The organism is Reichenbachiella agariperforans (assembly GCF_900142205.1).
GTDB classification, from domain to species: Bacteria; Bacteroidota; Bacteroidia; order Cytophagales; family Cyclobacteriaceae; genus Reichenbachiella; species Reichenbachiella agariperforans.
Window position 1 is genome coordinate 579,325 of sequence record NZ_FRAA01000002.1, and the last position, 115,343, is coordinate 694,667.

Consider the following 115,343-nt stretch of genomic DNA (forward strand, 5'->3'; position numbering starts at 1 on the left):
TCACTGGGCGGGTTGCTTAGCAGCCAAAAAAATCGCTGGTGTAATCAAGGATGAAAAAATGGACAAACTGGCGACCAAACTAGGAAAAATCGCCAAAGACAAAATAGAGCAATGTTATAGCCCTACCAAAAAAGGCTACAGCCAAGCCATCGGAACAGAGCGTATGGATGCGAGCTGTCTCCAGCTCATCAACATGGGTTATCTCGATCACGATCCAGAACGTGCCAAAGCACATCTGATCGCTATGGAAAAAGACCTAAAAGCCAGCAATGGCCTATTTTACAGATACAAGCATCAAGATGATTTCGGCGAGCCAGAAACAACTTTTATGATCTGTGCATTCTGGTATGTCGAAGCACTCGCATGCGTCGGCAGACTAGACGAAGCGGTAGATTACTTTGACTACCTCGTGGGTCATGGCAATCACCTCGGACTACTCAGCGAAGATGTCAATGAACACGACGGTAGTATGTGGGGCAACTTCCCACAGGCTTACAGTCACGTTGGGCTACTCAACGCGGCAGAACGGATCGCCAAAAAACTTGATAAACCAGACTTTAACTATTAAAACCTGTGATCGAAAAGCGTATTGTTAGCGGATCGAGTTTCGAAAAAGAAATCGGATATGCCCGTGCGGTAGTGGATACACATTATATTCATGTATCTGGTACCACTGGGTACAACTATAGTAGCATGACTATCTCCGAAGACATCATCGAACAAGCCGAACAATGCCTTGAAAACATCCAACAGGCAATACACGATGCAGGCTCCAGCATGGACAAAATCGTAAGAGTTAGATACATTCTCCCAAACCGGGAAGATTTTGAACCCTGCTGGCCTATACTCAGACAATATTTTGGCAATGCTCAGCCTGCCGCTACGATGATAGTGGCAGGGCTGGCAGATGCCAAAATGAAAATCGAAATAGAGGTAACAGCCCTGCGATAGCAGAAGTTACATTGGTTATAAAAATAACAACCTACTCACTCCTGTTGCAAGAGGGTTGATGGCAAACTATTATTATATTCGTGGTTGATCCGAATCACACCAAGTCGAAACATGGATAAAATGGAAGAAAAATTAATATACGGCATTCAGCAGATAGGCGTAGGGGTAGACGATGCAGAAAAAGGTTTCCAATGGTACGGCACCCGACTCGGTGCGGATGCATGTATCTTCGATGACAACAATGAAGCCACCTATATGGCCAAGTACATGGGAGGAAAACCACGTGCCAAAAGAGCCATTCTTGCCATGAACCTACAAGGGGGTAGTGGGTACGAAATTTGGCAACACACTGGACGAACACCTCTCAAAATGGAAACGCCACTCGACTATGGCGATCTCGGAATCAATATTGCTAAAATTAAAAGCACGGATGTCCAAAAAAGCTACGATAGGCTCAAAAGCTTTGGCGTCAATTTCCTAACGGAAATCGTCACTGAACCTAGCGGAGAAAAAACCTTTTACATTCAAGATCCATGGGACAACATCCTACAGATCAAAGGATCGGACTCTTGGCACCATATAGGCAAGCATGATCTCGGAGGGATCTCTGGTGCTACCCTAGGCGTATCAGATATCGACACTACCCTCAAACTCTTCTCTGGATTACTCGGCTATGACCAAGTAATCTATGACAAAACAGGCACCTTCGATGATATTGCTACTTTGTCTAAAGGCACAGAGCGCTTTCGCAGAATACTCCTCACACACAAAAAAGACAGAACGGGTGGGTTCAGCCCACTACTCGGAGATGGTGAGATAGAACTCGTTCAGCGACTAGACTCTACACCCAAGAAATTATTCGAGAACCGCCTTTGGGGAGACATCGGCTTCATTCATCTCTGTTTTGATATCAAAAACATGAAAAAACTGGTGGAAGAATGCACCGAAGCTGGCTTTCCATTTCAGGTCCTCAGCAACGAGAGCTTCGATATGGGAGATGCCAATGGACACTGGGGCTATATCGAAGACCCAGACGGCACACTCATCGAATTTGTCGAGACGCACAAAGTTCCCTTGATCAAAGCCATCAATTTCAACATCAATCTAAGAAATCGTGACCCGCACAAGCCCTTACCCAACTGGATACTAAAGGCCATGCAAATCAAGCGTGTCAAATTCTAAAATATTCTCTAGTTTAGGCAGAGGTATCATCAAAAAACCGAGCTATGCGTCTGCCTTCACTTCTTTACCTCAAGCAAAAAGCCTTTGAGGGGTTTCACAATTTTCCATTTACTATTCTTGCCGCGATAGCTGGCAGTAGTATCGCCATATACCTCACCGAATACGAACATGATATAGACAACCTATTCCCCTATATCAACGGCCTGCTCATCTTCGCTCTAGCGATTCCATTGTTTTTCAGCGTATCGATTATGATTGGTCACCTCCAGTTGGACAGAGTTCTCTCCGCTACGGTTTGGGTGGTATCGAGTATCCTACTATTGATCATCTATCTAACCTTGCCCGACAGAGACACGACCCTCAACACCTCGTTGCCCTATATTCGCTATGCGATATTCAATATCATCATTCACCTGCTGGTCTCCTTCGCTCCCTATCTAGGGCGTAACAGACTCAATAGATTCTGGAACTACAATCAACTCCTATTTGTACGCCTAGTCACCTCTTTGCTATATGCTGGGTTTTTGTACGTCGGTTTATGTCTTGCTCTCGTAGCACTAGACGTATTATTCGACGTAGACATCCCCTCGATACGCTACTTCGAACTCTATATTTTGGTACAGGGCGTATTCAACACTTGGTTTTTTGTCTCTGGGATACCCAAAGATCTAAACCACCTAGACAATATAACGGTCTACCCCAGCGGGTTAAAAATATTTACGCAGTTCGTTCTCATGCCTCTATTGGTACTCTATCTGATGATCTTGTATGTCTATGGATTGAAAATAGTCATCACATGGGACTGGCCAGAAGGAGTAGTCGCCTACCTCATTATCTGTGTGGCTGTTTTGGGCATATTCAACCTACTACTAATGCATCCCTTTAGCAAAAACACCGCAAACAACTGGATCAGCAAATTCTCCAAAATCTATTATGTCGCACTGATCCCTTTGGTCGGGCTTCTATTCGTAGCGATCAGTATCCGCATCGGAGACTATGGCGTGACCATCAACCGCTACCTCATCGTGCTACTAGGAATCTGGCTATCACTGGTTATTATTTATTTCGTATCTGGACGAGAAAACATCAAGCTAATTCCCATCTCTCTTGCCTGCATACTCATTCTTTGTTCCTTCGGACCATGGGGCATTTTCTCTTGGAGTCAAAGGAGTCAAGTGCAGCGACTCGAACAATATCTCGTGTCAAACGGCGTGCTACTGGACGGCAAAATCCAGCGAGAAGTCATCTGGGACTTAGATAGCCTACCCAAATTTTCTTCTCCAAACCTCAACACCAATACCTTACCCGATTCGGTACACAACGAGGTGCTCTCCATCGTAGAATATCTCGATGACTACCACGGCATGCAAGCGCTCAGACCTTGGTACACGCAAAATATCGACTCCCTCATTCGCCAATCTGAATCCAAATCCTCCCGATACAGTCTATACGAAGGAGACACCTACCTCAAAACTGCCGGAATCAAGCCCGTCTATCAGCGATACAGTGACTATACCTACTACGAATACAGCCGAAACAAAAAAGAGTCTTTTGTCTCCAAAAACTTCGAGCACGCCCTAGCCATTGAATCCAACTTCTTTGACGAAACGAGTATGACAAGAGAAGTTACTCTAAATGGACGAGCCATCGCAGTAACACTTAACCCACAGTCCAGAGTTCTTCAGGTTACTTTCGACGATGAAACGCTGACTATCCCTCTAAGTGACAAACTAATCCATCTCGAAGAGACCTACGGCACTAACGAACAAAACCTATCGACTACAGAAATGCAACTCACCTTTCACGGCGAAAAACATGAAGTGAAACTGATCATCGAACAGCTCCGTATGAACGGACTCCCTGACAAAGTAGATATTAGCTACGTAGATATGCTACTGTTTTTTAGGGATATTTAAACTTAGCAGCGTTGACTAACAAATTCACCCTAAATTCGCATAACTAAATCATAGAGCCACTTGATCTCGAACTCTCATATCATACTGAAGCATGCCAAGCACTACTTAGGGCTAATGATTCTAAGTCTACTCACTTTGGCTGTATATGCTCAAAATGATAACTATGACGTCCGTGGAGGCATATCAGAAGGACTCATCGCCGTGCGCTCAGAAGAGAAAGAGCTTTGGGGCTTTGTAGATCGCAATGACAAGTTAGTGATTCGGTGCAAGTTCGATCAAGTCGAGCCCTTTGAGAAAGGACGGTCCATTGTACAGTTCAAAGGTTTCTTTGGTGTCATTAATGTTAATGATAGCCTGATCATATCCCCTATATATGACGACCTCAGTTCGTTAGACAATCGCACTTTTGTTGTCCAACTCCGAGAGTTAGAAGGTGCTATCGATCATCTGGGACGTATTATTATCCCGATCGAGTACAAAAAAGTCATCGCAATAGATGAGCAGCTTATAATCGTCAAAAAAGAAGAAAACTGGGCACTCGCAAATGCGCAAGGCGATTTCAAATCTGACTATATCTACAAACAAGTCTACCCTATGCGAGAAGGAATGGTCAAAGTCAAACTCGATAGACACTATGGGTTTGTGGATCATAGCGGAAAACTCCTTATCCCAGCAATATATGACAATCTCAAATATTTTTCGGAAGGCTACTCTCCAGCACAGTCTAACGCACTATGGGGCATGATCAACCGAAAAGGGGAAATTACGATAGACTACCAATACCAAGATATTGACCCTTTTCATCAGGGGCGAGCCGATGTAAAGCTTGATGGAAAACATGGTTTGATCAACCCAAATGGAGAGCTCATCCTCCCCATAAACTACCAAAGTATAACACCACTAGGAAAAAATTTGATTATAGCAGAAGATGACCAAGGTCTCCTCCTCTTTGACACAGACGGTACAGCACTATCCTCACAGTACTACGACAAAAAAGAGTCTAATCCAGACCTCTATGAGATTAAAGATCACAAAATACTGGTCAGTCGTGAAGGTCGTTTCGGCTACCTCCATGATGACGGGAGCAAATTTGTCGAGTGTCAGTATGAAGATGCCAAGGCATTTGATGGAGGTGTCGCTCAGGTCGGTCTAGGCAAAAAATGGGGTCTTCTGGATCAGTTAGGCAATTTGATTCTAAAAATCGAGTATGATCATATCTCCGACTTCAAAGGAGAAACAGCTATTGTAAGTCAAGACAGTCTTCTTGGTCTCATCAACAGATCTGGTAGACTACTCACTCGTGTTCAATACCAAGAAATCTCACCGGTGGCAAGCGACCTGTTCATCATCAAACGGGATGAAAAATACGGTATGATGAACCAGTATGGCATCACTACCATCCCAGAAGAATACAGCTATTTCAACAAAAATCTATACAGTACAGGGTATCTCATCGAAAAAGATGGAAAATGGGGCTACCTAGACAAACAGGGGGCAACTATACTAGAGACCATATATGATCACTTAGAAGTCTATGACAAAGGCCAAAATGTAATCGTGGAGAAAAATGGAAAAGCAGCACTGATGAATATTGATAAAATCTACAAGATTCCATATAACTATGACAGTCTCTCCATCACTCAAGAACGGTATGTTCGCTTGTTCAAAAAAGGTAAAGTGGGACTTGCTACCATCGATGGCATATTACTCCTCAAACCAAAATACGAAGACATACGAAATATAGAAAAGAGTAGTGCTGAGGTATTAAAGCGAAACAAATGGTCAACCATTCATTATTGATTTGTTGTAGTCACATCCGCTGGATCTAATAGAAAGCTGATTACTGTTCCTTCATTCTGCACACTCGATATTTCCATCTTTGATTTATGCGCTAATATCAGTGCTCTACATATCTTCAACCCAATCCCAATCCCTTTTTCGTTTCGCGTGCCTAGCTGAGAGGAAAAAGTAGTTCTTAGCTTCTTCATTACTTTTTCGGACATTCCGACCCCCTCATCTATGATCGCAATACTGACTTTACCTTCTACAGATTTACTCTCCAAAGTAATCGTGTCACCCGCCGCAGAGAATTTAATAGCATTGCTAATCAAATTTCTAAGTACCGTTTTTATCATATCAGGCTGACCAAAGGCATTATCTTCGAAAAGGTTTACCTGAAAACGGATCTCTTTTTCCTCAAAATCGGCAGCAAACAAGTACTTCAGATCCTCAACAAGACTCGATATATTAAATGCACCTTTCTCGAAATCTGCTCCTTCGGTTTGGCTTTTGATCCAAACCAAAATATCATTAATCAAGAAATTAACCGTAGAGACTTGGTTCTCCACTTTATCAATATAATAGAGTGTTTCTTCTTGTGACAGGCTACCGTCCTTGGCCAGCTGAAGTACTCCTTGTAGGCTTGCCAAGGGAGAACGAACATCATGTGCCAAAATGGCGATGAGGTCCTTGCGCATCACGCTGAGCGAATTGATCCTGAGATAACTCTCTTTGAGCATTCGTTCATCGACGAGAAGAGATTCTGTTTTGTTGAAATTTAGCCTACTTTGTTGCTCTAAGTGATACTTGGTGACCAGCAACCCTGTAATCGTAATCAAATAAATCAAGCAAGTATTAATGATTGAAATAGTGTCAAAATCGAACCAAGTAAACAATGACAATATTAGGCTAATTACAAATACAGGTACAATCAATAACATGTGTTTAAGCAAAATCCCTGAAAATATGAATGACCCAAAGACTGCTATCAGAAAAACACTGTTGATCCCCATGCCATTCGTCCCGTTAAGGTTGAGCATATATAACTGAGAACCTATGGTAAAAAGGCAAAGGAAATTAGCAAGCCAATAAAAATAACGGGTATCCAAAAAACCGGAAAAGCGAAAAACCAGTACCGTCAAAACCAGGTACACAGGTAAAATCACAAAGAATTGAAAATAGATAGATATACTATCTCGCTCATTCCCTAATAATAAATCTTTCAACCCATACACAAGATTGAATAGAATTAACATGAGCAGGAAATATTTAACAAAATTAGTCTCAGTAGCAATATTCTGCCTCCTGAAACTCTCCTCTACTTCCTCTTCATAAAACTGAAGGTTTCTCGAATTTAAAAACGAATTTGACATGCCATAATAATCAAATGCAAAACAGCCCAAAACTATGGGTGTCTATTCAGTGCACCAATGAGTATAGCTGGCTCATTCTGAAAATGATTCTCCAAAACCCTTGGAGAGTCATTGCTGCGTTTTCAGATTTGCAAGGTAAACCTATTCTACAAGTTGGCGGAGAAGATTACGTACTTTTTCTGGGCCTAATATACTGTACTTAGCTGCTGACTGGTTTCCGCCCACTTTGATCGTATGAGCATTCGCTGGCATAGCCTTGAAGGTATCCTCATCTGTCCAGTCATCTCCTACAGCCATCACAAAGTCCGCATTGTATCGCTTGATCCAGTTGGCGGCTGCACGACCTTTGTTTACTTCCGTACTCTTGATCTCCATCACCATGTCTCCTTCGAGAACTTGGAGGTTCTGGTTGGATGCGAGGTATTTGAGGTGGCTCATCAATTCTCGCGTTCTGAGTTCTCCCAGTCCCGTTTCTACTTTTCGATAATGCCACACCAGCGAGTAGTCTTTCTCTTCGATAAAAGACCCCGGGGTACGGTTGACATAGCTTTCTAGCACTTCTTTGATATCTGCTTTCCAGGTATCTGTCAAGTGCGTAATGGTTTCCCAAGAACCACCAGACTTTCTCAGCCATACGCCATGCTCAGCGATCAGGTCAATTCTCTTGTTGTCAAACCACTTCTGCAGTGTATTCTTATCGCGACCACTGATAATCACAATGTACGTATTTTCCTCCGCTAATAGATCGTTTAGAATTTCATAAAGCTCCTCATTAGGCACTGCTGCTTGTGGGTCTGGATGAAAACCTGTTAAGGTTCCATCATAATCCAAGAACAACAAACGCTCACTGGCTTTGTTAAAATCCTTCTTGATCTCCTTTATGGTTTTTATATCAATATTCTTAGTCTTCTGTGCAAGTTGCTGATTTTTCACATGGTCGAGACGACTCATGAATAAATCCACCCAGTGATAGATATTGTATCTTTTGAGTGTCTCTTGCATCACTGTCATTCGACTGATCTGCTCCTCCTCACTCATCTCCAGCGCTTCTTTGATCGCACTCACCATTTGCGCTTGATTGTTTGGATTGACGAGAAGTGCCTCGGACAACTCCTTTGAGGCTCCTGCCATTTCACTCAAAATCAATACCCCTTTCTTCTCCAACCTACTTGCAATGAATTCCTTCGCGACTAAGTTCATCCCGTCACGGAGCGGAGAAACAAAACCCACATGCGCCATACGGTAAAACGCTGACAGGGCATTGAGCGGATAAGATCTGAAAAAGTAATGAACAGGTGTCCAACTGAGTCTACCAAAGCGACCATTGATACGACCTACCAGTAAATCTATTTCCTCTTTTAACTCTTTGTATTTGCCCACTTGGTATCGGGATGGCACCACGATCATCACTAGTGATACGTTCTCCTGATACTCTGGATGCTGCTCCAAAAACTTCTCAAAAGCCTTCACCCGTTGTGGGATTCCTTTGGAGTAATCCAACCGGTCGATGGACAACATCATTCGTGGCGAACCGATCGCCGTACGGTACTCTACTTCCTTTTCGATAGTCTCTGGCTGAGAGGCCACATCATTATACTTATCATAGTCGATACCCATCGGTAGCGCATCAGCCATGATTTGTCTATTGTTATAATTGATGATTCCGTGATCTGTTCCTATACCAGCTAGACGGTTGACAGATGACAAAAAATGACGGGTATCGTCATAGGTATGGAAACCCAAAAAATCTGCTCCCAACATCCCCAATAGCAACTCACGTCTAAATGGCAATAGCCTAAATGACTCATAGGATGGAAATGGAATATGAAGGAAAAAACCAATTTTCAAATCTGGCTTTTGCTTTCTCAATAAGGCCGGTACCAATAGCAACTGATAATCATGAATCCAAATGGTGTCTTTCTCATTGGCCTGCGTCAGTACCGCATCGGCAAACTTCTGATTGACTTCCTTATAAGACTCCCACGTGCGATCATCGAATACTGAATACTGATTAAAATAATGGAAGTTAGGCCATAGCGTTTCGTTCGAAAAGCCCTCATAATACAGCTCTAAATCTTGATCTGTCAAAAACACTGGGTACATACTCTGTGATTGCATGATCTCGAGCGTACTCTCTTCTTCCTCTTTACTATATAACGTAGCACCTGGCCAGCCAATCCAGAGATTATTGCCGCTCTTGTAGATCGAACCCAGTCCAGTGGCTAGGCCTCCTTCTGTGGGTTGAAAATCCATGCCTTCGTCGTTTCTGACGACTTTTACGGGCAGGCGGTTAGATACTATTATAGTCTTAGGATCGGGATTTGATGACATATCGGATTGTTTTCTTTGTCTATAGCTATCGTTTAGCTCTGCCAAAATTAGTGATTAATAGGAAGACGCTTCGGATGAAATTACGACAATAATATGTCTTTTCGCATGTTTGAACATGACTAGTTCAAATATTATTTGGCATTATCCTATGTATACCGAACACTCAGACGGTATGCCAAAACAAAGTTGAACCACATAAAATAGAGAATAGGAATTGTACCCGTTATAACTTCTCTCTCAGATAGTCCGCTGTATAGTTATTCTCCAACTTGACCATCTCCTCAGGTGTTCCTTCAAAGCAAATTTGCCCCCCCTTATCTCCACCATCAGGACCCAGATCGATGATCCAGTCTGACGATTTGATAATCTCCATATTGTGCTCTATAATGATCGCGGTATTCCCTTGATCCACTAATGCATTGATAGACTTGAGCAATTTCTCGATATCTTTAAAATGAAGTCCCGTTGTGGGCTCATCGAAGATGAACAGAATTTTTTCCTTTTGGGCGGCCTGACCCCTACCTAGGAAAGATGCCAGCTTCACGCGCTGCGCTTCTCCTCCACTCAGAGAGTTTGAGCTTTGACCCAGTTTCACATATCCCAGCCCTACATCATTGAGCGGTTTCAGACGGGATACAATTGCTTTTTGATCCTCAAAAAAGTCCAAGCTTTCCTCGATGCTCATATCTAGAATATCTGAGATATTCTTATCCTTATAGGTGATCGCCAACACCTCCTCCTTAAATCGCTTGCCCTTGCACTCGTCACAGGTCAGGTGTAGGTCAGCCATGAACTGCATTTCGATTTTTACCTGTCCCTCGCCCTGACAAGTCTCGCAGCGTCCCCCTTCCACATTGAAGGAAAAGTGTGCGGGCTTCAAGCCACGCTGCTTGGCGAGTGGCAGTTCTGCGAACAACGCACGAATGGCGTCATAAGCTTTGACATAAGTCACGGGGTTAGATCTAGAACTACGACCGAGTGGATTTTGGTCTATCATCTCCAATTTTTGGATCATTTTGTAATCTCCATCTAGACCAGAGAACTTACCCGTTTCTTCTCCCGTCACGCCGAATATCTTTCCTAGTGCAGGGTATAGTATTTTTCGAATCAGAGTCGACTTACCAGAGCCACTGACTCCTGTCACCACTGTCAATACTTCCAAAGGAATCTTGACATCCAACTCTTGCAGATTATTCTCCCGTGCACCATATAGCGCTATACTATGTCTCCACGGCCTTCTAAACTTGGGCACTGGGATCTGATCCTTGCCGTTCAAGAAACGTGCGGTCAGAGATTTCTCTTCCTTGTGAATAGCGTCCCAGTCACCCTGAAAGACCAACTCCCCTCCATGAATACCTGCCGCAGGTCCTATGTCTATGATTTGATCTGCACGACGCATGACCTCTTCCTCATGTTCTACCACGATCACGGTATTCCCCAGATTTCTCAGGGTCGTCAGGACTTTGCCCAGTCTAGCAGTATCTCTCGGGTGTAACCCGATACTCGGTTCGTCGAGAATATACATCGACCCGACCAATGCACTCCCTAAAGAAGTCGCCAGCTTGATACGCTGATATTCCCCTCCTGATAATGTAGAAGTAAGGCGGTTTAGCGTCAAGTAGCCCAAGCCAACTTCCTTCATATATGTCAGGCGATTGGTAATTTCTTTGAGGATACGCTTAGCTACCTCTGCTTGGTATTCGTTTAGCTCGACATTCTGAAAAAACGCAAGACTCTCATCGAGCGGCATCAGTACAAGGTTAGAAATAGACTGCCCGCCGATCTTTACATAATTGGCATCTTTACGCAAGCGAGTTCCTTTACAGTCAGGACATGATGTTTTGCCTCTATATCTGGACAACAAAACCCTGTACTGAATTTTGTGCAACTGAGACTCTATGAATCCAAAGAAGGCATGAATGCCTTCAAATTTGCCTTTTCCATCCCAAAGCAACTGGATTTGTTCCTCGGTCAGTTCTTTGACAGGTCTATAGATCGGAAAATCAATCTCATGCGCCATGTCTAGCAGCGGCTTGAGCCATTTCTTCATTGTCTCGCTGCGCCATGGTACAATCGCATGATCAAATACCGATAGATTCTTGTCAGCAATAACTAGGTCAGGATCTATGCCGAGCACCTTTCCAAACCCTTCACACTTTCGGCAAGCGCCATAAGGATTGTTGAAACTAAATAAATTAACCGATGGCTCCTCAAATACAACTCCGTCCAACTCGAACTTATCAGAATACCTGACAGTATCCTGGTCTCTAAAATGTACATGACAAGACCCATTACTCTCAAAAAATGCCGTCTGCACAGAGTCCGAGAGTCGGAAATTGGCATCCTCATCACTAGGGTTCACGCTCAATCGATCGATCAATATCTCCACATCCTTAGCCTTGATTTTCTTCGGATCAATCTCTTCTATCTGCTGCACTTCCTCCTTCACCAATACTCTAGTAAAGCCCTTGCTCAGCAAAATATTTAACTCCTCCTCCAAACCACGCCCTTCGTGTATAGTCAGTGGTGCAGCTATCATAAATTTCGTTCCCTCCTCCAGAGCATTGATAGCGTTGACAACAGTAGTCACCGTATCACGCGTCACCACGCGTCCGCTAACAGGCGAGATCGTCTCACCGATCCGTGCAAAGAGCAACTTGACATAATCATAGATTTCTGTTGTAGTACCGACGGTAGAGCGGGGATTTCGGGTATTCACCTTCTGCTCTATAGCCACCGCAGGAGAGATTCCTTTGATATAATCCACCTCAGGTTTTTCCATCCTGCCCAAAAACTGACGCGCATAGGAGCTAAGACTCTCCACATATTTTCTTTGCCCTTCGGCAAACAAAGTGTCAAATGCCAAAGACGACTTGCCAGAACCCGACAGCCCCGTGATCACCACGAGCTTGTTCCTAGGTATCGCTACACTCAGATTCTTTAGGTTGTTGACACGAGCACCTTTTACAAGTATAAAATGTTTGGGATCCAGCTGGTCAATGTTATTCTCCGCCATTTGTGATTTGTTTTTGGCCATCCGTCTGAGATGAGATAATTTTGCAAAGCGCAAAAATAGACATACGATTACGATTTTTAGCTGAATGTGAAATAATGAAAAATATTTTCTGCTTTTTGTCACAAAACAGAATCGAGCTTGTCTTAGAAGTAAATCGAACAAGAAAAAAATGGAAATTCTAATATTAATGTTAGTGCTATGGTATGGAGGGTTGTTCTTCCAAACCTTCTTCTTACACAGATATTCAGCACATCAATCTTTCACCATGTCTAAGCTTGGTGAAAAGATAAGTTTTATACTCACATGGGCATTTCAGGGATCTAACTATCTCAGTGCCTATGGATATGGAGTGATGCACAGAATGCACCACGCCTATGCCGACACAGAAAAGGACGTTCACTCTCCAAAGTACGACGCGAACCTCTTCGCCATGATGTGGAGAACCAAAACGACCTACTCTGCGATCACCAACAAGGAGATAGAAATCGAAAGCAGATTTACTGATGGCGTACCTGAGTGGCCTGCTTTTGACAAATTTGCGAGATCATGGTTTTCAAGAATCGCTTGGTCTGTCTTTTATGTAGGTTACTTTTATATGTTCGCTACTGCATGGTGGCAATGGTTGGCTCTTCCAGTAGCTTTCTTGATGGCACCTATCCACGGTGCGATCATCAACTGGTTCGCTCATATCTACGGATATGTCAACTTCAAAGTCGGTGACACCAGCAAGAACATGCTACCAGTAGACTTCCTAATGATGGGCGAAAGCTATCACAACAATCACCACAAGCATGGCAACAGAGCTAACTTTGGCGGAGTGAGATGGCACGAAGTAGACCCTACTTATGTAGTCATGTGGATTCTGGACAAGCTCGGTATGATCCATATCAAAAGACTAGAAGTCTCTGTTAAAAAAGAGGATATCAAGAAAGCAGCTTAAGCAACTGTATTATGAAATATTGGAACCCTGACTCAATGAGTCAGGGTTTTGTTTTTTAGAGCGAAACATAAAGTGCGTCACCCTCCCAGAGTAGCGTATAGCGAATGAGATCTTTGCATCTGTGCTGAGACTCTTCTCCAGACTCTAGATCAAACTTATAGTCATGCCAAGGGCAAACAACTTCTAATTGTGGATTGATCCGGCCTTTCCCTAGATCGTCACTCATGTGGGGACAAGATTTCTCAAATGCAAAGTACCCTTTATGCGTCCTCGCTAGACAGAACTGCAAGTCATCTATCTGCAGTTTGACGATTTTATTGAGACCAACCGTCTGATCTGCTTTGTCTTTACTATCGAATAGGCGTACTTTCGTCATGGTATTTTACTTCTGATTAAATCTATTAAGATTTTGTCTTTACTACTCCTAGAACCCATGAATTGTCAAAAGAATAAATTCCAGCTCAACAAAAAATATGCATACCTAAACTGTGCCTACATGGCTCCACAGCTCAAAAGCGTAGAAAAAGCAGGCCGAAAAGGCCTAGCTAAAAAACGTCAGCCAAATCTCATCACCCCAGATGACTTTTTTCATGACCTAGAGACAATCAAGATTCTATTCTCCCAGCTCGTAAACTGTCCAGACAAAAACCGCATCACCATGATCCCTTCAGCCTCTTATGGGATAGCCAATGTAGTGAATAATCTACCGCTCAAAAAAACAGACAATATTATCGTCTGCGGAGACCAGTTCCCTAGCAACGTCTACCCATGGATGTCTGCTTGCCAAAAAAGTGATGCAGAGCTCCGCATCATCACCGCTCCAGATACTACCGAAATGAGAGGTAAACTCTGGAATGAAAAAATACTAGGAGCCATTGATGAAAAGACACAGGCAGTAGCCCTAGGGCATGTCCACTGGGCAGATGGCACTTTGTTCGATCTATTGAGCCTGCGCCAGCGCTGTGACGAAGTAGACGCAGCACTCATCATCGACGGTACTCAGTCGGTCGGTGCTTTGCCATTCGATATACAGGAAATCAGGCCCGACGCACTCATAGTGGCAGGGTACAAATGGCTACTCGGGCCTTACAGCTCAGGTATCGCTTACTATGGCGAAAAGTTTGATAAAGGAACTCCCATCGAACAAAACTGGATCAATAGATTGGATAGTCAAAACTTCTCTGAGTTAGTCAACTACCGAGAGGTGTATCAGCCCGGAGCAGACAGGTATGGCGTGGGAGAGAAGAGCAACTTCATCATGAACCCGATGGTCATCGCAGCACTCAAACAAATACTCAACTGGCAACCCCATCATATTCAAACCTACTGCCACGACCTCATACAGCCTCTGGTATCAGAGGCACAACAGCTTGGTCTGTATATCGAAGATTCTGCGCATCGCTCCAATCATTTGTTTGGGATACAAATCCCCGAGGACAAACAGGACGCGCTACATCAAGCCCTAAAACTACACCGTGTCAGCGCATCTATGCGAGGCTCCTTTCTCAGAGTATCACCCCATGTCTACAATGACAGCCGAGATATCAACAAACTGATACGTGTACTCAGAGCCATAGTATAAAGCGCGAATCAATCCACAACTTCCACACCTTTCCAGAAGGCCACATACCCTTCTATTTGCTTGGCCAGCGCTGAGGCAGATGGATAGTACCATGCCGCATCAGGATTGGTCTTTCCGTTTACTTCCAAAGTATAATAGCTGGCCTGTCCCTTCCATGGACAGGTCGTGTGCGATTGACTCTCCTTAAAAAACTCCTGTTTGATCGAGTCAGCTGGGAAGTAATGATTATTCTCTATCACTAGGGTGTCATTACTCTCGGCGACCACTTCATTATTCCAAATTGCTTTCATAGGTTTTCTTTTTTTACTCAACTGATATAGGGGTAGTTAAGTTCCGATATGTCTTATTAATCGAACGAACATTGCCACTTGTCGAATAGATTTAGAAGACTACATAGCAGATTCTACCTTAACCAAGCAAAACGCAAAGAATCTATTTCGCTATGGAAAAATCAGACAAGACAAAAAATACCTGTACTCCCGAAATTCTAAACCAAGCCAAACAATATGATTTAGAACATCACGTTAAAACCACAGGTAAAATGAAAAATAATGTTAGTGTAAGTGATAGCGCACTGATATCACAATACAAAAACGGAAGTGAAGCAGCTTTTGAAGAATTGGTCACTCGTCACAAATCGAGAGTTTTTACCACGATTTATTTGATAGTCAAAGACAAGTATGTCGCAGAGGATTTGCTCCAAGACACTTTTATCAAAGTGATCAAAACAGTCAAATCAGGAAAATACAACGAAGAAGGAAAATTCCTTCCTTGGGTATTGAGAATTGCGCACAACTTGGCCATTGATTTTTTCAGAAAGGACAAGAGATACCCTACTATTGTCATGGAAGATGGCAGTGGTGTTTTCAACACACTAGATTTTGCCGAAGATTCTGTGGAGTCGTTACAGATTAAAAGTGACACCCACGCACTATTAAAAAACCTAGTTCAAGAACTTCCAGAAACACAAAAGGAAGTTTTGATAATGAGGCATTATATGCAGATGAGTTTTCAAGACATAGCTGACACGACACAGGTGAGCATTAATACTGCTCTTGGGAGAATGCGCTACGCTTTGATTAATTTGCGTAAGAAAATGCAAAAAATGAGTATTGATTATGATCAACATATTTACCGAAACTGACCTGATCCGGTACATCTACGGGGAAACCTCAAAAAACGAAGATCAACAAATCGAAGAAGCAATTTTTTGCAATTCAGAATTAGAAAAACAACTATCTAGGCTCCAACTTGATACTACACTGTTGGATAAGCTATTGCTAAACCCGTCACAACCTAGCATCAAGCATATCATGGAGTATTCCCTTAACTTCGACTCCAACCAAAAAACCATATAACAAGACACCGCTATTCCTCCTCCCGTTCTATTTGATTAATTTCGACCTATGAATAAAAAGGAGAGATATCAGTTTTTCATCGAGCATTTCAGCCAAAACAACCCAGAGGCAGAAACCGAACTACACTACGAAAATCCCTATCAGCTGATCGTAGCAGTTGCGCTAAGTGCTCAATGCACAGACAAGCGTGTCAACATGGTCACGCCAGCCATTTTCGAAACTTTCCCTACCGTCGAGGACTTAGCCCAATCAAACTTTGACGAACTGTTCCCATACATACGATCGATCTCCTACCCAAACAACAAAACCAAACATCTACTAGGCATGGCAAAAATGCTAGTCGAAGATTTCAACTCCGAAATACCCGCAGATCTCAATGATCTACAAAAGCTACCGGGCGTAGGTCGAAAAACTGCCAACGTCATTGCATCTGTTATATTTAACCAACCCACGATGGCGGTCGACACCCATGTGTTTCGTGTATCCAAAAGACTCGGTCTCGTCACCCAAACCGCCAAGACACCACTAGAGGTAGAAAAACAACTGGTCAGACACATCCCTGAAGAACATATCCCCAAAGCGCATCACTGGCTGATCCTACACGGTCGCTACATCTGTCTTGCACGAAAACCCAAATGCAACGAATGCACACTCACACTGATGTGTCGATACTATGAGAAACTAGAAAACAAGAATTAACATTTTAATCACTAAATTAGTCTAAGACACTACCCGTAAATTTTTTAGATTACACTCCGCATTCTTCGACAAAGCATGAAAAAAATTAAGCCCTTTTTATACGGGATCTACATTCTCTTTTTTATAACAGCAGCTTTCATAGCCATCACACACGAAAACCTCGTGCTACACTGGAAGTGGGATTTCATCGACACCTGGGTTGGACTCATGCGTCTCGTCCTCAAGCTCGGAGGTATAGGAACCGTTCTTTTCGCATCCCTACTCATCTTAGAGTACACCCAAGTACGAAAACTTCGAAAAAAAATAGAAGAACAAGAATATGAAATCCAAAAGCTGAAATCCAAGAATCAACCTTAATTCAGCTATATTAGACAAGCGTATCACACGTTTCGGCAGCAAAGAGAACCAACCACACAAGATACATTATGCTAGCAAAAACCTATGGCAGTGCAGTCTACGGTGTAGATGCCCATCAGATCACAATAGAAGTCAATATCATCACAGGTACCAAGTTCTTCATGGTGGGCCTTCCAGACTCAGCTGTCAAAGAAAGCGAACACCGCGTAGAATCGGCTCTTAAACAAAACGGCTATCACATGCCCAGACAGAGGGTTATAGTCAACTTAGCTCCTGCGGATATCAAAAAAGAAGGCTCTGCCTACGATCTACCTATTGCCATCGGTATTCTATGTGCTTCTGATCAAATCACTCTCCCTTCTTTGGATCAATATATGATCATGGGCGAACTAGCACTGGATGGAAAAATACGCCCTGTCAAAGGAGCACTTCCTATTGCTATCGAAGCGCGAAAAAAAGGCTTCAAAGGTCTCATCTTACCCAAAGAAAACGCCTCTGAGGCAGCAATAGTGGACAAAATAGATGTGATTGGTGTAGAGTCCCTAAAAGAAGCCGTCAATCACCTAACTGGTAAAAAGCCCATAGAACCACTGCACTACGACACCCGTGATATCTTCCAGTCTCACGTCAACGAATATGATGCGGATTTTGCCAACGTCCAAGGCCAAGAAAACATCAAACGATCTCTAGAGATCGCAGCTGCAGGAGGTCACAATGTCATCATGATCGGCCCTCCAGGCGCAGGCAAAACCATGCTCGCCAAAAGACTACCGTCAATACTCCCTCCATTGACATTGCAAGAATCTCTAGAAACCACCAAAATTCATTCTGTATCTGGACACCTTAGTGAAAATGCTTCGCTCATCGCAACTCGACCTTTTCGCTCTCCACATCATACCATTAGTGACGTAGCATTAGTAGGAGGTGGCGGCATACCTCAGCCAGGAGAAATCTCCCTCGCCAACAATGGTGTACTTTTTCTCGATGAATTGCCAGAGTTCAAACGTACCGTACTGGAAGTCATGCGTCAGCCACTAGAGGAGCGTAAAGTCACGATCTCCAGAGCACGCATCTCAATCGAATTTCCAGCTAACTTTATGCTCATCGCCAGCATGAATCCCTGTCCTTGCGGATACTACAATCATCCCGAAAAGGACTGCGTCTGCGCACCAGGCGTAGTTCAAAAATACCTAAACAAAGTCAGTGGTCCATTATTGGATCGAATCGATCTGCACGTAGAGGTCACTCCAGTATCTTTTGATCAACTCAGTGCAGACCGAAAAACAGAAAGCAGTGATGAGATTAGAAACCGTGTCATAGAAGCACGGCTCATTCAAGCAGAACGGTTCAAAGATCACCCTGATATTTTCAACAATGCCATGATGAATTCGCAGATGGTCAAGTCCATGTGCCAAATCAACCAAGCAGGCAGAGCGTTACTCAAAACTGCCATGGAAAAACTCGGTCTATCCGCCAGAGCCTATGATCGCATCCTAAAAGTAGCTCGCACCATCGCAGACTTAGCGGGCAAAGAAGATATCCAAATCGAACATCTCGCAGAGGCTATCCAATACAGAAGCCTAGACCGAGACGGCTGGGCCAACTAACCCATAGTGAAACAACGAATCAAAACTACTCCGTAACACCACTTCAGTCTGTAAACTCTGGCACACACTATCATAGTGTCGCTTTCCCTTTTTTACATTTTGTAGAAATGTTTACCCAGATCGAGAAAATAAGAAACACCTCGAAGAGGTATTAAGCCCACATAACCCTCCTATCACTCAAAATTGGAGTTGGTATGCTTTTTTCAATCTGTCTCACAACAAATTGGATCAGCTCTGCGATCGGATCAAATGATGATCGGCTCACTAGAAAGCAGCGTTGCATCCATGTATTTTTCACAAAAATCCATACATATGAACAAGCAACTAATGGCATATATCGCCACACTCGTACTTATAATCTCTGCTGGATCGATGGCTCGCGCACAAGAAGTAAACGCTGGGGTAAAAGGGGGTATGAATTTCAGTACCCTAATACAAAATGAAATTGATGATCAAGACATGCGTCTCGGCTGGCAAGCTGGTTTCTACTCCAAAATCCGAACTGGAGAACGTTTCTTTGTCATGCCAGAAGTATTGTTTTCTACCAAAGGTGTCAAATACAACTATGATTTTTTAGGTTCCTCTGGAGATATCAAGCTTAACCTATATTACATAGACGTGCCCGTTATGCTCGGTTTTCATCTTACCGAACAGTTAGCCATAGAAGTCGGGCCATACGCTTCCTACCTTGTAGATGCTGGCTACAAAGACTCAGGCGACAATGAAGAAGACGAACTAGACAGGGACAATTTCAAGAGCTTTGACTATGGACTGGCTGGAGGGCTGAGCTATAGCCTCGAATCCTTCATGATCGGTGCACGCTACAACTACGGCCTAGCTGAGATCGCCGAAAGTGATGTGGCTGATTTCGCCTTAGAGAACTCACGTAACTCAGTCGCGCAGCTTTATGTTGCCTTTCGATTGACTGACTGATACACATAACTCTTATACCCTAAGCGAATCAAAATCAATCTGGTGTAGCATACTCGAACAACGAGTAGCTCGCCAGATTTTTTACTTTATACCTATTCAGTTTTGCTCTATCGATTTAAAAGTTAGGAAATGAACGATACTTAATGCCCCCCTCCTACGTTAAAGAATAACCAGCGTGCTAACGCTCTGTATCCAAGAGAATAAACTTGTTGAAAATTTATTATTTGCACGCCATTTTTGATTTTACTTTTTAGAAGTGTTGAACTAGATTAGCGCAACTGTTCTAGAACGAGAGACCTGATAATTATGAGCAACGGAGAGAAAACAAGATATTCCACTAGCGAATTACAAGAGTTTGAGGAATTGATCAACAACAAGCTAGAAAAGGCTTGGAACGAACTAAACTACATCAAGCAGTCTTTGACCAAAAGCAAAGACTCTGGTACAGATAGCACCTTTGGCAATGTGAAAACGCTAGAAGATGGTGCGGACACGGCTGAAAAAGAAAGCTTGAACCAATTAGCAGCAAGGCAACAAAAATTCATTACCAACTTGGAGAATGCCTTGATACGAATCAAAAACGGTACTTACGGAATTTGCAAAGAAAGTGGAAAACTCATCAGCAAGGAAAGATTGAAGGCTGTACCTCACACGACGCTTTCTATTGATTCCAAACTGAAGCAAAACAGCTAATTGGATTTTCTATCCAACCATATAGAGGCACTCATATTTTGCTCGCCTAAACCTATCACGGATAAGGAATTAAAAAATTGCTTGTCCGAGATGTTCGAGGCTGATGTCCCCATGAAGGACATAGAAGAAGCCATCCTGTCTCTCCAACAGAAATACAGCGACAATAGTTATTCCTTCGAACCTCTCCTCAGTGGCGGTGGGTATCAGTTTCTAACCAAACCAGCCTATCAAGCCAGCATCGGCATACTCCTCAAGCAACAGTCCAAAAAACGACTTTCCAACTCTGCTTTGGAAACCTTATCTATCATCGCCTACAAACAGCCCGTAACCAAAGGCGATCTCGAACAAATCCGTGGTGTCAGCTGTGACTATTCTGTACAAAAACTCCTAGAGAAAGAACTCATCGAAATCAAAGGTAAGTCTGAAGCCGTAGGCCGTCCACTCATATACGGCACCAGTGAAAACTTCACCGACTACTTCGGCATCAACAGCATCAGCGAACTCCCTACGATTAAAGATTTCGAACAGAAAGACAACGAAATCGGGGATTCACAAGAATAGGTCAAGCGAATAGCGTTTCACCATTCTTATTGCCTAGCTTTGCAGGATAATTTTTGATCATGGAAAGAAAAAATAGGCTTCAGAAAAAGAACACGACCACTTCAGCTCCTAAAAAGAAATCAATAGAATTTCCCGTTAGGATCAACAAGTATATCTCCAATTCTGGTATCTGCTCTCGCCGTGATGCCGACCAACTCATCCTTGATGGAAAAATCGAAATCAATGGCACAGTCGCCAGCGAACTGGGTATGAAAGTCGAAGAAAATGATGAAGTGAAGTACAACGGCAAAGTAATCAAACCTCAGAACTTCGTCTACGTCCTTCTCAACAAACCGAAAGACTACATCAGCACCATGGAAGATCCCGAAAACAGAAAAACCGTAATGGATCTAGTCAAGGCAGCATGTGATGAGCGAATCTACCCTGTAGGTCGTTTGGATAGGAATACAACGGGTCTTCTACTCCTCACCAATGACGGTGCTATGTCTCAGAAACTAACCCACCCGTCCTACAAGATCAAAAAGATCTATCAAGTAGAGCTAGACAAGCCTCTCACTGCCAATCATTTTGAAGATATCGCCAACGGATTCAACCTAGAAGATGGCCCTGTCACCGTCAGCGATATTGCCATCTTGGACCCCAGCAAGAAAAATATTGGAGTGCAAATCCATATCGGAAAGAACCGTATCGTCCGTCGTATCTTTGAAAACTTCGGCTATGAAGTTGTCAAGCTAGACCGAACCATGTACGGATCACTGACCAAAAAGGATCTACCAAGAGGTAAATGGAGATTCTTGACCGACAAAGAGGTTATATTATTAAAGAATATGAGCTGATTATTTCAGCTCAGCGAGTATCGTTTTACCCCCTTTAGTCTTCTGATCGAGAGAGACTTTGATCTCAGCATCCAAAGGCAAAAAAACATCCAGACGAGAACCAAATTTGATAAAACCATACTCTTGGCCTTGTACAAGTTTGTCGTTTTCCTTGGTGTACCATTTGATCCGTCGAGCCACAGCACCAGCAATTTGTCTCACGAGAACTTCTGTACCAGACGGATTCTGTATGACCATTGTGGTACGTTCGTTCTCAGTACTTGACTTAGGGTGCCATGCTACGAGATATTTGCCTGCGTGATATTTAAAGTACTTTACTATACCACCTACTGGCGTCCGGCATACGTGTACATTGAGTGGGGACATAAAAATCGAGATTTGCTTTCTCTCGTCTTTAAAGTATTCTCCTTCTACGGTATTTTCAATTACTACGACTTTACCCTCAGCAGGAGCCAGTACCAACTTATCATCAAGCTCAATTTGGATACTGGGGTTTCTAAAAAACTGTAATACCAGAAGGTAAACAATCAAACTGGCAATAAGCGTCAACTGGTGCGCAAGTTCTACTTCTGGAAAATAATACTTCACCGCATAGTTGATAGCGAACAAAACGGCGAGAAGTATAAACAGAATCTTTAATCCTTCCTTGTGTATAGTCATTTCTGTAAAGGGAAAAAAGGGTTCTTTAGAACCCTCCTCTATATTTATATGTGTTTGAAACTTTGTCTATCGCTACGATATATGCAGCTATTCTCAAAGATACGTTGTATTGCTGAGATACTTCATATACATGGTTAAATGAGGTCTTCATGATACGGTCAGATCGCCTGTTTACACGCTCTCTCGTCCACTTGTAGCCCAATCTATTTTGTACCCACTCGAAGTATGAAACCGTCACACCCCCAGCATTGGCCAAGATGTCTGGTACAGCCCAAACATCATTTTCTTTCAGTATCGCATCGGCTTTTGCAGAGGTCGGGCCATTCGCTCCTTCTACGATTAGCTTTGCTTTGATCTTACCCGCATTGTCTTGCGTGATCACATCCTCCATCGCGGCAGGGATCAGCACATCTACGTCCAAGAACAACAGTTCATCCCCAGGGATTTGCTCTGCCCCTTCGAAACCTTCGAGGCTTCTATTGTTGGCATCTCTATAAGCTATCGCGTCTGCGATATTGATTCCATTGTCATTGAAGTAGGCACCTGAGATATCACTCACTGCGACTACTTTTACCCCTCTCTCTTCTAGCAGCTTAGCGGCCCATGAGCCAACATTACCAAAACCTTGAATCGCACACTTAGCATTGAACGGGTTAACCTGCCTTTTTTCCATTGCACTGAGTGCAGAGATCATCACGCCACGACCTGTCGCTTCGGTACGCCCAAGTGACCCTCCTAGTACTAGAGGTTTTCCAGTCACGACGGCATTGACCGTCATGCCCTGAGATTTCGAATATTCATCCATCATCCACGCCATCTCTCTCGGCCCTGTACCCATATCTGGCGCAGGAATATCACGATCTGGCCCGAAAACTTCAATCAATGTTTGTGTATAGGTTCTAGTGAGACGCTCGATCTCGCCAGCAGACATCTCACGTGGATTACATTTGATTCCACCTTTGGCACCCCCATAAGGAATATCCACCACAGCACACTTCCACGTCATCCACGCTGCGAGTGCTTTAACTTCATCTAAGTTGACCCCCATATCAAAACGTACACCGCCTTTGGATGGACCTAAGATATTAGAATGAATCACACGATACCCTTCGAATACACGAATCGATCCGTCATCCATAGTGACTGGTAAAGAAACTATCGCTTGTTTATACGGAGATTTTAAGACGTTGTAAATTTCGTCATCTAGACCTAGTGCCTGAGCGGCCACATTAAATCTAGACATCATAGACTCGAAAGGATTTTCTTTGTCCTTAATTGGAGCAGGCTCTATGTATCCCATTTCTGTGTTTGTTGTTTGTTATGAAACAAATGTAATCATTCAATAAACTAATACGAGCGTTTCCATTCTAATAATATGAGCTAGTATTTCATGCAGAATTTTAGAAATATCACAATGAATGGGACTGACAATAACAACCCATCAAAGCGATCCAAAAACCCTCCATGCCCTGGTAGTTTTCGTCCAGAGTCTTTGATCTGCATGCTGCGCTTAAACAGCGACTCGATCAAGTCTCCATACGTACCGCAGACGATAATGATTAGGGAAATCACAATCCATTGCCATCTTTCTAAATCATGAAAATAATACGAAACGCCTAAGGCAAAAACCATGGACAGAATAGCTCCTCCGACGCTGCCTTCCCATGACTTTTTGGGAGAGACACGCTCAAATAATTTTCTCTTGCCGAACTGAATACCAGCAAAGTATGCTCCTGTATCACTTGCCCAAAGGATCAGAAATAAACCTATAATGATTTGATAACTATAGTGCCCCATCGAAAACGCCGCAACACTGAGTAGAGAGATGGGAAGTGCCACATAAAATATCCCTAAAAAAGTAAAAGCAATATTCGTAAAAGGCTTCTTTTCATCCTTTTTGTAGAGCTTGATGAAGTAAACGCCAGATGTAAGTGGCAGAATGATATAAAACCAATCTGTATCATAAATATGGCCTGAAGACCCTAAAAAGAATAAAGTGAAGATCAAAACACCCATCAAAGTACCATAGGTTTTCAGTGGGATAATGCCATTGGCCTGGATCAACTTGTAAAACTCAAGCTGTGTCATCACCGCCAAAAACAAAAAAGCACCAAAGAAACCCCACTGGTCATAGGCTACCACAAAAATCGTAAATGCAGCACCCAATATTCCCGTCACGAGTCTTTTCGCCAAATCGGCAAATTTATTATTCGAAGTTGATGTCATCCTTTATAATCTTAATCGCTCTCATCACGTAATCAGCCGTCACGTGCACCTCAAACTGTCCCAAATGATACGCAGCATCTTGCTTATTAACTAACACGGGCTGAAGACCAAGGTCTTCCAACACGGCTACCACGATATTCGCTCGGTATTCGTTTTTGTCAGAATAAACTTTTTGCCATTCGCTCATATTTTTTGTTGGTCTTTAAACTGTTTTGTGAATAGCACAAAAAGCCCAATGCCTATAATAGCGAATATGCCTACGCTTTCCAAAGGAATACTTTCGGTATTTTCAATATCAAAATCTACCCAGTCATTTTGGTATAGATAGAGCATCAAAATAGTCAACCCATTGTTGACAAAGTGTGCCAAAATCGCATAGAGTAGATTACCCGAGTAATAGTAAAAATATCCAAACAAAGCCCCCAACAACATCCGCGGCACGAACCCAAAAAACTGAAAATGAAACGCGCTAAACAACATAGCCGTTACCCAAATCGCAACATGCGGATTTTTAAACCCACGTATTAAGTATTTTTGGATCAAACCTCGAAACAGTAGCTCTTCACCAACAGCTGGCAACACCGCTACCACCAGAAAAATGACGATAAAATAAGGGACAGTATCCATCTCTGTCAAAAACTCCGTCATACGCATCGCTGCTTCTTCTTTAGCCTTAGCCCAAGACTGGAAAGGCTCAGGAAACACCAAGTCAGCATTCCACTCAATCACGACACTATCAACGACTATGAACGAAAATACCATAGCGATCACCAGCAGAACCACTTTGAAATCAATCTCTCTCGGTCTAAAATCATCCAGCAAACCGCGCTTTTCGTGATGGTATATATAAAGTAAGGGCGCTGCTATAAATCCACTCGATGCAGTCAAAAAATGAAACAATACTATCGGCCATTTCAGTTCAGGGTATTGATTGATCTGAGCCATGGCCGTGAGCAATTCAGCAACACCCATTCCCGTAACAGGGACTAAAAGTAGCAGGGCAAGGAACTGAGCTATAAATAAAGTCGCCAAAACATAGCCCATAATAATCAGGGACTGAAGCAAAGGTTTTTTTTCGGCGGAAAGCAATTCTGACATGGTATTGGGACTAGATGCGAATTACGCCCTCCCGACAATTTCCGCAGGACGACTAACATGCCCATTTGAATCTCCGAGAATACACGTAACTTTGTGGCAAAAATGTTCTGATAAATCGAATAATCAAAAACTATTGTTCGATTGGTCTGTAGATAAAAAACGAATACCCATGGTCAAAATCGGAGATATAGAGATAGGAGAGTTTCCACTGCTACTAGCACCTATGGAGGATGTGAGTGATCCCCCGTTTCGTGCGGTATGCAAGGAGAATGGTGCTGACCTGATGTATACCGAGTTCATCTCCTCCGAAGGGCTGATCCGAGATGCTGCCAAAAGCCTTCAGAAACTAGACATCTACGACTATGAACGGCCGATAGGAATACAGATTTTTGGAGACAAAATCGAATCTATGCGCGAGGCAGCAGCGATCGCCGAAGAAGCCAACCCAGAACTCATCGACATCAACTACGGCTGTCCTGTCAAAAAGGTAGCTTGTAAGGGAGCTGGTGCTGGTATTCTTTTGGATATCCCAAAAATGGAAGAAATGACTGCCGAGATCGTTAAGCGTGTCGAAAAACCCGTGACCGTCAAAACCCGTCTCGGCTGGGATCACGACACCATCAAAATCATCGAAGTAGCCAAACGACTTCAAGGCGTAGGTATACAGGCACTAACCATCCACGGACGTACAAGGGCACAGATGTACAAGGGCGAAGCTGATTGGTCATTGATAGAAGAGGTCAAAAACCACCCAGACATTCACATCCCGATCTTTGGCAATGGTGATATCGACTCGCCAGAGAAGGCCAAACTATACCGAGAGACTTACGGCGTAGATGGCATCATGATCGGCCGAGCTGCTATTGGTTACCCTTGGATATTCAACGAGATCAAACACTACTTCGCCACTGGAGAAATTCTACCTCCGCCTACTCTGGAGCAACGCATAGAGACCGTGAAGTCACACCTGAAATTCTCTGTAGAATGGAAGGGAGACAAAAAAGGCATCTTCGAAATGAGAAGACACTACACCAACTATTTCCGTGGGATTCAAGGAATAAAGCCCTATAGAGCGCGACTCGTCGAAACGCCCACTTTCGAAGACACTTTATTGGTTTTGGATGAAATAGGAGAGGTCTTTGGGGCAGTTGGTGTTTAATATGATTTCACTATCATGAATTTATAAACCCGTCATGATCGTAGATATAATCAATTCATGTGAAAAATAATCAAAACAGATTGGCTTGGGTACTCCTCGCACTGATCTCCCTAATCTGGGGTAGTTCATTTATCCTGATCAAAAAAGGACTGGTATTATTCTCTGCTGATGAAGTCGGTACTTTACGAATCTTTATGGCTTCTTTGGTACTGCTCCCTTTTGGGATACGAGCAATAGGTCGAGTACCTCGTAAAAAGCTACCCTATATATTCATAGTCGGGTTTGTGGGCAGCTACATTCCGTCCATGCTTTTTGCGCTAGCGCAAACACGTGTCGATAGTGCGATTACTGGCGTAATCAATTCCTTTACACCCATTTTCGTTTCGCTATTCGGGGCTTTGTTCTTTCAGCTCCAGATGTCTGGGCGCTCCGTTGCTGGAGTGGTTATCGGTCTGCTCGGCTGTATCTTTATTCTACTCGGGGGTGCCAACTTCCAAATCAGCGGCATCAACTACTATGGCTTCTTGATTCTCGCCGCTACACTCATGTACGGTATCAATGCCAACATCATCAAAAGCTTCCTTCCGGAGGTAAAAGCACTCGATATCACGGCTCTGTCCTTTACACTCATCTTTCCGATCTGTGGAAGCTATCTGTTTTGGGGAACTGGGTTCTCGGACAAAATCAGTACTGACCCTCAATTCCTGAAAGCCTTTGGGTACATCGCAACACTCGGCGTGCTCGGTACAGCATTGGCGATGTTTATCTTTAACAACCTCGTCAAAATCGCCTCGCCTGTGTTTGCAGCATCCTGCACCTACATCATACCTGTCATCGCGATAGGCTGGGGACTGATCGATGGCGAAACATTGAACATTTACCAGTACCTCGGCATTGTGATTGTTTTGACGGGTGTCTATCTTGCCAATCGTAAGTAATCGCATGGTAGAAAAAGAAGAGTTTTCCATAATCAGTCGAGACGGCACACAGTTGGCCGGGTATGAATACCTCGTGGACACACCTAAAGCATTGATCTGCATGATCCATGGTCTGGGCGAACATGCTGGGAGGTATGAGCATGTAGCACAGTTCTTTTGTAATCAACAGGTTGCCTTTTATGTAATCGACATGCGCGGACATGGTGACTCAGAAGGGAAAAGAGGACATGCCGCTAGTCACGAAGCATTGCTAGAGGATGTAGAAGAACTCATGATGTATGCCCGGTCGGAGTTCAACGATCTACCGATGTTCTTGTACGGTCACAGTATGGGCGGTGGGGTAGTGGCCAACTACTGCCTACTGCGCAATACCGGCGAACTATCTGGTGCAATCCTATCATCGCCATGGCTCAGCCTAGTCGATACGCCCCCTGCTTGGAAAATCACTCTAGCAAATAAGGTCGCAAAAGTATGGCCTTCCTTTACTCAGTCCAATGAGCTAAGTCAACACATGCTCACCAATGACCCAGCGGTCAATGAAGCCTACATGCAAGACGCAAAGGTCTTTGGTAAAATCTCGGTAAAGCTATTTAGTGAGGCACAAACTCAAGGTCAATGGGCCATTGAAAATACCGATCGGCTAAAACTCCCTCTATTTGTGTTTCACGGAGAAGACGACCCTATTACCTCCCCAGCGGCTTCTAAAGAGTTTTCAGAACAGCGCCCAGAACTCATCACTTACACCACCTACCCAGACACCAAGCACGAGCCTCACAATGACCTCAAAAAAGAAGAGGTCTTAGAAAATGTCATGCGCTGGATGGATGGAATGATCAGATAATTTTTCAAAATAGCTGTCTGTTATTTTAATAGATACGAAATTACAGCATTATTCGAATTGCCTTTTCTAAGTAAGAATCACTTTAGCTTCTCATTATCCTTATGCCTGGTCGCATCACGTTGGGTTTTCTTTTCTAGGTTCTTTTGGAATGCTTCGGTAAGGTTGATTCCCGTTTGGTTAGCAAGACAGATCAGTACCCATAGTACATCTGCCATTTCATCGCCTAGGTCTTTGCCTAAATCAGATTTTTTGAAAGACTGATCCCCATAGGTTCTAGCCATGATCCGCGCCAGTTCACCTACCTCCTCGGTCAAGATTGCCATATTGGTGAGCTCACTAAAATAGCGAACGCCATAGGTTTTGATCCAGTCGTCTACCTTTGATTGAGCTTCTTCGATCGTCATTATTGTCTGTTTTTTGAGTCTATGATGATGGTGACAGGGCCGTCATTAACCAATGATACTTTCATGTCCGCACCGAACTCTCCCGTCTCTATTGGTTTTCCTAAATCTGCTTCTAATTGCGCTATCATTTGTTCATAGAGCGGTATGGCTATTTCTGGCTTAGCTGCTTTGATATAGGAGGGACGATTGCCCTTTTTGGTACTGGCATGAAGTGTAAACTGGCTAATCAGCAGTATGTTACCATCTACCTCTAGAAGGCTTCTATTCATGACACCTGATTCGTCTTCGAATAGGCGCATATTGACTACTTTTCTACTGAGCCACTGTATATCCTCTGTAGTATCCTCATCGGCGATACCTACCAGCAACATCAATCCTACACCTATGCTACCTTTGAGATTGCCTTCAATACTTACAGATGCCTCAAGCGACTTCTGAACGACTACTATCAAATTGGTATTCTTTTTTCTGAGCGATTTTTTTCATCTCCAGCGGCTTATGAATATGAACGCCTGTTTCGCCACTGGTAGCGACATAGTACATCGCATCAGCGACTTGTGACCCCTTAATTGCCCAAAAACGCAGACGAGAACCTATGATGAAAAATGATAAAATGGAAGAGGCTAACTTGGCCATTTCTTCCCACAGCCTAAAGTGAGGTCGATAACCCAATAAAAGAGATGGCTGATAAATATGTAAAGTCTCTAGACCCAGCTCCTTGAGTGCTTCTTCGAGTTGACCTTTTACCGAATTGTAAAATAAGCCTGACTCTGCACTCGCACCGTACGAGGACACAAGATTAAAAGTCTTGAATTGAGCATCAGATTGGGCGAGTTTAGCTAGCTCCATGGGATAGGTAAAGTCGACTCTGTAAAATGCCTCTTTAGTTTTTGCCTGATCCATCGTTGTACCAATACAGCAATAATAATCTTGCGCCGAGAACTGGCCTTTGAGGTTTTCGAGTTCATCGAAACTGACAAGATGCTCTTCGATTCGATTGTCCTTGACTTCTAGTGACCGCCTACCCAAAATGAGGATTTTTGAATAATAGTCCTTGCTGAGTAAAGTACTTAGCAGTTCTCTACCGACTAATCCAGTAGCTCCCACTATCAATGCTGTTTTACCTCCCATTTATGATTCTAGTTAGAATTGGACTAAAAAATTAGACACTTACCTATCAAGAAGCAAATAATTACACAAGTAATTGAAAAATAACAAGATGGCTGTTTCTAAAAACAAAAAACCCATAGACCAAGATCTATGGGTTTTCTTTAAATTCGTTGATATTGGATCACTTTTCGACGTGTTCAGCCAAGACCAATACCTTATTATTTAGGACTTCAACCACCCCCCCGTCGATCGCCATGTGCGTCTCTTCGGTTTTTTTGTTGTGAGTGATGACCATTTTCAAATCCCCTTTGCCAAGTGAGCTAACCATAGCGGCGTGATCATTCAAAACCTGAAAAGATCCTTTGCTACCAGGAAAGGTCGCATGATCTACTTCTCCTTCGAATATTTTTTCGTCTGGTGTAATGATCTCTAAAAACATATCCTTATGCGTTAGCTTCTGCCATAATTTTCTCACCTTTCGCTACAGCATCTTCGATACCTCCTACGAGGTTAAATGCTGCTTCTGGTAGATGATCATATTTACCTGCCATGATCTCATTGAATCCTTTGATGGTTTCTTTGATATCAACTAGCACACCTTTCAGTCCTGTAAACTGCTCTGCTACATGGAAAGGCTGGGACAAGAAACGTTGTACTCTTCTCGCTCTGTGTACGACTTGCTTGTCTTCGTCAGACAATTCGTCCATACCGAGAATAGCAATGATATCTTGTAGTTCTTTGTATCTCTGTAAAATCTCGATTACGTTCTGAGCACAGTCATAGTGCTCATCACCTACGATCTCTCTAGAGAGAATTCTAGAGGTAGAATCTAGTGGATCCACCGCTGGGTAGATACCTAGCTCTGAGATCTTTCTAGAAAGTACTGTCGTAGCATCCAAGTGAGCAAATGTGGTCGCTGGTGCAGGGTCAGTCAAATCATCCGCAGGTACATAAACGGCCTGTACTGAAGTAATCGACCCGTTTTTGGTAGAGGTAATTCTCTCCTGCATGGCACCCATCTCAGTCGCGAGTGTAGGCTGGTAACCTACCGCTGATGGCATACGACCTAGAAGAGCCGATACCTCAGATCCCGCTTGAGTAAATCTAAAGATGTTATCTACGAAGAAAAGGATATCTTTTCCTTCACCGTCGCCTTCACCATCTCTAAAATATTCTGCAACTGTCAATCCAGAAAGTGCTACTCTAGCTCTTGCCCCTGGAGGCTCGTTCATCTGACCGAACACGAATGTTGCTTTAGATTCTTGTAATTTTTTCTTATCAACTTTGGACAGATCCCATCCGCCGCTTTCCATAGATTCTAGGAATTCGTCACCGTAAGTTACGATACCAGATTCGATCATCTCTCTGAGCAGGTCATTACCCTCACGAGTTCTTTCACCTACCCCAGCGAATACTGACAAACCACCGTGTCCTTTGGCGATGTTATTGATGAGCTCTTGGATCAAAACCGTTTTACCCACACCAGCACCACCGAATAGACCAATCTTACCTCCTTTGGCATACGGCTCGATCAAGTCGATTACTTTGATACCTGTAAATAGAATTTCAGTAGATGTCGATAGATCTTCAAAAGCAGGAGCTGCTCTGTGGATAGGAAGCGACTTTTCTCCTTTAGGCTGCTCGATACCATCGATCGCTTCACCTACTACGTTGAATAGTCGTCCTTTGATATCTTCTCCGATAGGCATAGTGATAGGCGAACCAGTATCGATTACTTCCATACCTCTAGTCATCCCTTCGGTACCTTCCATCGCAATCGTTCTTACTCTATCTTCTCCTAAGTGCTGCTGGCACTCGAGGATTACTTTCTGACCGTTTTCTTTGGTCACGTAGAGCGCATCCAAAATATTTGGAATCTTAGACCCTTCAGCCTCGAAGCTTACGTCCACTACTGGGCCAATAACTTGTGTGATTTTACCACTATTTGCCATTTCTAGATATTTTATTCTATGAAAATTGTGTCCTATTTTTTCAGTGGGCGAAGTTAAGGTAAGTTTGACTAATCCCCAACTATCGTATTTGTTTTTGACTCGATCACGATCTGAGCGAGATTCTGAACGTGGTTCCTTTGCTATCAGAGTGTTTCACATAGATTTTTCCTTTATGGTATATATCTATAATTCGTTTGACCAAAGTAAGACCTAGCCCCCAGCCACGCTTCTTCGTAGAATAGCCTGGTTGGAAGATTTTCTGAAACATCGATTTGGGAATCCCTTTGCCTGTATCTGATATATCGACTACCACGTGACCTTCGTTTGCTTTCAAGATTTTGATGTTAATCTCTCCATCACCGACCATGGCATCTACTGCGTTTTTGCACAGGTTCTCAATCACCCACTCAAAAAGAGGGATATTCAGATTGGCTTCCAACTCGTTGTTCGGAAAACAACTGATTGTGAAAATGACTTTGGACGAGAGCCTTCTTTTGAGATAAAGCACTGTTTCGTTGATGACATCATATACGTTGGCATTCTCTAGGAGTGGTTCTGATCCGATGTTTGAAAACCGGGAAGTAATCATATTAAGACGCTCGACATCTTTTTCGAGTTCCACAATAATCTCTTTGTCGGTCAGGTTTTCATCGGTTTTGAGGTATTCTACCCACGCCATGAGCGATGAGATCGGGGTGCCTAACTGGTGGGCGGTTTCTTTGGCCATCCCGACCCATACTCTGTTTTGCTCTGCCACTTTGGAGTAATTGAATATCAAAAAGGCGATCATTCCAAATATGCCTATGATGGATAGCTGAACCACAGGGTAATATTTGAGCTGCGCTAGGAGTGAGGAGTTTCGAAAATAGATAAACTGATAGCCTGTAATGCTGCCATCACCGCTGCGAAGCGTCACCAGTAAAGGCTCATGCTGAGACTCCATGATCTCTAACTCTTCTTTCAAAATACTATTGCGTTCCTTGACCGTCTGCGCTCTATCAGCACGTGGGATATTTCGCGAGTCGAGTGGTTTTCCTATCTCATCCGTAACGATGACGGGGATAGACTTATTGGACACAATGATCTCTTCGAAGACAAAATTGATTCCCGAATTACTTGGCTGGTTTGCGAGATACTCTAGGGTATTGGCATATAGGCTGATGGATTTTTCCTCTCGGTTCTTGAGCTGACTCACCAGCATATTGGTATAATATATCGAGACCAAACTAATGATGATCGATACGACCAATACGACCCATTTGAATTTGGATCTATTTCGGTACAATTCTAAAGAGGTATTTGATTTAGATAAAATCGCCATTCACTGCTGTTGTGTTGAGACAAATATAAGGGCAGTTTAATTTGAATATCTGATGATCTTCATAGTTTTGATTTTTTAACGCTATTCTGGACAGGCCAATTCATGTATAAGCAAACCATCCTAGTTCTAATATTGTTCCTTGTGACGTCAAAAACACATGCACAGCGCGTGGCTCTCGTACTCAGTGGCGGTGGAGCCAAAGGCCTAGCGCATGCAGGGGTAATTCAGGCTTTGGAAGAAAATAACATTCCCATAGATTATGTCATCGGTACCTCTATGGGTAGTGTGGTCGGTGGTCACTATGTCGCAGGGTATAGTGCTAAGCAAATCTCCGAACTAGCCCAATCTCAGAAAATGCAAAACTGGATCGACGGGATAATGGAAAAGCAATACCAAGTCAACAATATCGATAAAGTGCCAGACCCCTCATGGCTCTCTCTCAAAATCGATTTGGATTCCATCGCTAGGCCTACGCTGGACATGAATATGGACAATGATTTTACACTCAATATTCATTTAGCAGAGCAGTTTGCTGAGGCATCACGAATAGCTGAAAGTAATTTTGACAGCCTATTTGTGCCTTTTCGATCAACTGCATCGAACATCTTTGAAGAAACCCCTGTCACGATAGACAGTGGCAATTTGTACGAAGCAGTCCGTGCTTCTATGTCCATACCATTCATCTACCGACCAGTCAGGATTGACGGTAAGCTGCTCCTAGATGGAGGAATCTATGACAATTTTCCCGTTGACATAGCCAAGGCTGCGTTCAAACCTGATGTCATCATAGGTGTCAATGTCGGGGACAAAGTAGCTGCCGAATATCCCTACGATACCGACGAAAGACAAATGGCCGAATCAGTTGTCTTCCTTTTGTTAAACAAAGCTGACCCTAGGGAACTTTCGGATAAAGACATCTTTCTTGATGTAGATGTCTCCGAATACGGTGCATTAGCGTTTGACATGGCCAAAGAAATCTACCAGCTCGGTTATGAAACCGCTCTAGCACAAATGAGTGAAATAAAAACCAAAATAGAGCGAAGAGTAGATCAAGATGAAATCACCCTGAAGCGAAAAGAGTTTAATTCCCGCAAACAAAAAATTACTTTTGATACCATCACTATAGATGGGTTCAACCCTAAAAAGAGCCAATACATTTCAAAAAGTTTTGACAAAACTCGACCACTCGATTTTGAAGCAATTCAAAAAGGGTATTTCAATTTGATTTCTGACGATTACTTTGCTAATCTTTTTCCTAGTTACACGCTCGGAGATAAAAATTCTTTTGAACTCCGAGGAAACAATGACCCAAAACTTCGGTCTAGAATCGGTGGTAGTATTACCACACGACACATTTCGTATTTCTTTCTAGAATTAAACTTGAAACGCCTTTCGGGCATCATGGAAGATTACTCGCTACAGGCCTACCTAGGCCGGTTTTATACCTCACTTGCACTGCGTACTAATTTTAAACTAAGAGGTCAGCGACAGTGGTCTCTTCAAGCTGAATCTATATTAAACCAATGGGATTATCTAAGTGCATCTGACTATCTACTCAAAGGAAATCAGTTAGCTCCTCTCAAACGCAATGACCTCAAAATAGGTATGCGCTTAAATACCGTTCTCAATAGAAATTTCAGCCTTAACTACAACGCAGCCTTTATCGCGAATACGGATAAGGTCCACAATGAGCAAAACCCATTGAGTGTTGATTTTGACAACTTTGATCTAGCCGGTATTCGTACTGGCTTTGGGCTCTATCACAACGGACTCAATGATCCCGAATTTCCAACACGAGGAAGCCGGTTGACCGTAAATCTAGATTATTTCTATGCACTGAGTACTTTACGATATGGTCAACAGCAGAGCACAGACCTAGAAGAAACCTTAGAGTGGTCACGCGTCAAAGTTCGAGGAGACAAATATTGGCAATTAACCAATCGCTTAAGTTGGGGAGCCAAAGCAGAAATGGTGCTATCCAACCAACCCACTATGGGGACAGCCCTAACCACATCTATCAACCTACCGGCTTTTTATCCACATCAGGTGAGTCGTACACTCTACTTAAGAAACTTCCGAGGCAGAAACTACCTAGCCATAGGAACCGTCGGCAGCTTATCTTTATACAAAAACCTAAGCTTTCGATTAGAGGGATATGCTTTCCAATCTTTTGATTATTTGGAGGATACACCAGAGCTCACCTTCCAAACGAACAGTTTCGACTCTAAGTTTACCGCTTCGTCATCACTAGTTCTCAAAACAATCATTGGACCCGTTAGCTTTCAAGCCAACTATTACGAAGGAGAGATTGATAATTGGGGGCTTCTGTTAAGAGTAGGATACTTGCTTTTCAACAAGCAATCCTTAGAATAAAAGATATTTTATCATAAATTCTAGATATTTGAGCCTAAACTAAACAATTGAATGAAAGTCCTACCACCTAAACTTATCACACTGTTGCTATTTATTGCAATATCTACTGCCAGTCTAGCGCAGCAAAATGAAAAGCTCATCCGTATCACTGGTACTGTGATCGACCCGAACTCCAATGAGCCTATCCAAGCCAGTGTATTCTACGAAAAACTACCATACTATGACGATATGGGTATTTCATCTACCAACCAGAGCAATGGTGTCTATGAGTTTAGTCTCATAGAAAATCAAAAATATATCATCACTGTCAAGGCAGATGGCTACAAACCTATCTCTGAAGAGTTCGAGGTAATAGACAAAGGTGTTGGCTTGATAGAAAAGAATTTCAAAATGCAACCAGACGCCATGCATGAAAAAATCAGTCTAGACAACCTCATCTTCTCTAGAGGCAAGGCAGACATCAGTGAAGAATCATATACTGAGCTAGATGATTTTGCGGACTGGTTAGAAAAACGACCCAATGCCGTTGTTCAACTAGAAGGGCATACCGACTTTCAGGGAAATGCTGAAGCCAATATGAGACTCTCCGAAGAGCGCGTTTTAGCAGTCAAAGAGTATTTGACAAAAAAAGGAATTAAGAAAAGCAGAATTAAAACAAAGGCATTCGGTGGCACGGAACCTTTGACACGAGAAAGAACGCCTGAAGCCCGCGCAAAAAACAGGCGAGTTGAGGTCAGAATTATTCAACAATAAAATATTTTGAATACCTTTGAATCCTTCCAGACTATGCTTCAATCACTCTTAACGGACTAACCTGAATGAAAATTTTTAGAATTCTCGTCATCACACTATTGCTGAGCTCGAACGTGTTTGCTCAAGAAACTGTACAATGGGCATCAGAAGTGATGTTTGTTACCTCTGAACTCACCGCTTTGCAATACGCTGCTAGTCAAGCATTGCACTCTCCTAATGTATATCCATCTGGAGGGGAAAGCCCAAATGCCTGGAGACCGGGCAAAACAGACAAGCAAGAATACATAGTTGTCAAATTTGATAAGCCTATCAGAGCACAACAAATTGCCATTGCTGAAACGGAAAACCCCGGTGCGGTCTCTAAAGTCTATGCCTATGACTCACTAGACAATGAATACCTACTTTTCGACCTCAACACTAGGCCTATACCGCTAAAAAGCCGGTTGCTAAACCTATTCTTCGAAAAAACACCCTATAGGATAGCCTATCTACGTGTAGATATCAACGGTGAAAGTGTCCCTGGGTATAACAGTATTGACGCAATCGGCCTTTCCTCATCTAATATTCCGATCAGCGTTCTCATTGAGTTGGCCAGTAATGTCAACAATAACCTGAGTACGACTCAGCTCGGTACCAATGTCAACTCTGAGTATTCGGAACTTGGCCCACTATTATCTCCAGATGGGAAGAAACTCTACTTTAGTAGAATGAGCCACCCTGATAACGTAGGGGGAACGGATGATTACTCAGATATATGGTATTCGGAGCTAGACGAAGAAACCCAAGAGTGGCTACCTGCCAAAAATATCGGTAGTCCACTGAACACGCCAGGCCCAAACTACATCTGCTCCATCACCCAAATTGGTGATGAAATAATACTCTTGCTGGGCAACCGCTATGAAAAACGTGGCAGGATGGGCGAGGGTATTTCAATGTCCAAAAGCAATGGAAATGGCAAATGGGACAAACCTGTCAATGTAGACATTGAAAACCCGTACAACTATTCGGAGCAAGCTGATTTTTATATGAGTCAAGATACCGAGATGCTCATCATGTCATTAGAAAGAGACGACACCAATGGTGGCCGAGATTTATATGTCTCCTTCAAAACAGACGTAGAAAACACTTGGTCCGAACCCATGAACTTGGGCTCGGTGATCAATTCAGCTGATGTAGAACATGCCCCTTTTCTAGACAAGGATAATAAAACGCTCTATTTCAGTTCCAAAGGATTCAGGGGGTACGGTGAGTCCGATATTTTTGTGTCCAAAAGACTAGATGATTCTTGGACCAAATGGTCTAAACCAGAAAATATGGGTAGTGGTGTAAATGGGCCAATGGATGACACCTATTTTAACATTCCGTCCACAGGTAGCCATGCCTATTTTTCTAGAGGATCCTCTGACGAAAATACAGATGTATATCAGTTCAGAATCGACGAACTGTTCGTTGAACCGGTTCAAGACGAACCTGTCGAAGAGTTGATTGCTGACAACACTCCTGCAGAAGAAGCACTGGCCGCAAAAGAAGAACCCGTTGCAGCAGCTACACCAGCACCAGTAGTGGCTGCCGCAGCTGCACCTGTTGCTCCTATCACGGATGTAATTGTGACAATAAAAGGGCAAGTCTTCAATACTGATGGAAACAAAGCCATCAGCAGCAAAGTGATAGTAGAGAGACTACCTGACGGAGTAAAAGTTGGGGAAACCTATACTGACGAAAACGGCATTTTTGAATTCAAAGTAAGGTCTGGTGCTCGATATGGTTTTCTCGCAGATAAAGATGGTTTCTTAGCCAAAAGTGAAAATATCGATCTCAATGATGTCACAGAAAATGAAACAATCATTCAAGATTTGACACTGAACCCTCTTCAGACTGGAGCAGCTGTTGTGCTAAACAATATCTTTTTTGATTTTGATCAAGATGAGCTAAAAACAGCTTCCTATTCGGAGCTCAACAGAGTCCTAGATTTGCTCAACAAAAATGTGATCAATAAAATCGAAATATCTGGACACACAGATTCGATAGGTGATGATGAGTATAATCAACAATTATCTAAACGAAGAGCAAATTCTGTTTATCAATATTTCAAATCACAAAATATAGACCCAAGCCGAATGATTACAGTGGGTTATGGTGAAACCAAACCAAAATCATCTAACGATTCTTTAGAAAATCGAAGAAAGAATCGACGAGTCGAGTTCAAGATTCTCGAGTAAATACATTAGAATTGGAGACCCAAATATGGGTCTCTTTTTTTATCCTAAATTTCATCATTTGACACTCGTTCAATTAGATTATATCATCTCACTGGACAACTACAGGCACTTCGCTATTGCAGCAGAAAAGTGTTTTGTGACCCAGCCTACACTCAGTATGCAAATCCAAAAACTGGAGGACTCGCTAGGTGTCATCATTTTTGACAGATCTAAACATCCTGTCCAGCCTACTGAAATTGGAAAAAAAATACTCGAACAAGCACGAGTCATCGTCAGTGAATCACAACGCATCCAAGAAATCATAGACGAAGAAAAGCATGACATCAAAGGAAATATACGAATCGGAGTTATTCCCACGCTAGCGCCATACCTAATCCCTTTGTTCATTTCTAGTTTTGTAGAGAAATATCCATTTATCAACCTACAAATATCCGAGCACATGACTGATGAGCTCACAGACCTTCTCAAAAAAGACCAGATTGATATTGCCATCATGGTCACCCCACTGGACAATGATGACCTCAAAGAAATTCCATTGTTCTATGAAGAGTTCTCGGTGTACGCATCGCATCATCACCCGCTTTACAAAGCTGAAAACATTAATGCTAGTGATTTGAATGCTGAAGGCCTTTGGATACTCAATGAAGGACATTGCTTTAGAAATCAAACATTAACGATATGTCGCGCTGATAAAGCAGAAAGGTTCAACAACCGAGTACTCTACGAAAGCGGTTCATTAGAAGCACTCAAAAAACTCGTAGACAAGCGTGGAGGATATACTTTGATCCCTGAGCTGTTTACCTATGACCTCAACAAAGACGATAAAAGTAAGATTAGACATTTTTCTGAACCTGTACCTACGAGAGAGGTAGGCTTAGTCGTTAAAAAAAGCTTTGTCAAACACAAATTAATACACGCTCTCAAAGAAGAGATCAACAATACGCTACCTGCTACACTTCTCAGCAAGAAAAACATGAATGTAGTAAAATTGTGATAATAACGAAACTCGTAGGAATAGGGTGACTACTTCTTGTTCAGGTCGGACTTAAGGTTCTCGATCAAACCAGAAAATTCACCGAGGGTGGCATTTTTGAAATCTACAACAGTTGTTTTTAATTTATCCACATCAATACTAAACCTATCCGTTTCTTGAGACAGCCTTAACTGTGCACGACTGAAAATCTGTCTACAGTTGTCTGCCTTCTTCCCAAGAATAGAGGTTAACTCAGCATAATCAAAATTAAACAACTCCTTCAACACAAAAACCGCACGCTCAGCTGGTGCGAGTTTCTTAAAAACCTCAGAAAGAGCATGTGTCACCTCACACTTCAAATCCATGCTAGAAAAATCTGGGGTCATACTAAATGACGCCAATGATGGCTGTACAGTATCGAGAAATTCCTCCTTCTTTTGACGAATAGACTTTAAATAATTCAGGGATTTATTAGTCACAATCCGTGTTAGGTACGATTTGACATCCTGAATCTTATTGGTATCAACTTTCAACCAGCTGAAAAAAGTATCCTGCACGAGATCTTCTGCTGTAGATCTACAGCCTACTAGATTGGTCGCAACAGCGATCAAAAAAGGACGATATGCATATACTTCTGCCTGTGACATTACAATTACAAAAGTAACTAAATAAATACAATGTTTTAAAACAAGTAGGGTTATAGGCACATTTTGTAAAAATTAATTATTCATCATTTATTGAAATATTGGTTTATCTAGACAATAAATTGAATACTTTTGAATTTAAATATTAGTAAAGTAGACTATAGCGACAAAGTAGATTCCAAGCCAGAATTATTGAATATAGATTTTCTTCAATTTTGCATGTGATTTGTTTTGTTAAATTTTGTAGCTATTTTAGGAGTTCGAATAAAATTTGATAATTGTTATGAAGAAATTTATTCCTTTCTTGAACGCTTCGGCGTTTGCACTGGGATTAGGTTTTGCATTAAGCTCTTGTGGTGGAGGTGGCGGACATGCGACTAGTCAGAGCCCTGGTGCGTATAGTTCAGCTACTGGACTAGAGTACAACGAAGAAGGTGCATTTGAAGTCAGTGATTTTAGAGGGCAGCCCGAAGGGCCTAACTTACGATTCATTGAAGGCGGACGTGTCATTCTCGGATCTTTCGAAGAAGATATTATGCATACCAACAACAACCTAGAAAGAACAGTTACTGTTGCTTCATTCTATATGGATGAAACAGAAGTAGCCAACATTCACTGGTTAGAGTATCTGCATTTTGTCAGATTAGACTCTTCGGTTGCGTTCTATAAGTCAGCTTTGCCAGACACTACAGTTTGGTCTAGAGATTTGGCTTATAACGATCCTTATGTAGATCATTACTTAAGATACCCAGGCTTTAGATTCTTCCCAGTCGTGGGTGTGACTTGGAAACAAGCACAAGACTATTGTAACTGGAGATCGATCGTCGTGAATCAAAAACTGGCTGAAGATGCTGGCTACTATGAAGACTATGATGGAGGTGGAGCAGAAGCTGAAGCAGCATCGCCAAACCAAAGAATTCCACTTGAGACAGGCTTTGTATTGCCAAACTACCGACTACCGACAGAAGCGGAATGGGAGTATGCGGCACAAGCTTTGATCGGCACACAATGGCTGGATGAAAACCACACGCACAGAAGACTTTATCCATGGGATGGTCATGCACTAAGAAACCCTTACGGTAAGAAGATTGGTACTTTCATGGCCAACTTCAAAAGAGGTAGAGGTGATTATGCTGGTATCGCTGGTAAACTAAATGATGGTGCAATGATCACTACATATATCTACGATTACCCTCCTAATGATTTCGGTCTATACAACATGGCTGGAAACGTAAACGAATGGGTACAAGATGTATACAGACCATTGTCTTATCAAGATTTTGATGACCTAAACCCTGTCAGAAATGACGGATTCCTAGATGAAGAAGATGGCTATGATGCTGCAAACTTCAATTCTCTAATCAGTAACAGAGTTAGAGTATTTAAAGGAGGATCATGGGCAGATGTAGCTTACTGGATGTCTCCAGGAACAAGAAGATTCCTAGAAGAAGATTCGGCTACTTCTACGATCGGGTTTAGATGTGCAATGATACGGGCAGGTACTAACTACTAGTAGTCCTATAAAACGATACAATGAAAGGTCAGCTTAACAGTTGACCTTTTTATTTGCCCGTAGCAAGACAAGCTATAGATAGTTTAGCTACTTCACCTACTAATAAAAGTTCACGTGAAACAGCACCAATCGTAGCACCAGTAGTGATCACATCATCCACTAACAAAATGTGCTTTCCTTCTATCATAGCTTTATCTATCACCTTATATTCTGACTGATCGCTATTCAGCCTATCCAAACGGCTCTTTTGCGCCTGTGACTTATACATTCTGATACGTTTAATCACTTCACTAGCTATAGGAATAGCAAGCGTCTCCGAGAGGCCTCTTGCTATTTCCATCGATTGATTGTAACCACGTTTTCGAGACCGTGTGCGATATAGTGGTACGGGAACTATATAATCGATCTGAGAAGCTTCTAGATCAGACTTAAGGTCTCTTGCCATCCATTTGCCTAATATCAAGCCAACCTTCTTGGAACCACCATACTTCAGCTGATGCAATAGCTTCTGTGCTGTTCCTTTCTTATTGTATTTGAGGTAAGCATGTGCCCTACTTATGGTTATATATCCTGACAGAGCCGTTTCTAAAGGGTTAGGATTAATTAGATGATAATTAGTCAATGGCAAATCCATTCTACAATGTAAACACAAAAACTCTTCCCCCTCTACAAGCGGCCGGTTGCAATCCGCACAAGTGATAGGGAAGACTAATGTTACAAATGCTCTCCAATATTTTGTAAAATCCATGTCTATTGATGCTTTCTTCAAGATAAAAATAGATTCCTGTATTGCTGTCAATTATATTTGAAAATAGAAATTTGATTTATGAAAAGAGATCTAGATTTAGATAGAAAGTGGCTCAAATTAAGGGAAGAACTCAAAATAGTAATTGGTAAAAAACCTTCTGATCTCAATGGTATTCTCTTTCTCATCGGCGTACAAGAATTAGGAAAAGGTCAACTTAATTTCTCCAAAGAAGAAAAGCAAGACCTCATACACCTAGGCATATGCAAAGTTCTTAGTTTGTCTGGATATTATAAACTAGATGGCATTGATCAAGATGGTTGGCCTCACTGGAAAGCAGGAGAGAACCTACCTAACCTGAATCTAATGGAACAAGAAAAACTGTTGAAAATAAATACAATTGATTATTTCGAGCAAGAAATCGGGCTGACTTTTTAAATATGAAAGCTCCCTTAGCATATATCGTCATATTGCTCTCTCTCTGCTGCTGCAAACAACAAAGCACTCCACGTGAAACCAACATACTTGATTCACGTGAAACGCTCACGATAAATTTTAATACTAACCTGTTAAGCCTAGATTCCTCCAAAGTAAATAGCCCCGCCGAAAAATTCGTCTATGATTTAGTATTTCATAAGCCAAAGTACACAATTAGTTCTACTAATGATGATATACTATACAGTCTAACTTCGATAGATAGTTTAGCCATAAAAAACATAAATATCCGGTTTTTAAAAAATGAAGAAGCCATTTTAGGCGAATTTGTCGAAGGAAACCTTGATTTGTTCATGACTGATTTTTCTAGCAGAAATAGCCCTAAAATGGATGTATTCGTACAAAATGTACGAAAAAATCCATACAGTAAGTACAATTTAACGCCATCTAACGCTGGATCTGTGGCATATTACGAGTTTTATAATTTTAAGTCACGTATAAGCCTTAGAAATAGCCTTAAAATAGTGGACAATTTGTCATACATCAGACATTTTGACTCGACTCATGAGGAACGTGATACAACACTAATCGAATTTTCCATTTCTTACTTTTTTGATGAAACAAAAGTTTCAAATCATGACACCTTGAAAAATGAATACCATCAGGTAGTTCAGGTAGAAAATATAGATGATGTATTGTCAAAACCACACATCATATACCGAAAACAAATTGTTCCATTTCTTAGTAATGATTTTGAACAACTAACGAATCGTTTGCAAGCACAGCAAAATCCTATTAGCGATACACTTCTCATCAAACAAATTAACCCTGAGTATTACATAACTAAAACTCGAATAAAGGGTTTAAAAGACTATAGTAAGTTATCGGATCAAATGATGCACATCTACTTCGACACCATACAACGCTATTGAATAAGCACACGCAACATACCGACCCTAAGTTATCGAGTAACCTACTCGCCTACAAACGCAAGCTATTTCTTAATCATCTGATAAGAAAAACACTAATATTGGCAGGTATATCACTATCTATATACCTGTTTATCAATAGTTTAGAGTACACTTTTAGATTTGATGGTTTAGGGAGAACTTCACTATTCTTTGTACTGATTCTTAGCCTATTGGTGCTGTTGTATTTCTTTTTTATACTCCCGTTGTTACAATTTATTAATCCCAATAAATATCTGAGTAATGAGCTCGCGGCTAAACAACTCGGTACACTATTTCCAGAATTGGGGGATAAAATACTTAATACACTTCAGTTACAACAAAATCAAGGAGACAACGCACTGATAAATGCGAGCCTAATACAACGGACACAAGAAATATCACCCTTTTCATTTGACACCAGTATTGACCTCAAACAGAACAGCAAGCATCTCAAATACTTTTTAATTCCATCCATCATTATTGTTGCGCTGTTGCTTCTTATCCCTAGTTTCTTAACAGAGAGTACAACTCGTATTGTTAATTATGACAAAGAATACAATCGGTCTTTGTTTCAAATCGAAGTGATTAGTGAGCTCATAGCATTTAGAAATGAGACATACAATTTACAACTAAATGTAATGGGAGAGGCTATACCCGATCATGCCTTCATACATAGTCAAGGGCAGCAAATCAAAATAGCGACAGACCAACATACACTTAACTATCAATTTGCTAAAGCACAAAACGATTTTAGTTTTTATATCACAGCTGGTAATTATCATAGTAGCACCTACCAAGTAAAAGTCATCTCAAGGCCAGAAATCAAGCATTTAACCATTGATTTGGATTATCCTAACTATACTGGACTAGCGAATGTCACAGTGATTAACAACGGTAACTTGACCGTACCTGAAGGAACTCATGGCTCCTGGAATATAAACTCCGTGAGCGCTGAAAAAGTAGAATTTCTATCCTCACAGGATACGACAAACTTTAGCTCTAAAACACCGAACCAATTCAACCTATCAAGGTCTATTCACAAAGAAGGTGATTATCAAATACGATTAACAAATACCCACAGTCAAAATAAAGAACCCATTGTATATCACATAGATATCATAGAGGATCAATATCCATCATTAAAACTGATAACCGTAACAGACACTACTTTGTATCAATATTTGATCTTAGACGGTCAAATCGCTGACGATTATGGTTTTCACAAGATGCAAGTCACTTATGAATGGAACGGAAACAAAACGCGAGAAAAAATATCCATTAATCCATCCGTCACCAATCAAAAATTCTATCATCAAATCAATATCGATTCTCTTCATCTAAATCAAGGAGATGAATTGACCTACTATGTGAGTATATGGGACAATGATGAAATTCATGGGTTCAAAGCCACTAGATCATCTACTTTCACCTTTAAAATTCCTGAAAAATCAGAAATCAATGCTGATATAGAGAAAACTGCAGCACAGGCCAAAGGAGACATGCATAAGGCACTGGATAAAGCACAAGACATTAGAAAGCAAATAGATGATATCCAGGAAGGTATCAAGAAGAAAAACAACAACTGGCAAGAGAAGAAAAAACTCAACTCACTGATCAAAGACAAAGAGTCTTTAGAAAAAGAAATGCAGCAATTGGCTGAAAAACACAAAGAGCTCACTAATAAACAAAACAAATTTCATCAGCCTAATCCTGAACTACAGAAAAAAGCGGCTCAGCTACAAAAAATCATGGAAGACGTTCTCGATGAAGAGACTAAAAAACTCTATGACGAACTTAAAAAGCTGTTGCAAGAACAAGAAACAGATAAGAACCTTGATGAGCTAATGGAACAAGTAGCACATAAAGAGCAAAACTTGGAAGATGAAATAGAACGTGCGTTGGAAATGTTCAAACGAATGCAGTTCGAATTCAAAATGGATGAAGTAATTCAAGACCTCAACGAACTAGAAAAAGAACAATCTAAACTAGCTAAAGAAAACCTAAACAAGGAAAAGAACTTAGACCAAGTAAAAGAAGAACAATCAGCGCTTGACAAAGAATTTGAACAAATCAAAGAGGAGATGAAAGCCATGGAGGAGCTCAACGAAGAACTAAAACAACCAGAAAACTTAGAGAATCTCTCGCAACAACAAGAATCCATAGATCAGTCGCAAAAAGAAGCACAAGAAGAACTAGACAAAAACAACCGCAAACAATCTAGTGGCAAGCAACAAGATGCTGCAGAACAGATGAAAGAACTCCGTGATAAGATGCTAGGTATGCAAGCCAACATGGAGATGAAAATGATGCAAGAGAACATCGACAACCTACGCAACATCCTAGACAACCTAATTACGCTCTCCTTCGACCAAGAAAGAGTCATGGACAATTTTAGAGAAGTTGACCAAAGTGACCCTCGATTTGTTAGCCTCTCTCAAGAACAACTAAAACTACGTGATGATGCTGTGATCATCGAAGACAGTCTCAAATCACTGGCCAGTCGCGTGTTTCAGATACAAAGTTTTGTCACCCGAGAGCTTAATGAAATGAACAAAAACATTGAATCCAGTCTACAAGGACTCAAGGATCGTAAAAAACCACAAGCACTTTCTAGCCAACAGTACACCATGACTGCTATTAATAACCTGTCTCTACTACTGACAGATGTACTCCAGCAGATGCAGGATCAAATGGCTCAGTCCATGGGCATGCCACAGAAAGGTCAGAAAGGAAAAAAGAAGAACACTCCAGATATGTCTCAGCTACAAGGAGAACTTAACAAAAAGATAGAACAACTAAAAAAGAGTGGGAAGTCTGGTCGTCAGTTATCCCAAGAACTAGCAGAACTCGCTGCTGAACAAGAAATGCTCCGTCAACAACTACAGCAAATGCAAAACGGACTCAACCAAGGGGAGGAGGGTCTATCTGACAACTTGGAAGAGATCATCAAAAAAATGGAACAAACGGAAACAGATCTCGTCAACAAGAACATCAAACAAGAGACAATCCGTAGACAACAAGATATACTTACTCGCATGTTACAGTCCGAAGATGCACTGAGAGAAAGAGAACTCGATCAAAAGCGGGAAGCAGAATCCGCAAAAGAGCAAGATCAACTATCTCAAAAGAAATTCGAAGAGTATATCAAAGCGAAAGAATCAGAACTAGAACTATTACAGACCTTACCACCTAAGATGAACCCTTACTATAAGGAAGAAGTAAATAAATATTTCCAAAGCTTGAATCAACAATAATATATTTGTGAACGATAAACACAACACACTATGGATGCCATAAAAATTCAAATCCCTTCTCTATCGGAAAACATTCGCATAATCGAAAGTTTCATAGACAATGCCAAAGAGAAATTTCAGTTTGATGATGACATCTATGGTAACATTATGATCGCCGTGACCGAGTCTGTCAACAACGCAATAGTCCATGGCAATCAATCCGACAAGGACAAAAACGTAGACCTATCCCTAACACTCGAAGAAAGTCTCATACGTTTCACCATACAAGATGAGGGTAAGGGCTTCAACTACGACAGTCTACCCGATCCTACAGCTCCTGAGAACATAGAAAAGCCCGGTGGTCGCGGCATCTTCCTGATGAAGAATCTTTGTGATGAAGTCAAATTCGAAGATGATGGCAGACGTGTCGAACTTAGCTTTTATCTCGCCTGATGAGTGAAATACAATTCTTCTACGAGGACATAGACTTTGAACTCACAAACGTTCAAAACATTGAGCAATGGATTACTCATACCATAACAGCCGAAGGGTATAGTTTGGAAGGTATCAATTACATCTTTTGCTCTGATGAATATCTACTTCAAGTCAATATCGACTACCTCAATCACGACTACTACACAGACATCATTACATTTGACAACTCAGAAGAAGAGGGTAAAATAGAGGCCGATATATTCGTGAGCATAGACAGGTGTCGCGACAATGCCCAGATACAGGATATCCCTTTCGTAGACGAACTGAGGCGAGTTATTATTCATGGCATCCTTCATTTGGTAGGGTACAAAGACAAAAGCGATGAAGACAAAAGCCTCATGAGACAAAAAGAGAATGCTTACTTATCTTTGCCGCAATTTCAATAACTAAGAAATAGAATGCTCCACGTGGAACACTTTACAAACCCTTAGGGTTACAGATGTAACGTTCCACGTGGAACACAATATAGAATACTATGTTTCCAGAATACGATGTAATAGTAGTAGGTGCAGGTCATGCAGGTTGTGAAGCAGCAGCAGCGGCAGCCAATATGGGTTCGAAAGTCATGCTCATCACGATGAACATGAATACCATAGCACAGATGTCATGCAACCCCGCTATGGGCGGAGTTGCCAAAGGTCAGATTGTTCGTGAAATTGATGCATTGGGTGGCTACTCTGGTATCATCTCAGATAAATCAATGATACAATTCCGCATGCTCAACAAATCCAAAGGGCCAGCTATGTGGAGTCCACGTACTCAAAACGATCGAATGAGATTCGCAGAAGAATGGAGACTCGCACTAGAACGTACACCCAACGTAGACTTCTGGCAAGAAATGGTTACAGGTTTGCTTGTCAAGGATAACAGAATCCAAGGCGTCAGGACTTCCATGGGAATAGAAATCAAAGGAAAATCAGTCGTGCTTACCAATGGGACATTCCTCAATGGTATCATACACATAGGAGAAAAACGCTTCGGTGGTGGACGAACAGGGGAGAAGGCTGCAACAGGAATTACTGAACAACTCATAGAACTAGGGTTCGAATCAGGTAGAATGAAAACAGGAACTCCACCACGCGTAGACGGTAGATCACTGAACTGGAAAGTCATGGAAGAACAACCCGGTGATGAAGTACCTGGTAAATTCTCCTACTCAGATACTAAACCGCTCAAAGAACAACGACCCTGTCACATCACCTATACCAACAGTGAGGTACATGAAATCCTGAAGACAGGCTTTGAACAATCACCTATGTTCACTGGTAGAATCAAAGGACTAGGGCCAAGATACTGTCCATCCATAGAGGATAAAATTAACCGGTTTGCTGACAGAGAACGTCATCAAATATTCGTAGAACCAGAAGGATGGGATACGGTAGAAATATATGTTAATGGATTCTCCACCAGTTTACCTGAGGATGTACAGTACAAAGCCATCACCAAAATACCAGGGTTCGAAACGGTAAAGATGTTCAGACCCGGCTATGCCATCGAGTATGATTACTTCCCACCTACTCAATTAGACGCTACACTGGAGACTAGACTAATATCAGGACTATACTTCGCTGGGCAGATCAATGGTACCACTGGCTATGAAGAAGCAGCTAGTCAAGGATTAATGGCAGGAATCAATGCGCATAATAAGATCCACGAAAAAGACGCTTTCATACTTAATCGATCAGATGCCTATATCGGGGTACTCATTGATGACCTAATTAACAAAGGTACAAATGAACCCTATCGAATGTTTACCTCCAGAGCAGAGTTTAGAATTCTGCTCAGACAAGACAATGCTGATGTAAGGCTTACCCCTTTAGGACATCAGCTCGGTTTAGCATCACAGGATCGATTAGATAAAGTGCATGAAAAGCTATCGCAAACTGAAACTCTTATCAAAGACTTGCAAAATCTAAAGGTCAAACCTGAAGAAGTAAATGGTCTACTCGAAGAAAAGAACTCCGCTAAGATCAAAGAGAAAGCGCCCCTGATCAATTTCATACGAAGACCAGAAATGGAAATCGAAGATCTCATTGATCTCAGTGATGAATTGAAAGATAAAACCAAAGGTCTATCATCAGAAATACTCCAACAAGCATCCATCCTGATCAAGTATGAAACTTATATAGAGAAAGAAAAAAGTCTTGCTGATAGAATGGGAGATCTGGATAACAAAAAGATTCCCGCAGGTTTCAACTACAAAGAAATACCCGCCCTCTCAGCAGAAGCCAAAGAAAAACTATCAAACATACAACCCGCCAACTTAGGCCAAGCATCACGCATCAGTGGAGTCAATCCCGCAGATATATCCGTGCTCATGGTCTACATGGCTAGATAACTATGTACGAAAAAATTGATTCATGTCCGTCATGTAACTATCAGGAATTTACCAACCACATCATCTGTGACGACCACTCATTGACACACGAGAGTTTCGCCATCATGAAGTGTAAAAACTGTGAACTTTTAATAACAAGTCCACGACCTAGCAAGGGAGCAATTGGCAAATACTACCAGTTTGAAGATTATATATCACACACCAACAAAGCAACCAACCCTGTAAACTGGATTTATAAACTAGTTCGTAACCATACCATCAAGACAAAGTTCAAACTAATACAAAGCCTATCTGATAAGGAAACAATACTGGACTATGGATGCGGTACCGCCCAACTGCTCAAATATATCAAAGAGCAGGGCTGGAAAGTAACAGGAATAGAACCGGATCAGAATGCCAGAACTATAGCACAGAAGAATATAGGAGATACAGTATTCGAAAATATCGATAAACTACCTGCTAAAAAATATGGTATCATCTCACTATGGCATGTATTAGAACACGTACATGACATCAATGAAACACTGCAAGCACTCAAACAACATCTATCCAAAAAGAGCCGTTTAATAGTCGCAGTACCAAACTCCGCATCTTATGATCAACGCTTCTATAAGAAGCACTGGGCTGCTTACGATGTACCAAGACATCTCTATCATTTCAATCAAGAGACGATAACGGCACTGATGAAATATAACGGCTATAAGCTCGAAGCAACCCATCCTATGAAATTCGATTCTTTCTATGTGAGCCTTCTGAGTGAAAAGTACAAAACAGGTCAATCAAATTATTTTAAAGCTTTTTGTATCGGATTGTTATCAAACCGATGGGCCAAAAAGAATAACCACAACTACTCCAGTATTATTTACATATTCAAAAAAGTATGAAACATATATTTCCCTTCGTCATTATCCTCATCGCCATATTCGTATATGCCTGTGCTAATCAAGGTACGCCTTCAGGAGGACCTAGGGATACCATACCACCGCTACTTTTAGAAAGTAATCCCACAGACAAGACAATCAATTTCGATGGAAAAGAATTCTCCTTTGAATTCAACGAAAGAATCAATGCGGATAAACTGAAACAAAAATTAATCATCACACCATTCACTGAGAACCCCTACAAATTCAAAGTGAAAAAGAACGACTTGTATATTGAATTCGAAGAAAAATTCGAAGACAGTACTACTTATACTTTCAATTTCGCCGATGGGGTAGTGGATGTAACAGAAAAAAATCCTGTAGAAAACTTTAGCATAGCATTCTCAACTGGTCCATTCTTGGATTCTATTAGTATTTCAGGACGTATTACCAACCTGTACACCAATGAGAACATAGACAAAGCCACCATTGCTGTTTACTCAATCAAAGACACGCTGGACATACTTACAGGAAAGCCTCGATACTTTGCACAAACAGACACTTCAGGAACCTACCGAATCGAAAACATCAAAAATGGCTATTATAAAATTTACGCATTCGAAGATGCCAACAACAATCTCAAATGCGAACCAGATGAAGAGTCACATGGATTTATACAAGATTCTGTAAACCTCAATACGAGCCAGGAGAATTTAGATATCAAAATACAGCTACTCAACATTACTCCCCTCAAAATGGTCAGATCCAAAAAAACAGGCCAGTACTTCGATGTACTCTACAACAAATACATTGAGAATTATAAAATCAAAAAAGCCGATTCTACTAACCAATTAGATATTCCAATCAATAACATAATAAAAGGCAGAACGACACTACGCTTCTACTACGACTCTCTCTATACCTATGATACAGATAGTTTGCAGCTCATCATATCTGCACAGGATACAGTGTACAATCAGATTCAAGACACAGTCTATATACAGTTCTCTGAGAGCAAAAGAAAACCTGAAAAACTAAACAGCAGTCTATTACCAACAGACAAATCCAATATTGATCCAACCTTCAATATGACTTTTAGCTTCACTAAACCTATCACTCAATTCACAATAGATAGTATGACGTATCAATATGATACACTGTATAAATATACATTCGTAGATAGTGTTGCCACATGGAATGAAAACAGAACAGAACTAACCCTAATCAACACGCTAGACAAATACTTCCTACAGCAGCAAGTAGATAGTCTCAGAAATACACTCATTGATACGACACAGCTCGTATCAGACAGCATCGCATTAGACTCTATCACACAGTTCAAAGTCAACTATCTGAATAAGATTAAGACCGAGCAAGTCTACATGAATTTTCCACATGGAACATTCATCACCATAGATCAAGATACCGTCGAACAATTCACCAGATTCTATTCCTTCAAAGATTCAGAAAACTTCGGAAAAGTATCTGGACAAGTCACAACACAAGTGCCACAATACATACTGCAACTAGTCAATGACAAATACAAGGTTATTTCTGAACTACAGAATGCCAAGACTTTCACATTTAGCTATATAAAACCAGGCAAGTACACCTTTCGCATTCTGATAGATGACAATCAGGATGGAGCATGGGAACACGGCAGTATGTTGCAAAATCAACAGGAAGAATCCATTTATTTCTATCCTGAACTATTCGATATACGTGCCAACTGGGAGATTGAAAATATAGAGATCACCTTCTAAAACCTGTGGATAACTCGTGAAACCAGATGATAAAACCTGTGTACAAAAACCAATTAATCTTTGACACTTATGACAGGGTAACAATCCACATGAAACATTGAAAGTTCACTTGATCATATCCACAAAAGTCATCAAACGATCAACATCACAATAAAGTAATCAACAAACTAACCAAAACTGTGGAAAACGTTATGAAAGACTAAACCTCAATGACTTACGATGTAGATAACATGTCGCTTAACAATGAATATTAAACCAACAATAAACAACACATTCAAAAACGAGCACTTATCCACATATCCACGGAGGTAATAAATAATAATAGTTTATTTATAATCTATTTATATATTGTAAGAGCGCAGAAAAGTGTGGACAAACGCATATGAAAAAATTCTTATCCATATTAGCCTTGATCATTCCGCTCACACTGGTGGCCCAGGATGATCAGAATATCCAACTTGCCAATGAGTATTATCTCAATGGCGATTATGAGAAAGCAAAAGATCTATACGATGAGCTGGCCAAGTCATCGCAGAATATTCCTAATATTCACAACAACTATCTGGATGTACTCCTATCACTCAATGATTACAAGGCTGCAGAGAAATATCTAAAAGTTGCGCTCAAGAGTTACCCATCGAACGTCTACTACCAAATCGATGAAGGAATCCTCTATACCACTACCGATCGCAACGATCAGGCTGATAAGAAGTACAAGATGTTGATAACTGAGATAAAAGAAAACGGATTTTTGGTGCGGACTGCTGCGCAGTATTTTATCAGCAAACAACTGGCCAATTATGCACTCGATACCTATATCGCTGGGAGACAGAGTTCTCGAAACAAACAGGATTATGCACTAGAGCTGGCCAACACCTATCGTGTGCTTGGCAAAAAAGAAGAGATGCTAAATGAATATCTCGTCTTCGCTTCGCTCAGACCACAAAACCTAAGGTACGTCAAGAACATCCTTCAAAACTTACTACAAAGCGAAGAAGATATTCAGTATTTTCAAAATACTCTACTCGACAACATTCAGAAAAATCCAAGTGACAAAATGTATGCGGATCTTTTGATTTGGGCACATGTGCAACAAAAAGATTTTCATGGTGCGTTCATTCAAGCACGAGCAATCAATAAGCGGATGAACGAAAATGGCTATCGACTCATCAACATCGGTGAGATCGCATTGAAAAATGAAAGCTATGCGGATGCCGAAGAGATATTCACATACATCGTGGATAAGTTACCAGAGAGTCAGTACAACCTCCAAGCCCAAAAAGAACTCATACTTGCTCGACAAGAAAAAGTGAAACGAACTTTCCCTGTTGACAAAACAGCAATCCGTCAGTTAACCCATGACTATCATCATTTAATGACGAGAGTGGGTTTGAATCAAGAAACAATAGAGGCATATCGCCAAAAAGCATTGTTACATGCTTTTTATCTTGATGAAAAAGATTCAGCCATTCAAATCCTCAATGAAATCATAAGTATTCCACGTGTAAACGAAAAAATCAAATCATTGAGTAAGTTGGATTTGGGAGATATTTACCTACTGATAGATCAACCATGGGAGTCTACACTACTCTACGCACAAGTCGAAAAAGCCAACAAATCAAGCAAAATAGGATATGAAGCAAAATTCAAAAATGCTAGGCTAAACTACTATATGGGAAATTTTGAATTGGCGAAGAGTCATTTGGATATTCTCAAAACCGCTACGACCAAAGAAATCGCTAACGATGCGATAGCGTTGAGTTTGCTCATTCAAAACAACACAGCGCTGGATACCTCTGACTTTGTCTTGAAGAAATATGCAGATATTGATCTGCTCATGTTCCAACACAAAACCGCTCAGGCCAAAAGGGCCTATCAACAAATGCTCGAGGATTATCCAGCACATTCGCTAGTCGATGAGATTCACTGGCAGCTTGCACAGATTTATTTGAGTTCAGGAGAGTTTGACAATTCCATTTTGCAACTCGAAGTGATTCAGCTCAATTATGCTACTGATTTGTTCGGTGATGATGCGTCCTTCTTGGAGGGAAAAATTTTAGAAGAATATCTGATGGATAAGGAAGGGGCTATGGAAGTCTACAAAAATTTCTTGAGCGACTATCCCGGTAGTATCTATGTATCAGATGCACGAAAGCGTTTTCGAAAGTTGCGCGGCGATAGCGTCTACCAATAACATTTCTTCTTGACAACTAATACCTTAACTAGTATGCGCGCATAACATATTTTATATATCTTTAACATTGTTAGGTAGAAGTGTAAGATATGAAAAAGGAAGAAACGGTTGATTATCACATCAAAGTTGTTTGGCATGCGATTTCAAGAATGTATAATCAAGGAGGACTCGAAAAAGGAATTACAGCCTCATCTGGTTTTGTATTACTCAACATCGATATAGAAGAAGGCACGCCAGCGACCAAAATCGCACCGTTACTCGGGATGGAAGCGCGCAGTCTCACACGTATGTTGAAAAACATGGAACAGACTGGGCTCATCTACCGAGAGAAGGACCCTAACGACAAACGTTCCGTTAGAATCATGCTGACAGAAGAGGGAAAGAAAAAAAGGAGCTTTTCCAAAAAGGCCGTTTTGTATTTCAACGACAGTGTCCGCAAAAAAGTCTCGGACGAAAAACTCTCCGCATTTTTTGACGTGATGTCATCTATAGAAGAAGTCATAGAAGAAAACAGAAACATAGAACAACAAATAATTTTGATCGAAAATGAATAGAGCCATCAAAAAAGTTGCTGTGCTGGGTTCCGGTATCATGGGATCAAGAATAGCATGCCACTTCGCCAACATCGGAGTGGAAGTGCTGCTGCTCGATATAGTTCCACGTGAACTAGACGATGCAGAAAAAGCCAAAGGACTGACACTCGCCGACACGCCTGTCAGAAACCGAATTGTAAACCAAGCGTTTGAATCCACCCTCAAAGCCAAACCTGCCGCGCTGTATGATAGCACCAAAGCAGCACTGGTCCAGTTGGGAAATTTTGACGATGATATGTCCAAGATCGCCAACTACGATTGGATCATCGAAGTAGTCGTCGAAAATCTGGATATCAAAAAACAAGTCTTCGAGACGGTAGAGAAATTTAGAAAGCCAGGAACACTCATCACCTCCAATACCTCAGGGATTCCGATACACCTGATGACGGATGGACGTAGTGAGGATTTTAAAAAGCATTTTTGTGGCACACACTTTTTTAACCCGCCACGTTACCTGAGATTGCTCGAGATCATCCCGACCAAAGATACAGATTCAGAAATCGTCAAATTTTTGATGAACTATGGCGACTTGTTTTTGGGAAAAGAAACTGTGCTTTGCAAAGACACTCCGGCCTTCATCGCCAATCGGATTGGGATCTACGCCATCATGTCGGGCATGCACACGGTCGAAAAAATGGGACTTACCGTCGGCGAAGTGGATCGCATGACAGGACCGATCATCGGTCGTGCCAAATCGGCGACCTTTCGTACGATGGATGTGGTCGGCCTAGATACTACGGTCAAGGTAGCGACTAATCTCTACCAAGGTTTGCCAAAAGACGAATCGCGTGACACATTTCAGCTGCCGCGCATCGTCCAAGAACTCTACGACAAAAAATGGTGGGGAGACAAAACCAAACAGGGTTATTTCAAGAAAACCGTGGATGAAAATGGAAAAAAGGAGATCTTAGAACTGAATCTCAAGACCATGGAATATGGTGAGCGAACCAAAGCACACTATGAGAGCCTCTCTAAGGTCAAAGACATCGAAAATGTCAAAGAACGTCTCCCGATCCTCGTTAACGCTGAGGACAAAGCAGGAGAGTTTTACAGAGCGACGTTCTACGATATGTTCAAGTACTGTTCCTACCGAATCCCTGAGATCGCCGATGAGCTATATAGGATCGATCAGGCGGTTGCCGCAGGCTTTGCTTGGGAGATTGGTCCATTCGAGACCTGGGATGTCTTAGGCGTCAAGGAAACGGCTCAAAAAATGGAGGCCGCTGGAATGAAACCCGCCGACTGGGTAGGAGAGATGATCGCTGCAGGGCATGATCGATTCTACAAATTCGAAAACGGCAAAAAACTCTACTACGATATACCGACCCAATCCTATAAGGTAGTACCTGGTACTGAGGGATTTGTAATACTGGAAGCCTACAAGGAGAACAACATTGTCTTCCAAAACCCAGGTGCGACAGTCTACGATATCGGGGATGGTATCCTAAATGTCGAGTTCCATACGAAAATGAATGCCATCGGTGGCGAAGTGATCGAGGGTATCAACACGGCCATCTCTATGGCTGAAGAAAATTTCCGCGGCGTGGTGATCGGTAACGAAGCACAGCAGTTTTCGGCAGGAGCCAATCTCGCGATGCTGTTCATGTTTGCGTCGGATCAGGAGTATGACGAGATCGATTTGATGATCCGTCAGTTTCAGCAGACGATGACACGTGCACGATTCTCGGACATACCGGTGATCTCTGCGCCATCAGGCTTGGCCTTGGGTGGGGGTTGTGAATTGTCGTTGCATTGTGATGCGATCCAAGCACATGCCGAGACCTACATCGGGTTGGTGGAAGTAGGTGTGGGCCTCATCCCAGGTGGGGGAGGTACCAAAGAGTTTACACTCCGTGCCTCAGACCAGTACGCTACGGGAGATCCAGAGCTCAACGTCCTACAGGAGTATTTCATGAATATCGCTACAGCGAAAGTTGCCACGTCGGCAGCTGAAGCAGCTGGCATGCATATCCTCAAGGATTCGGATCGAATCACCCTCAATCGTTCTCGACTTTTGGCGGATGCCAAAGCACGAGCCATCGAGATGGCCGAAGCAGGCTATACTCGCCCGATTGAGCGCCAAGATATCAAAGTACACGGACGCAGTTCGATGGCGATGTTCGAGGCAGGTGTGACAGGCATGCTCTATGGCAATTATATCTCAGAACATGACGCGAAAATAGCCAAAAAATTGGCTTACGTCATGAGCGGTGGAGATTTGACTTCCAGCACTTTGGTGTCAGAGCAATACTTGCTGGATTTAGAAAGAGAAGCATTCCTCAGTTTGACGGGAGAACCCAAAACTCTGGAACGTATCCACAGCATCTTGTTTAAAGGAAAACCGCTTAGAAACTAGTATTTAGATCTAAGAGCCAAGATTATAGAATTAAGACAACATGCATAACTACAAAGAATTGAAGATATGGAAAGAGTCGATCCAATTGGTGAAAGACTTGTATCCTGTACTCAATTCTTTTCCAGAAGACGAAAAGTACAATTTGATTTCGCAGATAAAAAGATGCTCCGTATCGGTACCTTCCAATATCGCGGAAGGAACCTCACGCAAATCGAATGTAGATTTCAAACGCTTTTTACAAATCAGTTTGGGGTCACTTTTTGAGATGGAAACGCAGTTATACTTGTCTTGTGAACTAGGTTTTATGGCTAGTCAGGATTTTAAGTTGTTTGAAACGAGAATTAATGAATTGCAAAAAATGATCTACGGGTTTTCTAAGAGTCTTGACTCTTGATTCTTGAGATCTCAAAATCTAAACAAATGGAAGCATACATAGTCAAAGGATATAGAACAGCAGTTGGGAAATCAAAAAAAGGTGGATTCAGATTCACCAGACCTGATGATCTCGCTGCAGATGTGATCAAGCACCTCACGGCACAAGTGCCCGAGCTCGATCCGAAAAGAATCGACGATCTCATCGTCGGCAATGCCATTCCCGAAGCGGAGCAAGGCATGCAAATGGGTAGGATGATTTCGCTGCTGGCTTTGCCAGTCGAAGTGCCAGGGTTGATTGTCAACAGATACTGTGGTTCGGGATTGGAAACTATCGCGATGGCTACCGCCAAAATCAAAGCGGGAATGGCCGAGTGTATCATCGCAGGTGGTACCGAGTCCATGTCACTCGTCCCGATGATGGGATACAAAACCGCCCTCAATTGGGAAATTGCCAAGAATAACCCGGAGTACTATTTGTCCATGGGTATGACAGCCGAAGAAATTGCCAAGGATTTCGGGATCACACGTGAAGCAGCTGATCAGTTTGCAGTCAATTCGCACGACAAAGCTCTTGCTGCGATCAAGGACGGAAAATTCAAAGACGAGATCGTACCGATCACCGTCAAAGAAACCTACATCAATGATGAGGGCAAAAAAGCCGAACGTGAATATGTGGTGGATACTGATGAAGGCCCAAGAGCTGGCACTTCTATGGACGGTCTGGCCAAACTCCGCCCTGCTTTCAAAATGGGTGGTCAAGTCACAGCAGGTAATTCGTCGCAGACCTCTGATGGAGCAGCTTTCGTCATGGTGATGTCTGAGAAAATGGTGAAGGAACTCAAGCTCGAGCCGATTGCGAGATTGGTGACCTATGCCGCGGCAGGGGTGAACCCACGCATCATGGGTATCGGACCAGTCGAGGCAATTCCGAAGGCATTGAGACAGGCAGGCTTGAAACTAAACGATATCGAGCAAATCGAACTCAACGAAGCATTCGCTGCACAATCACTCGCTGTGATCCAAGAGGCAGGCTTGAACCCAGACATCGTCAATCCGAATGGAGGAGCAGTGGCACTCGGTCACCCGCTCGGGTGTACAGGAGCGAAACTATCGATCCAATTGCTCAACGAAATGCGCCGTAGAAAACAAAAATACGGAATGGTCTCCGCCTGCGTCGGCGGTGGACAAGGTGTCGCTGGCATCTACGAGTTTTTGAGCTAAACGAAGATTTCAGCGAAAAACAACAAAGGCTTCTCAATATTGGGAAGCCTTTTTCTTTACCAAATCACTCCAGTGGAAAACTCAGGTTTTATCCACAAATACCACCTTGCCTTTGTCGGCTTGGATGATGTCTTTGCAGAATTGGCGGTACTCCTCGTATGCTTCTTTGGAGAATCGACCTTTGTTCTTTTCTAGTCTCCGTGTGTAGATCAGTTGGTGGTTTTCGAACTGATAGCTATTCTGATAGGTGCCAAACTGTGTCTCAATGCTTATGCCCTCTGGCAAGTACTCGATGTGGTATTTTTCGGGTAACTGATAGACGATGCTGTCTGTGTCCGTGTACTCGAAGGTCAATACCATGTCGGTCTGGCGGTTGGTGACACGCTTTGGTTTGGTTTTCCATTGGTTCATCAGGTTGGGGGAGAGGAAGAGCCGTTTGCCCTGATCTGCAGCCAATGAACGTATGTTGAGCTGTGCGGTCTCCATGATCGTAGGGATTTTGTCTTTGGTTTCGACAAAATCAAAATCAACGATTTGAAATTCAGAAATATCCGTGTTTTTATATATCCATTTTTCAAGTTTTTCATCACCATCATTGATGATCCAGTTTAGGTTGCCGTTTTCGTATTGCAAACCCGAATATTTGATTTGAAGGTTTGCCGTTGCATTTCCGTCTTCTAGTATCTGGACTGTGGCATAGCTCTCTTGGCGATTGACAGTTTTGTCATAGATGGTGGTATGTGCAATTTTTCCCCCTTCGGGGGTGATCAGTAGTACATCACGATCCCCGGTGAATTCGCCTTGGTAGCCAAAGGGGTTGGTTTGACTCGTGCATTCGAGCCAGATCGTGTCCTGTTGATTGGGGACACACAGAATGATGTGGTTGAAAACATCTACAGGGAAATCAAAATCTAATTGTCTAACAGGAGGACGATCTCCACCATAGACCAGCGTATAGTAGGATTCTATCCCGATGCTTTGCAATAGTGCGTGCGTATAATTGGAAAGTGCTTTGCAGTCACCATAGCCCAATTCATCTACCGTGCTGGCAGGGAACGGCTGCATACCACCTATACCGAGTTGGATGCTGACGTAGCGTGTTTTGTTTTGGACGTATTGGTAGACTGCTTTGATTTTTTCTTCGTCAGTACTGAGATTGGTGGTGAGTGCTTTGACCTCTTGAATCGTCGTTTGGCTTAGGTCCCCTCTTCCTTGGTTGAGTCTAAGCTGCCACAGTCCCATGTTGTGCCACGAATTGAAATCACCGCTGTATCCATCATAATGGAACGCCGAAGGAGAAGCGTAAATCACGGGGGTAAAATCCGAGACAGGTGGCCCATAGGGTTCGTGTTCCACAGCTTTGACATGAGCAAAAGAAATGCTCGACGTGGTGATTCCGTCCTGACTGACTATGTTGAGTGTTTTGTTTGTATTCACGAGTTTGAAATTTGGTTGTAGTTCATCTGGTGCGATGACTGTATAGTTTGACTCTACAACTGCTAGATTTGAAGTGGGGCTAATGTACCAATCCGGTATCGAATAGGTGTATGCACGTTCTTCTTCATATTCGAACTCTACAATGTATGGGTATTGATTTTGAGTCAGATCCAAATGTTGATAGCGGCTGTCGTCGAAGATCGTGCCTCCCGATGTAGCACTTCTGTCGTAGATATCGGATTTTTTGGATTTGGCGACCAATTTGCCAAATTGGTTGTAGCGCTTTCCTGTAAACGAGTTGATTTTGGTGAGTTTGTCATAGCCTATGGTTTCGGACGCCAGTCTTTTGGCTTTGGCATTTAGGATTGCTATCACCTGATGGCTGTGGTAGATTGCTTTCTTCTCGTCGATGATTTCGAAGGTCACTTCGTCAAGGAGATATACTGCATTTGCATTTTCTTTGAGGCTATCTGGGATTTGATCGATTCGATAGGTTTGGGCTTGTGCCAAAGAAAATGAGCTGAGTGCTACATAGCACCAGCTCATCCATTTTTTATATTTCCAATTCATCGTTTAGGCTTTTTTCAATACGATTTGTTCGTTGAGTTTGGCGATCATCTGTGCATAAAACTCTTTGAGGTACGGGTATTCATCTTGTACAAATAGTGTCTTATTGATTTTGAATCGTGTAAATACGACAAATTTTTGTCCTTGAGGAATGATTTTGTAGGTAAAAGAAGCTGCCCTATTAGGCATCATGAGATTAAAAGATTCAGGGATTTCTTCCATAGTATAGCCTTGGGGAATTTCAAAAGAGACATAGTAATCTTCTTGAACCAAGCTAGGATAACTTACAGGATAAGTTCGTTCTTGTAAGTGATAAATATTTTTTTCTAACCGGCCTGTGATTATTGGGTTGAAATAGATCATGTTGCCCATGGCATCTGCCTCTGCCTTTTTATTGAATTGAATCACTTCAATAAAATCTTGTGAAATGTCATTCGTATTGGAGATGCTTAAGCTATCGATTTCCCAATTTGACTTTTCGATAATGTCAGTTTTGAATTTTTCATCTCCATCATAAAAGTATGATTTGCGCTTCGACAAAGCATTGTATCCGCCATAGGCTTTGTTGAGTCGCCCTTCGATCATACCATCCTCACGGAGTATGATATTGCCAGTGATTTTCGATGCATCACTTTCCTCGCTGTGGAGATCTATCCAGCCAGGGTTGTCTTTGGATATGGTGTAGCCACGCCCATTGATACAGCGTGTGGGGAGTACCCCTATGGGGAGGTATTTTTCGGTAGCATCTAGCAAAATATATTTATCATCCACCAAAGCTTTGCAAATTACATAGTTGAACTGGCTCGTAGTGGCGTTGTATTCTTTGACCATGCCATGTGACCGTGTACTCACCAGTACTGGCTCAGCTTTTATATCAGCACGGTTTAGGAAATTGATCAATAAGAAATTGATATCAGCTGAAGAGCCCTTTCCTGATTCAAATATATTCTGTTCACTTTCTCTAGCATATTTAGAGGATATACCATTCCAAGTCATTTGGTTGGTGATGAGTCTGTAGATTTTTGCTAACTTTTCTGAGTCAGAGTCTGTTTCATTTGTGTTTTCTGTGACGACACGTTTGCTCAATAGTATCGCTCCTTTGGTTCGATCACCGAAATAGTCGTGTTCTAACATCTCATTGTTGAGAGACTCCCAGGTGCCACGATACCTTTTGGCTATCGAACCAGGAAAATCTACGAGCTCCAGCTCATAGTTGATCATCGATATGAAATCATTTGGTGTAGTTAGGTTGGGTTCTTTGATAAATGCAGGGACATCTTTCATGACGATACGTTCTTCATTGTATCTCACATCATAGGATTTAGTACTGCTAGAAGTACGTCCACCATTGACCCCTGGCGTTAGTTTTGAATCTATTCTAACACTGAAAGTTTGATTGCCACTAGAGGATTCATTGATGTATGCTGGTAGGTATCCTTGAAAGTCTTTTTGGTATTTATAGTAATCAATGAATTTGGCTCTATACTCACTCCAAGCCACGGGTATAAAATATTGGAATTGCCACCCTTGGAAATTGAACAAAAAGTCTGAAGTAATCCGGTAGGTAAACTCAATCACCGAACCGACCTTGACGGCAGGCATGGTTATCTTGATTTTGTCATGGTTTTCGTCGATTTCTTCTTCGAAGATAGATTCCTTCTCCAGTTTGGTTTTGACGATGCTGCCATCTTCTAGGTTGTAGGTATAGCCTTTGAGCTGGCTGTACGTTTCTTTTGCACTGGATTGCTTGTACAACTGAAACGAGTGGTTGGCATAATCATATCCGTCCTTGGTCAAAATCTTGATGCGCGTCGTGCGTTCGTGGATTACCTGAAACTGATCCGTACCATAGTCCATGTACGATTGACCATAGTCGCAGAGTACTACGGCACTGGCCGAAGAGTCTAGCGCATAGTGCGTCATGGCTAGTTCTTCTTCGCTGATCTTCCCGAATTTGACGGGCGTTTTTTGAGCGAAAGAAGGGTTGAAAATAAAGAATGTCGAAATTAGCAAAAGGATCGAAATGTAGTTGGCCATGGTATGAAAAGCGTTGTTTGTAATCTGCAATAAAATAATTCCACTAACGATTTCCAAATAAGGACTTGTTTCGTAACGTTAAAATAATCTCGATTTCTTTAGGTGCTTCTGCATTACGTTTTGTCTACTGGGTATTGTAAGATACCTTTATGCATATGAAAAAATGGGTAGCGATTTTACTTCTAGTGCAAGTTTTGTATTCCTGTTCGTCTGAGCGCAAAGAGAGTCAAAGCGAAAAAGAGGACATCAAACGTGAACAAAACCTCATTGGTACATGGACCAATGTCTCTTTACTGGTAACCATGAAGCGACTGGAGAAGCAAGACTCTGTCCTGCGTGCCAATGAAGGCGAGTGGGAGCAAGTACTGAAAATAAAACCGATAGAGACGACTTTCCATGCCGATAGCACTTTTGAGTCCGAGTATTATACATTAGATGGTCAGAAGATGAACACTACCTATGGCCAGTGGTGGATTCAAAACGACTCGCTTGTTATGCTGACCGAATCTGGAAAGACATTTTATGATTTCGAATACAATGGAGACAGAGTGCGTTTTCGCTCTACTCTTGATTGGGATGGAGACGGTATTGCCGATGACGAGTATGATGGTGTTCAGATCAGAATGGACTAATCGCCGGGCGATAGTTTCTTGCATCGAGGAACTGACCGATTAGAAAAGTAATACCTTGTTGGATTGCCCAAAGGATCATTTATTATTGCCGATAAATTTTTGAACTATGCTGAAAGTAGGAGACCAATACACGACAGATTTTACGATTACTCAAGATCAGATCGCGGCATTCGCCGAATTGTCTGGTGATAAAAACCCACTGCACCTAGATGCAGAATATGCCGCAGAGACACCTTTCAAAAAACCGATCGCACACGGGATATTCTCGGCTTCATTTATTTCCAAAGTACTGGGTATGGATTTTCCCGGAGAAGGCACACTATACTTGTCACAAAACTTGTCGTTCAAACGCCCAGTCTATCCAGACCAAGCCTATGAGGTACGCCTAGAAATCACCGAAACCGTAGAAGGCAAACACACGGGTACGATCAAAACGCAGATTTTCGACAAGGAGAAAAACAAGCTCGTAGTAGATGGCGAAGCACAAGTTCGCCACTTGGATAAGTTGCCTTAGGACTAGTTTAATCGAGATACTTTTTCTCATGCTCCTCTATTCATCACCGTCATTTACCAAAGTGACGAAGGAGCTATTAGATAATTCGATCAGTCTGCATAACACTAGGGATACCCCGATCTTACGTCGGGGTATGACGGTAGAAATGAAGATCGGGTGTGGCGCAGAATCGAGAGCATGAGGTCTAGTATTGTGTACAGGCTCTGATTAATTAGAATTGTTAACTGACCGAGTCCTGTTTCTTTTCCTTCCAGAAATAAACCACAGCAAAAACCACCAACGCCACCGCATAGTAGCTAGCCCAGCCATAGACATACTCAAGGTTAGCATAGTCTACCGCCCAGCGATAATCGATCGCTAAGTGATCTAGCCGCAAAGAAACCAAACTCAGTAGCAGTCCACTGCCTAGTATCCATCGAGATACCCGTGATAGTTCTATGAGTGTCAAAGTCATGATGAAGGGAAACCCCAAAAATAGGATGCGGGTCATGTCCTCACCCGCCAACATCCCAAAGGCACAGTAGCACAGACTCAAAAGAATCAATGTACCGTACTGCTGGTTCTTCAATCTCGAAAACCGAAAACGAAAAAGCACCACGAAAGGCAAAAGCCCAAAAGCAGACCCAAAGGCTGCAAACCAACGAATGATTCGGCTGGGATCGTCCACGACCAATCGACCATGGTAGAGTAGCGCCATCAGTGAGGATCGTTGATCCGACTGATCTGGCATCAGTGCCAGCAGGGATTTTTGGATAGCAATCCCGAGGACGAGCGATAGGAGTAAGTGTTTTCCTTCAGGCCAACGGTCGTCTCTTTCCGCGAAAATAAAATGAACGACCGTCAGCAAAACCATCACCGCCAAGAACGATTCCTTTTGCAGTAGCGCTAGAGGAATCAGCCAATAGAAGTGTTTGAACTTACCCTGAAAGAAAAAGAGGAGTGCCATACTCTGAAAAAAATACAGCGGTACATCGACCGTGATGTTGTCGTAATGATTGTAGCGGATGATACCTGTCCAGTGCAAAATCAGCCAGCCAAAACCCACATACTGATACAGTGGACGAATCTTCAAATAAGTCCATAACTGAACCAGCATATAAATACTGCCTACGAAAAACAGAAAGTTGACTAAATCAAAAGCAAGCCCCATCTGATCTCCTGGTACAAGGCTCGCTAAGAGAGGAACCAGGGGTCGGTTGTAGAATGGATGATTGATCACACTGACACGCCCCGTTTCAAAATACGAATATAACTTCTCGTACTGATGTGCATCACACAGTTTACAAGATGTATAATCGAGTGAGACATTGACCACATAGAAAAACGTATAAGCTAGAACTGCCGTGACTAGAATGATCCAAACGGCAGGTTGATTTTTTCTATCTAAGTCAGTGGTTGCTGTCACGCGGCTACTTTTGGGTTTTCAAGCATCAAAATGAACTTCGAATATTGTCAAGCTGTCGAATAGCTACTTCTATTTCCTCTACATCTTTGATGATTAGCATCAATTTACCTTTCATTTCCTTGATTTGGTAATCCTTCGGGTGTTGCTGTATGTAGCCCATCACCAGTCCAAATACAGGAGACGAATAGTATTTTTCATTTTCTTGGGGAGGGAAATAGCACCGCATGCGACCGTTTTTGATCACGATCTTTTCGAAACCAAGATCGATAGCAAGCCAGCGCAGTTTCACTGTTTCGAAGAGTTGAAGTACAGACGTAGGGATTTTGCCAAAACGATCCTCGACTGATTGACCGAATACTGCTAGTTCGCTGTTGGACTCGATGTTGTCGAGCTGTGTGTAGAGGCTGAGTCGCTCGGTGATGTTTTTGACATAGTCTTCTGGGATCAAAATCTCCAAATCCGTTTCGATGACACAGTCATTGATCAGCGCTTTCATCAAATCGTCTTTTTGATCAGCAAAGAGTTCTTTGAACTCGTTTTCTTTCAAGTCCTGAACCGCCTCATCCAGTATTTTGTGATACATATCAAAACCTATATCGGTGATGAACCCGCTCTGTTCTCCCCCTAGCAGATTGCCCGCACCACGGATATCGAGATCACGCATCGCAACTTTGAATCCATCGCCCAGATCGCTGAATTCTTCCAGTGCACTGAGTCGTTTGCGTGCATCGGACGATAGTTTGGAAGTAGGTGGGGTAAACATGTAACAAAACGCTTTTTTGTTGGAGCGACCGACACGACCTCTCATCTGGTGTAGATCGGATAGGCCGAAGTTTTGCGCTGAGTTAATGATGATGGTGTTGGCATTGGGGATATCTAGTCCCGATTCGATGATGTTGGTAGAGACGAGGACGTCATATTCTCCTTCGATGAATTTGAGCATGACTTTTTCCAATTTAGGCCCTTCCATCTGGCCATGGGCTACACCGACACGTGCATCGGGTACGAGTCGATGGATCAGGTTGGCGATGCTCTCGATATCACTGACTTTGTTGTGCACGAAAAATACTTGACCACCACGGCGTAGCTCGTAGCTGATAGAGTCACGTGTGACCTCCTCGCTAAATACATGCAGCTCAGTTGTCACGGGCTGGCGGTTAGGTGGTGGGGTAGCGATGATGCTCAGGTCTCGTGCACCCATCAGCGAAAAGTGAAGTGTACGCGGAATAGGTGTCGCACTGAGTGTGAGCGTATCCACATTGACTTTCATCTCTTTGAGTTTGTCTTTGATCTTCACGCCGAATTTTTGTTCTTCGTCGATCACGAGTAGCCCGAGATCTTGGAACTGTACGTCTTTGTTGACGATGCGGTGGGTGCCGATCAGGATATTGACTTTACCTTCTTTGACACGCTGTAGTACGTTTTTGATTTCTTTGGTCGTCCGAAAACGGTTGATGTATTCTACCTCTACTGCGAACCCTTCCAATCTAGACTTGAATGTGTGATAGTGCTGCATCGCGAGTATCGTCGTGGGGACGAGTACTGCGACTTGCTTTCCTTCGATGGCTGCTTTGAACGCAGCGCGTATCGCTACCTCTGTTTTTCCAAACCCAACATCACCACACACGAGCCTGTCCATCGGATGGGCTTTTTGCATGTCGATTTTTAGATCTTCGGTGGCTTTGGCTTGATCTGGGGTGTCTTCGTAGATGAAGGACGTCTCCATCTCTGCCTGATGGTAGGTATCTTCTGAAAACGCAAAACCGGGTGCGGCTTTTCGTTTGGCATAGAGTGCGATTAGCTCCTTGGCGATGTCTTTGACCTTGCTGCGGACTTTTTTCTTTTTGTTTTCCCACTCAGGCGAACCTAGTTTGCTCACTTGGGGCGGGGCACTTTCTTTGCCGCTATATTTGGATATTTTGTGTAGGGAGTGAATACTCAGGTAGAGCAAGTCATCGTCGCGATAGATGATGCGGACGGATTCTTGTTTGTTGCCATTGACCTCTACGATATCTAGTCCTGCGAATCGCCCGATTCCATGGTCGACGTGTACGATGTAGTCTCCAGGATTTAGGGTTCGGAGTTCTTTCAGGGTAAGGGCTTTGGACTTAGAGTGCTTTTGGCGCACCGCGTATTTGTGAAAGCGCTCGAAAAGCTGGTGATCTGTGAAGATGGCTACCTGCTGATTGTTGTCTATAAAGCCTTGGCGAAGACTCAGGATCAAACTATCAAATTTGATAAACGGGTTGATCTCTTCGAAGATGGACTGAAGTTGTTGAACGGGTTTTTCTGATTCTGAAGCGATGACAGTCGAGTAGCCTTTTTCTTGATAGCTCTCAAAACTGTCTGCCATGAGTTCGAAGTTCTTCTGAAACGAAGGTTGTCCTGATATCTCAAACTGGAACTCATGACCGCCCTTGCTGTAGTAGCGATTGCCAAATTCGATTTTGGCGTACTTTTCGATCGCGGTACTAAAACTCTCGCTCGTTTCGAACAGCTGATCAGGTTTGAGTACGATGCTCGATTGGTCACTGGCCTCCATGATCGCACCGAAACTGTCGTTGGCTTTTTCGAAATACTTGTCAATGATATCCAGTGTTTGCTGTCCATCTTTCATCCAGATTTTCGAATTTTTGGGGACATAGTCCATGAAGGACTGCCGCTGCTCTTCGAGCAGTTTGGTCTGGATGTTTGGGATGATGTTGACGGTTTTGAGCTTGTCTTTGGAGAGCTGACTCTCGGGATCAAAAGTTCGGATACTTTCTATTTCGTCTCCGAACAATTCGATTCGGTAGGGAAGTTCGCCTGCATAAGAGTACACATCGATGATACCACCACGTATCGCAAACTGTCCTGGTTCGTAGACAAAGTCATCTTTTTCAAATCCATAGGTAATGAGCAGCTCACTCAAAAAATCCGCATCGATAGATTCACCCACCTTGGCAGTCCAAGTGTTTTCTACCAGTGATTTTTTGTTGATTACTTTTTCGGTGAGCGCTTCGGGATAGGTGACGATCAGTTCACCAGTCGATGCTTTGTTGTTGATTCGATTGAGAATTTCGGCACGCATAAGGATGTTTGCGTTCTCCGTTTCTTCGAACTGGTATGGTCTTTTGTAGGAGGATGGAAAAAGCAGAACCTCTTTGTCACCGAGTATATTTTGTAGGTCGTTGTGAAAATAGGCGGCCTCTTCTTTTTCGTGCAGGACGAAAATGTGATTTTGGTGATTGGTCTGGAAAACTGCCGCTGCGACGACTGCATCCATACTGCCGACCAAACCTTTGATTCTCACATGAACGTTTTCGTTTGGCTTGATGCTTTCAGCGATGGCTTTTACCTGGCTGTCAGCTTTATAGATGGTAAGTAGATCTTTGCTCTTCACTCGAAAAAATTTGGGACAAAGGTATGTCCATTTGACGACTAATATGTTTCATTAAACGACCCTTTGGCGATTAATGTCATGTATCTCGAAACCTTATACGCTCAAATACATATAAGAAGTTAAGTAATAAGTTCTAGTTAGTATTATTGATTTTGTGAGTCAAAAGAGACTCACTGATTAAGGTTAGGTTAGTATAATCAGCACGCTCGCTAGGGCGTGCTGATTTCATTTACGGCTATAAATGATATAGTTTTAGATTTTGGTCATTATTCTTCCATCAATTCCATTCTTTTGAAGCGCCTCAACCGAACTGTATTTTTTCCTCCCATCATTTTGTTAGTGTTCACGGTGCTGCTGAGTCAGCTGTATGGAGACGAATTTGTCTCGACGCTACAGGTCGCTAATCAGTGGATACTCGATCATTTTAGTGGATTATTTTCTTGGACGGCATTATTGATTCTTGGATTGGTCATCGTGGTTTACTTTTCTAAGTTGGGACGCTGGCGTATAGGCGGTTCTGATGCCAGACCAATTTTGAGCAAATGGAAGTGGTTTGCTGTGACTATTTGTACGACGATCGCTACGGGCATTTTGTTTTGGGGAGTTGCTGAACCGATTTTTCATTTTTCAACTCCACCTCCGAATTTGGGCATAACCGCTGGATCGAAAGAAGCCATGACCTTTGCTATGTCTTCATTGATGATGCACTGGACACTCACGCCTTATGCGATTTATACTTTGGCAGGTTTAGTTTTCGCAGTGAGCTTTTATAATCTCCGACAGCCATTCAGCTTGGGTTCGATGGTCAGCCCATTGTTTGCTGATCAGATGAACCCAAATGTTTCGAATTTCATTGATATCGTATGTCTATATGGGCTCGTAGCTGGTATGGCAGCTTCATTGGGGGCAGGTTTGCTGAGTGTGATGGGTGGCTTGGATCACTTGTTAGGCTGGAGCAAAACGAGTTGGGGTCTTGCACTGATCACTGGGGCTATCGTGGTAACGTTCATAGTCTCGGCTGTGTCGGGCTTGATGAAGGGGATTCGTATACTATCAGATATCAATATTCGCTTGTTCATTCTATTGGCGCTTTTTGTGTTTTTGGCAGGCCCGACTTGGGCTTTGTTAGAGCTGGGTCTATCTGGTGTGAGCGAATATGCGGCGCATATGGTTTCACGAAGTTTGAATCTAGACAATGTCTTGGGTCAAAAATGGTTTAACAGCTGGACGGTTTTCAACTGGGCCAACTGGCTCGCATGGACGCCCATTACAGCGGTGTTTTTGGGTCGCATTGCTAGAGGATACACAGTGCGGACATTCATCATTTTCAATCTCGTGATTCCGTCCATCTTTGGTGCGGTATGGATGATGATTTTTGGTGGGAGTGCACTGCTCATGGATTTTAATCAAGGAGGGGTGCTGAGTGAGTCGCTTCGTGCCAATGGCCCTGAAAGTTTGGTGTATTTAGTATTGGGAGATTTACCATTTGCTATCGTCGTGAGTACGGTTTTCGTCTTGTTAATTTTTCTCTCCTATGTTACCGCAGCGGATTCTAATACTTCGGCGATGAGCGCATTGAGCACGTCTGGGATTTCTCTGGATCAGATAGAGGCACCTGTTCGTATAAAAGTCATCTGGGGTGTTTTGATTGGTTTGGTTGCTTGGGTGATGGTTAGTTCTGTCGGCATAGAGGGTATCAAAATGACCTCTATTTTGGGAGGTTTCCCAATCTTATTTTTCATGATTGCGGTGAGTATGTCAGCAGTCGTATTGATGATCAGATCTAGAAAAGTAAAGAACTGACTTAAGTATTTATTAATTTCGCTGGACCGCTTGATCGACCCGTGTAATATTCGAATCTTTATCAAAAAATTATTAACAACATGAAATTTAAAAGCTTCTTAGTAATCGCGCTAATTTTCTCAAACTTGATGGCTTTTGGCTGGGGGAAAACGGGTCACCGTGTCGTGGGCGATATTGCTTACTGGCATCTAGACAGAAAGGCGAAGGGAAAGATACACGAGATACTCAAACATGAGCACCTCAATATGGTGGGTAACTATATGGATTTTGTCCGGTCGGACAAAGACATGGGTTATATGTCGCCATGGCACTATTGTACTGTTCCTGATGGCGAAACCTATAGCGAAGCGCCAGAAGAAGGAGATGCTGTAGAAACCATCAATCGTTTGATTGAGGAACTGAAAACCAAGAAATTCACCTACGGTACCGAGTTAGAAAACTTGAAATACCTTGTACACTTGGTGGCTGACATTCACCAGCCGCTACATGTAGGAAACGGTGAAGACAAAGGAGGCAATGATGTCAAGGTGACTTTCATGTGGGAGGAGTCTAACCTGCACCGCGTGTGGGACAGTGGGTTGATTGACTATCAGCAGCTCAGTTTTACAGAATACTCTAAGTGGGTCAACCACATCAGTGAACAAGAACTGGAAAAAACACAATCTCAAGGGATCGATGTATGGATCGAGGAGTCAATGAATCTTCGCCCAGTGATATATGACATTCCTGAAAACGGCAAACTGTCTTATGAATACAACTACAAGCACATCGCGACGATCAATGATCGACTGTTGAAAGCTGGGGTTCGTTTAGCAGGCATTCTCAATGAGATTTATGGCTAAGCTATAATAGCGTTTATTATATCTGAAGCTGTTCTATAAGTATGGGTATTACCCATACTTATAGAACAGCTTTTTTGTTTCTAAGCGCTAGAGAAGATACGCACTAATAGGTATTGATCACTATGAGTAGCTGTACTACCTTGTAGAACGTAATTGACATACGGTATCAAGTAGTCAAGCCCTTTATTAACCTAACCTGAAAAGGAATCCAATATCGGATTCCTTTATTTTTTTAAGGAACGTAGAACCGTATGGGCAAAAAAATAGCAGGGTTAATCTGCTATCACTGTGTTTATGATTTCTTACTTCTAAAAAGGCAACTCATTGAGTTGGACATTACCTCCTGTGATGATGATACCTGTCTTCTTCCCAGCGAAAACTTCTTTGTGCTTGATTAAAGCAGCTACTGCTACAGCACTAGATGGCTCAATTACGATTTTCATTCGCTCCCACACCAGTCTCATCGCATCAACGATTTCTTGTTCACTGACACAGTAGATATCGTGTACATATTCTTTGATGATGGCGAAGTTGAGTTCGCCGACAGATACTAATAGTCCATCTGCAATGGATTTAGGATCTTTGACTCCTTCTAGTTTTCCAGATTTGAAGGATTTGTAGGTGTCGTTGACAGCTTCTGGTTCTGCCAAGATCATTTTAGTAGTAGGGCTGACATGACCAAGTGTCAAGGCTGACCCGGCAGCTAATCCACCACCACCCACAGGGGTGATCATGAAATCTAGCTCAGGTTGCTCTTCTATGAACTCCTTGGCAGCTGTGGCCTGACCTGCGATGATTCGTGTATCGTGATAGGGGTGTACCTGGATCGCTCCAGTACGTTCGATTACTTTTTTACACGCCTCTGCTCTGGCTTCCTCTGTAGGTTCGCACATGGTGACTTCTGCGCCGTATCCTTTTACTGCATCGACTTTGACTTGCGGTGCGTTGGAGGGCATGACGATGTAGGCTTTGACCCCAGCGTCTGCTGCTGCTTTGGCTACAGCCTGCGCATGATTACCTGAGGAGTGCGTCGCAAAACCATTGAGTCGCTCTTCTGGACGGTAAGACATGATCACGTTCGTCGCACCTCTCATCTTGAATGCGCCTACTTTTTGAAAATTCTCACATTTGAAAAACACCTCACCGCCGACAATTTCATTGATCGTACTAGAGGTCATGATTTGCGTATTGTATATATACTTGCTGATTCGGGTGTGTGCCCTTTTGATGTCACTTAAGCTTGGAAATTCCATAGTTATTGTATTCTCGTTTTCTCGGCGGCAATTTAGTTAGCAATTACATTTAACACTCTATCTGGGTAGTCAGAAATAATCCCATCTACTCCCCAATGGATTAATTTTTTCATATCCTCTTCTTCATTTACCGTCCATGGGATTACTTTCATTTTCATATCATGAAGCTTATTGATTTTCTCCTGATCCAAAAATGGATGATAGCAGCTGTAGATCTGTGGGGTAAAGCCTAGTTCTTCTAAGTTTTTGTCAATCGATTCGGTGTTTTCTATCAACACTGCTAGCTCAATTTCGGGATAGGTTTCGTGGAAGTAGCGCAGTACTCGAAAATCAAAAGACTGTACATTGACATGCTTAGTGTTCATGTTTTGGATGATGAAATCATAAACCAGTTTGGAAAAGACCTCTGGTGTTGGATGAAATACGTTGTCTCCCATCGGTAGGCATTTGATCTCGATGTTGTACCGGATGACCTTGTTTGGATTTTCGGACTCAAACTGGTTGACAAGTGATACTAGTTCTTCGAGCAGTGGTTTGTGCACCACCATTTTCTGTTGATCAGGAAATCGTTTGACGAATTTGGATCCCACATCGTATTTTTTGATTTGCGTATAGCTCATCTGGTAGATGTTGTGCTTTTGCTCACCTTCTTTAGGTATGCTCTCGCCCAGAGAGTCCAGTGCGATGTAGTGGTTCATGTAGGGCTCGTGTGAAATCAGCAACTGCTGATCCCGCGTCACTGCTAGATCAAGCTCTAGTGTGGTGATGCCTAGCTCCAGCGCTTTCCTAAAAGCGGGTAGCGTATTCTCTGGCATCAGCCCCCTTGCTCCGCGATGACCTTGTATGTCTATCGGTCGATGAGATGTTTCTTCTGGTTTTTCCACTCGGCAGGCTGTTATACTAGTTATAAGAATAAATATAAGGAAGCAATAGTTAACACGAGTCATGGTTTTGAGGTTTAGACAAAGGTGTCGATATCTAATGTCAGTGCCAAAAAAATTGAGCATCAAGGGATTAAGCTTAGGTTAAGTCTGATCTTCCTAGGCGTCTCATTGTAGTGTGATACTCACAGGACAATGGTCTGATTCCATGTAGCTCGGGTGAATTTCTGCTGCTGCCAGCTGAGGGAGCATCGACTCGCTTAGTAAGAAGTAGTCAATTCTCCAGCCAACATTTCGCTCGCGAGCTCCACCTCGATAGCTCCACCATGTATAGGCATCTACGGTGTCTGGGTAGAGATGCCTGAACGAATCTATTAGTCCTGCCCCGACGAAGTTGTCCATACCGTCTATCTCGGTCTGAGTAAAGCCAGCGGATTTGTTATAGTTGGCTTTGGGTCTAGCTAGGTCGACATCTTTGTGCGCGACGTTAAAGTCACCGCAGACAATCACGGGTTTGGTTTTTTCTAAGTTTTTGAGGTAATCTCTGAAGTCTGCGTCCCAGCCTTTGCGGTAGTCCAGACGACTTAGGTCATTTTTGGAGTTGGGTACGTAGACATTCGTCAAGTAATAGTTGTCATACTCCAGTGTCAGGATTCGTCCCTCTTGGTCATGGATATCTATTCCAAATCCTCTTGAGACAGAAATAGGTTCTTTTTTGGAAAGGATGGATGTGCCGCTGTAACCTTTTTTGATAGCGCTGTTGGAGTAGACATGGTAGGGAATCTCACCGAGTGCCTCTAGGATTTGATCGTCTTGGGCTTTGGTTTCTTGTAGACAGATGATGTCTGCGGCCATGGTATCTATGGACTGATGAAAGCCTTTTTTGATGGCGGCTCGGATGCCATTGACATTCCAGGATACGATTTTTTCACTCATATGAATTTTTATTTATCTAGATCAAAAATAAGCAATGTCTTTGGTATGTTATCGATTCTGACGAAAGTGATCCATGATGATCCATTGAAACAAACGTTGGGGTAGAATAGGTTTTAGTTTGGCTGCCAGTAGATCTAGTGGTTTGCCTATGGCGTAGCGTAGTTTGAGTTTTGGTTTTTGGATGATACGGTGGATGAGCTTGGCAACTTTGATGGGGTTGTTACCATTTCGTTCTCCCTTGACGATGACCTCTAGGGCACGGTTGTACCCTAGCTGATATTCGGTACTGTCGTCTGCGATAGACAAAATTCTATTTTGGGATATTTCGGTCATGAAATCTCCTGGCTGGATCAGTGCCACTTGAATGTTAGTCGGGTGCAGTTCCATGCGGAGTGCTTCAGCATAGCCTTCGAGTGCATGTTTGCTTGCAGCATAGTAGGCCTGATTTGGGATAGCAAATAAGCCCATGACAGAACTAATGTGGATGATTTTTCCAGACTTCTGCTGCCTCATGTGAGGCAGTATGGCGTTGTTTGTATTAACTACACCCCAAAAATTGGTTTCCAATTGTTGACGTGCATCATCGGGATGTGTCAGTTCTGCAGGACCGATGACAGATATACCAGCATTGTTGATCAGGACGTCTATTCGGCCTTCTTTATCAATGACTGTTTGTACAGCCGCAGCGATGCTTTTAGGTTTGGTGACATCCATTTTCAACAGAAAGGGGTTGTCACCACTAGGCCTTCTGCTGGTGCCATAGACACGGTGACCTTTGCCAAAGAGATAGTCAAAGCATGACTGGCCTATGCCTGACGATGCGCCCGTGATGAAAATGACCTGCTGTTGATTCATGACTATAGATATGCAGCGCCAAACACACCTGCCGAATCACCCAATTTGGGTTTTAGGATTTTGGTATGGCATTCGGTGTTGAAGATGTGACGTTTGACAGACTCCAGTCCTTCGGTATATAGTGCGTCAATATTGCCAACACCTCCACCGATCACGATCACGTCGGGATCTATCATGTTGATGATTGTGGAGATGGCTTGACCGTAGTATTGGATCAATCGATTGTAAGTTTGCTCTGCGACGGGGTCTGAGGATCGATTTTGGATAATGTCAGCTAGACCTAATTTCTTTCCGCATTGTTCGTAGTAGTAGCGTTCTAGGTGTGGTCCCGCGATGACGGTTTCTACACAACCTGTTTTGCCACAGTAGCAGGGACCACCGCTCTCGTGGAGGAAGTTGTGACCCCATTCGCCTCCGATTCCGTTGGCACCATTGATGATCTGGCCGTTGACGACTAGTCCGCCACCGACACCTGAGCCCATGATCACCCCGAATACGACTTGTGCATCGGGAGCGGTATCAGGTACACAACCCATTTGCGTCTCTGCCAGTGCAAAGCAGTTGGCATCATTGGCCATGTTGACAGGGATACCCAAAATCTTTTGGAGATCAGCATGGACAGGCTGGCCATTGAGATGGACGGAATTACAATTTTTGAGTAGGCCAGAACTGGGGTCTGTAGATCCAGGGGTACCGATACCGATTTTTTCGGGAGAGAGGCCAGACGTGTCTTGGAGTATGTTGACGAGTTTTTGGACTTGGTTCAAAACATGGGGATAGCCCTTGGCTCCCTCAGTAGGAATTCTCTCCCGATACAGTACTTCTTTTGTTTCCGAATCTAGAATAACCCCTTCTATTTTCGTTCCTCCTAAATCTATTCCCCAAAGTTTCATCTATACGTATTGATTTGATCATGAAGACTCCAGTATTATTCGAATACTGTCGCTTCTTTTATTTTTTGATTCAAAACTAATACTTCTTGCTCTTTCTGCGAATCAGACCACCCGAGCAAATTTTGCATTTGATCTGCGACGATTAGATGACTGCTGCGGACACTCTCCAAGTCAAAGAACAAACGTCCAGTTCTGTAGATATAAAAATCAGCGAGGTGATAGACCCATTCATTTGTGATACAGAATGCTACTTCGGCTTCTATAATATTCGTTCCATTATGGGTCGCCTCTATGATGGCGTCTGTCTGTGTCCCGTAGAGATCGACCAAATAGGAAATCTCTATTTTGCTCAGGTGTGAGTTGGTTTTAGCGAGAGACTTTTTGTATTTGGTAATCGCCTTTGGGGATTTGAAGCCATTGCCAGGTAGTTTGTATTTCTTGGTTTTGCATTTGGGGATTTTCTTGCCTGTGTCGTCATGCCGTCTGTCGAGTAGTGTCTCGACAGCCCGTTTTGCCATTTTTCGATAGCCGGTTAGTTTGCCTCCAGCGATGGTGATGAGGCCCTGTTCGGAGATGAAGATTTCGTCTTTTCTCGAAATTTCAGAAGCGGATTTTCCCTCTTCTGCTATCAAAGGTCTAACACCAACCCAAGAAGAAATCACATCTTCAGTTTTCAATCCCAAAGCAGGAAAGTAGCTGTTGGCCGAGTCGATGAGGTAATGCACATCGTCCATGGTGGTACGTAGGTCTTTGAGGTCCTGATCGTAGAAAGTATCTGTCGTACCGAGATAGGTGATGTCTTTTCGTGGGATCGCAAAAATCATTCGACCATCTGGTACGTCAAAGTAAAGCGACTGCTGGATGGGAAACTTCTCATAAGGAAGTACGAGATGAACGCCTTTGGTCAAATGCAGCTTTTTGCCCGTGACTTCCTCTTGATATTTTCGGATATCATCGGACCAAGGACCCGCTGCGTTGATGACGTAGTCTGCATATATTTTGTATTCGGTACCGAGTAGTTCGTCTTTCACTTCTACGCCAGCGATGACCCCTGCTTTTTGGATGAACCGTGTACAGGCAGTATAGTTGATGACCTTGGCACCTTCGCTTTGTGCTGCTTTGAGTAGTTCGATGACCAAACGAAAATCATCTGTTTGGTATTCGGAGTATAGACCACCCCCCTCGATGTTGTTGTCTGCAAGTAGGGGTTCTAGTACTTTGGTATCTGCTGCGGACAGCATTTTGCGTTGGTCGGCTTTTTCGACATCTGCGAGCACATCGTAGACCATCAGTCCTACCGAGGCGATGATCTTGCCATAGTTGCCATCTTTGGTTAGAGGCAACAGCATTTTTTCGGGACGGACGAGATGTGTGGCTAGTTTGTGGAGAATGGCTCTTTCCTTGCCAACTTCTCGAACCAGCCCAAATTCGAACTGCTTGAGGTAGCGGAGGCCACCGTGGATTAGTTTGGTGGATTTGCTGCTGGTACCAGAGGCAAAATCGTTTTTCTCCACGAGTGCAACTTTGAGCCCTCGTGTCACCGCATCTAGTGCGATACCTGCTCCAGTGATACCCCCTCCGACAATGACCAAGTCAAAGTATTCGTTTTCAAGTGCACTGACAGTTTCGTGCCTTTTCTCCATCTGTAGGGATGCTGACATAGTTAGATAGTTTGGCTGAAATTAATCAATTCTGCGAGTTTGTAATTCGTCGCACGAAATTCTTAACCTAGCGATAATATGATTCAACAATTTAGGGTTAAATCTGATTTGGATGAAATATCGGATGTGTTAAAATCATGTGTATTTTACAGCGTGATGACCGAATTAGAATTATATATACAATCCAGTTTTGATCTGGAACCTGTGCATACTGCGGAGGTGGGAGAGTTATTCGAATCAGAGATGATCGACAAAGGTTCTTTTTTTACCAAAGAAGGTGCCCTCTGTGGCAAACTCAGTTTTGTCAAGTCTGGGTATTTGCGAGTTTTTAAATACCTGGATGGGAAAGAGGTAACACAGTGGATCTCCTCTCAGGGAGAGTTCGTGGCGGAGCTATCGAGTCTAATGTACGGGACACCGTCTCGGTGGAACATCGAGGCACTGACAGATTGCGAACTGTACACGATCTCTCAATCTAATTATCAGAAGATCGGTCAGATCGTTCCTCATTGGGAAGCGCTTGAAAAACAAATTATTGCTAAATGCTTTGTCAGTCTCGAGGATCGTGTGTTTTCTTTTCTGTCCATGTCAGCGGAGCAGCGGTACCTCAAGCTTTTTGATCAAAACAAGGAATTGATGAACCAGATACCTCTACAGTATCTCGCCTCTATGCTAGGGATGTCTCCCGAAACGATGAGCCGAATCAGAAAAAAACTGAGTTCTTGATTTATGTCAAGCGTCCGCAACGATATAACCACAACTTTTGCCTAACACTAAATAATATAACAATGAAACTAGAAATTAAATCTCAAATTGACATTCATGCCTCTGCAGATAAAATTTGGGAAGTACTCATGGATTTTGATAGTTATCCTGAATGGAACCCATTGGTCAGGGAAATATCGGGAAAAGCTGAAGAGGGACAACGGATCAAGGTTGTGCTGCCCGAGATGACTTTCAAGCCTGATGTATTGGCTGTATCAGAGAAGCGCGAGTTTAGATGGAGAGGAAAACTGGGCGTTCGTGGGCTGTTCGACGGAGAGCATTATTTCGTTTTGGAACCAACGGATAAAAATAATACTCGCCTGATACATGGCGAATCATTCAGTGGCCTGTTGGTCGCTGTGCTCAAGAAAAAACTGGAAACAGGGACCCTTGATGGGTTTAAAGCCATGAATGAAAGTCTCAAAAAACGTGTAGAAGGCTGATGTAATATGAATGGTTAAGCGCAGCTTTTACACTGGCTAATGAGGCATGGTCTGTCTGTCAGGCTTTGTTATCTTTGTGGTTTCGATCATCAACATATACCCTATGAAATCAATTGTCCCATTTGCAAATGTCACAGATGCGCTAACCTCCTTGGATAACGGTGGACGTTTTTACAACTGGGTCTCAAAGGCTAATGATGGAAAGATATCAACCTCTGAGCTGGCCAAGGCAGCAGGTGTATTCACCGACAAGGAACGCATGATGCTGTTCCTAGAGATGTCGCTGATGCAATTGTCTGATGATGAAAAACAACAGATTTGGGAGCGGCTTTCTACGGATTTGGTCCAGTCGTTTCAAAAGCATGCGCCACAGCAGATGTTGCCTTCCGAAGCGAGACTTCATGCAAAACCTTCGTCCATGGTCGTGGTGAAGGGCTTCACACGTTGGGTAGAATCTAAAGATCAATTTTCGGGTTTTATCATGGTGCCGATCATGATAGACAAGGTGACATCTTTTACCATGATACCGATCGTCGAACAGTATGACCTCTATGAGCTCCGCGATCATGAGAGTGACGAGTATTTTTTGATTGCTCAGGCCAAGGGATCCGAACGTTTGCCAGACCAAACCATGCAGTTTGGTGGAGTGATCCGTGAGTTGCGCAGCAGGCAGGACAAGAAATCCGAGAGGGGAGTATTCTTAGAAGCGATCTACTATGCGCCCGTTAGTCAGGTTGGCGAGTAGAATGATAGGAACCAAAACCTATAGTTAGGTGTTTCGTCTCAATAGGGAGTAAAGTTATTTTACAGAAATTAGAAACCTGAAAACACCTCACAACTATGCCTACCAAAAAATTAACCTTTCAAAATACTGAAGGTCATGAGCTGTCTGCTCATCTCGAATTGCCGATCGATGCGCACCCGATCGCTTATGCGATTTTTGCCCATTGTTTCACTTGTAACAAGAACTTTCATGCCGTACGACATATCAGTGAAGCCTTGACGCATCAGGGCATAGCTGTACTTAGTTTTGATTTTACGGGATTGGGTCAGAGTGAAGGAGATTTTTCGGATACCAATTTTAGCTCCAATGTTGAGGACTTAGTGGCTGCAGCCAAAGCCTTGACGGATGCGTACGAAGCACCGAGATTGCTGATCGGCCACTCACTCGGCGGAGCAGCGGTGATTTTCGCTGGGCGACAGATCAAGAGTGTGGAAGCGGTCGCGACTGTAGGAGCCCCCTCTTCGCCAGCGCATGTGAGTCACCTGATACAGGGAGATATCGAAAAAATCAAAAACCAAGATGCCGCGGAGGTATCCATAGGCGGCAGAACCTTCAATGTCAAAAAACAATTTCTCGAAGATATAAGTAGTCAAAACATGCCAGAGATAGTGCGTGAGCTCAAAGAGGCGCTCTTGATTATGCATTCTCCTCAGGATGAGATCGTAGACATTAATCATGCGGCTAAGCTGTACGAGTATGCCATGCACCCGAAGAGCTTTGTGTCTCTCGATGGAGCGGATCACTTGCTTACGAGCGAAGGAGACTCACGCTATGCTGGAGATGTGATTGCCACATGGGCCAAGCGCTATCTCCCTAAAGTTGCTCCGATACAGCTCAAAACCAAACAACAGGTTGTAGTACAGATCGGGAGTGAGGGTTATGTATCAGAGATATTGGCAGGCAAGCACAGGTTGAGAGCGGATGAGCCACAAGATGTCGGGGGCAATGATTTTGGGCCGTCTCCTTACGAGCTGCTATTGTCAGGGCTGGGAGCTTGTACTGCGATGACGATTCGTATGTACGCGGACCGAAAGGGTTGGGGTCTAGACAATGTCCATGTGCACCTTAGTCATAAGAAAGACTATGCGAAAGACTGTCAAGAATGTGATGACAAATCCAAAATAGATGTAATTGACCGAACCATCAAGATAGAAGGGGATTTGGACGATGCGCAGAAGAAACGATTGCTAGAGATAGCAAACAAGTGTCCAGTGCACCGAACACTCCATAGCCAAGTGGAGGTCAATACCTCGCTGACCGACTGATTAGTCAGCGAGAGATAAAAAAAGCTATAGATTTGGATAGAGCATATAAGATATAAAGTGCACTGTGTATTTTGCATGTACGCTATGGGTAAGAGAATTATAATATGAAGAAAACCGCTTATGGAACACCATACCTTCTTAACAGCCAGAACGAAAGAGTTCCATTGGAAAAAGAAGCCGCAATTGATGAGCTGTCAATTCAAAGTTTGATCTTCGAAGAACCCGACTGTCTTCCAATTAGTGATATTGACGAGTCCTATAATCCGGTCATTCCAGTTTGCACGGAATTAAACACTCCTGTTGGTCCCTTGGATGTGCTTTTAGTATCTCGCCAATGGCGAGATATGATCATACCCCAACTTTTAAACAAAGTAAATACGACTTTTAAACAAAATTGTGCGTTTTGTTTCTCCTGATCTTTGTATCACATAAATTGAAAGAAGAACAGAGATGAACAATAACAATCAATTCGGAAAAAGAGGATGGACACCAGAGAGAATCGGCAACCTCAGTGGTAAAACATTCCTCATTACTGGTACAACAAGCGGAACGGGGTTTGAAGCAGCAAGAATATTACTCTCCAAGGGTGCGAAAGTTGTGATGCTCAATCGCAACCCTGTAAAATCAGAGGATGTCATAACTACCTATAAAAACGAGCTAGGTAATGACATTGAAGTTTCGTATATCACGGTTGATTTAGGTAAAAAAGCTTCTGTACGAAAAGCCGCTGAAGAAGTACGGCAAACGGTAACGCGCATTGATGCTTTAATGCTCAATGCAGCTATAGCCCAAGTGCCTAAACAAGTGCTTACAGAGGATGGATTTGAGAGCCAATTAGGAACGAACCACTATGGCAATTTTCTTTTACAAGCCTTGCTGTTTCCACTAATTGAAAAATCCAAAGGGCGTATTGTAACGGTGGGAAGTATGGGATACAACTTAGGCCTTAAAACCATCAAGTTTGACGACATGAATTGGGACAAAGACTATAACGGTAATGCTGCCTATAGCCAAAGTAAATTGGCGCAGATCATGACTGTCTATGAACTACAGAATCGATTGGAAAAAGCAGGTAAATCGGATGTGAAGACTTATGCATGTCATCCAGGGGCGTCCCGAACGTCTTTGATCAGGACAAGTGGTGGGTGGATGACCCGGTTCATCTGGCAACTCATGAAGTTGTCTCCACTAGTACAGTCGGCTGAAAAAGGAGCATTTCCCGAACTGATGTGTGCTACAGAAGAAGATTTAGATCAAAAAGGATTTTATGGCCCCACAGGTCGAGGCAATTGGACAGGACCAGTTGGTGCTCATAAAATAGAACCCCACGCAAAAGATAAAGAAGTTGCAACTAGACTATGGGACGTTTCTGAAAATACTATTGGGCAAAAATTCAAAGTGTAAATAATCTATGGAACCATCTACAACCCATATAGGCAGGGTATTTTTATCTGGATCGCTAGAGGAAGACTATACGTGGGAACATATTTCGCCACAGCATATCATCGTATTTCTATACTCGGGAGAGATGACTCTAACCTATGGGAAAAGTACGCTGACATTTGTAGCTGGAGACACTGTTTTAGTCCCTAAAAACCAATTATTACGGGTCATTAAAAAACCGATAGATGATCAGCCTTTTAAAGCTGTATCCATGCTTCTTTCCGATGAGGAATTGCGCAGGTTTTATCAAAGTCGTTCTATTTTGGAAAATCGGGATGATAACATAATCAAGCAAAGACCCATAAAAGCACACCCTTTATTGGAGAGCTTTTTTCAATCCTTGTTTTCCTACTTTGATATGCAAGACGAACTTCCAGAATCGCTTGTACCCATCAAAGTACAGGAGGCACTTACCATCATTGATGAAGTAGATAAAAGAGCAAGTTCTATCCTCGGTACATTTAGCGAGATTGGTAAAATAGATTTGGAAAAGTATATGGAAGAGCATTTTATGTATAACCTTCCATTGGAGCGGTTTGCTTTTCTGACAGGCAGAAGCCTCACAACTTTCAAGTCAGACTTTAAAAAGATATTTAAGAAAACGCCTGGAAAATGGCTTACAGAGAAAAGATTGAATTTGGCACATTTCAAACTCACCAACGAAAAACAAAAAGCAACTGAAGTATACCTTATCGCAGGTTTCGAGAATTTATCTCACTTTTCGTTTGCCTTCAAAAAAGCATTTGGTGTTAGTCCAAGAAATATAAATCAATAGTCAACAGAACGCTAAAATATAAACCAATGGAAATATTAAAAGTCGCCCAAGAATGGGCCAGAGCAGAGGTTTTCTCCACTCGATTCTTCATCATTTTTGCCATTCTATTTTTTGCAGCAAGCGCAGGTTTTTGGCAACTCGGCAAAACCGAATTAGCCAAGGCGTATGTAATTCCATTGCTGGTGGCGGGTGTTTTACTGATGACAATTGGACTTGGATTATTTTTCACGAACAAGTCAAGAATCAATCAATTTGAGAAGGCGTATCAACGGGATGCGATAGCTTTTTCAACTTCGGAAATTGCTCGGACTGAAAGCACCTTGAAAGAATACACGGTAGTTTTCAAGGTTGTTCCGGTGATTATTATTGTAGCAGCGTTATTGATTATTTTCATCAACACCCCGACTTGGCGAGCTATTGGTATAACAACTATTGCCATGATGATAGTTATTTTATTAGTTGATGGTACTGCCCATGCCAGAATGGAAGCTTACGCTAAACAGTTAATAACTTTAGTAAATCAAGATGGTAACTCACAACTTTAATCATAGAGCGATAAAACAATACAGCTAACATGCTGTGATCAAATCATGGCGGTTTTGCTGTGAATGTAAGTTCTCTGCTCTGCACTTTGGAAACCCCGCCATATCTCAGATTAGCCACTATAGATTTACGGCCATTTTAGTATGCTATTCTTCAAACCCATCTGTTCTGTAGGGTAGGGATTGAGAACCTTTCTGCTTTTAACTAACTTGAAAGTGCCTCATGCTGAATGTAGAAAAGCGCATTGCAAATGCTTAAAAAAAGCGTCCTCGTTACAAACGAGGACGAGTTGGGCACTGGCGGTCATTTGACCGTCAACCGTCTACTCGATTGTGCATTCGTTTTTATTATTAACCCTTTTGTCAGTAGCCATATTGCTAACACGATCTCTTGCACTACAAGTGGAATTGATATCAATCCATATTCCGTTGAAATTACTTCAATTAATTGAAATATGATTAAGAAACTGGCTAGCATTATAATTATGTTTCCTAAAAACCCCCAAATTGTAATCCACTTCGGAACGAGTTTTTCTTTGTATAAAATTATATAAAAAAGTATGTTACCTAATCCTGTTGCCAAGATTACACCTAAATGATTAGTCAAATCACGAAACAATCTTAACATATCTCCTGCTGATTCATAAATGGCTATCTCTGAAGTAGAAGCAGAAGAGTGTTCTTGGCTTAGAAGAACAAATATTGGTAGTAATATTATTCCACTTAATTGAAATGTAGCTGCCATAAATCGGAAACCTACAAACCCTATCGAAAGAGTTTTGCTATACTGTTTAAGTATTGGGTAAAGTAAAAGCGAAAAGCCAACATAAATAGGCACTAAAAAGAACTGAAATATTCCACCGGTTAAAACTTGATTTTTATTTGGGTAAACTTCTTCAAGGAATTTATCGCTTTCAACAGTTGGCACAATGCTTAATATGCCAATAATTATTCCTAGAATGATTAAGCCTCCTGCGATTTTTATTTGATTTCTACTCTTATATGCCATACATCAAAAGTAGAAACCATTAAATTCAGCTCCATTGACTTTAGTTAAGTAATCACTTTTTACTTATTATTCTTTTTCTAATTCGACTTAATGATTCTGGTTTGATTCCCAAATAACTGGCTATTTGATGTTGAGGAGCTCTTTGGTGCAGGTCAGGTCTAGCTTTCATCATATTCAAGTATCTTTCTTCGGGAGTTGATGTCCTAAATTCAGTAAATGAAACCTGTTGTTTAAGAATTATAGTTTCAGCGATTATTCGTGATAACGATTCTAACTGAGGATACTTTTGAAATGTTTCTTTTTCTAATTTCGGATTTCCCACACTAACAATTGTATCTTCTAAACATTCTAAATAGGATTCTGATGGTTTAAAAGTTTCATAATTTGCAGGTATAACGGATTGCTCTTCCGTATAGAACTCTATTGTTTTTTCTTCACCATCTTTTAGAAAGTAACTCCTAACGCATCCTTTTATTATGAAATAGCACTCATTAGAAATACCTCCTTCTTTGAGTATAACACTCCCTTTTCTGAAAGTTTTTATAAAAGTACTTTCAGAAATAGCGTTTTCTAATTCTTTAGTTATTACAGTGTATTTTGACAGGTATTTTAATATCTCATTTTTCACAATTCAACTCTGTCTATTCGGTTTGTTTTTTGTAATACTGACTAACGTCAAAATCTAATTCTGATTATCAGTTAGCTTAAAAAAAGCGTCCTCGTTACAAACGAGGACGAGTTGGGATCTGGTGGTGTGAGAAGCGCACTGGCGGTCATTTGACCGTCAGCCGTCTACTCGATTGTGCTTTCGTGCTTTATTTTATTCAATTTCTCTTTCTAAATTTACAATCATCGGCAAATTTGACCGTATAGCTTTGCCTGTCACTATTGCATGATAGGTTTTCAAATTAGGCAATGTTTGAACCAAGTCTTTTCCTACGTAGTTACCTAAGAAGTTAAAGCTAGTCTCGTCATAAGCTTGGTAACATATGATAGTATTACATTGAGTAAGGACTGTTTTAGAAACGTTTGCAGTTCTCTGGGCAATAACTAGGAGTCCAACACCATATTTGCGACCTTGCAAGGCTACTTGCCCCATTTTATTGACCACTGCTTTGCTGTTAAAATCATTTACACCAAGAAAATTTCCTTCAGGAACTATTGTATGTGCTTCTTCAAGTACTAGGCATATCCTCATAGGAGAATCTGCTTCATACGCTTCTTTTGCCTTAGAAAAAATAAGACTAATAAAGTTTTCTGTAGATTGAATTACACTAACTGTATTACTTACAGTTGGAAGTTCAACTAGTCCAATTGAATCATCTTGGGCGGCTAAAAATGCATCTAGATTATCACTGGTTAGTGAGGTTAATTGCTGTTTCTTTTTCCACTCTCCTGTGAAATCAATACAAATGACTTTGGTGTCAGATTTTAATTGTTCTATTATCTCTCTTGCGAGAAATGATTTGCCTGAACCTGTAACACCTATTAAAGCGGTATGATGGCTAATAGCGTCATGTAAATTTATTACTGATGGAAGTTGCGTGTTGGGAATTGAACCTAATTTAAAATCAGGATAGGTATATTGTTCTACCTGAATATCACTTGTGTCTGCTTTGAAGATTGGTGTATTAATAGATGGAACCCATCCAAACTTTTGGAAAGACAGGAGGTCATTTTTCCAAACTCCTAATTGAATCGCTTCTCCCTCAATGAATCCCGTCTCATTTTTACGTTCTAATTTTTCAAGTTCTGTCGTTCCACTGATTACCTGATAAAACAGCCTATGACTACTTACTTTAAGTTCTAATAAATCGCCTTCCTGAATGTCGTCTGTTTGTTTTGAATATTCAAATTTTATAGAACCAATAGATGATTTTTCAATTACAACACCAACAAAATCTTTTATTCTAAGCGAATTAGATAATTCTAGTATTTGGTCCGTCTCGGTTACTTTATAAACGATATTTCGCTTTAAAGCTGCTAAATCATTATTGGTTGTTCCTAATTGTAGTACTTTAACCCACTTTTCTTGATTTAGTAGATAGGTATCGAATACGATTCCTGCTATTGCATAAGCATCTGAATCCTGCATTGTATACTTAAAGTTTAGAATATCAAATCGTTTAATACTCTTACTTCTGTCTTCGTAAAGTTTAACTAAGAATATTTTCTTTGATTGAACTCCGAAAATTTCTCCAATTGCATTTGACTGGATTTTATTGCGTTCCTTCGTAAATGAATTGTGAAGAGACTTAGGGTCGATGATTAATATTAAACCCCATAGAATTACCATTGTAAATAGATAAGTATCGCTTACTTCTGATACAATTTCAGCCTTGTAAAGGATGAGAACAGAGATAAAAACAAATGAGTAAATAACTTTACCTCGCCCTAAAAAAACTGCAATATTCTTAATGCTATTGGATAATTTGTTTCTAACTGAATCAGGACTTTCATTATCAGAAGTGAGCGCAATAGCGGTGATAGAGAGTATGATTAAAATCCCGATTAACAAAATTGTAGAGCCCCAAAGTGTGTTGTTGGTAAATGTCCCTTTTATAGAGACATATACGAGCAATAAAGGAATTGAATTTGTTATTACATTTTTTGGAGATGAATAGTAAGGTTCTATGAACAGGATTGAAAAAAACAACATAAATAGACCTGAATAAAACCAAATATTCTTGGTTGAAGTGTCAGGTAAAATAGAATCTGTGAGTAGATAATGAATTCCTATGAATAATACTGAACTGACTAAAAGAAGAATGAATCTATTTGTTATGTAAAACTTTAGTTTGTCCATGTGATTTTATTAGTCTATTCAATTCAATGATTTTTATATTGCAGATGGCTTTTCTGCATGTATCCCAACATTTCGCTATACGCAATTGCGTATATATATTATTGGTATCAACACTATGTCAGTCATTGATATCCCCAAGAATACCCCTTAGCCCTGATAGATACAAGCAAGCGGGGCTCTAAGATCAAAGTACAGCCTGTATATACCTAGATACAGGGGGTTTTCAGTGAAGTGTATCAGGATTTGCCCCTGACGCCATCGGGAAGGAAACCGTGATGCTAAATACTGCCCTGTAGGCTGCAGAAAGGGGCTGTTTTTGTCTTTTCAAAAACCCGTGCAGGTTCGTCTCAAAGTCTGCACGGGTTTGACCTAAAGTCTGCGCAGATTCGGAGCAAAGTCTGCGCAGGTTTGATCTAAAGTCTGCGCGGGTTCGGAGCAAAATCTGCGCAGGTTCAGAGCAAAGTCTGCGCGGGTTTTCTAGCAAACCTGTACAGGTTTAGCGTAAAGTCACAGCAGGTTTGTGGCAAAGTATCAGTAGGTTTTTGGTAAAGCCTCAGTAGGTTTGGGACAAAGTCTGCGCAGACGGATCAAAATAAGGCGTATCTATAAAAATCGGAGATAATATTAAACGCTTAGGTAGTCAATGCGATTGGGGAAAACCCATACTTTGATTTCCCGAGAGCGTACTTTATCCACCCATGAACACGCTTCATGTTCCCCAACGCATAATTGCATTGAAAAACCCATACTACAGTTGCCCCAGAGCATACTTCAACTTCCCGAGACCGTACTTTGTCTGCCCCAGAGCATACTTCGGAATCGTCCCGAAATAAGTTGACAGGTTATAGATAAATACATACAGATACGGGGAGGTGTGGGTGCAGTACAAAAACACAGACTGCTGTTGATAGCTAGCAAGTGCCCTGTGCATAGAACACTTCATAGCCCTGTGGAGGTTAACCCCTCGCTGACTGGTCAGTCAGCGAGGGGTTGTTTTTTAATCTTGTATTAAGACTGACTTGCTTGTTTTCTTTGCCAGAAAAATATGAATAAGAACACCCCGATCAGGAGCATAGGGATGATGGCGATATTCGCCAGTGTGGCTTGACCAGCTGCGAGCTCTAATGCTTCGCCCGTGAGCCCCTCTGCTGCTTTGGTGGCACGGTGTCCTTCGATCCACCCACCGATGATGGGCTGAAAGATCGATAACCCGAGCATACCCACTCCACCAATTAGCGACATGCCGAGCGCACCTGTTTTGGGCTGGTACTCCGCGATGAAGGAGATCATCGTAGGCCAGAAGTAGCACACGCCGATGGCGAACAAGATCGCTGCGAAATAGACCATACCACCCGTGGCGATACTCATTAGATAGATGGCTACTGATGCGATCACTGCTGATGACAACAGGACGCCCGTGATGTTGAGTCTGTGAATCAGTGGTCCAGCGAAGAACCTACCGACAGCCATCAGTACTGTTACCATGGCTAGCACTAGGAGCGGTTGTGCGCCAGAGTTGGCGAGGATTCTTTCTACCCAAGACTGTGTCCCGAGTTCTGTCGTGGCAGTCAGTGCCATACAGATCAGCATCACCCAGTAGATCGGTGACTTCAGGATGGCTTTGAAATTTTCGGCAGTCGAGCTGCTAGATTCGCTGCGTGTCTCAGGGAATTTTTGTCCACGGAACATCACGAAATAAATGATAGCAGGGATATACATGATCGATAGCTTCAGTTGCCATCCCCAGCCGATGTTGGCAACCAATAGTGCCAAGATAGACCCTATAGCGATCCCGCCAGGAAACCAAACGTGGAATCGGTTGAGCATCGTTGCGCGTTTTTCGGTGTACATCGAGGCGATCATCGGGTTGTAAGCTGCCTCGACCATACCGTTGGCAAAACTGATGAAGAATGTAGAAAAGAATAGTGTGTAGAAGCTATTGGATAGAATCGAAAAGGTGATCCCGATAAAGTGACAGATGAATGCCACATTACCTATTTTTCTTGGCCCGAGCGTGTTGTAGAGCGGCCCGCCGATTAGTGTGGCGATCGGAAAACCGAAGATACCCATGAAGTTGATCCAGCCGAGCTGGCGATCCGTCAGGCTCATGTCAGCGACTAGGTCGTTCATGATCCCAGCGCGAATACCAAAGGCAAAGGCAGTCGTCAGCAGCGCAAAGCAACTGGCTATAAATAATCTGTTCTTGTTTAATTGTGATTGCATAGTCATTTAGTCATGTTTCAATCTTTAATATTATTCAAAATGAATGGGAAATTCATTACGTCTGGATACATGTAGTAGAAATGACGTGCTAAAAAGGAACAATTGCCCCCTTACCGTTGTGTTTTATGCAGCGCTTTTTTCAATGGATTGGTCATTTGTAAGTGTTGGTATATGCCAAGTTTGTTTTCTTATGGACTGTTTTGCGGGGTGCTGGACGTGGTGAATTTCGATGAGTAGCCCTATGGCCCATGAGATTGGGGACTTTTTTGTTCAAAATTTTAAACAAAAAAAAACGGGTCGGAAGCAAACTCTCCCAACCCGAATAGAACTTAGGGCGTCTCCCTAAGCTAACCTATTTAACCTAACCTTATCTTTCGTCGATCAGTGACCTGATTCGATATGTTTTATATTTTAGAGCCTGCAATATATATGTCGTTACATCTATTTTGAAAGACTAGTTCTGGATAATCATTCCGGTTTTTACCTTCTCACAGATACTTCATTACTAAGTCCAATATTTCAGTAGAAACATCATATTTGGATGTTGGGCTTTATAACCTAATCTGACGATGATACTAGACTGGATATGTTTCTCTAGTCACGATTCGTACATAAAACGAGAACCCTATTGAATACCCTACCCAGGATTTTAAATTTATTACTAGGATATAAAACGTGATTATATTTGAACTTTGAATTATTGGATAAATCACGTTATGAAGGACAAATCCGTCTGTGAAGAACAAGTGTTCATACACATACATCAGGAGCAATCTGTACCCTTACGCAATTTTCTATACTACAGATTCGGTAGTTTGGAAAAGGCACAAGACTGTGCACAAGAATCTTTTGTTCGGCTATGGGAAAACTGTAGTAAGGTGGCTTTTGAGAAGGCCAAGAGCTATTTGTTTACCATCGCCAACCGCATCTTTCTTGATGATGTAAGCCATCAAAAGGTCGTGCTCAAGTTCGAAAAACATGAATCTATGTCCTCCATTCAGATGGAACATAACCCAGAGTATGTCTACCGCGAATCGGAGTTCAAGAGCCAGCTGGAGACAGCTGTGTCTTCGCTGCCTGACAAACAAAGGACAGTATTCCTCATGAGTCGCATTGACAAGATACCCAACAAGGAAATCGCCGAAACGCTTGATATTTCTATCAAGACCGTAGAAAAACACATGACCTCTGCTTTGAAATCACTCAAGGAGCAACTCGACGAACTAAAAGATTTTAAAATATAGCGGTAGGGTATTCGCGCCACTTTCCGTTATAACCATAGAAGGAAAAAAATGTCAACACACAACAACGATACGGACCCCCTGATCCAAGAATGGATGCAAGGCAACTTGACAGATGATGATTTGGAACAGCGGATAGGCCGAGAGGAATTACGCAAGTACCAACAAATCCTCTCCGAAGTAGACCAATGGACGCCTAGTTTGTCGGACGAAGTATTTGATCCCAGAGAAATCTTGGACAGAAAATCTGCAAAGGTGGTGCCGATGATTAACTGGCGTACTATCTCAGTCGCAGCGTCGGTGGCAGTGATATTGACACTAGGGTTTTTGTTTTTCCGAGATACAGGTACTGAATATTATGCCGCCTATGGTGAGCAATTAGAGTTCGAATTACCCGATGGGTCAGATGTGGTACTGGCAGCCAACTCTACGGTGAGATGGGAGGATGAGGATTGGTCTGGAGAGACGCGTCGCTTGGTTTTGGACGGAAAGGCTTTTTTTAAAGTGATCCCTGGTAGCAAATTTAGCGTGATGACTGACCAAGGAAGTGTGGAGGTGCTCGGAACGGCATTTGATGTTAGCACTTTTGGTGTAGGCATGTGGGTCAACTGCTACGAGGGTAGAGTACTGGCCAGAGATGTATCTAAGGCCAAGGCACAAATCATCAAAGCGGGGCAGTCATCGCTATTGGTGGATGGATCGTGGGAGCGTATCGTGCCGATCAAAGATGAATCTCCACTTTGGTTGGGCAAAAAACCGACATTTAAGAACACGCCTATTCTTCTCGTGATCAAAGAAATCGAGTCGCTATACCATGTGAAAGTGATCACCGGTGAGGTGGATATGAATAGGCGTTTTACAGGGTCTATTCCTACCGATGATTTGAGTCTAGCACTCAAAATTGTGTTCGGGACATTGGGTATTCAGTTTGAGATTGATGAAGATCAAGTCTTGTTATCACAAGACTAATCATAAAACAGCAGCATGTATAGGAGAGGAATTTGGGGAGTTCTATTGGGTGCCCTGATCTATTTTAATTCAGGGGCACAGACAGCCAAACAGCGTTTGGAGGAGATCATAGATCGCTACGAGTCGGATTTGGAGATTAAATTCTCGTATGACCCTGAACTCGTTTCCTTGGTGAGTAAGCAGTATGCATACCAAGAAGATTTAGAATCTTTTATTACGAAGGTCGAGCAGCAGTTGCCATTCGAGTTCGTGGCATTGGATTCAGGTTATTATGCCTTCCGACCTGTCACTTCTAGCTTTGTTTTGTATCCCTACGATTCAGTGGAGCAGGAGTCGATAGCACCATCAGATGTCATGGTTTTGCTCAACGGAGAGCCTATTCCGGTATCCTACTTGCCCAACGGTGTGCGGTTTGAGTATAGACCGAATTTGTCAGATTCTTTAATGCTATATGTTTTGGGATATGATAAAAAGGCGCTTTCAGTTGCTGGTTTGATCAACCAACGGGAACAACGCCTCAGTATGTTCTATGTGGCGGTAGAGTTAGATGGGTTGGTGATTCAGGACTACATCACGACAGGCATAGATGTGAATCCGTCATCGCAGCGTATTGCGATTGCTGTAGACGACCTGCCATTGCTGCCTGGCGAAACAGATGGAGATATCTTTGCCTCCATAGCCGCATTGCCTGGGGTAACCTCACCGGATAAACGTGCCGGTAATTTGTTTATACGAGGCAGTTTCACGGATCAGTCCTTATTCTTATTTGATGACATTCCGATATATCACCGTGGGCATTACTATGGTACGATTTCGCCATATAACCCTAAGGTCGTCTCTGAGGTAGAGGTCTATCGATCAGGTCTGCACCCTAGACTCGGGGATAGAGTAGGTGGGGCTGTGGTGATTCGGTCTGATGATGAGCTGCCCAATCAAGCGCATGCAGGACTAGGAGCGAATACCCTCTATGCAACAGCTTATGGTCGAGCAGAAGTGATTGAGAACAAATTAGGAATCAGCGTAGGGGCACGTCGGTCATACCCTCGCGAGTTTCAGTCTCCAAAACTATATGCTATATCAAAATCGGTGTTTTCAGGTACTGGCGTAGTAGGAGCAGATGGAGAATTGGTCACGGATGTGGATGTCATTTTTGAGGATTATCACTCGAAACTTAACTATCAAATCAATGAAAAGAACAGCTTATCTACAGCACTAATTTATACAAATACAGATGTTTATTATAAGAGTGATGGGACAGATGGCATTCGAAGGAATGCAGACGAAAACCAGTTTCAGAACTATGGCGTTAATTTTAAGTGGCGTAGAAAACTATCTAACAAGTGGAAGCTAGAGCTGTCAACGACCTATTCGGACTATGCGTTTAAATACATCGTAGACCCTAATCAATCGGGGGACTCGACTTTTTATGCCAAAAATACTTTGAAGGATTACCACGCACGGTATGAGATGAATCGAAAGTCAAGATTGTACAACCTTGATGTAGGCCTGGACTACAAATATCAAACCGTCGGTATAGACTATGCAGACCTCACGAGGTTTACCCAAAAGCTGCTGAAAATCGATAAAACGGTGACGGCACATTCTGTCTCTCCATACGCTAATTTGGATTGGCATGCCTGGGAGCGGTGGTATGTACAGGTAGGAATGCGAGCGACCTACTACCAGCCGCTAGAGACTGTCTACTGGGAACCTCGATTGTTTGTCAACTATGATTTGACCTCATCCCTAGTACTCAAAGGCTCTGTCGGTTGGTATCACCAGTACCTCAGCCAAATGAAGAACTTGGAATATGGAGGGGGCGGTTTTGACAATGAGCTATGGGTATTGGCCGATGGAGATCAGGGATATACGATTACAGGGATTCAGTCTTCTGTAGGCGGTGTACTACATCAGAATGGATGGGTTGTAGATGTAGAAGGCTACTACAAACAGACCGACGGTGTATCAGTCTATCAAGATAGGCGCTTGGACTTTGGTATTACGCCTACTCAAGCAGGGCAAAGTATTGCTGGAATTGATTTTTTGATCAAAAAGGCTGTAACCAATGACTTGACTATATGGGCATCCTATACCTATAGTCAGTCCAAGGTGGTAATGGATACAGCTCGTGAGATAGAGTATACCTCTAAGTATGTCCAACCGCATGTTGTCTATTTGGGTGGGGCTTATACACATGACCGTTGGAAGTTTTCTGGATCTTGGACTTGGTCCTCGGGTTTGTTTGCCAAATCCTTAGATATGGTTTATGCAGAAAATGTTTATTTCAACAATACTGGAAACCTACCCCCTCCTGGGTCTGGGTCTGGAGGAGCTGGACAAGGTCAGAAGCCACCGCCACGTCCTCCCAATCCATTTGCAGATATAGAGGGGCGTTATGATCCGATGCACAGTTTGGACCTTTCGGCATCTTATCATATACCAAGGACACAAGAGCATCGATGGGCTGCTAGTTTTGGCTTGTCCCTCGTCAATGTTTACAATCAGGTCAACTTGATTGACAAAGTGTACAGAGGAGCTCCTCAACCATCATTTTTGGATCGTTATGCTATTGGCTTTGCACCTAACTTGATGGTGATGGTGGAGTGGTAGCTCATTTTTTTTCAGTGGTGAGGTAGGGTTTGAACTACCTCTTCTCGTTTCATTATTGAGCCACACCTGGTGGCAAATACGAAACGAGAAAATTATGAAAACAGTCATCTTAATAGCAGCAGCAGTATTTGGTCTATCCTTTGGACTGATGGCAAATAGTGATCATGTTAATACCTTCACACTATGGCCGGATCAAGAAATCACAGTTTTAGAAACTAGTGTCCCACGAGAGGCTCTGTTTGAAATCCTACCAAAATCTATCTTGGACGGAAATCCTACGCCTACCGAGCAAGAATGGGTAGCACTAATTAAGAAATATACTGTCAGTCATACCACGATTATCCACATGGACGGAAGGGATGTTCCTTTTGGCGAATGTCAAGTAAGAATGATCGATGGTCAAGTAGACATCAGTTTGGAGTTGATAGAAAAGAATCTAAACGTTAATGACCTGATTATTTCTTTGAGTTTTATGAACGAAAGAGCAAACCAAAAGAATGTCATTTACTTATCAGAACAACAGCGTTCGTTCGAACTCAGTGCTGCTAACAATTATACACTTGTACCTGTGATACACCAAAGCGGAGCATACGACGTGGCGGGAATAGAACTATCAACATTGCTTTGGGTACTCATACCTGGTATAATGGTCATTCTATTGGTCACCGTAGGGTTCAGGTGGTACGAAGGGTATTTGGTCAAGGAACATAAGTTTAGCGGCCAATTCTAAGTAGTTAGGTAAGAAATTTACAATCATCATCACGCTTCAAACGTAGGTTACGCCTGATCATGCTTTCCATAGTAGGGTCAGGTTTTTTTGTGCCTTATGGATTTTCGGGTATCGAATATTATGGCGTATTTTTATTCTCGATATGTATACAATGACTCTACTTCTCACCGCCTTAGCTACTGAGCTCAATATTATGCTGGGCGTATTTGGTTTAATTCTGATTTTGAGCCTGCTGCTCAAAAGGGCCAATCAACCCTACATTATAGCCTACATCCTGACTGGAATAGTCGTAGGTCCGTCTGGGACGCAGTTGGTGCCGGATACAGAGACTGCAGAGTTCATGGGTGAGTTGGGTTTGATTATCCTGATGTTTTTTATCGGGATGGAAATCTCCCTGCATGATTTTGTGAAGAAGTGGCGTATTGCTGTGTTTGGGACTGGACTGCAGGTGTTTATTAGCGTGATGGCGATGATGACTGTTGGTTTTTTTCTCGGTTGGGATTTTAAACGCATGTTGCTTTTGGGCTTCATTATTTCCTTGAGCAGTTCGGCTGTGGTTATTCGCCTTTTGGAAGATAATAAAATATTCAAAACCAAGATTGGGCAAAATGTGATTAGTATCCTCATCACTCAGGATATCTTGATCGTACCAATGATCATCGTGATGAGTTTGTTCGAGGCAGGGGGACTAGATATGGAAAAAATAGGCCTTCAATTAGTCGGAGGAATCCTCATCGCTGCTTTACTATTATATCTTTTTAAGCGAAGGACGGTGAGGTTGCCCTTTATCAAGCAGCTCAAAAATGATCAGGAGCTTCAGGTCTTTGCTGGTTTGATTGTCTGTTTTGGTATGGCACTGATTACTTCATTGTTTGGGTTGTCGGCGGGTCTGGGCGCATTCGTCGCAGGTCTGCTTGTGCATGCTACGCCAGCCACGACATGGTTGCACGATAGTTTACGCTCGTTTCGTATTGTACTGGTCTCGGTGTTTTTTCTGTCCGTGGGTATGTTGATCGATACGAGCTTTATCCTCGAACATTGGCTGGCTATTGGCAGTTTGGTTTTGGCGGTCTATATCAGTAACATGCTGATCAATGCTTTTCTTTTGAAGTTATTGGGCAACAGTTGGCATGAAAGTTTGTATGGCGGTTCGTTGTTAGCACAGATTGGCGAGTTCAGTTTTGTATTAGCCTCTATCGGTCAGCAGGCCGATATAATAACGACGTTTAGTTATCAGATGACTGTGATCGTGATCTCAGTGACGATATTTATCAGTCCCATTACGGTGATGTTCGTTCGAAAGGTGCTTAACCTGGACGTATCCTTACTCCGGTAGTACGTTTTTAATCACACCGATATGCATGACTGCATCGCCTTGGTGGAGGATCGGGTTGTTGTTGAGCCCGATGACATATCCTGTGGCGCTAGATTTCACGGTGACTTTGAACTCTCCGAATGGGTCAGCAATGTACCCTACAACTTGATTTTTCTTCACCTTCTGTCCACTTTTCACCTCAGTGAGGAAAAGCCCTGAGGCCTTGGCGCGTATCCATGAGGAGGATTTGATGAATACGCTTTCGTATTCTTTTAGGGGAGCTTCTTTTTTATCTCGCATGCCCAAATGTGCTAAAAACCGAATGGTGCCTTTGACTCCTTGTTCGATGGCATACTGATCGAACCGTGACGATTCGCCTCCTTCATATACCAAAATCTTTTTGCCCATTTTGGCTGCTGCCCAGCGGAGTGATTTGGATCTAAAGGGAGAGTGCAGATTAAATGGTGCAGCGAATACTCCTGCTAACTCTGCATTTTTAGGATCTGACATCACACATCTGACCTGTGGGTAGTTGGTTCTATCTGCGCCTCCTGTATGAAAATCTAAACCATAGTCGATTTTCGGTATGATTTCTTTCATCAGAAAATAGGCTACCCTAGCTGCGAGTGATCCGTTCTTATTGCCAGGGAAAGACCGGTTGACATCTTTTCCATCGGGCACATAGCGAGAGAAATGTATGAAACCGTATACGTTGATAATCGGGATACAAATCGTAGTGCCTTTGATTGGGAGATGTTGATCGTGCTCGATGAGTCGACGTACGATTTCTATTCCGTTGATTTCGTCACCATGAAGTCCACCCATCAAGAGGACGGTCGGTCCATTCTCTAGCGCGCGTGATACCGTGATCGTAATCTCTATCGGCGAGTGCGAGGGCAGTCGCGCGATATTGACGATTACGTTTTTGGTTTCCCCGGGTAGTATTTCCTGATTATGGATTTGCATGGGTTGTTACCTCTCGAGGTTTAGGCGTTTTTCTTCTTGTTGACGCGCTTTTTACTCATCGAGTTTTCGATGTATTCAACTATTTTTTCGGCGACATCTATGCCCGTTGCTTTCTCGATTCCTTCTAGCCCTGGAGAGGAGTTTACTTCTAGTACGAGTGGCCCATTTTTAGACTGTAGCATATCTACACCAGCGACTGCTAGTCCCATGCTTTTGGCAGCTTTAAGGGCAGTTGATTTTTCGGCACGGCTCAGTTTGATGACGTTGGCTTGTCCTCCGCGATGTAGATTAGACCTGAATTCTCCTTCTTTACCTTGGCGCTTCATTGCGCCGACCACTTCGCCGTTGACGATGAAGGCGCGGATGTCTGCTCCGCCTGCCTCTTCGATGAATTCCTGTAGGATGACACGGGTTTTCAGGCTTTCGAATGCCTCGATGACCGAAGTAGCTGCTTTGTTGGTTTCGGCCAGTACCACACCGAGACCTTGAGTCCCTTCGAGGAGCTTGATGACTACCGGTGCTTGACCGATGTGCTTGAGTACTTTGTTTTCTTTCTTGTTGAAGTTCGTGAAGGCAGTTTTGGGCATGCCGACTCCAGAGCTAGAGAGGATTTGTAAGCTGCGGAGTTTGTCTCGTGATCGTGTGATGGCAATAGAATCGACCACACAGAATACATTCATCATCTCGAATTGTCGTACGACAGCAGTACCGTAGAATGTCACCGAGGCACCGATCCTCGGTATGATCGCGTCGATATCGTTGATTACTTCACCTTCATAATTTATATAAGGCCCTTTATTATCCATGATGATATCACACTTCATGTGATCCAGTACCACTGCTTGATGTCCACGCTTTTGGATAGCTTCTACTAGCCTACTGGTGGAGTATAGCTTAGGGTTTCGGGATAATACTGCAATTTTCATGATATGGGTTTCTTTTTAAAAGATAAGTTTTTTAGTTGTACATCTACCAGGTAGTTACCCGACAGAAAGGTGCGACCGAGCAAGATGGGGTTTCTCATGTTGCTGCGATCTGTGAGTGAAAATTCTATTTCGGTCGTTTCGCCAAAAAGGACAATCTCTGTCTTGATCAAGAACCGATGTTCAAGCTCACCGTTTGAGCTTTTAACAGATTTCTCACTGAATTTGCTCGTATAAAATACCTGACCTTCATAGTCAGGATGATCAGGGTCTAAGATTTGAAACGAAAGGGTGTCTACTCCGTTTCGCTTTTCGATTTTGGTATGATGGCAATGAAGTGCATTGCCATAGGCTCCAGTGTCTATTTTAGCATCGATCTCGAATAGTTGAAATTCAGGCAAGTCGATTTTGTCCTTTCGACCAATAGTTTTCATAAGAGTTTGTTCGTAATAATATTAAGGAAGGTCATACATCCTGCTGGTAAAACAAAGCAGGCGCGAATTTATATTCATGTCTGCCATAAATAATCACTTGTGCCCATCTTAATTTATCGATAAAGAGAACTTGAGGATGATGAGAGATAAATAATAGCCAGTTCGCGACTATAGAACCGATTGGTCATTGTTGATGTTTTCGTCGAATGTCGAGACGAAATCCTTGAAGTGATCTTTGGTCATGTCATTGTTGCGCACGACGATATAGAGTTTTCGCTGGAGGCCGTTTTGGCTGATTGGTTTAAAAATCAGGTCTTTGGGTAGGTCAAAAGATTTGAGACACCATTTGGGCACGCACATCACGCCCATATTGGCATGGACCATCTCGATGGCGACCTCTGTCAGTGGGATGTCGGATATTTTGTTTGGGAGGACGTGGTTGGGTTTGAGGAAGTGCTCGTATACAGATACCGTCTCCAGTGGATAGGAATGTATCAGTAGGTGCAAGTCTGCAAAATCCTCTGCTTCTATATAAGATTTTTCGGCCAGGCGGTGTTCTTTGTGCATCAGCATCATCACTTCGTCCTGCATCACTTCTACACAGGACAAACTTTGGACAGAAGACGGAGAGGTCACGATCGCCAAGTCGATTTCCAAAGATAGTAGCTTAGTAATGGGTTGATGGGTCGCATCGAATACGAGTTCGATATCAATGTTGGGATAGACCAAAGACATGTCCTGTAGAAACAGTGGAAACAAACGATAAAACGAATAGCATTCGCAACTCACACGTACTTTTCCTCCTGTCTTTTGTTGGATTTTCTTGATGTGGGTGAGCTTTTCATCGATGGAGGTCAGCACATTGGTGGCGAGTTGATAGAGTTCGGCCCCCTCTTCGGTTAGTTTCCATTCGTTTCGCTTTCGCGAAAAAATTTTGAATCCTAGACGTTCTTCGACCTCTTTGAGCTGATGACTGAGTGCAGATTGGGTCAAAAACAGCTTCTGTGATGAGTTAGCAATGTTGCCTTCATCAGCGATTGTTTTGATCAAACGTAGGTGTTTCAATTCCATGGTCGCAAGTTACAGCAAAGCGGAGTTTTGTTGATTGAAAAAAATTAAGCTTCAAGTCAAATTTATCTCAATCAAGCCTCGGCGTTGAGGCATGCCAACTACGTAGTTTTGCGACTGCAAATAATCAATAAAGCAGTGAAGAAACGCATACATAGGAAAATCCGACTCGTCAAGTACATTCTATATAGAGAGACTCTGATAGATTTTCGAGAGTATGCCTGTTCGTTTTTGGGGTCATTCATAGGGATAGGCTTGATAGGGTTGCTACAGCATACTTTTCTCAATGTCAACGATAATTTGTTTTTGATCGGGTCATTCGGAGCATCGAGTGTGCTGATCTATGGAGCCATCCAGAGCCCCCTGTCTCAGCCTCGCAATTTGGTCGGAGGTCATGTGGTATCGGCGATAGTAGGTGTGACCGTTCAGTTAGTTTTCCCTCATACGCCCCTGATCGCCGCACCACTCGCTGTGTCTCTGTCCATTATCGGGATGCAAATGACCAAAACGCTACATCCGCCTGGAGGTGCTACTGCATTGATAGCAGTGTTGGGCTCGGCACAGATCAAAGCCATGGGCTATATGTATGTGCTGTCGCCAGTCCTCTCGGGTGTATTGATCCTGCTACTCGTGGCGATCGTGGCAAATAACCTAACCCCTCACCGCCAGTACCCTACGACGCGTGCTTTTACCCGTGTGATCGTCCGTCGAAAATAAGGCGGTTTAGTACAAAACAAATGCATCAATCTTGTTTTGGTTTTTCTCGCTAGGTATAGAATATCCTTTACTTTTATAGGGACGAAAAATTAGAACTGTCCCAGAGGACTAGACCAAACGATAGATGAAAGATTTTGATATCACCAGACCTGACAAACTACTATTTACAGGACTGAAAACCCTAGTGAGCCTACCACTTACACTATATACGGATCAAAAAACCAAGGCGAAGGAAACAGGTAAGGTGGCCTTCATCGGGAAGAAAAAAGTAGAAGAAGTCACCGTACAGCTCTATCAGTATGATGCCAAAATGGTAGACAAAAGAGATGTCGAAGGCTCGATGGATTATGCTGCTGCGTTTTCGAATCAGAAAGTCAGCTGGGTCAATGTTTACGGTCTCCATGATGTTGATATTATCGAAAAGATAGGCAAGAACCTCAAACTCGACCGGATCACACAGCGTCAGATTCTGGATACTACGTTGCGGCCAAAGGTGGATGAGTATGATACTTACTTGTTTTTTAGCATCAAGTCTATCCTAAAGGATGGGGAAGAAAGCCTGAAAGTAGAGCAGTTGTCTTTCGTGCTGGGAAGAGATTATGTCGTTTCGTTTCAGGAGGAAGAGGGAGACCACTTTGATCACATCAGAAATAAAATCGTGGAGAAGTTAGGTCTGATTCGTACCCGAAAGGCAGATTTTCTAGTTTGTCAGTTGCTCGATGCGATTTTGGACAACTACTACGAGACCATCGAGTGGATCAATACCAAGGTAGAGCGCCTCGAAAAACGGGTCTTTGATAATCCCACGCAGGACATTATCGTAGAGATGGAGCATCTCAAACAGCTCTCCCAAACCATCAAAAAATCATTGACACCATTCAAAGACGCACTTCGTGCAATATCTAGCCGTGAGTCTGTATTCATCGCTAAATCTACGCACAAGTATTACATGGACTTGATGAGTAGCTGTGAAGGCGCTATTGAAGAAATCAGCTCAACGGTCAACTCGCTAGACAGTTTGAGTAATATCTATTTTTCGTCTCTGAGTCAAAAAATGAATGAGACGATGAAGGTACTCACGACTGTGGCAACCATTTTTATCCCGCTGACGTTCATCGCAGGGGTATATGGAATGAACTTCGAATACATGCCTGAGCTGAAATTTCGCTATGGATATCAAGCGGTATGGGGAGTGATGGGATTGACATTTGTCGGTATGTTCATTTATTTCAAACGCAAAAACTGGTTGTAATCAACCGGCAGATCTAAACTATACTTAAAATGGGAAAACAACTCGCGCAGCTTACGCCTGCTTTGGAAGAGTTTATTGCAGCACAAAAAATATTTTTTGTAGGCACAGCTATGGCGGAAGGACGAGTCAATATTTCGCCCAAGGGAATGGATTCGTTTCGCGTCCTGAGCCCATCCAAAATCATTTGGCTCAATCTCACGGGTAGTGGGAATGAAACAGCAACACATCTGCTAGAGAGTGATCGGATGACGATCATGTTTTGCGCCTTTGAGGGGAAGCCTCTGATTCTGCGACTCTATGGTCATGCCAAAATTTTTCATCCCCGAGATGAAGGTTATGGTGCATATATTGGGCAATTCCCTGAGATCAAGGGATCTCGTCAGATCATAGAGATGGAGGTCGATCTCGTACAGACCTCATGTGGCATGGCTGTACCTTTCATGGATTTCAAAGAAGAGCGAACCGAACTGGAGGTGTATTGGCAAAAGCAAGGAGACGAACGCATACATACTTATTGGGAAGAAAAGAATACGACTAGCCTCGATGGTCATGAGACGAAGATACTTGGCTAAAAACCGTAGTTAGCTGCTTTGACATTACGTGAGTATTATGATTTTCTGTCTTTTGATAGTTCGTTGGTGAATTTGTGGCGTTGAGACTAATTTCATGGTTTAAACAAGAAACTCATGATACGACACAGTTATTGGTTCATATTTGTAATATTGGTTTTAGGGTGTAAAGAAAATAACCCTCAATCTGATAATGGCTTTGAGGACTCAACGGCTCAGGAATTAACTATATTTTTTGTCAATGACCCTCATGGACAAATAGACAATTTTGCCAAAGTGAAAGCATTGGTAGATGCTGAAAGGAACGAGGGAAATACTTTGCTGCTATGCGGAGGGGATATTTTTTCGGGAAACCCTATCGTGGATCAGCATGTAGAGAAAGGTTCTCCCATGATCGACCTAATGAACCGGTCGGGGTTCAATGCCAGTGTGATTGGCAACCATGAGTTTGACTATGGGCCTGAAGTCCTAAAGGAACGAATGGCACAGGCGGAGTTTGAGTGGGTATGTGCCAACATAGATGTGCAGGATTCTGGGTTGATACAGCCAGACGACTATGTGACCTTTGAGGTGGGAAGTCTCAAAATCACAGTGTTAGGCTTAGTAGAGACTGGGGGAAAACCAGATGGGGTTATACCATCATCTCACCCTTGGAGAGTTGCTGACTTTTCTTTTCAGCACTTTTATGACATTGTAGGAGAGTTTTCGGATTTGAAAACCACCGAAGACGCAGATATGTATATTGCCCTCACGCATCTAGGGTCTAGTTCTGATCGATATTTAGCAGAGAATTTTCCTTATTTTGATTTGATCATTGGAGGACACTCTCACCAGATTATTAATGAAGAGGTGTCGGGCATACCGATTGTGCAAAGTGGGTCCTATTTGGCTAATCTTGGAAGAATAGATCTTACAATCGAAAACAAAACCGTCGTGGAATATGAAGTGTCATTTATCAGTTTAGCGGACGAACAACCCATTGATGAAGACTTACAAAGTATAATATCGAGTTATAATGAAGCGCCAGATTTAGATGAAGTCGTTGGTTTTTCTGCTGTAGACCATACAGGTACAGAGACAGGGTGTTTTTATACCGATGCGTTGAGAGATTACATGCAGGTTGATTTTTCGATTCAAAACGGTGGTGGTGTACGATCCACTATTGATAAGGGAGACATTACTCGTTTAGAAATATTCGAGGTAGCCCCGTTCAATAATGGGAGTGTGGTTTTCATTAAATCAGTGGCAGAGATCAAGGAGTTTTTGATTGGTACAGGTGATGGGTTTCACATGAGTGGAATTACTGTGAATGGAGAATGTGAAGGACTATGCATTTATGATGCTGCTGGAGTAGAATTGGAGGACGATGTGATGTTAACCCTCGGAATGAATGATTATATCGCGGCAGTATATGACAGTTACTTTGCCTTAGAGGATGCTGAAGTCCGAGAGCTGACTACCGCAGAGTCTATTTTGGCCTATCTCAAATCATATGAAGGAACCATTGACTATGATGGTTGTAATCAATATCAGTCTGCGGATTAGGATATAAAAAAAGGTCTAAGAACATTGTGTTCTTAGACCTTTTTTGTGGAGTTGATTTATTTTTAAGACTGTCTTGACCGTCTTCTTCTGAATGGTTTTTTGTTACCACCTCCACTGTTGGAATTGTTAGTATTTCCTCCACCACCATTTCCATTTCCACGACGGTTGTGCTGTCCTTTGTTCTGTGGCTTTTTGCTAGCACCTTTTGGTGGTGCTGTTTCGGTGGGCTCGAACCCTTCAATGATTTCTGCTCCTAGGCTTTGGCCAAGCAGTTTTTCGATATCGCGTAGGTATTCGATTTCATCAATACTGACGAGGGAAATAGCCTCACCGTTGGCGCCAGCTCTACCTGTACGTCCGATTCTATGTACATAGTCTTCGGGTACGTTAGGGAGTTCAAAGTTGATGACGTGTGGGAGTAGAGGAATATCCAACCCACGGGCTGCGATATCTGTCGCTACGAGTACTCGGACAGTTCCTTTTTTGAATCCATCGAGAGCCTTGGTACGTGCTCCTTGACTTTTGTTGCCATGTATGGCTGCTGAGCTAATCCCTTTTTTCACGAGTACTTCACTGAGGCGATTGGCTTTGTGTTTTGTTCGGGTGAAAATCAGCACCTGGTGCCAGTCTCCTTCTGTGATCATTTTGATGACTACAGCTGGTTTCTGCTTTTGATCGACACGGTAGGCTTTTTGAATAACTTTTTCTGCTGTAGTATTTTCTGGTGTAGCCTCTACCAAGACAGGGTTGTGTAGCATGGCACTGGCCAGCTTTTTGATCTCCTTGGAGAAGGTCGCTGAGAAAAGCAGGTTTTGTCTACGCTCTGGCAACAAGTTGATTATTTTTTTGATATCCCGAGAGAACCCCATGTCGAGCATGCGGTCTGCTTCGTCGAGTACCATGATCTCTACTTTGTCCAGCGAAAACACCTTCTGGTTGTGTAGATCTAGTAGACGGCCTGGTGTTGCGACCAATACATCTACGCCCCTGTTGAGTGTTTTGATCTGAGGACCAGCATTGACCCCACCGAATATAACGGTAGAGCGGAGGTCGGTGTACGTACTGTATTCACGTACATTTTCGTATACCTGAGCGGCTAGCTCACGCGTGGGCGTGAGGATCAATGCACGTACAGGCCGGTTGCGTAGTTGCTGACCTTGGTTTAGAATTTGTAAGAGTGGGAGGGTAAACCCTGCCGTCTTACCTGTACCTGTCTGAGCGGAGGCCAAGACGTCTTTTCTTTCTAGTATTTTTGGAATTGCTTTTTCCTGAATAGGAGATGGGCTCGTATAGCCCTTTTTGGTGATCGCCTCTAATATTTTATCAGAGAGACCTAGTTTTTCAAATGACATATAATCTGTTAATGAAATGACCATTCATTACAAATATCATTTCGTTGTTAAGCTGCAAAGGTACGCTTTAAGTTTCGTATAAAATGATAATGTTTCCATTTCTAGTTGTCATACATTATTTGTGATCGCTGATTCGGATCAAAAGAAATGGTCTTAAATTGCCTTTGATAATAGATAGCCATGAAAGCAGCCACAGTCAGAGAACTCAAACAAGTACTAAAAGAAAAGTCAGAAACCGAACTGATGGAGCTGTGCTTGCAGCTATCTCGCTTCAAAAAGGAGAACAAAGAGCTCCTGACCTACCTCCTGTATGAGGCACAAGATGAGGCATCCTATATCGAAAGTGTGAAGCTGGAGATGGATGAATTGTTTGCCGAAATCAACAACGCTAGTTACTACTATATCAACAAAAGTGCGCGTAAGATTCTGCGGATAACCAAAAAATATATACGCTATTCGAAGAAAAAGGAGACCGAGGTGGAGTTGTTAACTTACTACTGCCAATCGCTAATTGACTTTGATCCTCCGCTGCAGCGCAATACCACGCTATTCAATATCTATCAACGCCAAATGACAGCTATTCGAAAATCCGTAGCTACGCTACATGAAGACCTTCAGTATGACTACACGGTGATTTTGGACCGAATGGTGTGAAATTGACTGGTGAGCACAATTTGCTTAAATTGCAGCCATATAGTTTAATATTGAAATATCTATGATTGTAGTATTTGTGCTCATGTTGCTTCTATTCGCTGGGATAGGAGTTGGTTCTTCTATTCAAAAACAAAAAAACACCAAAGATTATCTGCTCGCAGGTCAGGATGTGAAACCTTGGCTGGTAGCTCTCTCTGCTGTAGCGACTAACAACAGTGGTTATATGTTCATCGGGATGATAGGCTATACTTATGTGGCAGGACTAGAGTCTGTCTGGTTGATGGTGGGCTGGATATTGGGAGATTTTATGGGTTCGATGCTGGTGTATGGTAAGCTGCGTGACTTGAGCGCCAAGTACAATATTCTGAGTTTTGGAAGTTTAATTGCTAATCATGAGGGTAAGATTATAAAGAGTATACGTCTACTGAGTGGGCTGATCAGTTTTGTGTTTTTGAGCACGTATGCTGCGGCTCAGTTTAGTGCTGGAGGAAAGGCACTGGCGGTGACATTGCACTGGGATCAATGGATTGGCGTGGTTTCGGGGGCTGTTTTGGTGCTATTGTATTGTTTTTCGGGGGGAATACGGGCTTCAATCTGGACGGATGCTGCACAGTCGATCGTGATGTTTATCGCTATGGGTACTTTGCTATACTATGCGGTGGATTATAGTGGAGGCTGGACCGAAACCATTACTAGCCTGAGAGAAGTCAAAGTAGGCTATATGAGTCTTTTTAATCCAGAAATCTCTTTATCAGCCTCATTACTGGTGGCGGTCGGTTGGTTGTTTGCAGGGTTTGGAGTCGTCGGTCAGCCGCACATCATGGTGCGCTATATGACGCTCGATAGTACAAAGAATATCAAAAAAGTAAGGATGTATTACTACTCATGGTTTACGGGATTTTATGCCTTGGCCATAGGCGTAGGGCTGTTGTCTCGTATCGTACTGACAGGTGAAGGTGATTTCGATCCTGAGTTAGCACTTCCGATGATGTCGATGCGGTTGCTGCCCGACTATTTAGTGGGGATTATGCTAGCAGGGATATTTGCCGCGACGATTTCTACAGCTGATTCTCTAGTGATCAGTTGTACTTCCTCGTTATCCAATGACATCTTTCCGCAGTTCAAGAACAGTTATCGCATCAGCAAGCTGTTTACGATAGGGATTACGCTATTTGCAGTGGGTATATCATTGTATGGGCATAGCAGTGTCTTTGAGATCGTGATTTATGCTTGGGCGGTATTGGGAACGGTATTTGGTCCTGTGATCACGATGCGTATGCTCAACAAGCCCGTCAATGCAAATACGACACTGGCGATGATGATCTCGGCTGGGGTAGTTACGCTAGGCTGGAATTTTATTGGTTGGGGAAGTATTGTCTATGAAATGATGCCAGGGATCATCACAGGGTTTGCAGTGTATTTTATCTCTAGAATTGGAGTTAAGAGTCAAGACAACTAGAGCTTAGTATCAAGATTTTTACGTTGATGGGTGGACTCTCAATCAATTAGAAATGAAAAGCCCTGTCAGCGTGCTACACGCTAACAGGGCCATTTTTTTAGAAGGCTAAAACTTGGCCACCCATGCTTTGATTCCGCTCATGATCATCTCTATGGAGAAGGTACCGATCAACAGTGCAGCGACTCGACCGATGATATCGATGTATTTGAGCAGTAACGCTTCGTTCTTCTTTTTTACTTTGGTGTAAAGTTCTTTGAGGAGGATTACCGTGGTGATGCAGACGACTAATGATACCAATATAATCCCAATGGCGGGGACGTAATCTAGCCTTTGACCTACGATGATACTCGCACTGATGGTGCCAGGCCCTACCATGATAGGCATGACGATACCACCTTGTACATATTTGGGCTCTCCACGGAGGCTTTTGATTGCTTTGTTACCATCGAATACATATTTAACCCCTGTGATTAAAAAGATAATCCCACCGAAAATCTGGAAGGAGGCAAAGTCAGCTTTGAACAGCGTATTAAAGATTTCATTGCCTAGTACAGCGAAAATCACATAACACCCACCGCTGATTATACCAGCACGGATTAGTACCGTCGCGAAGGTTTTGGAGTCGAGCTCCTCGATCAGGTCTATGAGATAGACGATAAGCAAGAAGGGGTTGAGCATGAAAAGCATAAGTCCCAAAGAGTCGTAAAATGCGTCGTTGAGCATGTGTCTGTTGTTTAATGATACAAGTGTGAAGTTATAAAAAAAGGTTTACGGAGTGAGTAATGTTCAATCCGTAAACCTTTCGTAAATGTATTCTAGAGCTTGCTATTCGCTTACCTATGTCCAATAAAATCTGGTCGTGGCTTGGTACCCCCGAATGGCTGCTCTAATCGGTTTGACTCGGCATTGAGTACGAAGAAGATATTTCTCCGTGGCAGTGGCGTGATGTTGCCATTAGAGCCATGTAACGTGTTACAGTCGAACAGAATCAAAGATCCAGGAGGACATTCAGCTACTACGATTCCATTTTCATTATAGCATTTGATGAGGCTTTCCTGATCAGGCACACCATATTCCTGTTTGCGCAGCGAGTCTTTATAATGCTCCTCTGGTGTTTCGCCGATGCAGCTCACGAATCTTTTGTGTGAACCTGGGATCAGCATCAGAGACCCGTTGTAACTTTTGTTTTCTGTCATAGTGATCAGACAACTGATAGCACGCATGCGAGGCATACCATCTTCTACATGCCAAGTCTCGAAATCAGAATGCCAGTAGAATTCTTTCCCTTTGAATCCTGGTTTGGCGTTGATTCTAGCCTGATGTACGTAGGTTTTGTCGTCTAACAAGTACTCTACCTTGTCCTTGATCCGTGGATCGTTGGTCAGTGCTTTGTATTTGTCGCTAAACTTGTGTGCAGCGAAGATGGATCGAACGGTTCGGCTTTCTGGTTCTTTGATGAACTCTTGTTTGGCCGACAGGATAGGGTCATTCCCTAGTCGTTCGAACTCTTCGTTGTACTGATCTATTTCCTCTTGAGAGAAAACACTGTTGATGATTAAAAATCCGTCGCGTTCAAAACTGTCGATTTGCTCTCTTGTTAATGCATCGGTTCTTTTGTCCTTGGCATATACGACAGGATCTTGTCTGTCTATCCACCGAGCTGTTGCCTGGGTACGTGACGGATACAAGTCTTCTATTACCATAGTTGTTTTTAATTTAAAACCTCATCTTCCTCGACGATCGAGTAGCTGCCATCGGGGTTATGTTTTTCTTGCCCAGTGACGGGAGGATTGAACACACACATGACGGTCATTTCGGAGATTCCTTCTAAAATATGTTTGTCATTTTCGTTGAGGGCATACATGGTGCCAGGTTTGATATCCCAAGACTCGCCACTGGCAAGTGCTGTGATTTTGCCTTCTCCCTTGACACAGTACACTGCTTCAAAATGATTTTTATAATGCATTTCGAGTTTGGCACCTTCCTCGATGATGGTTTCATGAAACGAAAAACCCATCTTATCTTTTTTCAAAAGATACCTTCTACTCGTCCAGCCATCAGATTTCACCTCATTGCCTGATGCTTGGATTTCCTCTAATGTTCTTACTATCATACTAATTCTACTTTATTTATGCTTTGTACAGCTTGTTCAAAAATTTTAATTCCTTCGTTGAGATAATTGTCATGAATGTTTAGCGGAGGCAAAAATTTGATAATGTTGCCATTAGAGCCACAGGTTTCGATGATCAGTCCATTGTCAAATGCCTCAGCAGTGATACTACTGGCTGTTTCTGCATCGGCACACTCTACCGCAGCGATGAGCCCCTTACCTCTGACATCTGTGATGATCTCTTTATGGTCTTCACCTATTTGCTTCAATATTCTGAGCAGTTTGCTCGACTTGGCTAGTGTTTCTTTGGTGAACTCATCGTCCTTCCAGTACTTGATGATGGCCTCTGCCGCTGTGACAAATGCGAGGTTGTTTCCTCTAAATGTCCCTGTGTGCTGACCAGGCTTCCAATCATCGATCTCTGGTTTGATCAGTAGCAGTGACATAGGTAGTCCGTACCCACTCAGTGATTTAGACAGTGTCACCATGTCTGGGTAGATACCGGCATCTTCGAAACTGAAGAAGTTACCTGTACGACCACAACCTACTTGAATATCATCTACGATCATCAAGATGTCATGTTTTTCGGTGATTCTTCTGAGCTTTTGAAGCCATTCTTTTGGAGCAATGTTCACACCGCCCTCTCCCTGGATAGTCTCCAGAATGATTGCCGCTGGAATATCTGTACCACTACCTGAGTCACTTAGGATTTTGTCCAAATAGTCTGCCGAGTCAAAATCTCCATCTAAGAAGCCATAGTATGGGATAAAGGTCGTGAACTGGTTAAGTTCATTTTCCAATCCTTTTCTATAATGTGCATTGGCCGTTAACCTCAGTGCACCCTTGCTATGACCATGGTAGCCATTGGTGAAGGTAATGATGTTGGTACGACCCGTTACGATCTGAGCTAGTTTGATGGCTGCTTCTACCGTATTGGTACCTGTTGGCCCTGTGAATTGCATCTTGTACTTCAACTCTCTGGGTTCGAGGATGTATTTGTTGAAGATGTTGATGAAATGCTCTTTGGCCTCTGTTGAAAGGTCCAGTCCATGGGTTACACCATTTTTGTCGATGTAATCCATTAGTTTCATTTTGAAGAACGGGTTATTGTGACCGTAGTTTAGTGCGCCGGCTCCTGCCAAGAAATCAATATACTGCTTGTGATCTGTGTCGTGAATAACTGCACCGTTGGCGCTAGTGAATGTAACGGGAAAGCTTCTGCTGTACCCTCTTACATTTGATTCGTGTTTTTTTACCTGTTCCATTATTTTTTAATAGTTCAATTTCCCGATGTTGTATATGTATTCTGACTCATGACTGTCGTTGAAGTCATCAGCCGCTATGTACATTTCTTTGTCAATAGATGCCCCGTAGGACTTGGCTATTGATTTGAAAAGTGCTTGCGACCCCAGATTGTCGTCTGAAATGGTCGCCTGTAAGTATTCGAATTTTTTGTCTTGATTGTCTAGGACGAATTGTAGCATCTTTTTGGCCATCCCTCTTTTTTGTATCAAGGGGTCAGTACATATCTGCCAAGCGAATAGTGTATTGGCTTGATCTTGACGAGGCAGACAAGAGGCAAATCCTAAAATACCAGAATGATCCGGTGAGGTAATGATCGCACAATGATCCTGATAGAGATCTGCTAGCATAAAGTAGCAGTACTCTGAGTTGAGGTCTAGATTACCTGTGCGTTTGATAAGTTTCCAAATTTCTTTTCCATCTGTAATTTGAGGTTTCCCAATTTTTAGATTCATGAATGTTTCGGCTTGAATTCTCCGTCTTGATTAATTGTGATTTCTGGTTCCCCTACCACATTTTCACCACTAGCTAAGATAGGACTAGAGTCCACATCCTCTGCCTCGATCGCTGTGATCAACAGCCCTAACGAATCGAGAATTTTTTTTCGCTCGTCTGGTGAAAGGTCTGATAAGTTGTTTTCCAGTTTTTTATGTAAAAACATGGGTGAGTTGGAGAGTATCTCTTCTCCCATTTTGGTCATTTCTATCTTGATAATACGCCGATCTTTGTCAGACCTGACACGTTCTACCATGAGCCGGGACTCTAGCTGATCTATGATATTGGTTAGCATGCTCGGCGATAGATTCAGCATCTTGCCCAGATCCGAAATCGATCGAGGCCCGTATTCACTCAAATAGTTGAGGCAGGTCAACTGTGAGGAATTGAGTCCAATTTGCTCTTTCAATCTGTTAGAGTAAATGTCAACGGCTCGTATGATTTTTCTGATGCTTGCGATAATTTCTTGTTCGATCTTCACTGTGTTTTTAAATTGGTGTATGTTTTACTATGCAAAATAGTACACCACTGAAACTTTTGCAAAGGTAAAAGATTCAGTACAATTAAAAATATTTTAGTTGTGAAATATTAATTGTTGAATTTTATAATGCTGATTGAATATTTCAAATCAAAGAAATAAGAGAGATAGCGGTGATTTGGTGAAAAAAGTTTTTTTGCTGTGATTTTGGAGCAGGTGCTGCGAATAATGGTATGTCAGCTGAATCTTCGTTTCTTGAAAAGAAAAATAAGAGTGTCCAGCGACTGTATTATACTAAGTCAAACTATATGAAATTAGATAGAGAAGCTTTTTTGGAGATGCTCGAATCTCATAAACGGATCATCTTTAAGATATGCCATAGCTACTGTAGAGATTCAGAGGATCAAAAGGACCTTGTACAAGAAGTGATCGTCCAATTATGGAATAGTTATCACAAGTATGATGATAGGTTCAAGCGATCTACTTGGGTCTACCGCATTGCGTTAAACGTGGCAATCTCTGCTTATCGAAAAAAAATCACAAGAAACAAGCATTTTGACCGAATGGAAGAGGATTCATTCGTGGATATAAAGACTACAGATGAAGATGAGCAGGACGAAAATATCCTGCGTCTCAATCAGTTTATCGCTGAACTGGATGAGCTAAATCGGGCACTGATGATCCTCTACCTAGATGATCACAGTCACGATGAAATCGCTAGTATACTCAACATCAGTGTGAGTAATGTAGGCACTAAAATCAATCGCATCAAACAAAAAATCAAACGAGAATGGACGCAAAGATAGAATTGGAAAATTTGAAATCGACTTGGGCTACTGTAGAGGCCAAATTGGACAGAAACTGGAAGCTTAACCTCAAGGTGATTCGAGAGGGTAATTTGGAGAAGGTCAGGGATAAAATGAAAAACCTACTTAGGGTCAAGGTGATAACTTTTACTTTTTACTTAATAGGAGGGCTTTGTTTTGCTGGGTTTGGTATCCAGCATGCAGCGCAGTGGTATATGGCACTAACAGGCGGGGTGTTCACTTTGTGGGCGGTATTAGTTTGTTTTACTTCGGTTAAAGAAATTGAGTTGATTATGAAGCTTGATTATACGGCTCCAGTGATAGAATTACAAAGACAATTGGTCACCCTACGGACGACTATTATTCGGTATTTTCGAGTAGGTGTTTGGGTCTTTCCTCTCTATATGGGTTGGGTTATCATGGCTTTTCAGGTGTTTTTTGGGGTTGATATCATTGCGGTAGCTGACCAGACATGGCTTTATAGTCAGCTTGGTTTTACCATCGTTTTTATGTTTCCACTAGCCCTATGGATGCATAGCAAATTGATTCCTGAAAATGCAGACAAGAAATGGATGCAGAGACTTCTCCAAGGCAACGGGAGTCAGGTGGCTGGTGCACAGGCTTTTTTGGGTGAGATCAGGGAGTTTGAGGAGGAGGAGCAATAGACTTTGTTTTATTTCCTAGCAGACTAACCTATGGATATTTCATTGAAGCAATGGGAAAATGAACGACTAGCCGTTATTTTACATTGAATCTAAATAACGGCTGGCCATGACCCAAACCAAAAAGACAGATACGCAAGCCAAGAGGAAAGTATGGATGGTGTTTTTGATTTCCGCACTGATTACGGGCTGTATCTGCTATGTGAGCTACGAGAGCTTTGTGACGCTGACAGGATCTATTGATCAGTTGAGTAAACCAGATCAGCGAGTGGAACTGATCAATGAGACGTTTCAGGAGATTGTAGAGGCAGAGAACAATATTCAGTCTTTCATCCTCAGTAACGATCCGAAACTCGAAAAACAATATTTGTTGCATAGCCGAGCGGCCAAACAGAAAATCAGAAGTTTAAAGGTTCGTCTACAATCTGATAGTGTACAATATGCCCGAGTGGACTCTTTAGAAACACTCTTCGATACCAAGATGCTCAATCTAGAGGCTTTCCTCAAAATAAAGAACAGACGCCAACAGGCCATCTATACCGGAGAGGCTTTGGATGAGATTCAAAAGCAACTCAAAGACTCTACATTATCTGAGCGTCAACTGCTGCGACAGGAGTTGTTTGATGGGGAGTTCGTACCTGTCGAGCGTCAGCATATTGAGATCGTGGAGGAAGAGA

General features: G+C 42.6%; 105 protein-coding genes (2 of these 105 only partly in view). 62 read left to right on the plus strand and 43 right to left on the minus strand.

The window, feature by feature from the left end; translation table 11 throughout:
- From BUB99_RS08800 to BUB99_RS08820, 5 genes are all read left to right on the plus strand, one after another.
- A protein-coding gene (locus BUB99_RS08800; RefSeq protein ID WP_139280953.1) for a glycoside hydrolase family 15 protein crosses the window boundary here: on the plus strand, positions 1 to 568 show its final stretch. Its footprint begins 1,220 nt before the window's first position; the window shows 568 of its 1,788 coding nt (coding positions 1,221–1,788); its start codon lies beyond the left edge, outside the window; the stop codon is at positions 566 to 568.
- 5 nt (positions 569 to 573) lie between these two features.
- Positions 574 to 951 carry a RidA family protein gene (locus BUB99_RS08805; protein WP_073121579.1) on the plus strand — a complete coding sequence of 126 codons (378 nt, stop codon included), beginning with the start codon at positions 574 to 576 and terminating at the stop codon, positions 949 to 951.
- A 120-nt stretch (positions 952 to 1,071) separates the two neighbouring features.
- The gene (locus BUB99_RS08810) at positions 1,072 to 2,133 is read left to right on the plus strand and encodes a VOC family protein (RefSeq protein WP_073121813.1); all 1,062 of its coding nucleotides are present in this window, start codon (positions 1,072 to 1,074) and stop codon (positions 2,131 to 2,133) included.
- A 44-nt stretch (positions 2,134 to 2,177) separates the two neighbouring features.
- A complete protein-coding gene (locus BUB99_RS08815) occupies positions 2,178 to 4,049 on the plus strand; it encodes a DUF4153 domain-containing protein (protein WP_073121581.1) in 1,872 nt (623 codons plus the stop codon).
- Between the two features lie 60 nt (positions 4,050 to 4,109).
- On the plus strand, positions 4,110 to 5,849 hold the full coding sequence (locus tag BUB99_RS08820; protein ID WP_073121583.1) for a WG repeat-containing protein: 1,740 nt from the start codon (positions 4,110 to 4,112) through the stop codon (positions 5,847 to 5,849).
- Here the strand turns inward: BUB99_RS08820 and BUB99_RS08825 are convergent.
- From BUB99_RS08825 to uvrA, 3 genes are all read right to left on the minus strand, one after another.
- Positions 5,843 to 6,868, minus strand: a complete 1,026-nt coding sequence (locus BUB99_RS08825; RefSeq protein WP_221407494.1) for a sensor histidine kinase — start codon at positions 6,866 to 6,868, stop codon at positions 5,843 to 5,845. The genes BUB99_RS08820 and BUB99_RS08825 overlap by 7 nt on opposite strands.
- Before the next feature lie 474 nt (positions 6,869 to 7,342).
- Entirely contained in the window at positions 7,343 to 9,532 is a 2,190-nt protein-coding gene (locus tag BUB99_RS08830) for a bifunctional alpha,alpha-trehalose-phosphate synthase (UDP-forming)/trehalose-phosphatase (RefSeq protein WP_073121815.1), read from the minus strand.
- 223 nt (positions 9,533 to 9,755) lie between these two features.
- Complete coding sequence (gene uvrA, locus BUB99_RS08835) at positions 9,756 to 12,548, minus strand: excinuclease ABC subunit UvrA (RefSeq protein ID WP_139280954.1); 2,793 nt, start codon at positions 12,546 to 12,548, stop codon at positions 9,756 to 9,758.
- 169 nt (positions 12,549 to 12,717) lie between these two features.
- On the opposite strand from uvrA, the gene BUB99_RS08840 reads away from it, so the two are divergent.
- Positions 12,718 to 13,488 carry an acyl-CoA desaturase gene (locus tag BUB99_RS08840; protein WP_073121588.1) on the plus strand — a complete coding sequence of 257 codons (771 nt, stop codon included), beginning with the start codon at positions 12,718 to 12,720 and terminating at the stop codon, positions 13,486 to 13,488.
- 55 nt (positions 13,489 to 13,543) lie between these two features.
- Here BUB99_RS08840 and BUB99_RS08845 read toward each other — a convergent pair whose 3' ends face one another.
- The gene (locus tag BUB99_RS08845) at positions 13,544 to 13,864 is read right to left on the minus strand and encodes a Rieske (2Fe-2S) protein (protein WP_073121589.1); all 321 of its coding nucleotides are present in this window, start codon (positions 13,862 to 13,864) and stop codon (positions 13,544 to 13,546) included.
- 57 nt (positions 13,865 to 13,921) lie between these two features.
- Between BUB99_RS08845 and BUB99_RS08850 the strand changes: the two genes are divergently transcribed.
- The gene (locus BUB99_RS08850; RefSeq protein WP_073121591.1) at positions 13,922 to 15,070 is read left to right on the plus strand and encodes an aminotransferase class V-fold PLP-dependent enzyme; all 1,149 of its coding nucleotides are present in this window, start codon (positions 13,922 to 13,924) and stop codon (positions 15,068 to 15,070) included.
- Positions 15,071 to 15,078: 8 nt separating this feature from the next.
- On the opposite strand, the gene BUB99_RS08855 is transcribed toward BUB99_RS08850, so the two are convergent.
- The gene (locus tag BUB99_RS08855) at positions 15,079 to 15,360 is read right to left on the minus strand and encodes a DUF427 domain-containing protein (RefSeq protein ID WP_073121592.1); all 282 of its coding nucleotides are present in this window, start codon (positions 15,358 to 15,360) and stop codon (positions 15,079 to 15,081) included.
- Positions 15,361 to 15,611: 251 nt separating this feature from the next.
- Here BUB99_RS08855 and BUB99_RS08860 point away from each other — a divergent pair, with 251 nt between their 5' ends.
- From BUB99_RS08860 to BUB99_RS08900, 8 genes are all read left to right on the plus strand, one after another.
- Positions 15,612 to 16,214, plus strand: coding sequence for an RNA polymerase sigma factor (locus BUB99_RS08860; protein ID WP_073121817.1), 603 nt, complete (start codon positions 15,612 to 15,614; stop codon positions 16,212 to 16,214).
- 262 nt (positions 16,215 to 16,476) lie between these two features.
- Positions 16,477 to 17,127 carry an endonuclease III gene (gene nth / locus BUB99_RS08870; RefSeq protein WP_073121595.1) on the plus strand — a complete coding sequence of 217 codons (651 nt, stop codon included), beginning with the start codon at positions 16,477 to 16,479 and terminating at the stop codon, positions 17,125 to 17,127.
- Between the two features lie 75 nt (positions 17,128 to 17,202).
- Positions 17,203 to 17,484 carry a hypothetical protein gene (locus BUB99_RS08875; RefSeq protein ID WP_073121597.1) on the plus strand — a complete coding sequence of 94 codons (282 nt, stop codon included), beginning with the start codon at positions 17,203 to 17,205 and terminating at the stop codon, positions 17,482 to 17,484.
- Positions 17,485 to 17,552: 68 nt separating this feature from the next.
- Entirely contained in the window at positions 17,553 to 19,091 is a 1,539-nt protein-coding gene (locus tag BUB99_RS08880) for a YifB family Mg chelatase-like AAA ATPase (protein ID WP_073121598.1), read from the plus strand.
- A gap of 312 nt (positions 19,092 to 19,403) precedes the next feature.
- On the plus strand, positions 19,404 to 20,024 hold the full coding sequence (locus BUB99_RS08885; RefSeq protein WP_170863765.1) for a porin family protein: 621 nt from the start codon (positions 19,404 to 19,406) through the stop codon (positions 20,022 to 20,024).
- Positions 20,025 to 20,330: 306 nt separating this feature from the next.
- Entirely contained in the window at positions 20,331 to 20,717 is a 387-nt protein-coding gene (locus BUB99_RS08890; RefSeq protein WP_073121602.1) for a TraR/DksA family transcriptional regulator, read from the plus strand.
- The gene (scpB, locus tag BUB99_RS08895; RefSeq protein WP_073121604.1) at positions 20,718 to 21,278 is read left to right on the plus strand and encodes an SMC-Scp complex subunit ScpB; all 561 of its coding nucleotides are present in this window, start codon (positions 20,718 to 20,720) and stop codon (positions 21,276 to 21,278) included.
- Positions 21,279 to 21,337: 59 nt separating this feature from the next.
- On the plus strand, positions 21,338 to 22,114 hold the full coding sequence (locus BUB99_RS08900; protein ID WP_073121605.1) for a pseudouridine synthase: 777 nt from the start codon (positions 21,338 to 21,340) through the stop codon (positions 22,112 to 22,114).
- Here the strand turns inward: BUB99_RS08900 and BUB99_RS08905 are convergent, their stop codons facing one another.
- The 5 genes from BUB99_RS08905 to BUB99_RS08925 form a co-directional block, all read right to left on the minus strand.
- Entirely contained in the window at positions 22,115 to 22,774 is a 660-nt protein-coding gene (locus BUB99_RS08905; protein ID WP_073121607.1) for a phosphatidylserine decarboxylase family protein, read from the minus strand.
- Positions 22,775 to 22,799: 25 nt separating this feature from the next.
- A complete protein-coding gene (locus BUB99_RS08910) occupies positions 22,800 to 24,074 on the minus strand; it encodes a Glu/Leu/Phe/Val family dehydrogenase (RefSeq protein ID WP_073121608.1) in 1,275 nt (424 codons plus the stop codon).
- An 80-nt stretch (positions 24,075 to 24,154) separates the two neighbouring features.
- A complete protein-coding gene (locus BUB99_RS08915) occupies positions 24,155 to 24,967 on the minus strand; it encodes a phosphatidate cytidylyltransferase (RefSeq protein ID WP_317041713.1) in 813 nt (270 codons plus the stop codon).
- Positions 24,968 to 24,980: 13 nt separating this feature from the next.
- The gene (locus BUB99_RS08920) at positions 24,981 to 25,187 is read right to left on the minus strand and encodes a DUF2007 domain-containing protein (protein WP_073121612.1); all 207 of its coding nucleotides are present in this window, start codon (positions 25,185 to 25,187) and stop codon (positions 24,981 to 24,983) included.
- Positions 25,184 to 26,098 (minus strand): CPBP family intramembrane glutamic endopeptidase, encoded by a 915-nt coding sequence (locus tag BUB99_RS08925; protein ID WP_073121613.1) that lies wholly within the window; start codon positions 26,096 to 26,098, stop codon positions 25,184 to 25,186. The genes BUB99_RS08920 and BUB99_RS08925 overlap by 4 nt, the downstream gene beginning before the upstream one ends.
- 169 nt (positions 26,099 to 26,267) lie before the next feature.
- Between BUB99_RS08925 and dusB the strand changes: the two genes are divergently transcribed.
- From dusB to BUB99_RS08940, 3 genes are read left to right on the plus strand one after another with little or no spacing between them, the layout of a single operon-like run.
- Positions 26,268 to 27,257, plus strand: a complete 990-nt coding sequence (gene dusB, locus BUB99_RS08930) for a tRNA dihydrouridine synthase DusB (RefSeq protein ID WP_073121819.1) — start codon at positions 26,268 to 26,270, stop codon at positions 27,255 to 27,257.
- Between the two features lie 59 nt (positions 27,258 to 27,316).
- Positions 27,317 to 28,195 (plus strand): DMT family transporter, encoded by an 879-nt coding sequence (locus BUB99_RS08935; protein ID WP_245816817.1) that lies wholly within the window; start codon positions 27,317 to 27,319, stop codon positions 28,193 to 28,195.
- A 4-nt stretch (positions 28,196 to 28,199) separates the two neighbouring features.
- Positions 28,200 to 29,036 carry an alpha/beta hydrolase gene (locus BUB99_RS08940; protein ID WP_073121617.1) on the plus strand — a complete coding sequence of 279 codons (837 nt, stop codon included), beginning with the start codon at positions 28,200 to 28,202 and terminating at the stop codon, positions 29,034 to 29,036.
- A gap of 77 nt (positions 29,037 to 29,113) precedes the next feature.
- Here the strand turns inward: BUB99_RS08940 and BUB99_RS08945 are convergent, their stop codons facing one another.
- The 6 genes from BUB99_RS08945 to BUB99_RS08970 all read right to left on the minus strand — a co-directional run bounded on the left by BUB99_RS08945 (position 29,114) and on the right by BUB99_RS08970 (position 33,823).
- Complete coding sequence (locus BUB99_RS08945) at positions 29,114 to 29,440, minus strand: nucleotide pyrophosphohydrolase (RefSeq protein ID WP_073121619.1); 327 nt, start codon at positions 29,438 to 29,440, stop codon at positions 29,114 to 29,116.
- A complete protein-coding gene (gene dtd / locus BUB99_RS08950; protein WP_073121621.1) occupies positions 29,440 to 29,892 on the minus strand; it encodes a D-aminoacyl-tRNA deacylase in 453 nt (150 codons plus the stop codon). Before dtd ends, BUB99_RS08945 begins: the two co-directional genes overlap by 1 nt.
- Positions 29,864 to 30,571, minus strand: a complete 708-nt coding sequence (locus BUB99_RS08955; protein ID WP_073121623.1) for an NAD-dependent epimerase/dehydratase family protein — start codon at positions 30,569 to 30,571, stop codon at positions 29,864 to 29,866. The genes dtd and BUB99_RS08955 overlap by 29 nt, the downstream gene beginning before the upstream one ends.
- A 160-nt stretch (positions 30,572 to 30,731) precedes the next feature.
- The gene (gene atpC, locus BUB99_RS08960; RefSeq protein WP_073121625.1) at positions 30,732 to 30,989 is read right to left on the minus strand and encodes an ATP synthase F1 subunit epsilon; all 258 of its coding nucleotides are present in this window, start codon (positions 30,987 to 30,989) and stop codon (positions 30,732 to 30,734) included.
- Positions 30,990 to 30,993: 4 nt separating this feature from the next.
- Entirely contained in the window at positions 30,994 to 32,502 is a 1,509-nt protein-coding gene (gene atpD, locus BUB99_RS08965) for a F0F1 ATP synthase subunit beta (RefSeq protein WP_073121627.1), read from the minus strand.
- A 103-nt stretch (positions 32,503 to 32,605) separates the two neighbouring features.
- Positions 32,606 to 33,823, minus strand: a complete 1,218-nt coding sequence (locus BUB99_RS08970; RefSeq protein WP_073121629.1) for a sensor histidine kinase — start codon at positions 33,821 to 33,823, stop codon at positions 32,606 to 32,608.
- A 141-nt stretch (positions 33,824 to 33,964) separates the two neighbouring features.
- On the opposite strand from BUB99_RS08970, the gene BUB99_RS08975 reads away from it, so the two are divergent.
- The 4 genes from BUB99_RS08975 (at position 33,965) to BUB99_RS08990 (ending at position 40,162) form a co-directional block, all read left to right on the plus strand.
- The gene (locus BUB99_RS08975) at positions 33,965 to 36,196 is read left to right on the plus strand and encodes a patatin-like phospholipase family protein (protein WP_170863766.1); all 2,232 of its coding nucleotides are present in this window, start codon (positions 33,965 to 33,967) and stop codon (positions 36,194 to 36,196) included.
- A 51-nt stretch (positions 36,197 to 36,247) separates the two neighbouring features.
- The gene (locus tag BUB99_RS08980; RefSeq protein ID WP_073121633.1) at positions 36,248 to 36,949 is read left to right on the plus strand and encodes an OmpA family protein; all 702 of its coding nucleotides are present in this window, start codon (positions 36,248 to 36,250) and stop codon (positions 36,947 to 36,949) included.
- Between the two features lie 65 nt (positions 36,950 to 37,014).
- Positions 37,015 to 39,168, plus strand: a complete 2,154-nt coding sequence (locus BUB99_RS08985) for an OmpA family protein (protein WP_073121634.1) — start codon at positions 37,015 to 37,017, stop codon at positions 39,166 to 39,168.
- Between the two features lie 58 nt (positions 39,169 to 39,226).
- Positions 39,227 to 40,162, plus strand: coding sequence for a hydrogen peroxide-inducible genes activator (locus BUB99_RS08990; protein WP_073121820.1), 936 nt, complete (start codon positions 39,227 to 39,229; stop codon positions 40,160 to 40,162).
- A gap of 29 nt (positions 40,163 to 40,191) precedes the next feature.
- On the opposite strand, the gene BUB99_RS08995 is transcribed toward BUB99_RS08990, so the two are convergent.
- On the minus strand, positions 40,192 to 40,788 hold the full coding sequence (locus tag BUB99_RS08995; RefSeq protein ID WP_073121636.1) for a sigma-70 family RNA polymerase sigma factor: 597 nt from the start codon (positions 40,786 to 40,788) through the stop codon (positions 40,192 to 40,194).
- 280 nt (positions 40,789 to 41,068) lie between these two features.
- Between BUB99_RS08995 and gldJ the strand changes: the two genes are divergently transcribed.
- Entirely contained in the window at positions 41,069 to 42,298 is a 1,230-nt protein-coding gene (gldJ, locus tag BUB99_RS09000) for a gliding motility lipoprotein GldJ (RefSeq protein ID WP_084190457.1), read from the plus strand.
- Positions 42,299 to 42,347: 49 nt separating this feature from the next.
- Here gldJ and BUB99_RS09005 read toward each other — a convergent pair whose 3' ends face one another.
- The gene (locus tag BUB99_RS09005; RefSeq protein ID WP_170863767.1) at positions 42,348 to 42,920 is read right to left on the minus strand and encodes a ComF family protein; all 573 of its coding nucleotides are present in this window, start codon (positions 42,918 to 42,920) and stop codon (positions 42,348 to 42,350) included.
- Between the two features lie 204 nt (positions 42,921 to 43,124).
- Between BUB99_RS09005 and BUB99_RS09010 the strand changes: the two genes are divergently transcribed.
- The 13 genes from BUB99_RS09010 (at position 43,125) to BUB99_RS09070 (ending at position 59,856) form a co-directional block, all read left to right on the plus strand.
- The gene (locus tag BUB99_RS09010) at positions 43,125 to 43,481 is read left to right on the plus strand and encodes a hypothetical protein (protein ID WP_073121637.1); all 357 of its coding nucleotides are present in this window, start codon (positions 43,125 to 43,127) and stop codon (positions 43,479 to 43,481) included.
- 2 nt (positions 43,482 to 43,483) lie between these two features.
- Positions 43,484 to 44,410 carry a hypothetical protein gene (locus BUB99_RS09015; RefSeq protein WP_073121639.1) on the plus strand — a complete coding sequence of 309 codons (927 nt, stop codon included), beginning with the start codon at positions 43,484 to 43,486 and terminating at the stop codon, positions 44,408 to 44,410.
- Positions 44,407 to 47,682, plus strand: coding sequence for a DUF4175 family protein (locus tag BUB99_RS09020; RefSeq protein ID WP_073121641.1), 3,276 nt, complete (start codon positions 44,407 to 44,409; stop codon positions 47,680 to 47,682). The genes BUB99_RS09015 and BUB99_RS09020 overlap by 4 nt, the downstream gene beginning before the upstream one ends.
- Before the next feature lie 30 nt (positions 47,683 to 47,712).
- Positions 47,713 to 48,114, plus strand: coding sequence for an ATP-binding protein (locus tag BUB99_RS09025; RefSeq protein ID WP_073121643.1), 402 nt, complete (start codon positions 47,713 to 47,715; stop codon positions 48,112 to 48,114).
- Entirely contained in the window at positions 48,114 to 48,542 is a 429-nt protein-coding gene (gene ybeY / locus BUB99_RS09030; protein WP_073121644.1) for an rRNA maturation RNase YbeY, read from the plus strand. The genes BUB99_RS09025 and ybeY overlap by 1 nt, the downstream gene beginning before the upstream one ends.
- Before the next feature lie 89 nt (positions 48,543 to 48,631).
- The gene (mnmG, locus tag BUB99_RS09035; RefSeq protein ID WP_073121646.1) at positions 48,632 to 50,494 is read left to right on the plus strand and encodes a tRNA uridine-5-carboxymethylaminomethyl(34) synthesis enzyme MnmG; all 1,863 of its coding nucleotides are present in this window, start codon (positions 48,632 to 48,634) and stop codon (positions 50,492 to 50,494) included.
- A gap of 2 nt (positions 50,495 to 50,496) precedes the next feature.
- On the plus strand, positions 50,497 to 51,378 hold the full coding sequence (locus BUB99_RS09040) for a class I SAM-dependent methyltransferase (RefSeq protein WP_073121648.1): 882 nt from the start codon (positions 50,497 to 50,499) through the stop codon (positions 51,376 to 51,378).
- On the plus strand, positions 51,375 to 53,117 hold the full coding sequence (locus BUB99_RS09045; RefSeq protein WP_073121650.1) for an Ig-like domain-containing protein: 1,743 nt from the start codon (positions 51,375 to 51,377) through the stop codon (positions 53,115 to 53,117). The genes BUB99_RS09040 and BUB99_RS09045 overlap by 4 nt, the downstream gene beginning before the upstream one ends.
- 382 nt (positions 53,118 to 53,499) lie before the next feature.
- Positions 53,500 to 55,311: a tetratricopeptide repeat protein gene (locus BUB99_RS09050; protein WP_084190460.1), complete on the plus strand. Its 1,812-nt coding sequence runs from the start codon at positions 53,500 to 53,502 to the stop codon at positions 55,309 to 55,311.
- Positions 55,312 to 55,400: 89 nt separating this feature from the next.
- Positions 55,401 to 55,865, plus strand: a complete 465-nt coding sequence (locus tag BUB99_RS09055) for a MarR family winged helix-turn-helix transcriptional regulator (protein WP_073121652.1) — start codon at positions 55,401 to 55,403, stop codon at positions 55,863 to 55,865.
- A complete protein-coding gene (locus BUB99_RS09060; RefSeq protein WP_073121654.1) occupies positions 55,858 to 58,260 on the plus strand; it encodes a 3-hydroxyacyl-CoA dehydrogenase/enoyl-CoA hydratase family protein in 2,403 nt (800 codons plus the stop codon). Before BUB99_RS09055 ends, BUB99_RS09060 begins: the two co-directional genes overlap by 8 nt.
- Before the next feature lie 40 nt (positions 58,261 to 58,300).
- Complete coding sequence (locus BUB99_RS09065) at positions 58,301 to 58,654, plus strand: four helix bundle protein (RefSeq protein WP_073121656.1); 354 nt, start codon at positions 58,301 to 58,303, stop codon at positions 58,652 to 58,654.
- 26 nt (positions 58,655 to 58,680) lie between these two features.
- Positions 58,681 to 59,856 carry an acetyl-CoA C-acyltransferase gene (locus tag BUB99_RS09070; protein WP_073121658.1) on the plus strand — a complete coding sequence of 392 codons (1,176 nt, stop codon included), beginning with the start codon at positions 58,681 to 58,683 and terminating at the stop codon, positions 59,854 to 59,856.
- Positions 59,857 to 59,937: 81 nt separating this feature from the next.
- Here the strand turns inward: BUB99_RS09070 and BUB99_RS09075 are convergent, their stop codons facing one another.
- Together BUB99_RS09075 and BUB99_RS09080 are read right to left on the minus strand one after the other, a co-directional pair.
- Positions 59,938 to 61,863: a DUF3857 domain-containing transglutaminase family protein gene (locus tag BUB99_RS09075; protein WP_073121660.1), complete on the minus strand. Its 1,926-nt coding sequence runs from the start codon at positions 61,861 to 61,863 to the stop codon at positions 59,938 to 59,940.
- Between the two features lie 3 nt (positions 61,864 to 61,866).
- The gene (locus BUB99_RS09080) at positions 61,867 to 63,897 is read right to left on the minus strand and encodes a DUF3857 domain-containing protein (protein WP_073121662.1); all 2,031 of its coding nucleotides are present in this window, start codon (positions 63,895 to 63,897) and stop codon (positions 61,867 to 61,869) included.
- A gap of 155 nt (positions 63,898 to 64,052) precedes the next feature.
- Between BUB99_RS09080 and BUB99_RS09085 the strand changes: the two genes are divergently transcribed.
- Positions 64,053 to 64,529 (plus strand): hypothetical protein, encoded by a 477-nt coding sequence (locus BUB99_RS09085; protein WP_073121665.1) that lies wholly within the window; start codon positions 64,053 to 64,055, stop codon positions 64,527 to 64,529.
- Between the two features lie 106 nt (positions 64,530 to 64,635).
- The gene (locus tag BUB99_RS09090; RefSeq protein ID WP_073121667.1) at positions 64,636 to 65,043 is read left to right on the plus strand and encodes a MaoC family dehydratase; all 408 of its coding nucleotides are present in this window, start codon (positions 64,636 to 64,638) and stop codon (positions 65,041 to 65,043) included.
- A 220-nt stretch (positions 65,044 to 65,263) separates the two neighbouring features.
- On the opposite strand, the gene BUB99_RS09095 is transcribed toward BUB99_RS09090, so the two are convergent.
- Both BUB99_RS09095 and mfd read right to left on the minus strand, forming a co-directional pair.
- Positions 65,264 to 66,448, minus strand: a complete 1,185-nt coding sequence (locus BUB99_RS09095) for a hypothetical protein (protein WP_073121668.1) — start codon at positions 66,446 to 66,448, stop codon at positions 65,264 to 65,266.
- A gap of 25 nt (positions 66,449 to 66,473) precedes the next feature.
- Positions 66,474 to 69,830: a transcription-repair coupling factor gene (gene mfd / locus BUB99_RS09100; RefSeq protein ID WP_073121670.1), complete on the minus strand. Its 3,357-nt coding sequence runs from the start codon at positions 69,828 to 69,830 to the stop codon at positions 66,474 to 66,476.
- A 291-nt stretch (positions 69,831 to 70,121) separates the two neighbouring features.
- Between mfd and BUB99_RS09105 the strand changes: the two genes are divergently transcribed.
- Both BUB99_RS09105 and BUB99_RS09110 read left to right on the plus strand, forming a co-directional pair.
- Complete coding sequence (locus BUB99_RS09105; protein WP_073121672.1) at positions 70,122 to 71,633, plus strand: BCCT family transporter; 1,512 nt, start codon at positions 70,122 to 70,124, stop codon at positions 71,631 to 71,633.
- Positions 71,634 to 71,713: 80 nt separating this feature from the next.
- Positions 71,714 to 72,475, plus strand: coding sequence for a S1/P1 nuclease (locus BUB99_RS09110; RefSeq protein ID WP_073121674.1), 762 nt, complete (start codon positions 71,714 to 71,716; stop codon positions 72,473 to 72,475).
- Between the two features lie 308 nt (positions 72,476 to 72,783).
- Here the strand turns inward: BUB99_RS09110 and BUB99_RS09115 are convergent, their stop codons facing one another.
- The 6 genes from BUB99_RS09115 to BUB99_RS09140 all read right to left on the minus strand — a co-directional run bounded on the left by BUB99_RS09115 (position 72,784) and on the right by BUB99_RS09140 (position 78,954).
- Positions 72,784 to 73,728, minus strand: a complete 945-nt coding sequence (locus BUB99_RS09115; RefSeq protein WP_073121675.1) for a pyridoxal-phosphate dependent enzyme — start codon at positions 73,726 to 73,728, stop codon at positions 72,784 to 72,786.
- A gap of 32 nt (positions 73,729 to 73,760) precedes the next feature.
- Positions 73,761 to 74,612: a glycerophosphodiester phosphodiesterase family protein gene (locus tag BUB99_RS09120; protein WP_170863768.1), complete on the minus strand. Its 852-nt coding sequence runs from the start codon at positions 74,610 to 74,612 to the stop codon at positions 73,761 to 73,763.
- A gap of 165 nt (positions 74,613 to 74,777) precedes the next feature.
- A complete protein-coding gene (locus BUB99_RS09125) occupies positions 74,778 to 75,545 on the minus strand; it encodes an exodeoxyribonuclease III (protein WP_073121679.1) in 768 nt (255 codons plus the stop codon).
- 48 nt (positions 75,546 to 75,593) lie between these two features.
- Positions 75,594 to 76,400, minus strand: a complete 807-nt coding sequence (locus tag BUB99_RS09130) for an SDR family oxidoreductase (protein ID WP_073121681.1) — start codon at positions 76,398 to 76,400, stop codon at positions 75,594 to 75,596.
- Between the two features lie 2 nt (positions 76,401 to 76,402).
- Positions 76,403 to 77,293: an ROK family protein gene (locus tag BUB99_RS09135; RefSeq protein WP_073121683.1), complete on the minus strand. Its 891-nt coding sequence runs from the start codon at positions 77,291 to 77,293 to the stop codon at positions 76,403 to 76,405.
- Positions 77,294 to 77,328: 35 nt separating this feature from the next.
- On the minus strand, positions 77,329 to 78,954 hold the full coding sequence (locus tag BUB99_RS09140) for a glycerol-3-phosphate dehydrogenase/oxidase (protein WP_073121685.1): 1,626 nt from the start codon (positions 78,952 to 78,954) through the stop codon (positions 77,329 to 77,331).
- 78 nt (positions 78,955 to 79,032) lie between these two features.
- On the opposite strand from BUB99_RS09140, the gene BUB99_RS09145 reads away from it, so the two are divergent.
- The 8 genes from BUB99_RS09145 to BUB99_RS09180 all read left to right on the plus strand — a co-directional run bounded on the left by BUB99_RS09145 (position 79,033) and on the right by BUB99_RS09180 (position 84,974).
- Positions 79,033 to 79,680, plus strand: a complete 648-nt coding sequence (locus tag BUB99_RS09145) for a Crp/Fnr family transcriptional regulator (RefSeq protein WP_245816818.1) — start codon at positions 79,033 to 79,035, stop codon at positions 79,678 to 79,680.
- Between the two features lie 62 nt (positions 79,681 to 79,742).
- The gene (locus tag BUB99_RS09150; protein ID WP_073121690.1) at positions 79,743 to 80,162 is read left to right on the plus strand and encodes an SRPBCC domain-containing protein; all 420 of its coding nucleotides are present in this window, start codon (positions 79,743 to 79,745) and stop codon (positions 80,160 to 80,162) included.
- A 103-nt stretch (positions 80,163 to 80,265) separates the two neighbouring features.
- Positions 80,266 to 80,907, plus strand: coding sequence for a hypothetical protein (locus tag BUB99_RS20515; RefSeq protein WP_185117033.1), 642 nt, complete (start codon positions 80,266 to 80,268; stop codon positions 80,905 to 80,907).
- A 95-nt stretch (positions 80,908 to 81,002) separates the two neighbouring features.
- Complete coding sequence (locus tag BUB99_RS09160; protein WP_073121692.1) at positions 81,003 to 82,211, plus strand: bifunctional alpha/beta hydrolase/OsmC family protein; 1,209 nt, start codon at positions 81,003 to 81,005, stop codon at positions 82,209 to 82,211.
- Positions 82,212 to 82,315: 104 nt separating this feature from the next.
- Positions 82,316 to 82,627, plus strand: a complete 312-nt coding sequence (locus BUB99_RS09165) for a hypothetical protein (RefSeq protein ID WP_073121693.1) — start codon at positions 82,316 to 82,318, stop codon at positions 82,625 to 82,627.
- A gap of 34 nt (positions 82,628 to 82,661) precedes the next feature.
- On the plus strand, positions 82,662 to 83,615 hold the full coding sequence (locus tag BUB99_RS09170) for an SDR family oxidoreductase (RefSeq protein WP_073121694.1): 954 nt from the start codon (positions 82,662 to 82,664) through the stop codon (positions 83,613 to 83,615).
- Between the two features lie 7 nt (positions 83,616 to 83,622).
- The gene (locus BUB99_RS09175; RefSeq protein ID WP_073121695.1) at positions 83,623 to 84,429 is read left to right on the plus strand and encodes an AraC family transcriptional regulator; all 807 of its coding nucleotides are present in this window, start codon (positions 83,623 to 83,625) and stop codon (positions 84,427 to 84,429) included.
- Between the two features lie 26 nt (positions 84,430 to 84,455).
- On the plus strand, positions 84,456 to 84,974 hold the full coding sequence (locus BUB99_RS09180) for a hypothetical protein (RefSeq protein ID WP_073121696.1): 519 nt from the start codon (positions 84,456 to 84,458) through the stop codon (positions 84,972 to 84,974).
- Positions 84,975 to 85,275: 301 nt separating this feature from the next.
- Here the strand turns inward: BUB99_RS09180 and BUB99_RS09185 are convergent, their stop codons facing one another.
- The 4 genes from BUB99_RS09185 to BUB99_RS09200 form a co-directional block, all read right to left on the minus strand.
- The gene (locus tag BUB99_RS09185) at positions 85,276 to 85,980 is read right to left on the minus strand and encodes a DUF4386 domain-containing protein (RefSeq protein WP_073121698.1); all 705 of its coding nucleotides are present in this window, start codon (positions 85,978 to 85,980) and stop codon (positions 85,276 to 85,278) included.
- Between the two features lie 52 nt (positions 85,981 to 86,032).
- Entirely contained in the window at positions 86,033 to 86,608 is a 576-nt protein-coding gene (locus BUB99_RS09190) for a Crp/Fnr family transcriptional regulator (protein WP_073121700.1), read from the minus strand.
- 192 nt (positions 86,609 to 86,800) lie between these two features.
- Positions 86,801 to 88,786, minus strand: a complete 1,986-nt coding sequence (locus BUB99_RS09195; RefSeq protein ID WP_073121702.1) for an ATP-binding protein — start codon at positions 88,784 to 88,786, stop codon at positions 86,801 to 86,803.
- A 1,008-nt stretch (positions 88,787 to 89,794) separates the two neighbouring features.
- Entirely contained in the window at positions 89,795 to 91,009 is a 1,215-nt protein-coding gene (locus BUB99_RS09200) for an MFS transporter (RefSeq protein WP_073121829.1), read from the minus strand.
- Positions 91,010 to 91,725: 716 nt separating this feature from the next.
- On the opposite strand from BUB99_RS09200, the gene BUB99_RS09205 reads away from it, so the two are divergent.
- The 5 genes from BUB99_RS09205 to BUB99_RS09225 all read left to right on the plus strand — a co-directional run bounded on the left by BUB99_RS09205 (position 91,726) and on the right by BUB99_RS09225 (position 97,895).
- The gene (locus tag BUB99_RS09205; RefSeq protein WP_073121704.1) at positions 91,726 to 92,253 is read left to right on the plus strand and encodes an RNA polymerase sigma factor; all 528 of its coding nucleotides are present in this window, start codon (positions 91,726 to 91,728) and stop codon (positions 92,251 to 92,253) included.
- A 48-nt stretch (positions 92,254 to 92,301) separates the two neighbouring features.
- Positions 92,302 to 93,219 (plus strand): FecR family protein, encoded by a 918-nt coding sequence (locus BUB99_RS09210; protein ID WP_073121706.1) that lies wholly within the window; start codon positions 92,302 to 92,304, stop codon positions 93,217 to 93,219.
- Positions 93,220 to 93,234: 15 nt separating this feature from the next.
- Positions 93,235 to 95,829, plus strand: coding sequence for a TonB-dependent receptor plug domain-containing protein (locus BUB99_RS09215; protein ID WP_084190461.1), 2,595 nt, complete (start codon positions 93,235 to 93,237; stop codon positions 95,827 to 95,829).
- A 94-nt stretch (positions 95,830 to 95,923) separates the two neighbouring features.
- Positions 95,924 to 96,559, plus strand: a complete 636-nt coding sequence (locus BUB99_RS09220) for a hypothetical protein (RefSeq protein ID WP_139280957.1) — start codon at positions 95,924 to 95,926, stop codon at positions 96,557 to 96,559.
- A 151-nt stretch (positions 96,560 to 96,710) separates the two neighbouring features.
- Positions 96,711 to 97,895, plus strand: coding sequence for a cation:proton antiporter (locus tag BUB99_RS09225; RefSeq protein WP_170863769.1), 1,185 nt, complete (start codon positions 96,711 to 96,713; stop codon positions 97,893 to 97,895).
- Here BUB99_RS09225 and BUB99_RS09230 read toward each other — a convergent pair.
- From BUB99_RS09230 to BUB99_RS09245, 4 genes are all read right to left on the minus strand, one after another.
- Positions 97,884 to 98,840 carry a succinylglutamate desuccinylase/aspartoacylase family protein gene (locus BUB99_RS09230; RefSeq protein ID WP_073121711.1) on the minus strand — a complete coding sequence of 319 codons (957 nt, stop codon included), beginning with the start codon at positions 98,838 to 98,840 and terminating at the stop codon, positions 97,884 to 97,886. The two genes, BUB99_RS09225 and BUB99_RS09230, sit on opposite strands and share 12 nt — an antisense overlap.
- Positions 98,841 to 98,860: 20 nt before the next feature.
- The gene (gene rimK / locus BUB99_RS09235) at positions 98,861 to 99,766 is read right to left on the minus strand and encodes a 30S ribosomal protein S6--L-glutamate ligase (protein WP_073121713.1); all 906 of its coding nucleotides are present in this window, start codon (positions 99,764 to 99,766) and stop codon (positions 98,861 to 98,863) included.
- A complete protein-coding gene (locus BUB99_RS09240) occupies positions 99,763 to 100,197 on the minus strand; it encodes an ATP-dependent zinc protease family protein (RefSeq protein WP_073121715.1) in 435 nt (144 codons plus the stop codon). The genes rimK and BUB99_RS09240 overlap by 4 nt, the downstream gene beginning before the upstream one ends.
- 168 nt (positions 100,198 to 100,365) lie before the next feature.
- Entirely contained in the window at positions 100,366 to 101,268 is a 903-nt protein-coding gene (locus tag BUB99_RS09245; protein WP_073121717.1) for a LysR family transcriptional regulator, read from the minus strand.
- A 135-nt stretch (positions 101,269 to 101,403) separates the two neighbouring features.
- On the opposite strand from BUB99_RS09245, the gene BUB99_RS09250 reads away from it, so the two are divergent.
- From BUB99_RS09250 to BUB99_RS09265, 4 genes are all read left to right on the plus strand, one after another.
- Complete coding sequence (locus tag BUB99_RS09250; protein ID WP_073121719.1) at positions 101,404 to 101,982, plus strand: HPP family protein; 579 nt, start codon at positions 101,404 to 101,406, stop codon at positions 101,980 to 101,982.
- A gap of 124 nt (positions 101,983 to 102,106) precedes the next feature.
- Positions 102,107 to 103,234 (plus strand): magnesium/cobalt transporter CorA, encoded by a 1,128-nt coding sequence (corA, locus tag BUB99_RS09255; RefSeq protein ID WP_084190463.1) that lies wholly within the window; start codon positions 102,107 to 102,109, stop codon positions 103,232 to 103,234.
- Between the two features lie 29 nt (positions 103,235 to 103,263).
- Positions 103,264 to 103,806, plus strand: coding sequence for a pyridoxamine 5'-phosphate oxidase family protein (locus BUB99_RS09260; protein ID WP_073121721.1), 543 nt, complete (start codon positions 103,264 to 103,266; stop codon positions 103,804 to 103,806).
- Between the two features lie 114 nt (positions 103,807 to 103,920).
- Positions 103,921 to 105,348, plus strand: coding sequence for a bifunctional metallophosphatase/5'-nucleotidase (locus BUB99_RS09265; RefSeq protein WP_084190464.1), 1,428 nt, complete (start codon positions 103,921 to 103,923; stop codon positions 105,346 to 105,348).
- 62 nt (positions 105,349 to 105,410) lie between these two features.
- Here the strand turns inward: BUB99_RS09265 and BUB99_RS09270 are convergent, their stop codons facing one another.
- Complete coding sequence (locus BUB99_RS09270; RefSeq protein WP_073121724.1) at positions 105,411 to 106,700, minus strand: DEAD/DEAH box helicase; 1,290 nt, start codon at positions 106,698 to 106,700, stop codon at positions 105,411 to 105,413.
- A gap of 180 nt (positions 106,701 to 106,880) precedes the next feature.
- On the opposite strand from BUB99_RS09270, the gene BUB99_RS09275 reads away from it, so the two are divergent.
- A complete protein-coding gene (locus tag BUB99_RS09275) occupies positions 106,881 to 107,354 on the plus strand; it encodes a hypothetical protein (RefSeq protein ID WP_073121726.1) in 474 nt (157 codons plus the stop codon).
- Positions 107,355 to 107,415: 61 nt separating this feature from the next.
- Complete coding sequence (locus BUB99_RS09280; protein WP_073121728.1) at positions 107,416 to 108,813, plus strand: sodium/proline symporter; 1,398 nt, start codon at positions 107,416 to 107,418, stop codon at positions 108,811 to 108,813.
- 105 nt (positions 108,814 to 108,918) lie between these two features.
- On the opposite strand, the gene BUB99_RS09285 is transcribed toward BUB99_RS09280, so the two are convergent.
- The 6 genes from BUB99_RS09285 to BUB99_RS09310 all read right to left on the minus strand — a co-directional run bounded on the left by BUB99_RS09285 (position 108,919) and on the right by BUB99_RS09310 (position 113,129).
- Entirely contained in the window at positions 108,919 to 109,536 is a 618-nt protein-coding gene (locus BUB99_RS09285; protein WP_073121730.1) for a MarC family protein, read from the minus strand.
- A 110-nt stretch (positions 109,537 to 109,646) separates the two neighbouring features.
- Entirely contained in the window at positions 109,647 to 110,516 is an 870-nt protein-coding gene (gene thpD / locus BUB99_RS09290; protein WP_073121732.1) for an ectoine hydroxylase, read from the minus strand.
- Positions 110,517 to 110,524: 8 nt separating this feature from the next.
- Positions 110,525 to 110,926, minus strand: a complete 402-nt coding sequence (locus tag BUB99_RS09295; protein ID WP_073121733.1) for an ectoine synthase — start codon at positions 110,924 to 110,926, stop codon at positions 110,525 to 110,527.
- Positions 110,923 to 112,188 (minus strand): diaminobutyrate--2-oxoglutarate transaminase, encoded by a 1,266-nt coding sequence (gene ectB / locus BUB99_RS09300; protein WP_073121735.1) that lies wholly within the window; start codon positions 112,186 to 112,188, stop codon positions 110,923 to 110,925. The genes BUB99_RS09295 and ectB overlap by 4 nt, the downstream gene beginning before the upstream one ends.
- Before the next feature lie 6 nt (positions 112,189 to 112,194).
- Entirely contained in the window at positions 112,195 to 112,680 is a 486-nt protein-coding gene (locus BUB99_RS09305) for a GNAT family N-acetyltransferase (RefSeq protein WP_073121737.1), read from the minus strand.
- Positions 112,677 to 113,129, minus strand: a complete 453-nt coding sequence (locus tag BUB99_RS09310; RefSeq protein ID WP_216011537.1) for a MarR family winged helix-turn-helix transcriptional regulator — start codon at positions 113,127 to 113,129, stop codon at positions 112,677 to 112,679. The genes BUB99_RS09305 and BUB99_RS09310 overlap by 4 nt, the downstream gene beginning before the upstream one ends.
- Positions 113,130 to 113,506: 377 nt before the next feature.
- On the opposite strand from BUB99_RS09310, the gene BUB99_RS09315 reads away from it, so the two are divergent.
- The 3 genes from BUB99_RS09315 to BUB99_RS09325 all read left to right on the plus strand — a co-directional run.
- Complete coding sequence (locus tag BUB99_RS09315; RefSeq protein ID WP_073121834.1) at positions 113,507 to 114,004, plus strand: RNA polymerase sigma factor; 498 nt, start codon at positions 113,507 to 113,509, stop codon at positions 114,002 to 114,004.
- Entirely contained in the window at positions 113,989 to 114,669 is a 681-nt protein-coding gene (locus tag BUB99_RS09320; RefSeq protein WP_073121741.1) for a hypothetical protein, read from the plus strand. The genes BUB99_RS09315 and BUB99_RS09320 overlap by 16 nt, the downstream gene beginning before the upstream one ends.
- 106 nt (positions 114,670 to 114,775) lie before the next feature.
- Positions 114,776 to 115,343, plus strand: partial view of a hybrid sensor histidine kinase/response regulator gene (locus BUB99_RS09325; protein ID WP_073121743.1) — the 5' portion only. 2,012 nt of this gene lie beyond the right edge of the window; 568 of the gene's 2,580 nt are visible here — the first part of the coding sequence; the start codon lies at positions 114,776 to 114,778; its stop codon lies beyond the right edge, outside the window.

Excerpts from the sequence above, each read along its gene's own strand:
- BUB99_RS08810 (WP_073121813.1), top strand. The coding sequence starts at position 1,072 with ATGGAAGAAAAATTAATATACGGCATTCAGCAGATAGGCGTAGGGGTA.
- BUB99_RS08815 (WP_073121581.1), top strand. The coding sequence starts at position 2,178 with ATGCGTCTGCCTTCACTTCTTTACCTCAAGCAAAAAGCCTTTGAGGGG.
- BUB99_RS08825 (WP_221407494.1), bottom strand. The coding sequence starts at position 6,868 with ATGCTCAACCTTAACGGGACGAATGGCATGGGGATCAACAGTGTTTTT.
- BUB99_RS08830 (WP_073121815.1), bottom strand. The coding sequence starts at position 9,532 with ATGTCATCAAATCCCGATCCTAAGACTATAATAGTATCTAACCGCCTG.
- uvrA (WP_139280954.1), bottom strand. The coding sequence starts at position 12,548 with ATGGCGGAGAATAACATTGACCAGCTGGATCCCAAACATTTTATACTT.
- BUB99_RS08840 (WP_073121588.1), top strand. The coding sequence starts at position 12,718 with ATGGAAATTCTAATATTAATGTTAGTGCTATGGTATGGAGGGTTGTTC.
- BUB99_RS08845 (WP_073121589.1), bottom strand. The coding sequence starts at position 13,864 with ATGACGAAAGTACGCCTATTCGATAGTAAAGACAAAGCAGATCAGACG.
- BUB99_RS08850 (WP_073121591.1), top strand. The coding sequence starts at position 13,922 with ATGAATTGTCAAAAGAATAAATTCCAGCTCAACAAAAAATATGCATAC.
- BUB99_RS08855 (WP_073121592.1), bottom strand. The coding sequence starts at position 15,360 with ATGAAAGCAATTTGGAATAATGAAGTGGTCGCCGAGAGTAATGACACC.
- BUB99_RS08860 (WP_073121817.1), top strand. The coding sequence starts at position 15,612 with ATGAAAAATAATGTTAGTGTAAGTGATAGCGCACTGATATCACAATAC.
- nth (WP_073121595.1), top strand. The coding sequence starts at position 16,477 with ATGAATAAAAAGGAGAGATATCAGTTTTTCATCGAGCATTTCAGCCAA.
- BUB99_RS08875 (WP_073121597.1), top strand. The coding sequence starts at position 17,203 with ATGAAAAAAATTAAGCCCTTTTTATACGGGATCTACATTCTCTTTTTT.
- BUB99_RS08880 (WP_073121598.1), top strand. The coding sequence starts at position 17,553 with ATGCTAGCAAAAACCTATGGCAGTGCAGTCTACGGTGTAGATGCCCAT.
- BUB99_RS08885 (WP_170863765.1), top strand. The coding sequence starts at position 19,404 with ATGAACAAGCAACTAATGGCATATATCGCCACACTCGTACTTATAATC.
- BUB99_RS08890 (WP_073121602.1), top strand. The coding sequence starts at position 20,331 with ATGAGCAACGGAGAGAAAACAAGATATTCCACTAGCGAATTACAAGAG.
- BUB99_RS08900 (WP_073121605.1), top strand. The coding sequence starts at position 21,338 with ATGGAAAGAAAAAATAGGCTTCAGAAAAAGAACACGACCACTTCAGCT.
- BUB99_RS08905 (WP_073121607.1), bottom strand. The coding sequence starts at position 22,774 with ATGACTATACACAAGGAAGGATTAAAGATTCTGTTTATACTTCTCGCC.
- BUB99_RS08910 (WP_073121608.1), bottom strand. The coding sequence starts at position 24,074 with ATGGGATACATAGAGCCTGCTCCAATTAAGGACAAAGAAAATCCTTTC.
- BUB99_RS08920 (WP_073121612.1), bottom strand. The coding sequence starts at position 25,187 with ATGAGCGAATGGCAAAAAGTTTATTCTGACAAAAACGAATACCGAGCG.
- BUB99_RS08925 (WP_073121613.1), bottom strand. The coding sequence starts at position 26,098 with ATGTCAGAATTGCTTTCCGCCGAAAAAAAACCTTTGCTTCAGTCCCTG.
- dusB (WP_073121819.1), top strand. The coding sequence starts at position 26,268 with ATGGTCAAAATCGGAGATATAGAGATAGGAGAGTTTCCACTGCTACTA.
- BUB99_RS08940 (WP_073121617.1), top strand. The coding sequence starts at position 28,200 with ATGGTAGAAAAAGAAGAGTTTTCCATAATCAGTCGAGACGGCACACAG.
- BUB99_RS08945 (WP_073121619.1), bottom strand. The coding sequence starts at position 29,440 with ATGACGATCGAAGAAGCTCAATCAAAGGTAGACGACTGGATCAAAACC.
- BUB99_RS08955 (WP_073121623.1), bottom strand. The coding sequence starts at position 30,571 with ATGGGAGGTAAAACAGCATTGATAGTGGGAGCTACTGGATTAGTCGGT.
- atpC (WP_073121625.1), bottom strand. The coding sequence starts at position 30,989 with ATGTTTTTAGAGATCATTACACCAGACGAAAAAATATTCGAAGGAGAA.
- atpD (WP_073121627.1), bottom strand. The coding sequence starts at position 32,502 with ATGGCAAATAGTGGTAAAATCACACAAGTTATTGGCCCAGTAGTGGAC.
- BUB99_RS08970 (WP_073121629.1), bottom strand. The coding sequence starts at position 33,823 with ATGGCGATTTTATCTAAATCAAATACCTCTTTAGAATTGTACCGAAAT.
- BUB99_RS08980 (WP_073121633.1), top strand. The coding sequence starts at position 36,248 with ATGAAAGTCCTACCACCTAAACTTATCACACTGTTGCTATTTATTGCA.
- BUB99_RS08985 (WP_073121634.1), top strand. The coding sequence starts at position 37,015 with ATGAAAATTTTTAGAATTCTCGTCATCACACTATTGCTGAGCTCGAAC.
- BUB99_RS08995 (WP_073121636.1), bottom strand. The coding sequence starts at position 40,788 with ATGTCACAGGCAGAAGTATATGCATATCGTCCTTTTTTGATCGCTGTT.
- gldJ (WP_084190457.1), top strand. The coding sequence starts at position 41,069 with ATGAAGAAATTTATTCCTTTCTTGAACGCTTCGGCGTTTGCACTGGGA.
- BUB99_RS09010 (WP_073121637.1), top strand. The coding sequence starts at position 43,125 with ATGAAAAGAGATCTAGATTTAGATAGAAAGTGGCTCAAATTAAGGGAA.
- BUB99_RS09015 (WP_073121639.1), top strand. The coding sequence starts at position 43,484 with ATGAAAGCTCCCTTAGCATATATCGTCATATTGCTCTCTCTCTGCTGC.
- BUB99_RS09025 (WP_073121643.1), top strand. The coding sequence starts at position 47,713 with ATGGATGCCATAAAAATTCAAATCCCTTCTCTATCGGAAAACATTCGC.
- ybeY (WP_073121644.1), top strand. The coding sequence starts at position 48,114 with ATGAGTGAAATACAATTCTTCTACGAGGACATAGACTTTGAACTCACA.
- mnmG (WP_073121646.1), top strand. The coding sequence starts at position 48,632 with ATGTTTCCAGAATACGATGTAATAGTAGTAGGTGCAGGTCATGCAGGT.
- BUB99_RS09040 (WP_073121648.1), top strand. The coding sequence starts at position 50,497 with ATGTACGAAAAAATTGATTCATGTCCGTCATGTAACTATCAGGAATTT.
- BUB99_RS09045 (WP_073121650.1), top strand. The coding sequence starts at position 51,375 with ATGAAACATATATTTCCCTTCGTCATTATCCTCATCGCCATATTCGTA.
- BUB99_RS09050 (WP_084190460.1), top strand. The coding sequence starts at position 53,500 with ATGAAAAAATTCTTATCCATATTAGCCTTGATCATTCCGCTCACACTG.
- BUB99_RS09055 (WP_073121652.1), top strand. The coding sequence starts at position 55,401 with ATGAAAAAGGAAGAAACGGTTGATTATCACATCAAAGTTGTTTGGCAT.
- BUB99_RS09060 (WP_073121654.1), top strand. The coding sequence starts at position 55,858 with ATGAATAGAGCCATCAAAAAAGTTGCTGTGCTGGGTTCCGGTATCATG.
- BUB99_RS09065 (WP_073121656.1), top strand. The coding sequence starts at position 58,301 with ATGCATAACTACAAAGAATTGAAGATATGGAAAGAGTCGATCCAATTG.
- BUB99_RS09070 (WP_073121658.1), top strand. The coding sequence starts at position 58,681 with ATGGAAGCATACATAGTCAAAGGATATAGAACAGCAGTTGGGAAATCA.
- BUB99_RS09075 (WP_073121660.1), bottom strand. The coding sequence starts at position 61,863 with ATGAATTGGAAATATAAAAAATGGATGAGCTGGTGCTATGTAGCACTC.
- BUB99_RS09080 (WP_073121662.1), bottom strand. The coding sequence starts at position 63,897 with ATGGCCAACTACATTTCGATCCTTTTGCTAATTTCGACATTCTTTATT.
- BUB99_RS09085 (WP_073121665.1), top strand. The coding sequence starts at position 64,053 with ATGAAAAAATGGGTAGCGATTTTACTTCTAGTGCAAGTTTTGTATTCC.
- BUB99_RS09090 (WP_073121667.1), top strand. The coding sequence starts at position 64,636 with ATGCTGAAAGTAGGAGACCAATACACGACAGATTTTACGATTACTCAA.
- BUB99_RS09110 (WP_073121674.1), top strand. The coding sequence starts at position 71,714 with ATGAAATTTAAAAGCTTCTTAGTAATCGCGCTAATTTTCTCAAACTTG.
- BUB99_RS09115 (WP_073121675.1), bottom strand. The coding sequence starts at position 73,728 with ATGGAATTTCCAAGCTTAAGTGACATCAAAAGGGCACACACCCGAATC.
- BUB99_RS09125 (WP_073121679.1), bottom strand. The coding sequence starts at position 75,545 with ATGAGTGAAAAAATCGTATCCTGGAATGTCAATGGCATCCGAGCCGCC.
- BUB99_RS09130 (WP_073121681.1), bottom strand. The coding sequence starts at position 76,400 with ATGAATCAACAGCAGGTCATTTTCATCACGGGCGCATCGTCAGGCATA.
- BUB99_RS09135 (WP_073121683.1), bottom strand. The coding sequence starts at position 77,293 with ATGAAACTTTGGGGAATAGATTTAGGAGGAACGAAAATAGAAGGGGTT.
- BUB99_RS09140 (WP_073121685.1), bottom strand. The coding sequence starts at position 78,954 with ATGTCAGCATCCCTACAGATGGAGAAAAGGCACGAAACTGTCAGTGCA.
- BUB99_RS09145 (WP_245816818.1), top strand. The coding sequence starts at position 79,033 with ATGATTCAACAATTTAGGGTTAAATCTGATTTGGATGAAATATCGGAT.
- BUB99_RS09150 (WP_073121690.1), top strand. The coding sequence starts at position 79,743 with ATGAAACTAGAAATTAAATCTCAAATTGACATTCATGCCTCTGCAGAT.
- BUB99_RS20515 (WP_185117033.1), top strand. The coding sequence starts at position 80,266 with ATGAAATCAATTGTCCCATTTGCAAATGTCACAGATGCGCTAACCTCC.
- BUB99_RS09160 (WP_073121692.1), top strand. The coding sequence starts at position 81,003 with ATGCCTACCAAAAAATTAACCTTTCAAAATACTGAAGGTCATGAGCTG.
- BUB99_RS09165 (WP_073121693.1), top strand. The coding sequence starts at position 82,316 with ATGAAGAAAACCGCTTATGGAACACCATACCTTCTTAACAGCCAGAAC.
- BUB99_RS09170 (WP_073121694.1), top strand. The coding sequence starts at position 82,662 with ATGAACAATAACAATCAATTCGGAAAAAGAGGATGGACACCAGAGAGA.
- BUB99_RS09175 (WP_073121695.1), top strand. The coding sequence starts at position 83,623 with ATGGAACCATCTACAACCCATATAGGCAGGGTATTTTTATCTGGATCG.
- BUB99_RS09180 (WP_073121696.1), top strand. The coding sequence starts at position 84,456 with ATGGAAATATTAAAAGTCGCCCAAGAATGGGCCAGAGCAGAGGTTTTC.
- BUB99_RS09185 (WP_073121698.1), bottom strand. The coding sequence starts at position 85,980 with ATGGCATATAAGAGTAGAAATCAAATAAAAATCGCAGGAGGCTTAATC.
- BUB99_RS09195 (WP_073121702.1), bottom strand. The coding sequence starts at position 88,786 with ATGGACAAACTAAAGTTTTACATAACAAATAGATTCATTCTTCTTTTA.
- BUB99_RS09200 (WP_073121829.1), bottom strand. The coding sequence starts at position 91,009 with ATGCAATCACAATTAAACAAGAACAGATTATTTATAGCCAGTTGCTTT.
- BUB99_RS09205 (WP_073121704.1), top strand. The coding sequence starts at position 91,726 with ATGAAGGACAAATCCGTCTGTGAAGAACAAGTGTTCATACACATACAT.
- BUB99_RS09210 (WP_073121706.1), top strand. The coding sequence starts at position 92,302 with ATGTCAACACACAACAACGATACGGACCCCCTGATCCAAGAATGGATG.
- BUB99_RS09215 (WP_084190461.1), top strand. The coding sequence starts at position 93,235 with ATGTATAGGAGAGGAATTTGGGGAGTTCTATTGGGTGCCCTGATCTAT.
- BUB99_RS09220 (WP_139280957.1), top strand. The coding sequence starts at position 95,924 with ATGAAAACAGTCATCTTAATAGCAGCAGCAGTATTTGGTCTATCCTTT.
- BUB99_RS09225 (WP_170863769.1), top strand. The coding sequence starts at position 96,711 with ATGACTCTACTTCTCACCGCCTTAGCTACTGAGCTCAATATTATGCTG.
- BUB99_RS09230 (WP_073121711.1), bottom strand. The coding sequence starts at position 98,840 with ATGCAAATCCATAATCAGGAAATACTACCCGGGGAAACCAAAAACGTA.
- rimK (WP_073121713.1), bottom strand. The coding sequence starts at position 99,766 with ATGAAAATTGCAGTATTATCCCGAAACCCTAAGCTATACTCCACCAGT.
- BUB99_RS09240 (WP_073121715.1), bottom strand. The coding sequence starts at position 100,197 with ATGAAAACTATTGGTCGAAAGGACAAAATCGACTTGCCTGAATTTCAA.
- BUB99_RS09245 (WP_073121717.1), bottom strand. The coding sequence starts at position 101,268 with ATGGAATTGAAACACCTACGTTTGATCAAAACAATCGCTGATGAAGGC.
- corA (WP_084190463.1), top strand. The coding sequence starts at position 102,107 with ATGAAAGATTTTGATATCACCAGACCTGACAAACTACTATTTACAGGA.
- BUB99_RS09260 (WP_073121721.1), top strand. The coding sequence starts at position 103,264 with ATGGGAAAACAACTCGCGCAGCTTACGCCTGCTTTGGAAGAGTTTATT.
- BUB99_RS09265 (WP_084190464.1), top strand. The coding sequence starts at position 103,921 with ATGATACGACACAGTTATTGGTTCATATTTGTAATATTGGTTTTAGGG.
- BUB99_RS09270 (WP_073121724.1), bottom strand. The coding sequence starts at position 106,700 with ATGTCATTTGAAAAACTAGGTCTCTCTGATAAAATATTAGAGGCGATC.
- BUB99_RS09275 (WP_073121726.1), top strand. The coding sequence starts at position 106,881 with ATGAAAGCAGCCACAGTCAGAGAACTCAAACAAGTACTAAAAGAAAAG.
- BUB99_RS09280 (WP_073121728.1), top strand. The coding sequence starts at position 107,416 with ATGATTGTAGTATTTGTGCTCATGTTGCTTCTATTCGCTGGGATAGGA.
- BUB99_RS09285 (WP_073121730.1), bottom strand. The coding sequence starts at position 109,536 with ATGCTCAACGACGCATTTTACGACTCTTTGGGACTTATGCTTTTCATG.
- thpD (WP_073121732.1), bottom strand. The coding sequence starts at position 110,516 with ATGGTAATAGAAGACTTGTATCCGTCACGTACCCAGGCAACAGCTCGG.
- BUB99_RS09295 (WP_073121733.1), bottom strand. The coding sequence starts at position 110,926 with ATGATAGTAAGAACATTAGAGGAAATCCAAGCATCAGGCAATGAGGTG.
- ectB (WP_073121735.1), bottom strand. The coding sequence starts at position 112,188 with ATGGAACAGGTAAAAAAACACGAATCAAATGTAAGAGGGTACAGCAGA.
- BUB99_RS09305 (WP_073121737.1), bottom strand. The coding sequence starts at position 112,680 with ATGAATCTAAAAATTGGGAAACCTCAAATTACAGATGGAAAAGAAATT.
- BUB99_RS09315 (WP_073121834.1), top strand. The coding sequence starts at position 113,507 with ATGAAATTAGATAGAGAAGCTTTTTTGGAGATGCTCGAATCTCATAAA.
- BUB99_RS09320 (WP_073121741.1), top strand. The coding sequence starts at position 113,989 with ATGGACGCAAAGATAGAATTGGAAAATTTGAAATCGACTTGGGCTACT.